Origin of the sequence: Phyllobacterium sp. 22229 (assembly GCF_052056495.1) — a bacterium.
Classification (GTDB): Bacteria; Pseudomonadota; Alphaproteobacteria; order Rhizobiales; family Rhizobiaceae; genus Phyllobacterium; species Phyllobacterium myrsinacearum.
In genome coordinates this window covers 1-114,416 of record NZ_JBQEPA010000013.1, presented here as the reverse complement: position 1 = coordinate 114,416, position 114,416 = coordinate 1, and the positions used below count along the sequence as shown (strand labels likewise).

The window sequence follows — 114,416 nt, the reverse complement described above, 5'->3', positions numbered from 1 at the left end:
TCTTCCAGATTGGCCGTCCATTTGAATGCGCCGCCGCCATTGGCCGCTGCAATCTCGCCGAAAAGTTCCGCCTGTTCGGCCACACCGGCGTCACTGCCGTGGAACTCGACAAAGAGATAGGGAGCAACCGGATAATCAAGCTTGGAATAATTGATCATCGCCTGCATCTGCAGGCTGTTGACCAGCTCGATACGCGCCACGGGAATGCCCATCTGGATGGTCTCGATCACCGCATTGCAGGCGCTTTCGAGATCCGGAAACGCACAGATTCCGCCGGAGATCGCCTGCGGAATGCCATAGAGCTTCAGCGTCAGTTCGGTGATGATGCCGAGCGTGCCTTCGGAGCCGACGAGCAGCCGGGTCAGATCGTACCCGGCCGAGGTCTTCTTGACCCGCTTTGCCGTGCTGATCAGGCGCCCGTCCGGCATGACGGCTTTCAGCGCCAGCACGTTTTCGCGCATGGTGCCGTAGCGCACGGCATTGGTGCCCGAAGCGCGGGTGGCGGCCATGCCGCCAAGGCTGGCATTGGCGCCCGGATCGATCGGGAAGAACAGGCCGGTATCGCGCAGATATTCGTTGAGTTCCTTGCGGGTAATGCCCGGCTCGACCACGACGTTAAGGTCTTCCGTATAGACCTTGAGAATGCGGTTCATGCGCGACAGATCGATGGAAACGCCGCCCGCCGGCGCATTCACATGGCCTTCCAGCGACGTGCCGGTGCCGAACGGAATGACAGGCACCTGCCACTCGCTGCACAGACGCACCACTTCCTGAACGTCTTCGGTCGTTTCGGCGAAAACCACGAGATCGGGGGCCTGGTTCGGGACATAGCTGGTGGTGTGGCCATGCTGTTCGCGGATGGATTTGCCCGTCTGCGCGTTGTCACCAAACCTTTTCTTAAGAATCGAAACAACGGTCGCAATACCATTTTCATTGCGCGCCATTGCTCCTGCATCAGCCAATGCCATTCCGGTCTCCAGAATTCCAATCGAGGATTCGTCCAATTCGCGTGCATTTTCAGTCAGTGCACGCGACTTGTCCAGTTGTAACTCTGTGTGAGAGAACCGCAAGGGTTGGGAAAGAAAGTCAGTGAGATAATCAATGCAATATTGTTATGCCGGTTGATCCGGGCACCGCCCTTCACTCCTCATCGTCATCGCTGGGTTCCCAGTCGGTGACCCGGACAAAGCGCTCCTGTTCGCCGGTCCGCTCGAACACGCTGCCAACAGGCGAGTCGAGCAGAGGGATGATGCTGGGATCGTAATTGGCGATGGTGTTGACGTCGAAAATCCCGCTGTTCTCCGGGTCTTCCATATAGTCGTCACTTTCGAAGCCCGAGAGAAAGCGCCAGCCGCTGTCCAGTGGGTTGTCGGGATCCTCGCGGTACATGAAGCGCACGGGATAGCCGTCAATTGTGATCGTATCGGTTGCAATACAGCCGCCGTAATTGCGGACCAATGGCCGTATCTCGTCTTTGCTGAGTCGATAGGTTTTATCCATGCCCGATTTTAATTGATCGTCAGCGACTTGGCCAGCCTGCGGAAACGCTCGGCAAATTTATCCTTCTCGCTGGCGCGCACGATCAGGATCGCGCGAACGTAGCGGTCACCGGCGAACCGGGCGACCTGGGCAACATAGAGCGGGTCGCCGCCCGTCGCATCCTTGGCGCTGCCGTCAATATCCACCCATTCCCCGCCATCGGCCGGCGCGCTGCTTTCATTGTCCGAGCGGACATCCTTGATCCCGGTCAGCGATGCAAAGGCCTTTCTGGCAAAATCCATGCGTGAGGGAGCCTCGGGCGCATTGCCGAGATTGGACGCGATGATGATCACCGGCTGCGCTGCGCTGGCGGGAACGTCCTGCGGTCCGTCGGTCAGGAGATAGGTTGCCCCGGCAATGGCGCGGATCGGACGAAATCCGGCGAGATCACCCACCTTGAACGGCAGGGCCGCGATCTGTTCCTCAAGGGTTGGCGGGGTGCGCACGGCAATCGAGCGCAATGTGTCTTCGACATCCGCATCCGATGGGGCGCCGGCAACGCCGTCGGGAATTTGCATGGTGACCATCGTGGTGGTTGTCGGTGCCTGCGACAGGACAATCCATTTGCGGTATCTGATACCGGAGGCAATCTGGCTGCCATGAATATATTTGGCCGCCGACGCGCCCTTGACCTGCCAGTCCTGTGCGGCACCGCTGACAACGATGCCCGTGGGCGCCAGACCTTCCGCATTGAACTTGGCGGAGATTTGCGCATAGGCATCCACCGGCAGTTCGGTCAGGACAATGGTCGCGCCCATCGCCGGGTCTTCAAAGCCGCTGAATGTCGACGACGGCTGCATGTTCCTGGGGACAACCAGGCCGACGCTGGAGCCTTCCGGGAAAACAGCCTCCTGCGCAAAGCCCGCCTGCATGTGCGCAAGCGATATCACCATGAAGACCAGAAAGGCAGTTATATAGCGCATGAAGGCATTTCCCGTCGCGTTCCGTTGTTGTGACTAGCAGTGCCCGGAACGGTCTGGCAAGCCATTGGTTTCACGGGCACGGGAAATGTGCGGTGCCGTCAGCTCAGATATTTCTTGAAGAACGCGACTGTCCGGCCCCAGGCGAGATCGGCCGCTTCCTTGCTGTAGCGGGCGGTGGACGTATCATTGTTGAACGCGTGGTTCACGCCGTCATAGACCTCGATGTCAAACGTCTTGCCGTTGTTCTCAAGCGCTTTTCTGTAGCCGTCAATGCCCGCATTGATCCGCGTATCGAGGCCCGCATAGTGCAGCAGCAGCGGCGCCTTGATTTTTGCGACATCCTCGGCCTTGGGCTGGCGGCCGTAATAGGCCACCCCGGCATCGAGATCCAGCGAATGGACGGCCAGATCGTTGACCAGTCCGCCGCCCCAGCAAAAGCCCATGACGCCGACCTTGCCATTGGCATACTTGACCGCCTTGAGATAGGAGATCGTCTCGACGCCTTCGGCAATGGTCTTTTCGGGATCGAGATTGGCAATCAGGTCGCGCGCCTTGTCTTCGTCCGAAGGCGTGCCGCCGGCCGAGGACAGAAAGTCCGGTGCAAAAACCGTAAAGCCTTCCAGCGCCATGCGCCGGGCGACATCGCGGATATGGCCGTTGAGACCGCGATTCTCGTGAATGACCACGACCACCGGCAGTTTCGCCGTCGTGTCGGTCGGGCGTACGCTATAGCCCTTCATGTCTCCCGCCGGGCCGGTATGAATGACGTCCTTGGTGAGCAGCCGCGGATCGTCGGATGCGACAACCGCAGCCTGTGCCGAATTGGCCGCCAGCATCGGTGCGATGACAGCGGCAGCGGCGCCGGACCCCGCCAGTTTGGCGAGCTTGTCCATGAAGGAGCGGCGGTCGAGGGTCAGGTGCGTGTATTCATCATAGGCATCGACCATGGCCTGACTGATCGTAGGAGTTTTCTTCGGCTTGTCCATTGTGGCTCTTTCCATCGAAAAGGACTGCCGGGCCATCAAACCCCCGCCGTTTCCCATCACCCTTTCAGGCGATGGGAAAGGACACCGGTGGAGAGCGCAACGCCGAGTCCAGTCATCACTGCGGCGGTAATTTCCCAGACGCCGACCGCCTCGTCAAGGAAGATGGCGCCACCAAATGCGGCAAGGACAGGCGTGAGGGCGCTGAAGGCCGCTGCCTGGCTGCCGCCGAGGGCTCGAACCGCAATGCCGTAGGCCAGCATGGCGGCAAGTCCGGAGAGCACGCCCTGACTGAGAAACTGCAGGCCGATTTCAGCCAGCGGCACACTGGCAAGCGTCGTGCCGAAAACCAGGGCAAGCCCCGCATGGATGATGAACGACCATACGGCGATGAGTGCCCCGCCCTCCAGGGCACTGAGGCCGGAACGGCGGAAGGCGTGGGTGTAGCCGGCCCACAGCAAGGCGCCAAGCGGGAGAAACACGAAACTGATCCAGGTGATGTCATGTCCGGCAATGGCGCGGGTCAAAAGGATGGCAAGGCCGCCGACAATGGCTGCAAGCCCGAGACTGCGCGACAGGTCGGGCCGCTCGCCGAAAACAACCATGCCGATCAGGGCGGCCGCCAGCGGCATCGATCCGCCGAGCAGCACGCCGACGGCGGATGCCGGTGTGGAATGGATGGCAAAGGTGGTGATCTGGAAGAACAGGGCGCCCGCGCCGCAAACCATGACCGCAACGAGGAGCGGCGGCACATTGCGCGGGATAAGCCCGGTGCGCAACCAGACGGGAGACAGAACCAGCGCCGGCACGCCATAGCGGATCAGGCCAAGGTCGACCGTGCCGAGAGGCGTGCCGCTGCTGTGGCGCGTGGCGACGATCCATGTGGCCCAGATGAAAACAGTAACCAGCGCACCGGCATAGCCGGCGCCGGAGGAAGGGGATGTCTTGTAGTCCTGAACAAGGGCGACCATCGCAATATCCTTTCAAAATCAGTCCCGTGGACTGCTGTTGACAGGAGATTAGCGCGGGATGCCGGGGCATGTCCTTGCAAGTTCATGCCACTTTGACTAGCATTTCAGCAATATTCAGGAAGATATGCCTGACAAAAAGGTGACTTATGCCAAATCTGGATAAATTTGACATCGGCATCCTCGAAGCGTTGCAGACCGATGCGCGGGCAAGCAATGTCGAGATCGCCGACAAGGTGAACCTGTCACCCTCGCCCTGCCTGCGCCGCATCCGCAACCTGGAAAAATCCGGCGTCATCCGCGGTTACCGTGCCGATATCGACCGCAAGGAGGTCGGGCTTGGCCTGACCGTATTCGTCGAGATCAAGGTCGGCCAGCACAGCCGGGAAAATTCCGACGCCCAGCAGGCCGCTCTCATTGCCATGCCGGAAGTGACGGGCGCGTTCCTGATATCGGGAACAGCGGATTTTCTGGCTGAGGTGGTGGTGGAGGATCTGAGCGCCTATGAGCGCTTTTTGACGGAAAAACTGCTTGTGCTGCCCGGCATTGCCGATATCCGCTCCAACTTCGCCATCCGCACCATCAAAGCGGGCAGCCCGTTGAAACTGCCGCAGCGTTAACGAATGCGAGGCAGCGCCGGACTGCTCCGGCGCTGCCTCGCAGCAAAACCTACTTGTCTTCGCAAAAGCTGATCCGGTTGCTGAACGGATCGATCACGTGCACTTCGCGCCCCCAGGGCGCTTCCTCAAGACCTGGCTTCATGAAGCGGTAGTTTCTGGAATGAAGCTCCTTGTGAAAGGCTTCAATCCCCGTCATGCGCACGAAAACCCGGGCTCCGGGGCTGGCGTCGCCGGAATGTTCGCTCAGATGCAGCGTCAGGCCGGAGCGCGTCACCTGACAGTAAAGCGGCATGTTGTCCTCGAACCGGTGCTCCCAGTCGAGGGTGAAGCCGAGATAGTCCAGGTAAAACTCCTTGGCCTTGTCAACGTCGAAAATCCGCAGGATCGGGTTGGCCGCTCCAAAAGAGATGGCTCCCTTCGGCGCGGGCCCGTCCTCCGCGATCTTTGCCGCAAGCACGTTCCAATTGTCGAGACCGAACCCGGCCGCAACAAGTTCCAGACCGTCGCTGTGTGAAATCTCGATATTTTTGGCGGCAAGCGCCTGTCGCAGCGATTTGGCCATCGCCTTGGCGTCATGAAATGTACGCATCGTCTATCCTTCGTAGGGGTGAACGCGGAAAGTCAGTGCCCGCATTGCCGACCCGTTCACCATGCAAAGGATGAAACGCAGCTTTGTCCGATACATTCACCATGGGTTAAAACCCCGCGAGCGGCTGGCCGTATCTGCCGCATCAATTGATATAAGCAGTTTTGTGCAGCGTCAACGGGATAAGAAAGTCAACAGGAGCCTCCCCGGACCTGGCCGGGGAGGCTCCTGTCGTGTGCCCTGCTTATTTCGGCAGGGTGTAGGCGATGACGTAGTCGCCCGCCTTGGTGTTGATCGAGCCATGCCCGCCGGCAACGATGACAACGAACTGCCGTCCGTCACCCAGCGCATAGGACATGGGCGTGGATTGTCCGCCCGCCGGAAGACGCCCTTCCCACAGCTGCTTGCCGGTGGTCACGTCGTAGGCACGCAGATAGTTATCGACCGTTGCGCCGAGGAACGCGACGCCGCCCGCCGTGATGATCGGGCCGCCCAGCCCCGGCACCCCGACCTTGAGCGGCAGGGGCAGCGGCGAGGAATCATACACCGTGCCATTGCGGTGCTTCCAGGCGATCTTGCCGGTCCGCAGGTCCGCCCCCGCCACATAGCCCCAGGGCGGGGTCTGGCATGGCAGGCCGAGCGGCGAGACGAACGGGCCCATCACCACCGCATAGGGCGCGCCTTCATTGCGGTTGAGCCCCTGCTCGCTGCCCTTTGTACCGGCACCCGGTGCCGGGACATCGGCGCGCGGCACGAGCCGCGAGGTGAAGGCCAGATAGGTCGGCATGCCGAACATCACCTGCCGCTCCGGATCGACCGCCACGCCGCCCCAGTTGAACACGCCGAAATTGCCGGGATAGATCAGTGAGCCCTGCAGCGATGGCGGTGTATAGCGCCCCTCATACCGCAGCTTGAGGAAGTTGATGCGGCAGGCCAGCTGGTCGAACAGCGTCACGCCCCACATATCCTTGCCCTGCAGCGGGCGCGGCATGAATGTCAGGCCGGAAACCGGCTGGGTCGGTGAGGTGTGATCCCCCTCGATGGCACCACCGGGCGCAGGCACCTCCTCGACCGGAATGATCGGTTCGCCCGAGCGCCGGTCGAGCACATAGATATCGCCCTGTTTTGTCGGACCGACCAGCGCCGGGACCGGCCCGCTTGCGGTGTTGATGTCGACAAGGCTTGGCTGCGAGGGCACATCCATGTCCCAGAGATCGTGATGCACCGTCTGGCGCACCCAGCGCATCTGCCCGGTATTGAGATCGAGCGCCACGATGGAGGAGGAGAATTTCTCCACATTGGCCGACCGCCCGGCGCCGAGCTGGTCCGGCGTCTGGTTGCCGAGCGGCACATAGATGAGCCCGAGCTTTTCATCGGCGCTGGAGATCGACCAGCTGTTGGGCGAATTGGCGGTGTATTTCTGCCCTTCCGGCAGCGGCGTCGTCACATCGGGATTGCCGGAGTCCCAGTTCCACACCAGCGCGCCCGTATTGATATCGAAGGCGCGGATGACGCCCGATTGTTCGTGGATCGAGTAATTGTCATTGACCGCGCCACCGACAATGATCTTGCCGGCGGCAATGACCGGCGGCGATGTCGAATAGTAATACCCGGCGGGATTGTAGGGCATGCCGGTTTCAAGATGGATGGTGCCCTTGTCGCCAAAGGCCGGGCAGACCTGACCATTGGCCGCGTCAAGCGCGATCAGCCGGGCATCTGCTGTGGGCATGTAGACCCGTTCTGCACAGGGCTGGCCGGCCGCGACGGTGGCATCGGCATAATAGGACACGCCGCGGCAGGTCTGGTGCTGGCGGTCGTCATTGTCCTTCACCTGCGGATCGAAGCGCCATTTTTCCTTGCCGCTCGCGGCATCGAGCGCAATGACGAAATTATGCGGCGTGCAGATGTAGAGCGTGTCGCGCACCTTGAGCGGTGTGACCTGATAGGTGGTCTCGGGCACATCGGTGGAACGGCGCACGTCGCCGGTCTGGTAGGTCCAGGCAACCTGCAGCTTGCCAACATTGTCCGGCGTGATCTGTTTCAAGGGCGAATAGCGCTGGCCGTAGAGGCTGCGGCCATAGAAATGCCAGTCATCATTGGGCACCCCGCCGAGATCGGGCGTGGTGGTGACCGCCTCCCGGCTCAGCTGTCCGGGAAGATCGAGCGGGTCCTGGGTCATGGAATAACCGGCAACCCCGAGTGCCACCAGAACGGCCAGCCACAACGGCGCTGCCCCCAGCGAGGCAGTTTCAGCATCGGCACGGGTCAGCCGCCCGCGCACCCAGGGTGTCAGAAGCCACAGCGCCAGCAGGATGATCACGCCGCCGCGCGGGGCCAGCTGCCACCAGTCGAAGCGGATTTCCCAGATGGCCCAGCCCAGCGTGCCGATCACCAGCAGCGCATAGACCAGCAAAGCAGACGAGCGCCGCCGGAACAGAAGAATGGACGTGACGAGAAAGGCGAGCGCCGCGATGACATAATACCAGCTGCCGCCAAGGATGGCGAGCCAGACACCGCCCGCACCAAGGGCAGCCGCAATGATCAGAAAAAGGAGAGCCGTCAGAGTGATTGCCATGGTAGGGGTCCTTTCCAAGCTCAATCAAGATCGAATGGTCCTGACATGAGGCTGCGAACGGGCCATCGGCTGCCAGATTCCTCTCTAACCTAGGCGTATGCCTTAATTCAGAACGGTGCAATATCAACGATTGCAAATTTCAATCGCAAGTTTCAGGGGAAACTCTCCGCTAAATGCTGTATGTTCTTGCTTTGTATCGGATCGGTCTGGTTTTTCGATACCGAATCACTACATTGGAGTGACATGTCCGGATTGCCCGACGATATACCGTTCTTCGATGAACCTGATGCGCCTCGCCAGCCCCAGGGCATAGCTGCACGCGCCATGCAGGCACGCGCCGCCCCGCCCTATCTCAATGGCCTCAACCCCGAACAGCGCCTTGCGGTTGAAACCACCGAAGGGCCTGTGCTGGTTCTTGCGGGTGCGGGCACCGGCAAGACGCGCGTGCTGACCTCGCGCATCGCCCATATCCTCTCCCTCGGCAAGGCCTATCCCAGCCAGATTCTTGCGGTGACCTTCACCAACAAGGCGGCGCGCGAGATGAAGGAGCGCATCGGCGTTCTCGTCGGCGGTGCCGTCGAAGGCATGCCGTGGCTCGGCACCTTCCACTCCATCGGCGTCAAGCTCTTGCGCCGCCATGCCGAACTGGTTGGCCTGCGTTCGGATTTCACCATTCTCGACACCGATGACGTCATCCGCCTGATCAAGCAGATCATTCAGGCCGAAGGGCTCGACGACAAGCGCTGGCCCGCCAAGCAGTTCGCGCTGATGATCGACGGCTGGAAGAACAAGGGCCTCGGTCCGGAGGAAATCCCCGAGGGCGATGCCCGCGCCTTTGCCAATGGCAAGGGCCGCGAGCTCTATACGGCCTATCAGAACCGCCTGAAGACACTCAATGCCTGCGATTTCGGCGACCTGCTCTGCCACCCCATCCGCATGTTCCGCGCCTATCCGGATGTGCTGAAGGAATATCACGCCAAATTCCGCTACATCCTCGTCGATGAGTATCAGGATACCAACACCGCCCAGTACATGTGGCTGCGCCTGATCGCGCAGGGCTCGAAGAATGTCTGCTGCGTCGGCGATGACGACCAGTCGATCTATGGCTGGCGCGGTGCGGAAGTCGACAATATCCTGCGCTTCGAAAAGGATTTTCCCGGTGCGGTGGTGATCCGGCTGGAGCGCAATTACCGTTCGACGGCGCATATTCTCGGTGCCGCGTCCTTCCTCATTTCCCACAACGAGGGCCGCCTCGGCAAAACCCTGTTCACCGATGCGCCGAATGCCGAAGACGCCAAGGTCAATGTCCACGCCGCCTGGGATTCCGAAGAGGAAGCCCGCGCGGTCGGCGAGGAAATCGAGCAGGCACAGCGCCGGGGTCACAATCTCAATGACATGTCGATCCTCGTGCGCGCCTCCTTCCAGATGCGCGAGTTCGAAGACCGTTTCGTCACCCTCGGCCTGAATTACCGCGTCGTTGGCGGACCGCGATTCTACGAGCGCCTCGAAATCCGCGATGCCCTCGCCTATTTCCGCGTCGTGGCCCAGGGGTCCGATGACCTTGCGCTGGAGCGCATCATCAACACACCCAAGCGCGGCCTGGGTGAAGCCGCCGTGCGGCAGGTGCATGACTATGCCCGCGCCCGCGATATCGGCATGCTCGATGCCGCCGCCGATCTGGTGCAGACGGAAGAACTGAAGCCCAAACCCCGTTCCGCGCTGCGCGAAGTGGTTGAAAATTTTCATCGCTGGCAATCGCTGATTGATTCAACGCCACACACCCAGCTGGCCGAGATGATTCTCGACGAATCCGGCTATACCGCCATGTGGCAGGCCGACCGCTCGGCGGAAGCGCCGGGCCGGCTGGAAAACCTCAAAGAACTCATCCGCTCCATGGAGGAATATGAGTCGCTGCGGTCCTTCCTCGAACACGTGGCTCTGGTCATGGATGCCGAGCAGAACGAAAATCTCGATGCGGTCAACATCATGACGCTGCATTCGGCCAAGGGGCTGGAATTCGAAACCGTCTTCCTGCCCGGCTGGGAGGAAGGCCTGTTCCCGCACCAGCGTGCGCTGGATGAGGGCGGGCGCTCCGGCCTTGAGGAAGAGCGGCGGCTTGCCTATGTCGGCCTGACCCGTGCCAAGAAGAACCTGCATATCTGGTTCGTCTCCAACCGGCGCATCCACGGGCTCTGGCAGTCGACCATCCCCTCCCGTTTCCTCGAGGAACTGCCGGAAGCGCACGTGGAAGTTGTTGCAACGGGCAATTCCTATGGCGGATACGGCTCCGGCGGTGGCTACGGCCAGTCGCGTTTCGACCGCGCCGATCCGTTCGAGAATACCTATTCCACCCCCGGCTGGCAGCGCGCCCAGCAGAACCGTTCTGACGCCACGCGCAACAATTGGGGCTCGCGCTCCGGCGCAAAGGTCGAGCGCATCGGCTATGGCGAGACGGATTCCGGCCACGGCGCCGGACGCGGCTCGGTCAAAGGCCGCATGATCGACGGCGAGCTGGTTGCCAAATCCGTCAGCGAAACCCCGTCGAATTTCGATGTCGGCGACCGGGTGTTCCACATCAAGTTCGGCAACGGCAATGTCTCGTCCATCGAAGGCAACAAGCTGACCATCGATTTCGACAAGGCCGGACAGAAACGCGTGCTCGACAGTTTTGTGAAGCAGATCTGAGGGGCTGGGTTCCTTCACCCCCCTCTGGGCTGTCGCCCATCTCCCCCACAAGGGGGGAGATCACATCGACATCAGTGATTTTACTTAATTTTCAATGTTGAAGATTAGCCGAAACAGCTGTGAAAGCTGATCTCCCCCCTTGTGGGGGAGATGTCCGGCAGGACAGAGGGGGGTGTAAACCCAACGAAAACACCCCAAACCTATTCCGGCTTGCCCTTGGTCCAGGTGACATTCCCTGCAAACAACGGAATGGTCGAGATCGAGGTTTTGGCCGAACCGTCCTGCACCTGGCTGGCATGGGCGAGATAGATCAGCGAATTGTTCTGCTTGTCGTAGATGCGGGTGATGTTCAGCTTCTTCCAGATCAGGCTGGTGCGCTCGGAAAACACCCGCTCGCCGCCCTCGCCCAGCTTGATGTCGCCGATGACGATCGGGCCGGTCTGCTGGCAGGAGATCGAGGCATTGGACGGGTCCTCGAACCAGTTGCCCTTCTGCAGCCGGTCGATGACGCCGCGTGAGAACGAGGCGAGATGGCAGGTCACGCCCTGGATCTTCGGGTCGGCGACCGCATCGATGACGATGTCATTGCCCAGCCAGTCCACACCGACCTTGCCGACCTCCTCCGCCTGAGCCGGCAGGATGGCGGCGCCCAGAAGGGCCAGAGCAGCGAGCATATGCTTCATCGAGAATCTCCTGAAAGGGTTGGGCTTGCCAGACACAGTTGGATATGGCGGCGTGGAATTGCAAGCAGAACGGCCCGCCGCGCCTATCGTTCCCACTTCGCCAGAAAATCCTCGATGCTCAGCGACTGGATGTCGGGGATAGCCTCGAAAATCGTCGTCGCGGGCCAGTCCCACCACGCCAGCGCCATCAGGCGCTCGGCAATGGCGGCTGGAAAACGCGGACGGATCAGGCGTGCCGGATTGCCCGCGACGATGGTGTAGGGCGCCACGTTTTTGGTCACCACCGCATTGGCGCCGATCACTGCGCCATGGCCGATGCTGATACCGGGCATGATGACGGCGCCATGGCCGATCCACACATCATGGCCGATGCTGACGCGCTTGGCCTGCCGCCGGGCGCGGAAACCGAAATCGACGCCCTGATAGCGGAAGAACTCGTTGGGGCGATAGCTCACCTTGTGGGTGGTCAACCGTTCCATCGGATGTTCCAGCGCGTTGATGCGCACATTCGACGCAATGGAGCAGAAGCGGCCGATATCCGCATAGATGCCTTCGCTGTGGCGTTCGATGTAGGAAAAATCCCCCATCGTCACGTCGCGCAGGATCACCCTTTCGCTCACCTCGGCGAAACGGCCGAGCTTGACGCCCTTGAGCTGTGCCGTCGGGTGGATGCGCGGTTCGGGATTCTGGAAACGGAGGTCGTCGGGATCAGCCATCGTGCTTTCTCAAATAAGGGTGCGGCAATTCTTTTGCATAAATGCCGGTGAAATCCTATAATCCCCGCATGAAATCATCCTATTCCATCAGCCCATCGCAATTGACGCTTTATACCACCCTGGCGCTTGTTGCAGCCGCGGCGACGGGCGCGACCTTTGCCGCATGGTTCAACCATGGCGATGCGATCTTCCTGTCGCTGATCCAGGCTGGTCTTTCCTGGTGCATGTAGCTGCATCCACCCTGCCCCCGGAGGAAATGTCCCTATGAACAGACGTCTGATGCCATTTCTTGTCGTGGCAATCATGCTCTTGGCTGCCGCGGCCGGATGGATCACGTTCCAGTCCTACCGCCACCAGCCGGGCTCTGCCAATGCCGGTCCCTTCGGCGTACCGTTTCAGCTCGTGACCATGAACGGCGAGCCTGTGACCGAGGCTGCGTTCCGACAAAAGCCGTCGGCGGTGTTCTTCGGCTTCACCCATTGCCCGGAAATCTGCCCCACCACCCTGTTCGAACTCGATGCATGGCTGAAGCAGCTCGGGCCCGAAGGCCAGAACATCAACGCCTATTTCGTCACCGTCGATCCCGAACGCGATGCCGCTGACGTCATGAAAACCTATGTTGGCAATGTTTCGGACCGTATCACCGGCATAACAGGCGATCCCGACAAGATGGCGGCAATGCTCAAAGGTTACAGCGTCTATGCGCGCAAGGTGCCGACCGAGGGCAGCGACTACACCATGGACCACACCGCCTCGGTCTTTCTTCTGGATAGCAAGGGCGGTTTCTTCGGCACCATTGCCTATGGCGAAAATCCTGATACGGCTGTCGCCAAGCTGAAACGTCTGGCCAAGAGCTAGAGACCATCCCGAAAGTACACGACCCGATGACCCAGACCCGCCTGTTCCTCACCGCTGGCAAGATCGAAGCCGACCGCGTGTTCGATCTGTTGCAGCTCGCCTTTGAAGAGGATGGCCTGCCGATTTCCACTTTCGAAGTGGACGAGGATGCGGAAATCTTCGAGGTCTCTGTCTATACGTTCGAACCTGACGAGATCGAGCCGCGCATCCGCGACATTCTGGCCGCCGATGCCTTCGGTCTCGATGTACAGCGCGAACAGGTCCCCGATATAGACTGGGTCGCCCATTCGCTCGAAGGCCTTTCGCCGGTGCGCGCCGGACGGTTCTTCGTGCATGGATCGCATGACCGCGACAAGCGCCGCATCAACGATCTCGGCATCGAGATCGATGCCGGTCTTGCCTTCGGCACCGGCCACCACGGCACCACCTCCGGCTGCCTCGACATGATCGGCGAAGTCATCCGCCGCGAACATCCGCGCAATGCGCTGGATCTGGGCACCGGCAGCGCGGTGCTGGCCATCGGCATTGCCAAGCTTGCCCCCATTCCGGTTCTGGCGACCGATATCGATCCAGTGGCCGTCGCGGTGGCGCAGGACAATGTGGTGAAGAACGGCGTTGCTGCACGCGTCCAGACTGAGACCGCCACAGGCTTCCATCACCCGGCCATGCGCTTTGCCGCGCCGTTCGACCTGATCGTCGCCAATATTCTCGCCCGCCCGCTCATGCAGCTCGCGCCCGAGATGCGCAAGCATCTGGCCTGGGGCGGCTCGCTCATTCTCTCGGGCATTCTGGAAACCCAGCGCGACAAGGTGCTGGCCGCCTATCGCGTGCAGGGCCTGTTCCACCAGAAGACGCTGCGGCGCGAGGGCTGGGTCACCCTGCACCTCAAGGCAAAATCGACGTATTGAACAAAAAGGGCAGCGAAAGCTGCCCTTTATCCCAGACATCGTAGATGATGTGCTTGGTTCTTCGGCGCATGCCGTCCTGAAAAACCCGGTGCAAACCGCGTGCCTCCATTGCCTCCGCCGTGATCGAAAGATAGGTTCCATCACCCAACAGCAGAGGTTTGCATCACCATGTTCCAGTCGTTTGAGGTCGTCAGTAATCCGGCCACCGGCGCCCCGCGCGTCGCCAAGCTGCGCGCCGAACTCGAAGCCCACAACCTTGACGGTTTTCTTGTTCCCCGTGCCGACGAACACCAGGGCGAATACGTACCGCCGCGTGCGCAGCGCCTGGCCTGGCTGACCGGCTTCACCGGCTCTGCCGGTGTTGTGCTTGTCCTCAGGAAACAGGCGCATCTGTTTGTCGACGGCCGCTACACGCTGCAGGCGGCCGAGCAGACCGACCCTGCGGTTTTCAGCGTGGAAAGCCTGGTGGAAACGCCGCCGCCGGTCTGGCTGCGCAACAGCGGCCGGAAACTGACCATCGGCTTCGACCCGTGGCTGCACACCATTGCCGAGACCAAGGCATTGCGCGAAGCGCTGGAAGCCAATGGCGGCACGCTGGTTGCAGTTAAGGACAATCTGGTCGATCTGGTCTGGGAGGACCAGCCGGCCCCGCCGCTCGAAGCCGTGACGATCCAGCCGGAAAAATATGCCGGGAAACTCGCCAGCGACAAGCTGAAGGAACTGGCCGAAGCGGTGGAAAAGGCCAAGGCCGACGCAACGGTCCTGACCGATCCCTCCTCCATCGCCTGGGCCTTCAACATTCGCGGCAATGATGTCAGCAACACGCCGCTGCCGCTGTCCTTTGCCATCATCCCCGTATCGGGCGAACCACTGCTCTTCATCGACAAGCGCAAGCTGCCCATCGAAACGGAGGCCTATCTCACCCAGCTTTCGGCGTTGCGCCCGCCATCCGCCCTGGAGGCCGATGTGGCCAGCCTCGGCGCACAGGGCAAGGCCGTGATGCTCGATCCTGCGCTGGCGGCGGAAAAACTGCGGCTCGTCATCGAAGCTGCCGGCGGCAGGGTTGTTGAAGGTACGGACCCCGCCCGCCTGCCCCGCGCCCTGAAAAACGCGGCGGAGCTTGCGGGCGCGCGCAAATCGCACGAACGCGATGGCGTTGCCATGGTGTCGTTCCTGGCATGGGTCGACGCGCAGGCACCCGGCACCATCGACGAGATCGATGCGGCAAAGAAGCTGGAGGAAACCCGCCGCACCGTGGCCGAAGGGTTCCAGATGCCGCTCGAAAACCTCTCCTTCGACAGCATTTCCGGCGCAGGCCCGAATGGCGCTTTTGCCCATTACCGCGTCAACACCCAGTCCAACCGCAAATTGCAGGACGGCGAACTCTATCTCATCGACAGCGGCGGCCAGTACCGTGACGGCACGACCGATATCACCCGCACCCTGCCCGTCGGCAAGCCGACTGAGGACATGAAGCGCAAATTCACCCTTGTGCTCAAGGGCGTGATTGCCATCACCACCGCGCGTTTCCCCAAGGGCACGCGCGGCATGGACATCGATGTGCTCGCCCGCATCGCCCTGTGGAAGCAGGGCTATGATTATGGCCACGGCACCGGCCATGGCGTCGGCTCGTTCCTGTCCGTGCATGAGGGGCCGCAAAGCATTTCCAGGCGCGGTACGCATGAACTGCTGCCGGGAATGATCCTGTCCAACGAACCCGGCTACTACAAGCCGGGCGGTTACGGCATCCGTACGGAAAACCTGCTCATCGTTACGGAACTGGCCGTGCCAGAAGGCGGCGATATCCCGATGATGGGTTTCGAGACCATCACGCTGTGTCCCATCGACAAGCGGCTGATCGATACCAGCCTGCTCATCCGGGAAGAACTGGTATGGCTTGATGCCTACCACGCACAGGTGCGCGCGGCCTTGCTGCCGCACACCGTTGCTGCCGACCGCGACTGGCTGATCAAGGCAACCGAACCGCTCGGATGATTCAGACGGGAAGCTGGCGCAGCAGGATGATCATGGCTGCGCCGGCGAGAAACATTGTCAGCGCGTTGAACCGCAGGGACACCAGACCGGCAAACACCAGCGCGACGACGCCGCGCCAGTCCGCCGTGGCGATGGCGGGGGCCACCAGCGTCGTCAGAACCGCGGCCGGCACGGCATTGAGCGCCACCTCCACGCGCGGGTGAACGCGGTCGAAGCGTGACAGGACGAGATGACCGCCGATACGGGTCAGGAACGTCAGCACGGCGCCGGCAAGGATGATCCAGAAGATTGTCGACATCTCAGTTCTCCCCCGCCGTTTTGTCCGGTTTTGCCACGATCACGGCGGTCAGGATACCGGCGAGCGCGCCGATGCTGACATGCCAGGGTGAACCGATGGTCTTGGCCGCGACAATCGACGCGATGCCGCTGGCAATGACGATGGGCGCCCAGTTGGAGCGTTTGCGGAAGCCCATGACCAGCCCGAGGAAGTAGATGGGCAGCAGCATATCGATCCCCAGCGCGTGCGGGTCCTTGATCAGATTGCCGAAAAGCCCGCCGATCCACGCCTCCACCACCCACATCACATAGATCGGCGTGGCGACGCCGAGATACCATGCAAAGGTGACGCGCGCGCCGGATTCCGCCCGCTTTTCGGTCTCGGCATATTGCGGATCGGTCAGCAGGAAATAACTCAACAGGCTTTCGGGAATAGTAAAATGGCCGATGCGGCGGCCGACGGCCGCCGAATACAGCACGTGGCGGAAATTGACCGCAAAAATCGAAAAGACGATCAGCCACGCCGGAATATTGTGGCCGAACAGCTCGATGCCGACCATCTGGCTGGCGCCGCCAAAAATCGCCGCGCTCATCAGCACCGCCTCGAACACGGTAAAGCCGTTGTCGATGGCAAGCGCGCCGAACAGCAGGCCGAAAGGCGCCGAGGCAATCATGACGGGAAGCCCGCGGCGGAACCCCTGCCAGAATTCCACGCCAAAGCCTGCCCGCCGCGCAACGGTGGTTTCATCTTGATATGTTTGTTCGCTCATGATGAGCGTGGTCTAAGGCAGGTTGGCCAGCCTGTCACGTGAGAATTGTTGATCGCTATCATCAATGTTGCTGCAGCGTCGAACGGCCTGGCCAACTGCGTCGATGGTGTGCGTGTTTCGACACGCACACCAGACCCGGCAATCGGCTCGGCTCAGAACTTCTGGGTCAGCGAAATGCGGAAGCTGCGGCCAACCTCGGCGTAGCGGTCGGCAACGGCCAGATTGGTAGCGTTCGGGACATCCGTCGCATTCCAGTATTTCTTGTCGAAGACATTGAAGACACCGGCCTGGATTTTCATGCCCTTGGCAAATTTCGGTTCCCAATAGGCTGTGGTATCGACGATGCCATAGCCAGGAGCGACGAAACCGCCGCCGCTGACCTTGTCGCGCGCTGCAGCCATGGTCAGCGAAACATCGGCACCCCAGCTGTCGGCATTATAGCCAAGGCCGACAATCGCGCGGATCGGCGGGATGGAGTTGAGATACTCCTGGGTTTCGGTGTTTTTGCCCTGTGAAACGGCAACCGATGCCCACGTCACCCAGTTCTCGGCGAAATTGATGCGGCCATTGAGTTCGGCGCCATAAATCTGCACGCGATTGAGATTGGCATAGCCGGTAATGCCGCCAACCGGATATTCGCCGCCGGGCGGTGCGATGGTGACGGTGTCGATGAAGTTGCGGTAGTAGTTGTTGAAGACGCTGGCCGACAGCGCATATTTGTCGCTCTCATACTTGGCGCCAACCTCAAAACCGTTGCTGGTCTCGGCCTTCAGGCCAGGATTGCCGACGCGGGCATAGGAACCGGGAGCGCCGTAATTCTGGAACAGCTCCATGGCCGAAGGCGCACGGAAGCCCTGGGCCCACTGCACGTAGAAATCGAGTTCGCTGGTGGCGTGATAGGTCGCCCGCAGCTTCGGCGTAAAGCGCGAATCGCTGTTGGATGCCGGCAGAGAACCGTTGAAGTTCGGGCCATGCTCATAGGCCGCCGTCATCTGCGGATTATGCTCGTACCAGTCGAAACGCCCGCCCGGCGTCAGGGTCAGGCGGCCATTCAGAAGCTCGATGTCGTCCTCGGCATAGATGCCGAATCCGGTCGACTGCACGTCGGGCATGTCGGAGCTGTTGGCATGCAGCATGCGGCAGGTCTGCGGGCCGAAGGGCTGGGGCAATTTGCTCCAATCGACATCCGGACAGTTATCGACACCCGCTGCATACTGATGCATGTTCTGCCGGTAGATTTCGCCGCCAATGCGGAACTTGTGCTTGATGCCGCCGATGTCAGCTTCCTTGACCACATAGCCGGTCAAACCATAGGCATCAAGGTTCAGCTCGCTGTCGCGTTTATACACACCTGAAGGGAAGCCATAGCGGAAAGGGTCGCCGCGGATGATGCGCGCCCTGGCATCGGGCAAGCGGATGGCATCGGTCGTTTTGTTGAGGGTCTGCTGTGTCCAGTAGACCGTAGCGTGCGCCTCATCGACCCAGCCGCCTTTGTCAGGGGCAATGTAATCGTAGCTGCCGGAAATGCGCTTGCGTTCATAAGTCTCGCCGGACTTGAAGCTGTCGGGCACATAGGCGGACGACGTTCCGATGAAATCGTCCGAATCGGAATCCTTCTTGAAGATTTCACCGGTCAGGCCGAAACGATGACCGCCCTCAACATTCTGGTAGAGTTTTACCAGCACATTGCCCTGATCGTAATCAAGCGGGTTGGCCTCGGTGCGTCCGGTGCCGTAACCGCCGATATCACCGGGTGTATCTTTTTCATGCCCCTGACGATAACCGCCCTGCACGAGGAATTCCGTGTTGCCTGCGCGGGCCGCAACCGCCGCATTGGTGCGCCAGCTTTTGTCGCCGCTGTCATAGGTGCCCTTGGTCAGAACGCCCCAGTTGCGGCCCTCGCCGATAACATCGGACGGGTCGAGCGTGCGCAGCTGGATGACGCCGCCCAGCGCACCCGAACCGTAACGGCTGGAGTCGGTGCCCTTGGTGATGTCAATCTTGGAGAGCCCGTCGAAATCGAAGCCATCAAGGCCACCCTGCGTCCCGCGCGGATCGGAAATCCACGGCACGCGAATGCCATCGATGGTCGTCAGCACCCGGTCCTGGTCGAGACCGCGCAGATTGACGCTTTTCGACGTCGAGTTGACATTCACGCCCGCATCAATGCGGCGGCCCAGATCCTGGAAATTGTCGACCATGCGTTTCTGAATGGTTTCCCGCTCGGTCGTCGTCGTCAGCGGCGTCGCCTCGGTGCCGCTCTGATTGCGCTTGAGGACAATCGGCGCCAGCTCGATCGTTTCGCCCGTTGCCGGTGCACTTTGCGCAAATGCCGCGCCCGTACCCAACCCCACAACCAGCAAGGTACCCGCGCTACCACACATCAGGCGCGCAAGCATGTTCCGTGTCAAAACCATATCCAAACCCCCGAGAGAATGCTTGGCTGGCTTAACGTTGAGCGCGAAGACCGCGCCGTGTTCATGGCTTGCTGAGCGGAAATTGTCTGCGTGTATTCACGCTGTACATTTGTTCAGTACAAAAACATGACTATAAAAGTCAATATTAAATACACCGATTATTTCAGACCGATTTATTGGCGGGACCGGTGTTGCCGCGACACCACATCTGCCCGGCCGCACTTCAGGAAACCAGCGTTCCCTCGATCTTCTTGCCCCAGTCGATGAGCGGCTTGGCCTTCAGCGCAAAGGCGAAGAGTTCATCGGCAAGCGCGGGCGACGTGATGCCGTCCGGATCGATGGGGTGGCGCACGACGAAATGCCGGTTGCGCAGGGCTTCGATGAGATCGGGATCGGTGACCGTTTCGAAGCCGCGCGGCGTGCGCTTCAGGCGGTCGTAATCGCTTAAAGTCAGTCCGCCCTTTTTCAATGCGGCCACCATGGCGCGGTAGTTCTCCGGCTTGTCGACGATGGCCTTGCGCATGGCTGCGAGAAGCTCCGGTTTCTGCTGCCACCAGGCGACGGCGGCATAGCAGCCCTTGTAGTCCTCCAAGCCGATGCAGACGTAGAAACAGCCTGATTCGGCCCATTTGCTGCCGTCGGCCGAAAGCAGTGCGGAGAGATGCCGGTTGTAGGGGCTCTTGTCCTTGGCAAAGCGCGTATCCCGCTTGATGCGGAACTGCGATTTCTTGCGGTCTCCCTTGAACGGCAGCCCTGCCTTGTCGAACCGGGCGATGAGATCGTCGATCAGGTCGCCGAGCGGCTCGAGCAGATGGGCCTCGAACAGGTTCTTGTTCTCAACGAACCACTCGCGGTTCTGGTGAAAATCCAGTGCCTTGAGGAAGGGCAGCGCCTTGTCGCCAAATCCCTTGAAAACCGTCTCGCTCATGCGCCCACCAAAGTAAACCAGGCATCTTCATCGATGACTTCGATGCCGAGGGACTGTGCCTGCGTCAGCTTGGAACCAGCCCCCGGCCCGGCCACCACCAGATCGGTCTTTTTCGAAACCGACCCAGCCGTCTTGGCGCCGTAGCGCTCGGCCATGGCTTTCGCCTCATCACGGGACATGCGCTCCAGCGAACCGGTGAAGACGATGGTCTTGCCCACAACCGGCGAATTGCTGACGGTGCGCACCTCCTCGTCCAGCGGCGTGACTTCATCAAGCAGGGCAGCGAGCGCCGTCCGGTTGTGCTCTTCCGCATAGAAATCGACCAGGGCTTCCGCCACGATGCTGCCGATGCCATCGACCTCGTTGAGCTCGCGCCAGGCGTCATTGCCCTTGTCGGATTTGTCCGCCGGCAGGGTTGCCGCCTGCGCAACGGCTGCAAGTGCCTCGTAGGAGCGATAGGCCTTGGCCAGCCGCTTGGCGTTGACCTCGCCGACATGGCGAATACCCAGACCGTAGATGAAGCGGCTCAGCGCCACCTGCCGCCGGTCATCGATCGCGTCATAGAGTTTCTTCACCGACACCGCGCCGAACCCGTCGATATTTTCCAGCTTGGCCAGCGAAGCCGCCTGCCGTTTCTTCAGGGTGAAAATATCCGCCGGCGTACCGATATGCAGGGCCGGATCGTCGGATTTGAAAAAGAACTCGACCTGCTTTTCGCCAAGCCCTTCGATGTCGAAGGCATTGCGCGAAACGAAATGCCGGATGCGCTCCACCGCCTGCGCTGGGCAGATCAATCCGCCGGTGCAGCGCCGCACCACTTCCCCCTCCTCGCGCACCGCATGCGAGCCGCAGGCCGGGCAGGTATCCGGGAAGATATAGGCGGACGGGCCGCGCGGCTTGTCCGCGACGATATCGACGATCTGCGGAATGACGTCGCCCGCCCGCTGCACCACCACCGTGTCGCCGACGCGCAGATCACGCCCCTCGCGGACCGGCAGGCCGTTCTGGCCGATGCCTTTGATATAGTCCTCGTTGTGCAATGTCACATTGGTGACGACGACACCGCCCACGGTGACCGGTTCAAGCCGGGCGACGGGTGTCAGAGCGCCGGTCCGCCCGACCTGAATGTCGATGCCGCGCAGGATGGTGATCGCCTGTTCCGCCGGGAACTTGTGGGCAATGGCCCAGCGCGGGCTGCGGGAGACAAAGCCCAGCCGCTGCTGCAGAGCAAGATCGTCGACCTTGTAGACAACGCCATCGATATCATAGCCCAGCGTCGCGCGCTGTTCCTCGATCTGGTGATAATGCGCAACCAGGCCCTCCACCGTCTCGAATTTCTGCATCAGCGGGTTGACGCGGAAGCCGTAGGACTTGAATGCCTCCACCATACCCATCTGTGTTGCCGCAGGCATGGCGCTGACCTCACCCCAGGCATAGGCGAAAAACTGTAGCGGCCGCGATGCGGTGATCGTCGCGTCGAGCTGGCGCAGGGAACCAGCGGCAGCATTGCGCGGATTGGCGAAGACCGGCTTGCCGTCCTGTGTCTGGCGCTCGTTGAGTGCGGCAAAATCCGCATGGCTCATATAGACTTCGCCGCGCACCTCCAGCACCTCGGGTGGATTGCCGTTCAATACATTCGGAATGCTCGCGACAGTACGCGCGTTGAGCGTGACGTTCTCGCCGGTCGTGCCGTCGCCGCGGGTGGCGGCGGTGACCAGGCGGCCCATCTCGTAGCGCAGCGACAGGGACAGCCCGTCGATCTTCGGTTCGGCGGTGATTTCAACCGGCGCGCTGACGCCCAGCTTGAGAAAACGGCGGATGCGGTCGACAAAATCCTGCACGTCCTGATCGGAAAAAGCATTGTCCAGCGACAGCATCGGGATAGAATGCGTGACCTTGCCGAACTTTTCCGAGACCGTCGCACCCACTTTGTTCGAGGGTGAATCCTCGCGCTTCAGGTGCGGGAAACGCTGCTCGATGGCAAGGTTACGCCGCCGCAGGGCGTCATACTCACCATCGGATATGGTCGGCGCATCTTCCGTGTTGTAGCGGTAGTCATGCTGGGCAATTTCCGCCGCCAGGCGGCCGAGTTCCTCCGCCGCTTCTGCTTCGCTCAACTCTTCTACGGGAATGTCTGCCATGGCCTGTCCGACGCTGAAAATACGGATTCGGCGGGAGATTAACTGAAGCGGCGCGCAAATGCACCGTTCAAAATCGGCGGGGTCTGCAGGTTGCGGTCAGCTCCTGCCATACGCTGCACTCAGGAGGCGGCAGCGCTGTTTTCGCGCAGAAGCCGCACCGCGGCGGCACGTGCTTCGTCCGTGACGCTGGCACCGGCCAGCATTCGGGCAATTTCTTCCTGGCGGTCGCCGGTTTCCATGGCATGGATGGACGTGGCAACGCGGTCATCGCCCCTGGCGGATTTGGCGATGAGAAAATGCGTCTGCGCCCGTGCCGCCACCTGCGGCGCGTGGGTAACTGACAGCACCTGCACCCGGTCCGACAGGCGGCGCAGCCGCTGGCCGATGGCATCGGCCACGGCACCGCCAACCCCCGTGTCGATTTCGTCGAACACCAGCGTCGGCGCCGAACCGCGATCGGCCAGCGCCACCTTCAACGCCAGCAGGAAACGCGACAGCTCGCCGCCCGACGCCACCTTCATCATCGGCCCTGCCCGCGTGCCGGGATTGGTCCGCACCCAGTACTCGACCGTATCGATGCCTTCCGGCAGGCGGTTTTCCGGGTCCGCCGCCATCTCGACGATGAATTCGGCCCGCTCCAGTTTCAACGCGGGAAGCTCGGCCATGACGGCCGCCTTGAGGTGGCCGGCAGTTTCGTGCCGTTCCTTTGACAGGATCGCCGCGGCCTCGTCATAGGCCACCCGCGCCGCCACAGCTTCCTTTTCCAGCGCGGCAAGCCGTTCGGCACCCGCATCGATATCCGCAAGATCGGCGTCCATTTTGTCGCGCAGACCGGCAAGGTCGTCCACCGGCACGGAATATTTGCGCGCGGCGCCGCGCAGGGCAAAGAGCCGCTCTTCCGTCTGCTCAAGAACACGCGGATCGAAATCGATGGCGCGGATCGCCTGTTCAATGCCATTCTGCGCTTCGGTCAGGGCGTTGAGCGCCTCGTCGATGGCCTTGACCACCGGCTCCAGCAGCTGCGGCGCTTCCGGCACCTTGCGCTCAAGCCGCCGTACAAGGCTTGCCAGTGATGGCACCGGCGAACCGGAGCCCGACAGCACCTCATTGGCATCGTTGACATCGCCCGCAATCTTTTCCGAGCGCATCATTTCGGTGCGCCTGATGGCCAGTGCCTCTTCTTCCTGCGGTTCCGGATCAAGCTTTGTCAGCTCATCGACGGAGGCACGCAGGTAATCCGCCTCGCGCGTCGCCGCCTCAACCTTGGCGCGGTGCCGCACCAGCGTGTTCTCCGCATCCCGCCAGGTCTTGTGCAGCGAGCGGACCGTTGCCGCCTTGGTTTCCAGGGACCCGAAAGCGTCGAGGAGCGAGCGGTGAATGTCGATATCGATCAGGGCGCGGTCATCGTGCTGGCCGTGGATTTCGACCAGTCTGCGGCCGAGCTCCTTCAACAGCGTGACGCTTGCGGCCTGATCGTTGATGAAGACGCGGCTGCGGCCATCCGATGTCTGCACGCGGCGCAGGATGATGTCGCCGTCATCGCTGATGTCGTTGTCGCGCAGGAGTGCGCGTGCGGGATGGGCACCGGCCACGTCGAACACGGCCGTCACCTGCCCCTGCTCCGCGCCATGACGCACCAGCGAGGCATCGCCGCGCGCACCGAGCGCCAGCGACAGGGCATCGAGAAGGATGGATTTGCCTGCGCCGGTCTCGCCGGTGAGCACCGACAAGCCGTCGCGAAACTCAATGTCGAGCCGTTCAATCAGAACAATATCGCGGATCGACAGGTGCGAAAGCATGAATCGCTCAGCTTAAAAGTGGGTCAGGCGCCATTTTTCTTGCCGCCCACAATCGTCTGGGCAGCCTGTGACAGCCAGGAACCGGCATTCTGGCGCGGCTCAAGACCGCCGCTCTGCAGCAGCTTGTAGCTGTCCTTGTACCACTGGCTGTCCGGGTAATTCTGTCCGAGCACCGCTGCAGCCGACTGTGCCTCGCTGGTCAGACCCAGCGCATAATAGGCCTCGGTCAGACGCGCCAGCGCTTCTTCGACATGGCGGGTGTTGGAATACTGTTCGACAACACCGCGGAAGCGCTTGATCGACGCCAGATATTCCTTGCGTTCCAGATAGTAGCGGCCGACCTGCATTTCCTTGCCGGCGAGCTGGTCGCGGCCGAAGCGGATCTTTTCCTTGGAATCGTCGACATATTCCGACTGCGGGAAACGCTCGACGACTTCATTGAAGGCAGCGATGGAGCGGCGTGTCATGCTCTGTTCGCGCGTTACGTCGGGAATCTGGCGGTAATAGCAAAGGCCGGTGATGTAATAGGCGTAGGCCGCTTCCGGCTGGGTCGGATACAGCGCGATGTAGCGCTTGGTCATGGCGAGCGAGTCGTCATACTTGCCGGCGCGGTAGTTGGCGAAAGCGCCCATCACCAGCGCCTTGCGGGCGAATTCGGAATAGGGATGCTGGCGGTCGACGGCATCGAACTTCTTGGCAGCCTCGTCGAGACGCCCGGCATTCAGATTGGCGAGCGCCTGGTTGTAGAGTACGTCGGCGGGCTCGATCGTATCGACATAGGCCGACAGGTCGAGGTCCTTATCGTTCGAAGCACAACCGGAAATGGCAGTTGCACCGGCAACCGACGCCATAAGAAGGGCCAAACGGGCCTTGCTGCCAAACCCTGCACTCATCGACATTCTGCAACTCGCCATTCTGTCTTAGGCCCCATTCAAGAAATTAGAGCATTCTGCGCAAATCCGATATCACGTTTGCGCATCATGCTCTAGATACAGTCAAACTCACCGTCAGTTGCGCGTTCTTAAACCACAAGCCAACAGAATCAGCAATCTTATTGCCATCTAATCGTCCAAATTTGTGGCGGAGGCAGAAATGAGCTGTGAAAAGAACATATTCCCTTATTTGGGCAGCGACATATGCCCCACCCGGTACATCTGGGCTGCCTCTTCACCCTGCCCCGGCGCATCTGGCCCCCACAACCGGAACCGCACCACTGTCCAGCTATAGGGTTCAAAACCCGCCACGGACGCGAGAATGCGCTTGTGCTCTCCATCGCGCAGCACCCGTTCGCTTTCCTGCTTCCGCTGTTCACCCAGGGGCACGGTTGTATCTGCCGGCAGGACCTCCCGCGTTGCAAACGCCGCCTGCGACACATCGGGCGACACGAATGCCTGCCAGACGAACCAGGACTTTACCTGCGGCCGGCCGAACGCGTCCGACACGCCGGCAAATCCATCCCCGCCGAGAAAATTGTTCAAGCCCTCCACATCGTCCCAGAGATAAAACGGTGCGTAGAGGTTGTCGCGGCTGGGGGTTACATCCGCGCGGCGGGCCGACAGATAGGCCTTGAAGCGCAGATGCGGGTAGTTGTCGAGCAGATGCCCCTTCTCCGCGATCCGCCGGTCGATGATCGCCATGTCATAGTCGGCCGGCAGGATGAAACTGTATTGCATGGCAATCATGATCGTTCTCCTTGTCGTTCTGGTGGTTCAGGCAACCTCGAACATCTGCATGCCGCCATTGCTGAAGGACCATTCATCGCGTGCGGACGTGCTGATGATGATCATGACATCCTCGGGCCGCACGCCGGGAGAAAGTGCCAGCTTCTCGACAAGGCGCTCATAGAAGGCCTTCTTTGTCGCGGTGTCGCGCGGCTTGCCGATAGCGATGGCAAAGATGATGAAATCATCCGAACGTGGTCCGCCGAGATAGTGACGGTCGAAGATGAACTCGTTCGGGCGGTGCTGGTGGATGACCTGGAAGAGATCATTCTGCGGAACATTGAACGTCTCGATCATCGCCTGATACAGGCTGTCCGACACAGCCTTCAGATAATCATCGGACTTGCCCTCCATGAGGGAGACGCGGGCGAACGGCATTGAACGATCCTCCTGTCTGGCGCCCGGCACAGGGTGCGAAGCGCAATTGAACTTGACGGAATGGTTGTAGCACCGCACAATCATCCCGATAATCAGAAAATATTTGATCAACAATCCCAAAAAAGTGGATTAATGACCATGCGCCGGACCATATTCGACCTCGATGTTCTGCGAACCTTCACGACCGGCGTCGACCTCGGCAGCTTTGCCAGGGCGGCCGACAGACTAGGCCGCTCGACCTCTGCGGTCAGCGCCCAGTTGAAAAGGCTGGAACAGCAGGCGGGAACGCCGATCTTCCAGAAATCCGGGCGCGGCCTTGCCCTGACCGATGCGGGCGAGACGATGCTCGCCTATGCGAGGCGGCTGCTCGATCTCAACGACGAAGCGGCAAGCGCCATTCACGGCATCGAGCTGGAAGGCTGGGTGCGCCTTGGCCTGCAGGAGGATTTCGGCGAAACCCTGCTTCCCAGAATTCTCGGGCAGTTCGCGCGGGCCCACCCGAAGGTGCGCATCGAAGCGCGCGTGGCCCGCAATTCGGAACTGCTCGAGCGTGTCACGTCCGGCCGCCTCGATCTTGCGCTGGCCTGGAACAACAGCGTGCTTCTGCCCAACAGCGAGCGCGTCATGGAAATCCCGATGTCATGGGTTGGTCCCGTCAATCCCGACATGGTCTGGCGGATATCCGGCGGCGAGCCCCTGCCGCTGGCTGCGCTCGAGGCGCCCTGCCTGATGCGCACTGCCGCCATCAACGCACTGGATCGCGCCGGCATCGCCTGGCGCCTTGCCTTCATCAGCCCGAGCCTGGGCGGCCTGTGGGCCGCAACCGCGGCAGGGCTCGGCCTCACCATCCGCACGCCGATCGGCTTGCCTGGAACGGTGCGGGCGATCGTGCCGGGCGAAAACGGCCTGCCCGTACTGCCAATACTGGGACTGGACCTGCACCGGGCCGATGCGGAGCCCGCACCGGTCACCGCCCGGCTGGCATCGATCATCCTGCAGGCATTGCAGGATTTGTCGCCCATGGGGGCGAAGGCCGCTTAGGTGGGTTATTGCAGAATTGTCTAGACCGCCCAGGGTGCAAAGGCTGGTGCGGGAACGGCTACAAGTGATGCGCCAGACCCCGCGACACCAGCCATTTCGACGATCTCAAACGCGGAATGATCGGACAGGAGTGCCCGCAGCGCCATGGCATTCAGGCGGTGGCCGCCGCGATAGGAGCGGAAGCAGCCGATGAATGGCGCACCTGCCAGGGCAAGATCACCGACGGCATCCAGCGTCTTGTGGCGCACGAACTCATCGGGAAAGCGCAGGCCGCCCGGATTGATGACCGTATGGTCGTCGCCGATGACAAGCGAATTATCGAGCGACGAACCGAGCGCCAGTCCTGCCGCCCAGAGCTTTTCCACATCGCGCATGAACCCAAAGGTGCGGGCGGAGGCAACCTCGTCGCGGAACACCGTCGCGCTCATATCCGCGGCAAAGACCTGCCTGCCGATGACGGGCGTGTCGAAATCGATCTCCACCTCGTAACGCGTGCCATCATGGGGGACGAATTCCGCCCAGGACGCACCGGCCTCGATGCGCGATGGCTTGAGCACGCGGATATAACGCCGCCGGGCTGCCTGCTGGTCGAGCCCCGCCGCATCAAAAGCGGCAAGAAAGGCGGCCGAGGTGCCATCGACAATCGGCACTTCCGGCGCGTCGATCTCGATGATCAGATTGTCGATCCCTGCCCCGGATATCGCCGCCATCACATGTTCAACGGTGCTGACGGTCACGCCATTCCGCTTGCCCAGTGTGGTGCTGAGATCCGTCGTGCCGACTTCCGAGATCAGCGCCTTGATGGCATGGCTGCGCCCTTCGCCATCCCGCCGGTGAAAGACGATGCCCGTATCGGCGGCGGACGGCACAAAGGTCATGGTGACGGGTGCGCCGCTGTGGACGCCGACGCCGGACAGCGAGACGCGTTCTGCAATCGTCATTTGATAGTCGCGCAACTGAGACCCCATGCCCTGCTCTGTTCCCATGCCCTGCTTTGACCATGTCATCGTAAAATCAATCTGTGCCGTTCTGCCAGAATCAAGGTGAACCGCGGCTATTTTGCGCCGGACGATACAATCGGCGCGGCGTCAGGCAAAATCACGGTTTCGGCAGTCCCACAACGGTCCTGCACGGACAAGAACTAGGTCGTTCCCAAGGTTTTTCAATAGTTTGAATGAAAAAACCCGCCATTGGGACAATGGCGGGTTTCATATTTCTTAACAATACGTGATCGGATCAGTTGGCCTGGCGGCGCAGGAACGCCGGGATTTCCAGCTGATCGTCTTCCGAGGACTGGCGCGACTGGGGCTGAACACGGCCCTGTTCATCGAGCTGTCCGCGGCGCGGCGCATAGATCGATGCATCCTGCGACAGCGGGCGGCGCGGCTCTGCCGGGCGCATGGCCGGTTCACGCGGCTGGGCCGGTTCAAGCCGGGCAGTGTCGTCTTCGCGGCGGGTCAGGCCAGCGGTCAGGCGCTTCAGCAGGCCCATCGGACCACGGTCTTCGTGGCTGTCATAGGATGCCTGGTCACGGCCGTGATCACGGGCGTTGAGTTCCGCCTGCACAACCGGCGGGAAGTCCGCAACGTTGGGCATGCGCGGTGCCGGGGCAGGCTGGGCGACAGGCGCTGCCTGCATCTGAACCTGCGGCTGGGGCGCCGGCTGATGGACGGGCTGCTGCGGTGCTGCGGCAACCGGTGCATCAAAGACTTCCGGTGCAGGCGCCTGGAAAATGCGGCTCTGCGGACGGAATTCCTGTTCGGCGGGCTGCGGTGCGCGCTGCGGCATTTCCATTTCGGCGGCGCGGATGGCGTCTGCGACTGGATCGGCAAGGCGGGCGGCCGGCTGCTGCACGGCAGGGCGCGGTGCAACGGTCTCAACCCGTGCCGTTGGCTGGGCAACCGGCTTGGCAATCGGCTTCATCGGCTGGCGAAATTCGATCGGCGCAGGGGCCGACTCTCCCAGCTGCTTGTCGATACCCGTTGCCACGACCGAAACGCGGATGATGCCTTCGAGGCTTTCGTCGAAGGTTGCACCAAGGATGATGTTGGCATCCTGGTCAACTTCTTCGCGAATGCGCGTTGCCGCTTCGTCGACTTCGAACAGCGTCATGTCACGCCCGCCGGTGATCGAGATCAGCAGGCCCTTGGCGCCGCGCATCGAGGTTTCGTCGAGCAGCGGGTTGGCAATGGCAGCTTCGGCAGCGGCCATGGCGCGGCCGTCGCCGGATGCCTCGCCGGTGCCCATCATCGCCTTGCCCATCTCGCGCATCACCGAACGCACGTCGGCGAAGTCGAGGTTGATCAGGCCTTCCTTGACCATCAGGTCGGTGATGCAGGCAACACCGGAGTAGAGAACCTGGTCGGCCATGGCGAAGGCATCGGCAAAGGTCGTCTTGTCATTGGCGATGCGGAAGAGGTTCTGGTTCGGAATGACGATCAGTGTATCGACATTCTTCTGCAGATCCTCAATGCCCATATCGGCGGTGCGCATGCGGCGCTGGCCTTCGAAATGGAAAGGCTTGGTGACGACACCCACGGTCAGGATGCCCTTTTCCCGTGCGGCGCGGGCAACAACGGGCGCAGCGCCGGTACCGGTGCCGCCGCCCATGCCTGCCGTGACGAAGCACATGTGCGTGCCCTGCAGGTGGTCGTTGATTTCATCGATGCATTCTTCAGCGGCAGCGCGGCCGACTTCCGGCTGCGAACCGGCGCCGAGACCCTCGGTTACCGCAGCACCGAGCTGAATGAGACGTTCAGCCTTCGACTGCGACAGCGCCTGCGCGTCTGTATTGGCCACAACAAACTCAACACCGCGCAAACCGGCATTGATCATGTTATTGACCGCGTTGCCACCGCCGCCGCCAACACCAAAGACGGTGATCCGGGGCTTAAGCTCGGTAATGTCCGGCTTTTGCAGATTGATGCTCATTTGTTTGTTCCTTTTTCCTTTACCGCTTCGCCGCCGCGGTATCTTTTTTGGGTTTCCCCGGATTGATCAAAAACTCTCTTTCAGCCACTGGCCGATACGCTGAAAACGCCCACCCGTACCCGTCATCAGCGATGATGAACCGGCCTTTACAGAACGCTCTTCAATTCCTGCCACCTGCGGATAGATCAACAGACCGACCGCTGCGGAGAAAGCTGGCCCCTTGGCTGCTTCGGGAAGCCCCGTCACACCCAGAGGACGGCCAATACGTACGTTGCGGGCCAGAATACGGCGCGCCACTTCAGGCAGACCCGCCAGCTGGCTGGCCCCGCCTGTCAGGACAACACGCTTGCCGACAATCTGGCCGTAGCCCGATTGATTGAGGCGGTCGCGTGCCAATTCCAGTGTTTCTTCAACGCGCGCCCGGATGATGCGTGTGAGCACCGCGCGCGGATATTGGTTGGGAACGTCGCGGCCGTCATTGCCGAGCGGCGAGACGCTGATGAGATCGCGGTCATCGGCAGCGCTTGGCAGGGCCGAGCCGTGCATGACCTTCAGCCGTTCCGCGTCGTCCATATGGGCGGAAAGACCGCGCGCCACGTCCATCGTCACGTGATTGCCGCCGATGGCGATGGCATCGGCATGGATGAACTTGCCTTCGGAGAACACGGAAATCGTCGTGGTGCCGCCGCCCATGTCGATGCAGGCTGCGCCCATTTCCGCCTCGTCATCGACGAGCGCTGAAAGGCCGCTGGCGTAAGGGGTTGCAATCATCGCCTCGACCGAGAGGTGGCAGCGGTTGACACAAAGTTCCAGATTGCGCAGCGGCGCCGCATCGGCGGTCAGCACATGCATCTCGACCCCAAGTGTGTCGCCAATCATCCCCAGCGGATCGCGGATACCCTTCTCGCCATCGAGCGCATAACCGATGGGCAGCGAATGCACGAGGTGACGTTCAGTCGCCAGCGCCTGCTTGGCACCGGCGGCCAGCACGCGGCGGATATCGGACTGGTCGACTTCATGGCCGCCCAGATTGATGCTGGCGGAAAAGCTTTCGCTCTTCAGGCGTCCGGCGGAAATGTTGACGATCATCGAATCGACGGTAAGGCCGGCCATACGCTCGGCCGCATCGACCGCCAGGCGAATGGCCTGTTCAGCCGCATCGAGATTGACGATGACGCCGGACTTGATGCCGCGCGATTTCTGATGGCCGATGCCGAGCACCTCGATGCGATGGGTGCGGCCGGGCAGATGCGCGCTCTCTTCGCGCGGACGCAGCCGGGCGATGATGCAGCACACCTTGCTTGAACCGATGTCAAGAACCGTCAAAGACCGCGTCCGTTTTGCGGAAGCAGCTCCAGCCGACGTGCTCTTTCCGTTCAGAATACTCATATACGCTTCTCCGAACGCTTAGGCGCCTTGTCTCGCGCCTTCAAAAACTCTACGCGCTGCACCATCGCATCTGGCGTCAGCTTCAAAACAACCCGGTCGGCAAGCCGCATGTCGACCGACGAGATCGCCCGGGACAACAACCCTTCCTTCCGGTCCATCTTCACAATATCGGCCAGCGCCTGATCGATGCGGAATTCCGGCAGCATCACCGTCACGCCGTTCTTCAGGATCAGATCCCAGCGCCGGTCGCCGATGCGGGCATAGGCCCGGACCTGCGAAACGACATCCGGAAATGCCGCAATCTGGGCGAACAGCATTTTCGCCTGCTTGTCGGCGCCCGCGCCCATGATCAGCGGCAGCGCCGAATGGCGGCCGGACGAATAGGGCACGATCACGCGGCCGTCCTCATCGATGATCGAAAGATCATCGCCGTTCTGCCAGACAGCCAGGGCGGAGCGCTCATGAATCGAAATCTGGATCGTGTTCGGATAGACCTTGAACACATCGACGGATTCAACCCATGGCAGGGTTGCCACGGCCTTCTGCGCATCGGCGGCACTCAGGCCGACCAGCGAGGTTTCGCCATCAAGGCCCAGCGCGCCGAGCACGTCGATCTCGGACGTTTCCTTGTTGCCGACCACCTTCACGTCTTCGATGGCGAAACCGAAGGTCGAGGTGGTCACCTTGACGACCTCGGGGGCATGGCCGCCAAGAATGGCACCGTAGGCGCCGGTCAGGGCCAGAAAGACGACGGCACCGAGGGTTCCCGTATGGTTGGGGATATGAACCTCCCCTTCAACCATGCGGGTGAAGACGCGCACAGGCTTGCGCAGAAATTTCGGCAGGACGAAGCGGAAACGGCCAAAAGCCGCCATTCTGTCCGAAGACACTGGCGCCACACCCCGGGGGTGTCCTTTTTTGCCCTTCAACGCAAACACGATGCGTCCTCCACCATCCAACTCAACAATTCACCGAAGGTATGCCCCGCGGCTTTGGCGATATCAGGTACAAGAGATGTTGGAGTCATGCCCGGCTGGGTGTTTATCTCCAGCCAAATCAGTTCGCCATCTTCGGAAAAACGGTCGTCGTAACGGAAGTCCGACCGGCTAATCCCTTTACATCCAATTGCCTGATGCGCCTTGAGTGCTAGTGTTTGTATTTTTTGGTAAATTTTTAGTGAAATTTTAGCCGGACACACATGATTTGATCCGCCTGCAACATATTTTGAATCATAATCGTAGAACTGATGACCCACGGGGATGATTTCACACACCCCGATGGCCACATCGCCCATCACGGCGCATGTCAGTTCGCGCCCATGGATGTAGCGCTCGACCATGACCGTGCTGCCATATTTCCATTCCGCCGAGGTGATCACCTGCGGCGGATGCGACTGATCCTCCTTGACGATGACGACACCGAAGCTCGACCCCTCATTGACCGGTTTGACCACATAGGGCGGCTTCATCGGATGCTTCGTGGTGAAATCGAAACGGTTCATCACCCTGGCTTCGGCCACAGGAATACCGGCAGCCTTGGCAATGGTTTTCGCCTGCTCCTTGTCCATGGCCAGCGCCGACGCGAGCACGCCGGAATGGGTATAGGGAATTTCCAGATATTCGAGGATACCCTGGATCGTACCGTCCTCGCCGAAAGGACCATGCAGCGCATTGAACACCACATCGGGGCGCAACTCAGCCAGCACGCTGGCAATGTCACGGGTCACGTCGACACGGGTGACCGGATAGCCCTCGGCCTCCAAAGCATCGGCGCAGGCATTGCCGGAGGAGAGACTCACCGGACGCTCCGATGAAAACCCGCCCATCAGCACCGCAACATGCTTTTTCGCCATGGAGGCAACCCCTTATACACATCCCCATCAAAGCCGAAAAAAGACATGAGTCTCCGCAAGCCCGGCGATCAGGACCGCAGGCACCAGAGGCTGATTGAAATCAGCCGACTCAAATCAGTTAACGCTTGCCCCTAAAGAATCAGAGAGTTGATTCCGTGACAAGTCCCCTTTGATTCAACAATGAAATTTGGCGTAAAAAAAAGTGTTCCCGATTCGATTTCAGAAACAAAATCAGAGGCAAACGCGCCCCTGATTCATCGTAAAAAAATTTCGGCTTTTGCTATAAAAGCTGCCCCATATACTCCTGCACTTCCTGGCCAGGCCGGAAAAGTCCCAGACGCTTGATTTCCCAGTGCAGATGGATGCCGGAATTTTGCAGCACGAGCGAGCGGATCGTCTCGCCCAGCGTTTCCAGATCATAGCCCGTGGCCGTGCCGGTATTGATCATGAAATTGCAGTGCATGGGCGACATCTGCGCGCCGCCGATCATCAGGCCGCGACCGCCCGCAGCGTCGATTTCCTTCCACGCGGAGGTGCCTTCCGGGTTCTTGAACGTGGAGCCGCCGGTCTTTTCGCGGATCGGCTGCACGGTTTCGCGGTGCTGCTGCACCGCCTGCATCGCCGCCTGTATCGCATGGGTTTCGCCCGGTGTTCCCTCCAGCAGCGCCGAGGTGAAGATCAGGTCCTTGGCCGCGCCGCAATGGCGGTAGGCATAACCCATGTCGGCATTGGTGAGGACATGCACATTGCCCCTGCGGTCCAGCGCCCGCACCTCGACCACCCGCTCGCGCGTTTCGACCCCGTTGGCACCCGCGTTCATGCGCAGCGCGCCGCCCAGCCCGCCGGGAATACCATGGTAGAAATGGAAACCGGCGATCTTCGCCTCGAGCGCCGCTGCGGCAAGCCGTTTGTCGGGGGTGGCGGCACCCGCCCGCAAGTGCGTATCGCCGACGCGCTCGACATCGCCGAAGCCCTTGGCGGAGAGGCGCACGACAAAACCGGGGACGCCGCCGTCACGCACCAGAAGGTTGGAGCCGATGCCAACGACAAGGATGGGATATTCCTCGGGAACGGCCTGCAGGAAGGCTGCAAGGTCTTCCTCGTCGGCGGGCTGGAACATGACTTCCGCCGGGCCGCCGGCGCGGAACCAGGTCACCTTTTCCATGCCCATATTGGGCGTCAGCCGCCCGCGCAGCCCCGAGAAACGATCCCCCAGCTTGCCAAGCAGGGCCTCGCCGTCAATCCTTGAAGACATGATATCCTTCCAGCAGTTTTGGCGTTCGGCTATCGAACCGGACGCAACCGCAAAATCTAAAGCGCAGCCAGCTCCTTTGGCAAGGCATAAGCCCACTGGGTGATGTTGCCTGCACCCAGGAAAACCACGAAATCGTCGGGCTTGGCGATGGTGGCGATCAAGGGCGCAATGTCCTGCGGACCCGTGATATACCGCGCGTCACGATGTGCCGCCGTCTTGATGCGGGACACCAGCGCTTCCGAGGTAACGCCCTCGATCGGGTCTTCGCCTGCGGTATAGACCGGCGCGACGATCACGGTATCAGCATCGTTGAAGCACGCCGCAAACTCGTCAAAGAGGCTCGCCAGACGGGTAAAGCGATGCGGCTGGACAATGGCGATGACCCGGCCCTTGGCAGAATCGCGCGCCGCCTTCAGCACGGCCTTGATCTCGACCGGATGATGGCCGTAATCGTCGAACACATCGACACCCTTCCACGAACCGGTATGGGTAAAGCGCCGCTTCACCCCGCCAAAGGAGGACAGGCCCTTCTTGATGTCCTCGGCCGAAATGCCGAGTTCATGCGCCACGGCGATCGCCGCTGTCGCGTTCGACACGTTGTGTCTGCCGGGCATCGGCAGCCGCAGGCCCTTGATCTCGGTGGTCTCACCGGTCTTGCGCTTGGCAATCTGCACGTCGAACTGCGATGCCGGACCATCGACCACGAGATTGACGAAGCGCACATCGGCCTGCGGGTTTTCACCATAGGTGATGACGCGGCGGTCCTCGATGCGCGAGACCAGCGACTGCACTTCCGGATGATCGAGGCACATGACGCCAAAGCCGTAGAACGGCACGTTCTCGACGAACTGGCGGAAGGCTTCGCGCACCCGGTCGAACGTGCCGTAGTGATCGAGATGTTCCGGATCGATATTGGTGACCACGGCGATATCGGCAGGCAGCTTCAGGAAGGTGCCGTCGCTCTCGTCGGCTTCCACCACCATCCATTCGCCCGCACCCATGCGGGCATTGGTGCCATAGGCATTGATGATGCCGCCATTGATGACGGTCGGATCGAGATTGCCCGCATCGAGCAGCGTTGCCACCATCGAGGTGGTCGTGGTCTTGCCGTGCGTGCCGCCAATGGCGACCGCCTGACGGAAGCGCATGAGTTCCGCCAGCATTTCGGCGCGGCGCACGATGGGCAAAAGTTTTTCGCGCGCGGCAACGAGTTCCGGATTGCTCTTCTTGATCGCCGTCGACACAACGATAACCTCGGCGTCGCCAAGATTATCCGCATTGTGTCCGACAAAGACCTCGATGCCCTTGTCACGCAGACGCTGCACATTGGCGCTGTCCGCCTGATCGGAACCCTGGACCTTGTAGCCGAGATTATGCAGGACTTCGGCAATGCCGCTCATGCCGATACCGCCGATACCGATGAAATGAACAAGACCGATGTTGAGCGGCATCTTCATGGACGCACTCCTTTTTTGAAAACTTCAGAAGGAGACGAGGTCATAGCGAACTCATCTCACCGTAAGGGATTGGCCGGATGCAATAGCCTCTGTGAGGTCTGCAAGCAACCGTGCGGCGTCCGGCTTGCCCGTCGAGCGGGCTTTTTCCGCAATAAATGCCAGCCGTGTCGGTTCGTGCATGGCGCTGGACAGGATATCTGCGATCCGCTCCGGCGACAGTTCCGACTGCTTGATCACATCGGCGCCGCCTGCCGCCTGCAGCGCCGCCGCATTGGCCGCCTGGTCATGGTCGAGCGCATGCGGGAAGGGAACCAGAATGGCCGGGCGGCCGATGGCGGCGATTTCCGACACGGTCGAGGCGCCGGAGCGCGACATGACGAAATGCGCATCGGAAATGCGCCGCGGCATATCCTTGAAGAACGGCGCAACCTCGGCCTTCACGCCCATCGCCTGATAGACGGCGCGCACCTGCGCCTCGTCTTCGACACGCGCCTGCTGGGTGACGACGAGACGCGCCCGGTCCTCCGGCGACAGAAGCTGGATGGCAGCGGGAATGGCTGTTGAAAAGTATGATGCGCCCTGACTGCCGCCAAACACCAGAAAATGAAACGGCTGGTGCGCCTGCGACGCCTTGTAGGCCTTGCCGACTTCCGCCAGCACAGCCGGACGGACGGGATTGCCCGTCACCACGATCTTGCCGGCATAGGGGCCCTCGCCCTGCGGCAGGAACCCGCCGGCAATGGCATTGACGCGGGCAGCCAGCGCCTTGTTGGCGCGTCCCATCACGGCATTCTGTTCGTGGATGAGCGTCGGGATTTTCAGCGCCGTCGCCGCATAGAGCGGCGGCAGCGTCGGATAGCCGCCGAAGCCCGCCACCAGTTTCGGCTTCAGGCGGCGGAACAGTTTGCGCGAATCGAGATTGCCCTGCCAGAGCGTCCAGAACGTGCGCGCCAGGGAGATCGGGTTGCGCCCGCCAATGGTGGCCGAGCGCACCACATGAATCTCCTTGGCCGGAAAGCTTCCGGCGAACCGTTCGGCGCGGTCATCGGTTGCCAGATGGATATCCCAGCCGCGCCCGATCAGCTCATGCGCCAGCGCTTCCGCCGGAAACAGGTGTCCGCCCGTGCCCCCGGCACACAGAAAAATAGTCCCCTTCGACATCAGTCCCTCAGATAGCGTTGGCCAGTGACGGCGTTTTCGTGTTTGCCAGCGTCGCCGACCGCCTGCCCTCGGGTCTGCGCCTTGTCAGCGCCAGCAGCAGTCCCGTCGAAATTGCCACCGAGATGAGCGACGAGCCGCCATAGGAGATGAACGGCAGCGTCATGCCCTTTGCGGGCATCAGGTGCAGGTTCACCGAAATATTGATGATCGATTGGAAGCCGAACAGGATGACGAGGCCGGAGACGGCAAGGCGGGTGAAATCGTCCCGCTCCTTCAGCGCGATCGACAGGCCGCGAATGACGATGAAGGCGAAGATCAGCACGATCAGCAGGCAGAGCGCGATGCCGTACTCCTCGGCGGTCACCGAGAAGATGAAGTCGGTGTGGCTGTCAGGGATGATGCGCTTGATGGTGCCTTCGCCCGGGCCCTGCCCGAGCCAGCCGCCGCGGATGATCGCCTCGCGCCCCGCATCCACCTGAAATGTATCGCCTTCACCGGTCATGAAGCGGTCGATACGTCCGGCCACGTGCGGGAAGATCGTGTAGGCACCGAAGAAACCGGCAACGCCGAGAACGCCGAGGCTGATGATCCACAGCCACGGCACACCAGCCATGAAGAACATGGCGCCCCAGGTGATGGCGGTCAGGATGGTCTGGCCAAGATCGGGCTGGGCCACCAGCAATGCCGCGACAACGCCGAACAGCACCATTGAGAAGAAGTTGCCGGGGATATCCTTGCGCCGCTCATTCTCGGAAAACAGCCAGGCGCAGACAATGACGAAAGCCGGTTTCATGAACTCGGACGGCTGGATGGAGATGCCCGCCAGCGACACCCAGCGCCGTGCCCCCTTGACTTCGATGCCGAAGAACAGCGCGCCAACCATCGCCAGCATGGAAAGACCGAGCAGGATGATGGCAAAGCGCCGGATGGTGCGCGGTGCCATGAACGACACGGCGAACATCACGAACACCGCAGGCACCATGAACATCGACTGGTGCTTGACGAAGTAAAAGCTCTCAAGACCGATGCGCTCGGCAACGGCGGGGCTTGCGGCGAAGGAAAGCAGGATGCCCAGCCCCATCAGGCTGAGACAGGCGGCCAAAAGGAAACGGTCAATCGTCCACCACCAGTCGGCGACGGGTCCACGGTCAATGCGGCTTACCATCAGTTTGCCCCTTCAATCGGTGAAGCGCCTGCGAGCGCCAATACGGCGGAGCGGAATGCCTCGCCGCGTTTCTCGAAATTCTGAAACTGGTCGAAACTGGCACAGGCGGGCGACAGCAGGACCACAGCTTCCTGCGATCCGTCGCTGGCCGCATCGCGCGCGGCGTGTTCCACCGCGGCGGCGATCGTGCCTGAAATTTCGTAAGGTGCCGCCTCTCCCAGCGTTGCCGCGAATTGCGGTGCCGCCTCGCCGATCAGGTAGGCCTTGGCGATACGCGGGAAAAAGCCCGATAGCGAGGCAATGCCGCCTTCCTTGGGCAGACCGCCGGCAATCCAGTAGATACGCGGGAAGGATGACAGCGCGGGCGCAGCCGCATCCGCGTTGGTCGCCTTGGAATCATTGACGAACAGCGTCCTGCCCTGCCGCGCCACCTGCTCCATGCGGTGCGCAAGGCCAGGAAAGGTTTTGAGGCCGGCATTGATCGCATCCGCCGAGAGACCGGCCGATCGGCAGGCGGCAAAGGCTGCCAGCGCGTTCTGCGCATTGTGTTCGCCGCGCAGCGACCCGATGCCCTGCAGCGAGGCGACGGCGGTTCTCGTGCCGTTTTCGGCGAGGTACAACGTTGCCCCTTCAGCGAAATAGCCATTCGGGATCGGCAGGCGTTTCGAGATGCGGATGACCGGTTTGCCCGCACGTTCCAGCCGGTCGGCAATCGCCGCGCAGAAACTGTCGTCGACACCGACAATCGCCGTCTCGCTGCCCGCCACCAGCCGCTCCTTGATCTCGGCATAGTGCTGCATGGTCCCGTGCCGGTCGAGATGATCCGGCGTGAGGTTCAGAAGGATACCGGCGGTCGGGTTGATCGACGGTGCCAGATCGATCTGGTAGGACGAGCATTCCACGACATAGTGGCGGCCATCCACCGGTGGCTCCAGCGTCATGACGGCAGTGCCGATATTGCCGCCCAGCTGCATGTCGCGGCCCGACGCCCGGATGATATGGGCGATCAGCGCCGTCGTCGTCGACTTGCCGTTGGTGCCGGTAATGGCGATGAACGGGCTGTTTTTTCCCGCCAGATTGCGCTCGCGCACGAAGAGTTCGACATCGCCGATGATTTCAACACCTGCGGCGCGGGCGAGATCCACCGTCCAGTGCGGACGCGGATGGGTCAGCGGCACGCCGGGCGACAGGACGAAGGAGGAGAACTGCTTCCAGTCGGCCAGCCGCAGATCACTGGTTTCGATGCCGGCGCCTTGCGCCCGTGCAACGCTTTCGGGATTGTCATCCCAGGCAATGACCCGTGCCCCGCCGGCGGCAATCGCCTTTGCCGTCGCAATGCCCGAACCGCCGAGCCCGAAGAGCGCGACGGTCTTGTCCTGCATGGAATGGGCTGCGATCATGCAACTGGCCTTATCTGAGCTTGAGTGTGGAAAGGCCGATCAGCGCGAGAATGACGGCGATGATCCAGAAGCGGATCACGACCTGGCTCTCGGTCCAGCCCTTCTTTTCGAAATGATGGTGGATCGGTGCCATCAGGAACACGCGTTTTCCCGTCAGCTTGAACGAGGTGACCTGGATGATCACCGACATGGCTTCCATGACAAAAACGCCGCCGATGATGGCCAGAACGATTTCGTGCTTGGTGGCAACGGCGACGGCGCCGATGAGACCGCCCAGCGCCAGCGATCCGGTGTCGCCCATGAAAATGGCGGCGGGCGGCGCATTGAACCAGAGGAAGCCGAGACCCGCGCCAATGACAGCGCCGAGAACCACGGCGAGTTCACCCGTGCCCGGCGTGAAATGGATCTGCAGATAATCGGCAAAGATCGCATTACCCGCGAGATAGGCAATCACTCCGAACGAGGCGGCGGCGATCATCACCGGAACGGTGGCAAGACCATCGAGACCGTCGGTGAAATTGACGGCATTGCCCGCGCCAACCATGACAAAGGCGGCAAAGGGAACGAAGAAAATGCCGAGATTGAGGATCAACTGCTTGGCAAAGGGGAAGGTCAAGGACGAAGAGAACGGTTCCTGCCCCGCCCACATGATGGCAAGACCGGCCAGCGCAGCGACCAGAAACTCGATACCAAGGCGCGCGCGGGCGGAAAAGCCCTTGAACGACTGTTTGCTGACCTTGAGATAATCATCATAGAAGCCGATGGCCCCGAAGCTTACGGCGACCAGAAGCACGACCCAGACATAGATGTTGGACCAGTTGGCCCACAGCAGCGACGAGATCAGGATACCGGTCATGATCATCAGGCCGCCCATGGTCGGGGTCCCGGCCTTCTTGAAGTGGGTCTGCGGGCCGTCCGCACGGATCGGCTGGCCGCGCCCCTGACGCACACGCAGGGAGTCGATGATGCGGGGACCGAAGAGAAACACGATCAGCGCCGAGGTGATCAGCGCGCCGCCGGTCCTGAACGTGATGTAGCGGAACACGTTCAGAAATTGGATATGTTCCGCCAGACCGGCCAGATAATAAAGCATAGACTATGTCCCCATCCCCGTAAGCTCACTCGGCAGGACCGGCGGGCTCCACGGCGTTGTACTTCTGTAGGATTGCCTTGACGATCCGGACAAAACCGATTCCTTTCGATGATTTGATCATGATCACATCACCGGCCCTGATCGTGTTCAGCAGATTTGACTGCAATTCGTCGACGCTCTGCCCGTATTCGGCGTGAAATTCAACCGGCAAGGCGGCTTTCAGCGCCGCCATTTCGGGTCCGCCGAGAAAAACCATGTTGATATGATTGGCCGTGATGACCGGCGCGAGGTCCGCATGCAGCTTCGGCGCCTGTTTGCCGAGTTCGAGCATGTCGCCGAGCACGGCAATGCGGCGCCCCTTGCCCGTGGGCACGGCAGCGGCAAGAAGCTCTATCGACGCGCGCACCGATGCCGGATTGGCATTGTAGCTCTCATCGATCAGCGTGAACGTGCCATTGCCGATTTCGAGCAGGTGGCGCGCACCGCGCCCGCTCTCCGGCCGCAGCGATGCCAGCGCCAGCGTCACCTTGGTCATGTCGGCGCCGGTCAGATGCGCCGCGCCGAGCACAGCCAGAACGTTCTGCACGATGTGCCTGCCCGGAGCGCCGACCTTGACGACGGCTTCGGAACCGGCAAGCCGCACGGTCATGCAGGAGCAGGCATCATGCAGCTTGAGCGCACGCAGACGATAATCCGCCCGGGCATTTTCACCAAAGCTCTTGATGTGCTCGACACCGGCATTGCGCGCCAGCGTTTCCAGGAGCTTGTAGTGCTTGTCATCACGATTGAGCAGGGCATAGCCGCCGGGCACAAGCCCTTCAAAAATCTCGGCTTTTGCCGTCGCGATTTCCTGCAGGTTCTTGAAGTGGCCAAGATGCGCCGGAGCGATCAGCGTGACGATCGCCACATGCGGGCGCACCATCTTCACCAGCGGACGGATTTCGTCCGCATGGTTCATGCCGATTTCAAAAACGCCGTAATCCGTATCCTCGGGCATGCGCGCAAGCGTCAGCGGCACACCCCAGTGGTTGTTGAACGAGGCAACTGATGCATGCACCTTGCCCGAATCCGCCAGGACATGTCGCAGCGCTTCCTTGGTGGTCGTCTTGCCGACGGAACCGGTCACGGCGATGATCTGGGCATGGGAGCGTTCGCGCGCCGCAAGGCCGAGCCGCGTCATGGCTGCCAGCACATCATCGACCACGATCATCGGGGTCTTGAGCTTGCCGAGCGCAGGCAGCTTCACTTCCGCAACCACGAGCAGCGCTGCACCGGCGGCCACCGCCGCCGTGGCAAAATCATGCCCGTCGAGCGCGTCGCCCTTGATGGCAAAGAACGCCTCGCCCTTGCGCAGGGTGCGCGTATCGATGGAAATGCCGGTAATGCCCTCCGGCAATGCACCGACCGGGCGGCCGTTCATGGCCGCAATCATGGCTTCCGAGGTCCAGAGCAAACTCATGGATTGCGCTCCCGGGCCAGACGGTCCTTCAGGGCCTGGGCGACTTCCGTGTGATCGGAGAACGGCAGCACGACAGTGCCGACGGTCTGGCCTTCTTCGTGGCCCTTGCCCGCGACAATCAGCGTATCGCCGGATTTCATCATGGCAACAGCCACGCGGATCGCCTCATGCCGGTCGCCGATCTCCTGCGCGCCGGGAGCGGCAGCGAGAATTTCAGCGCGGATGGTGGCGGGAACTTCCGAGCGCGGATTGTCATCGGTGACGATGACGACATCAGCAAGCCGCGTGGCGATTTCGCCCATCATCGGCCGCTTGCCCTTGTCGCGGTCGCCGCCGCAGCCGAACACCACGATCACCCGCCCCGTCGTGAACGGACGGACCGAGGTGAGCACATTTTCCAGCGCGTCGGGCTTGTGGGCGTAATCGACATAGGCGGGAGCACCCTCTTCCGTCGCACCGACAAGATCGAGCCGCCCGGGCGCGCCCTTCAGCCGCTCAAGGCCGCGCATGGCGGCGGCAGCGGGAACCCCGGTGGCAATGGCAAGCCCTGCGGCCACCAGACCATTGGCCACCTGAAAATCACCCGCCAGCGGCAGCGTGATCTCAAAGATCTCGCCGGCGATCTGCACTTCGACGTGCTGGCGGAACCGCTCATGCTCGACACGCTTCAGCGTGATGAACTCACCCTTGCGGCCGACGGTCAGCACCTTGCAGCCAGCCTCGGCGGCCGCCGCAATGGTCGGCTTGGAAAAGGGATCGTCGGCGAAAATGACCGCGGGCGCGCCCTTCGGCAGCAGTTCCCTGAACAGACGCAGTTTGGCGGCGTGATATTCCTCGACCGTCGCATGATAATCCATGTGGTCGCGTCCAAGATTGGTGAAGGCACCCGCCGCCAGCTTCACGCCGTCGAGGCGGCGCTGGTCAAGGCCGTGCGACGATGCCTCCATGGCCGCGTGGGTAACACCTTCCTCAACCAACTCGCTCAGGAGCTTGTGCAGTTCGACCGGATCGGGCGTGGTGAGTGAACCGTAATCATTGCGTGCCGGCGAAACCACGCCTGTCGTGCCGATGCTGGCCGAGGCGAAACCGGCATTGGCCCAGATCTGCCGGGTGAAGGACGCCACGGATGTCTTGCCGCTGGTGCCGGTGATGGCGACCATCACATCAGGTTGCACCCGATAAAAGCTGGCAGCCGCAAGCGCGAGCGCCCGGCGCGGATCGTCCACATAGATGATCGGGGCGGAGACATTGCTCAGCTTGGAAGCGCTGGCGGCCACGATGATCGCAGCACCGCGTTTTGCCGCATCGGCGGCATAAACACTGCCATCCGCCTTCGATCCCTTCAGCGCCGCAAAGAGGAAGCCGGGTTTGACCTGACGCGAATCCGACGTCAGTCCATTGATCGTCGTTTCCCCGAATTCGGAGATCGCCAGGGCAGGTATGCCGTTCAATTCTTTCAGTTTCATGACCGAATCTGCTTTACTCATCACTGTCGTAGGAAACCTGCAATGGCGCGACTTGTTGGCCGAAATCGGGCTTTACCCCGAGAAACGATGCGGATCTGCGGATAATTTCCGCCACCATGGGCGCTGCATTGTAGGCCGCGATACCGCTGCTCTGCCCCTCGGCAGGCTTTGGTTCATCGATAATCGTCAGCACGACATATTCCGGCTTTTCGATCGGGAAGGCCGCCACGAAGGCGTTGAACCGCAGGTCCTTGGCATAGCGGCCATTGACAACCTTATCCGCCGTTCCGGTCTTGCCGCCGACGCGGTAGCCCTTGACGTTGGCGTTGCGGCCCGAACCGGTATCGCCGTTGAGCTTGTAGAGATAGCGCATGTCATCGCTGGTCTTCGGCTTGATGACCTGCTCGGCAACGGCTTTGGCCTCTTCCAGCGTGCGCGGCAGGAAGGTCGGTTCGATCAGCTTGCCGCCATTGACCAGCGCCGCGGCGCCAACAGCCGTCTGCAGCGGTGTCGTCGCCATGCCGTGACCGAAGGAGATCGTGATCGAATTCACCTTCTTCCACACTTTCGGCGAATAGGGCTTGGCGACCTCCGGCAGTTCCGTCTTCATCGGATCGAGCAGGCCGAGACGGGTCAGGAACGCCCGGTGATTTTCGATGCCCACCGCATCGGCTTCCCGTGCCGAGCCGATGTTGGAGGAGAAGACGAAGACTTCCGGCAGTGTCAGCACACGCGCCTTGCCGTGGAAATCGTGAATGGTCTGACGGCCGATGGTGATCGGGCGCGTCGCGTCATAGGTGGTGTTCAGCGTCGCTCCATGATCGAGGGACATGGCCGTGGTAAAGCTCTTGATCGTCGAGCCCATCTCGTAGAGGCCGGCCGACATGCGGTTGAGATGGTCCTTGTCCAGCGCATTGAACGGGTTGTTCGGATCGAAATCCGGCGCCGAGGCCATGGCCATCACTTCGCCGGTGTTGACGTTGAGAACAACGGCACCGGCCGCGATGGCGCGGTACTTCTGCATCGCATTGACCACGACGTCGCGCACCACATGCTGGACGCGCAGGTCGATCGACAGGCGCACCGGCGCCAGCGAACGCCCGTCGGCAAGGCCGACGTCGCGCAGGTCCGACAGGCCCTGCGAGTCGATATATTTCTCCATGCCGGCAATGCCCTGATTGTCGATATTGACGAGACCAAGGATATGCGACGCCGTCGGGCCGCCGGGATAGAAGCGTGATTTCTCCGTGCGGAAGCCAATGCCGGGAATGCCCAGCGCCATGATCTGGCTCTTCTGCTGCGGTGTCAGGCCGCGCTTGAGCCAGGCAAAGCCTGCGCCGCTCTTCAGGCGGCTATAGGTCTGTTCGAAGTTGAGATCCGGCAGGACGGTCGACAGCAGCTCATAGGCCTCATCGGGGTCGATGATCTTGCGCGGCTCGGCATAAAGCGATGCGGTCTTGATATCGGTTGCCAGCACTTCGCCATTGCGGTCGAGAATATCCGGCCGCGAGGCAAGAACGGTACCGGTCGGACCGTTATAGCCGGTGGTATCTTCCTGCATGCCGTAGAAAATCAGGCGTCCGCTGATGACGCTGTAAATGCCGACAAAGCAGATGATGGCCATCATCACGCGGTTGCGTGCGCGATTGCCCGTCTTCTTCTTGCGCGCATCCATTTCGAATGCCGGTGCCGTCCCGTTTTCCAGCTGCGCTGTCTTCCGCTTGATCCAGATGCCCATCTTAATGCGCAGCCCCCTTCGGTTTCGCGCCGGGGACGGCCGCAACGGTGGCCCTGCGCACGCTGCCGGTCTTCATCGTATCGGTCTTTTTCACGGCTGGTCCCGCATCGGCCTCGGTGATGAGGTTGGCGACATCGTCGATCTTTTCGGCGGCGGGCTTGGCTTTCGGAATCTCGTTGATATTGGCGATCTGCTGCGCCTCAACCGGCTGCAGGTTGAGCTGGCCCTGGAAGGAGGAAACCAGCTTTTGCAGACGGTTGGGCTGTGTCAGCAGGCTCCAGTCGGCCTTGAGCAGGTCAATCGTATCCTTCTCGTCGGCGATCATGCGCTGGATCTTGTGCACTTCCGTCATCTGCTTTTCAGCATCGTGCTTGATTTTATAGGTGATGCCGGCCGCTGCGATCATCAGCCCGATCAATATGATGTCGAAGGTGCGCAGCATGGATCAGCTCCTCGCCGTTTCATGAAAATGCGGAAGATTGGGCAGGCCGTAGATCGCATGATCCTCGGCCAGCGGCGGGTTTTCGGTGCGGATGGCGGCACGCAGCTTGGCCGAACGGGCGCGCGGATTGCTTTCCGTCTCCGCTTCGGTCGGCGCAACCACGCCCTTGCCGATGGGGGTGAAGCTTGCCAGGCGCACCTGCACCTGCGGCAGATGACGCGAACCGCCGCTCGAACCGGCGCGGTCGTTGAAAAAGCGCTTGACGATACGGTCCTCGAGCGAATGGAAGGTCACCACAACCAGGCGGCCGCCCGGCTTGAGCGCCCGCTCGGCCGCATGCAGCGCACGGACGAGTTCGCCGAGTTCGTCATTGACGAAAATGCGCAGCGCCTGGAACACCCGCGTCGCCGGATGGATCGGAATCTTCGGATTGCGTCCGACCAGCGCCTCGATGGCATTGGCGAGGTCGCGCGTGCGGTGAAACGGCTCGCTGGCGCGGCGCTTTTCGATCATGCGCGCGATGCGGCCGGCATGACGCTCTTCGCCGAGGAAATTGAAAATGCGGGCGAGATCGCCCGTCTTGAGGCGGTTGACCACATCGGCGGCGCTTGGGCCTGAACTTGACATGCGCATGTCGAGCGGCCCGTCCTTCTGGAAGGAAAAGCCACGCTCGGCCTCATCGATCTGCATGGAGGACACGCCGATGTCGAGCACAATGCCGTCGGGCGCGCCCTGCAATGCAACCTGATCCAGTGTCGAGAAAGTGCCCTGCACCAGCGTGAGGCGGCCCGCATGGGCCTTTTCCAGCGCCCGCCCGGCTTCGATGGCCGAGGGATCGCGGTCAATCGCAGTGACCGATGCACCGGTATCAAGGATACGGCGGGTATAGCCGCCCGCGCCGAATGTGCCGTCAATGATGTGCTGGCCGGGACCGGGCTTCAGCGCGGCAATGACTTCATCGAGCAGGACGGGTATGTGGCGCGCTTCATCCTGACCGCCCGCACCCGCCATCACCTGCTTCCTGTCTGGTTGTCCAGATTTTCCAGCCGCCGCCGCTCCATCAGGCGTTGGCGTACCTTTGCCCGATGCGCTTCGAACTGCTCCGGCTGCCACATCTGAAAATGCGTGTTCGCCCCCGCAAAGGTCACATCGGCCGTGATTCCCGTATGCTCGCGCAGGAAATCCGTCACCGTGATGCGGCCATCCGCGTCCAGCTTGAGAAAGCCGCCATCCGCATGCAGGTAGAAAGACATATCGTCTGCCATTTCGGCGAAGGGATCCTCGCTCTCCAGCCGCTTGTCGAAGCGCGTCAGCAGATCCGGTCCGCCCGCATCGAGGGCAGGAAGATGCAGGGAGCGCAGCGCGTACAGTTCCGTGTGGCCGGCCTGCTGGATGATCGAACGGAAATGCGCCGGCACGGAAACCCGTCCCTTCGCATCGATCTTGTTCGTCACATGTCCGAGGAACCGGTTCAAAACGCAACACCGCCGTTTCCGCCACGAAGGCCTGTTTCATTTCTACCCCTGCTCCACCCCTGGGAGCCCCATCAATAGCCGTGGAAGCATTGGCCGAACGGGCCGAATGCAAGCCCTAGCATGCCAAATCCAATGTCGGGAAACACCGTGTCGACTGAACGCTACTGATGAAACCAATCGATATCATGGGGCACTATGGGCGTCAATGGGATTAGAGAACACATGGTGGGAGCGCGCCTGCAATCAAGCACACTTCCGGCGATTCTGAATTTATGGCTCATTAAGCTTAATGAACGGTTAGGAAACCGGTGGGGCGGTATGATTGAAGCCTTGCGCAGGCATGCCGCGGCAGAAGGGGAATGAAGTGTCAGCTGGCCTGTAAGCCGGGTTCTGTATGGCCGGACTTGCGTCCGGCGCGGCAGCCATTCATCTTGGACGGATGTTGCCATCCGCCTCCTGCAACCTACCCGGACGACTGACCGGAAACTGATCGCCAGGCTTTCGCCTGACACGCCGTCCCTATTCGGTTTTGCTCCCGGTGGGGTTTACCTTGCCGTTCCTGTTACCAGCAACGCGGTGGGCTCTTACCCCACCCTTTCACCCTTACCCCGTCATTCCTTGCGCCCAACCGGCGATGATCCGGCGCAACGAAAGACGGGGCGGTTTCCTTTCTGTGGCACTTTCCCTGGGGTCGCCCCCGCCGGACGTTATCCGGCACCGTGTTTCCCTGGAGCCCGGACTTTCCTCACATGCCGCCTTTCGGCTTCTGACATGCGCGGCTGCCCGGCCAGCTGACGAAGCGTATAAAAGGGTTTCGCCGTCAAAACGCAAATGAAAAAGGCCGGATTGGTTATCCGGCCTTCATCTTTGTGCAGGTTGCCAACTGTTTAGTTGGAAGCCATTTCCATTTTCACCTTGGCGCAGTAGTTGGCCGAGACCGGATTCATGCGCGTTGCGCCATGGCCGGCATTGTAGCGCAGGATGGTGCCGCAGGTCGTGCCGTTGCCGAGCTTGTGCGCGCCGGCAAGATATTTCATGCCCCAGCGGATATTGGTCTCGGGATTGTAGAGCGCCTGGCGGCTACCGGTATAGCCAAGGCCGCGCGCCGTTTCGAGTTTGATCTGCATCAGGCCGATTTCACCGGCGCTTCCGGTCATGTCGGCACGGTAGTTGCTTTCCACCCGGACCACCGCATTGGCGAGGGAAGCCGGGACGCCGTAGGACGCGGCGTAGGAATTGATGATCGTCGTGTATTTCATCGAACCGGCGGCGGAGGGGATGCTGCCCGTTGTCATCGTGTCGACATTGGCGAGATTGCGGTGGCGGACCTTGGTCTTGAGCCGTACCCTGGTTTCAACAACCGGACGCTTGGAGGATGCCAGGCTCTTGCCGTGTGTCCGGGCCTTCACCACGGCCTTTTTGCCCTTGCTTTTGGCCTGGACGGTCTTGGCGGATTTCCCGCCTTCTTTTTCCTTTTCCGCTGCGGCCCGTTTGGCCTTGAGGTAGTCCATCAGGTTTGTCGGCTCTGCCGGACTGCTGTATGCTGAATTTGCGCCAAAGAAGGCCGTCGCCCCAACCAGGGCGAGAATCATACCAAATTTTTTTGTCATCGTTTTCCGTCTAAATCGCTTGGGCAATACGAGCGCACTGCCGGACCCCGTTCCGCGCCAAAAATCTAAAAGGGCATTACCGGAACAATGTCCAAGGATGTGACGGTCCAATGCAGCCGAATATGGGTCGGCCAAATAACAAAGTGTAACACATTGAAATATATAGGTTGCAGTGCACAAATAAACGCCGGGAAAGCGTTTTTTTACAGAGAGTTAAGCATGAAGCGCGGGAAGTGCAGAAAGCACCTTATGCAGGGTTTCAATGGTTGACATGTCGGCGACTCCGTCGACTTTTTCTGGGCGAAAATGGCGCTGGAACGCTAAAATGCCTAATTCTGTCGACCTTCCGAACACACTGTCGATAGGCACATCATAGCCGTAGAGCGCCAGCATGCTCTGCAAAGCCTCGACCGGCTGGCCCCGGTCGCCGAGGGAAAAGAACCGCCCGCCCCGGATGGGCGATGGCGCCACCCAGTGGCCAACACCGGAATTGTAGAGAACCGGCCACGGGAATTTTTCGCCCGGATCGATCTTGCGCGCAGGCGCGATATCGGAGTGGGCGAGCACGTTCTCCGGACGCATCTTGTGGCGCGACACGATCCCCTTGCACAGGTCGATCACCGCATCGATCTGCGCATCGCTGAAATCGGGGAAATTCAGCAGCGGTCCGCCATTGACGATCTCGATGCCGATGGAGCAGGAATTGATGTCCGTCTCGCCCTTCCAGTGGCTTTGCCCGGCATGCCAGGCACGCTGGCTTTCGGGAACGAGTTGAACAATGCGCCCATCCTCATGCACGACATAGTGGGCGGAGACTTCACTCTGCGGGTTGGTCAGCCAACCCTCGGCCGCCTCTCCCGTTTCCATGCCGGTATAATGCAGGACGAGATAGGACGGATGCTTGCCGTCCTTGCGCGGGCCAAAATTCGGTGAGGGATGCACTTCCGCGCGTAAATGGTCCGGTTTAAACGCGTTCATATGCCTTCAAATCTTTTTCAACTTTTTCCCAGGCCGCATTGATAGCGGCAATGCGCTGATTGGCAATGGCGACAAATTCCTCGGGCACGCCGCGGGCGATCAGCATGTCCGGATGATTTTCACGCACAAGCGCCCTGTAGCGCTTGCGGGCATCTTCGAAACTGACATCCCGCGCCAGACCGAGAACCACGAACGGGTCCGCCTGCCCCCGGCCGACATGCCGCGCCAGAATGCTGTCGAACTGTTCTTCGTCGAGCGCGAAAATCTCGGCGACGGTGCCCAGAAAGATCAGTTCCTTGTCATGCAGCGAGCCGTCGGCCTTGGCAATGTGGAACAGGCCGTCGAGGATATCCTCCAGCATCTTGCAGTTCGGCTTGCCCGTGCCGCACAGGGAAGCCAGCTGCGCCGCATAGGTCTCGTAACCCGCCACATCCTGCTTGGCGAGATTGTAAAGCCGGGTCACCTGATCCTGATAGCGGGGCGGAACGTGAAAAATCTCGTGAAATGCCTTGACCTCGACTTCGGTGACAACACCATCGGCCTTGGCCATCTTGGCGGAAAGGGCAATCATGGCGATGGAGAATGCAACGCGCCGCCGGGTCTCGGGGTCTCCCTCGAAGGCTGTACGCACGGCCTCGATGATGCTGGAGAAAGCATCGATGGCAGTCGTGGTAATGAAGTCGCTGATACGGCGCCAGATTGACATGGTATTGTTTTATTCAAATTCTTTCGCAATTGCGAGAGCGATCTGGCATGCCGGCGGCAGACCGGTTGACGCACCCGTCAAAAATAAAATGGCCAGCACGAAGCTGGCCATTTTCATCAGGGATAGCGGCTCTTACTGAACGCCGAGCGCATCCTTGATAACTTTTTCCGCCGCATCGGCAGAGGCCTTGATCTGATCGGCCGTCTGGCCGGCAGCCTTGGCCGCATCTTCCGCAGCCTTGCGCGCGGTCGCAATGGCGGCCTGCTTCTGTTCTGCCGTCATGGTTGCGGCCTGCTCTTTCAGCTTCTGCAACGTGTCCGCCGCATTCATCGGCGCTGCCGGAGCGGCGGGCGCCTGCGTCGTGGACGGTGTTGCGGGAGCAGCGGGCTTGGCCGGGGTGGCAGCAGGCTGCTCGGTCGCTGCCGGAGCCTTCTTTTCCTCTTCCTTCTTGCCGCATGCGGTCAGTGCAAGAAGCGAAACCATGCCGAGTGAAATAAGTAGTTTGCTGTTCATGGGTATACCCTCTCCGTTTCAACCAAATACGTCCCTCACGTTGTTATCTTACCTGAATTGAGGCAAAGTTGGGTCTTGTTTTAAAGTTCGGTTAACTTTTCATCGAATATCCGCATAAACGCAGGCAAACCGGCCATTTTCCGGCGGTTGTGCCAAGCCGGTTCTTTTGCAAGACTCGCCCCTTCGATCCCACGCCAGCAGAGTGCCCCGCATGTCCCCTTCCCCCTTGATTCGCGTCCTGACGGCGCAGGATGCCGCCGCCTTTCAGTCCCTGCGCCTGCATGGCCTTCAAAACACACCGGAAAGTTTCGGCTCGAGCTACGAGGATGAGGCCGGCCGCACGCCAACCGAGATTGAACGGATGCTTGACGCCAGACCCAATGCCGTGTTCGGCGCCTTTGCCGGGAGCGAACTGGTCGGCATGGCGGGTTTCGCGACGACGGCCAAGGCCAAACAGAAGCACAAGGGCCTGCTGTGGGGCGTTTTCGTTCATGCGGACTGGCGCGGCCACGATCTTGGCCGGAAGCTGACCCTGGCGGTCATCGATCATGCCCGCGCGCATGTCGACACGCTGCACGCAACGGTCATGGCAGCCAACCTGCCCGCCCGCACCCTCTATCTCGGATTGGGCTTCACGGTGTTTGGTTTTGAAAGGGATGCCCTGCGCATCAACGGCCAATCCTACGATGATGAATTGCTGCGGCTCGATTTGCGTTGAGGCGGCCGGCAAAAATCGTCGTGCCATCTTGAAAATCGGGCGGATTGCGGTTATATCGCCAGATAATGATTAGCGTGCTACTTATTGTCTGGCTATGATATGAACCCGATGACGCCCCGCGACACCTATATTGACGAGCTTTCGAAAGTCAGCCGCAAGATCCGCACATTGTTCGATGCACGGGTCAAGCAGCGCGGGCTGACCTTTGCCCGCGCCCGGACCATGATGCTGCTCGACCGCATGGAAATCCTCAGCCAGAAGGACCTGGCCGAAGAGCTGGAGATCGAAACGCCCACCATGGTGCGGCTGCTCGACGGGCTGGAAAAGCAGGGCTTTATCGAACGGCGCTCCGTGGACGGCGACCGCCGGGCCAAGCAGATCGTCATGACGCCGCAAGGCGCGGAACTGGCCAGCGAGGTCAATCAGCTGGCGCAGGAATTGCGGGCCGAATTTCTGAAAGGCGTCGACGAGAAGGCGCTTATCGCCGGGCTTGAGGTGATGCGTGCCATCAACCGCAACATTGGCGACATGGACAAGGATCCGGCCGGATGATCCCCGAGGCAGAATTTGTCGGGTATGACCCGCTGAAACTGCAGCCGGAACCACCGGAGGGGGAGGTGCTGCCGGCCCCGCCGCCGGCCATGAGCCCATACTGGTCAGGCATTTATATCGCGGCCTCGACGCTGCTCTCCCTGACGCAAGGGTTGGGGATGAACCTCATCGCCACCAATGTGGCGCAGATTCAGGGGTATCTCGGCGCGACCAACACCGAAACGACGTGGCTGATTGCCGCTTATATGGCACCCAATGTCAGCCTCTCCGTTGCCCTGGTCAAAATCCGCAGCCAGTATGGCCTGCGAAACTTTGCCGAGCTCAGCATCGCCGGATTTGTCCTCATCTCGCTCATGCATCTTTTCGTCACGGACCTGCAATCGGCCATCGTCATCCGCTTTTTCAGCGGCATCGCGGCCTCGCCCATGTCGACCCTTGCTTTTCTTTATATGCTCGAAGCATTTCCGCCCGCGCGCAAATTGACCGTCGCGGTTTGTCTCGTGCTGACCAATATATCTATGGCATCGCCGCTTGCGCGGTTTCTGTCGCCATCATTGCTCGAGTTTGGCCAATGGCGCGGCCTCTACATGTTTGAGGTTTCGCTGGCCTTCATTGCCCTTGCGATCATCTATCTCTTGCCGCTGACACCGCCACCGCGCGCCAAGGTCATCGAAAAACTTGATATTCTGAGCTATCTGCTGATCGCGATCGGCTTTGGCTGTACCGCTGTCGTTCTCGTCATGGGGCGCCTCTATTGGTGGACCGAGGTACCCTGGCTCGGCATTCTTCTCGCCATTGCCGTCATCACGGTCACCACGGCGGTGGTCATCGACCTCAACCGGACAAAGCCGCTGCTAGATATTCGCTGGATCGTCAGCAGGGAGATACTGCATCTGGCAGGGACCATCCTGTTGTTTCGGCTGATCGTTTCCGAGCAGGCCACCGTTGCCACCAACTTCTTCCAGAATCTCGGTCTGCTCAACGAACAGATCGCCGCGCTCTATGTGGTGATGATGGTATCGATGGTCGTCGCGGGCCTCTGCTGCGCCGCGGTGATGAAGCCGGAACGCGCGCCAGCCATCCATGTGGTCGCCCTGATCTTCCTGATCGTCGGTTCCTATATGGACAGCCAGGCAACGAACCTGACCCGCCCGGAGAACATGTATGTCAGCCAGGCACTGATCGCCGCGGCAACTGTGATCTTCCTGCCGCCCGCCATGTCGGCCGGCCTGACATCCGCCCTGAAACGCGGTCCGGTCTATATCGTCAATTTCTTCGTCGTGTTTCTGGCAACACAAAGCCTCGGCGGTCTGCTCGGCACCGCCGTCTTCGGCAGTTTCATCACCATCCGCGAGAAATTCCATTCCAACGTACTGGCGGAACACATCGTCCTGTCCGACCCGCTCGTCGCCCAGCGTGTGGCGCAACTGGCCAGCGGCTATGGCCGTGTCATCACCGACAAGGCATTGCTCAACGCCGAAGGGATCGCGCTCCTGTCGCAGCAGACCACGCGCGAAGCCAATATCCTTGCCTATAACGACGCATTCTTCCTGATTGCGGCGATCTCGTTCTTTGCTCTCGTCGCCCTTCTCACCCATCTCGGCTTTCGCTATGCCGCCGGAAAATTCATGGCTCCGCGCGTGACTGGCGGATTGGCCCAACCAAGTTCATAAGATCATGTCCACATTGCTCCGCAACACCGCCACCCTCATCGCCATTCTTCTCGGCCTGCTCGGCCTTGTGCTGGTTCTCTATGCGTGGCGGCTGCCGCCGTTCAACAGCAATGTCGAGATCACCGAGAATGCCTATGTCAAAGGCTATGTGACACTCATCAGCCCGCAGCTCAGCGGATACGTGGTCGAAGTCCCGGTGCAGGACTACCAGCAGGTTAAGGAAGGGCAGCTGCTGGTGCGGATCGATGACAGGATCTATGCGCAGAAACTCGAACAGGCGAAGGCAACTCTGGCGAGCCAGCAGGCGGCCCTCAACAACTCGACCCAGCAGGAACGGGCGGCGGAAGCGCGTATCGGTTCGAGCCAGGCACAGCTCGACAGTGCCAATTCGGGCCTGCGGCGCACACAGGCCAACTGGGCCCGCATTGAACCGCTCACCATCAAGGGTGTCATGACCAAGAGCGATTCCGATCAGGCCGAAACCGCGCTTGAACAGGCGCAGTCGGCGGTAACCCAGGCGCAGGCGGCGCTGGAAGTTTCCAGGCAGGACCTGGAGACCATCAAGGTGAGCCGCGGCTCGCTCGAAGCTGCTGTCGCCGGCGCTGTGGCTGCCGTCAATCTCGCCGAAATCGACATGACCAACACAAAGGTCCTTGCCCCGCGCGACGGCACGGTGGGCGAAGTGGGCGCGAAACTCGGACAGTACGTCACCGCCGGAACGCAGCTGATGGCCGTCGTGCCGCCTGATGTCTGGATCATCGCCAACTTCAAGGAAACCCAGCTCAGCGATATCAGGATCGGCCAGCCCGTGACGTTCACGGTGGACGCGCTGAACCGCAAGCGCCTGAACGGCCATGTCGAGCGCTTTGCGCCGGCCGCCGGCTCGGAGTTCAGCGTGCTCAAGCCCGACAATGCAACCGGTAATTTCACCAAGGTTGCTCAGCGCATTTCCGTGCGCATCTCTGTCGATCCCGGTCAGGAGCTGGCACAATATCTCGCGCCCGGCATGTCGGTCGTGGTGCGAACCGAACTGGAAAAATAGGCGCGCAGCCTGTTTTTTTCTGGAGCCGCAGAGGCTTAGCCGCGTAACCTGAATCAATCCGGCAAGGACTTGATTCAAAACCGTCACGGCTTTGTTACATCGAAATGTTAGGCGGAGAGGAATTTCCAACAAAGGGGATTCGATCCGATGCCGTTTGCGAAACAGCCCGACAGCGCCACCGCGCCGCGGCATGAAAAAGTTCAAAACGCCGTACGCCAGAACAGGCTTCTGTCAAAAGCCGGACTTTCCGAACGGCTGTTTGCCCATGTCTTCAAGGGCCTCGTCTATCCGCAGATATGGGAAGACCCCGAGGTCGACATGGAGGCGCTGCAGATCCATTCCGGCCACCGGATTGTCACCATTGCATCAGGCGGCTGCAACGCCATGTCGTACCTCACGGCCGATCCCGCCAGCGTCGAGGCGGTCGATCTCAATACGGCCCACGTGGCCTTCAACCGCCTGAAGCTCGCCGCCGTTACCCGCCTGCCCAATTACGATGCCTTCTACCGTTTCTATGGAACGGCTGACGACAAGGCGAACCTTGCCGCTTATGAACGCTTTATCCAGCCGTATCTCGACGGCACCAGCCGCGCCTATTGGGAAAAGCGGATGCTGTCCGGACGCCGCCGCATCACCATCTTTTCGCGCGACCTTTACCGGCATGGCCTGCTTGGCCTGTTCATCGGCATGGGCCACCGTGTCGCCAGGCTCTATGGCATCGATCCGCGCGACATTCTCAAGGCCGCGACAATCGAAGAGCAGCGCGCCTATTTCGATCGCGCCCTTGCCCCGCTTTTCGACAAGCGCATGGTACGCTGGGCAACGAAGCGCAAATCCTCGCTGTTTGGCCTCGGTATCCCGCCGCAGCAATATGATGCACTGGCGACAGCGGGCGACGGCAACATGGCACTGGTGCTGCGCCGCCGCCTGGAAAAACTCGCCTGCGGCTTCCCCCTCTCCGAAAACTATTTCGCCTGGCAGGCTTTTGGGCGCGGCTACAGCGACAACGCCGAAACCGGCCCGCTGCCGCCCTATCTCTCGCGCAACAATTTCGAGAACGTGCGCGACCGCGCCGAACGCATGAGCGTCGTCAATGCATCGTTGACGGAGTTTCTCGCAGCAAAACCCGCTGGTTCCGTCGACCGCTTCATCCTCCTCGATGCGCAGGACTGGATGAACGACCGGCAGCTGAACGAACTCTGGCACGAGATCACCCGCACCGCCGCGCCCGGCGCGCGTGTCATTTTCCGCACGGCGGCTGAACCCACCATCCTGCCGGGCCGCATCGACGACGCCCTGCTGGAGCGCTGGGATTACCGGGAGGAACAGTCTCTCGACCTGCATGCCCGCGACCGGTCGTCCATCTATGGCGGCTTCCATCTCTACCTGCTCAAGGATTGATACCGATGTTTGCCAAGATCGAACATGGGCCGCTGATGGATCGTGTCTACCGGCACCAGCGCCATTTCTACGATGCCACGCGCAAATATTACCTGCTCGGGCGCGATCCGATGATCGCGGGCCTCATGCCGCCGGCCAATGGCAGCATCCTGGAGATCGGTTGCGGTACCGGCCGCAATCTGGTCATGGCCGGAGCGGCGTACCCGACGACGAAGCTCTATGGCATCGACATTTCCAACGAAATGCTGACGACGGCCCGCAAGAAGGTGACGGCTGCCGGTCTGGGCGAGCGCACCGAACTTGCCTATGCCGATGCGGCAAAATTCGACCCATCTGCCCTGTTCGGCCGCGCCCAGTTTGACCGGATTTTCATCTCCTACGCGGTGTCGATGATCCCGCAATGGGAAAGCGTCATGCGCGAGGCGGTCAACCATCTGGCTCCCGGCGGCCAGCTGCATATCGTCGATTTCGGCGATCTGAAGGACTTGCCTGGCGCCGCAAAAGCCGCGCTCTACAAATGGCTCGAATGGTATCACGTCACCCCGCGCAACAACCTGTTCGCGGTGGCGCAGGATATTGCCGCGGCAACGGGCGCGCACGCCGAAGCGCAAAGGCTCTACCGCGGCTTTGCCTGGATTTCGATCATCAGCCGCCCGGGCTGAGGCGTCCCCGCGCCTATTTGCAGAGATCGCCCTTGGCGACAACCGAGCTTGGTGCTGCAAGGCAATAGAGCTTGGTGATATTGGCAATCGTGCGCTCGCCGAGCGGATTGGCGTCCAGTTCGTCGCCGCTTTCCGATTGCTGCAGCTCGCAATCTTTGCGCAGCAGGCACATGACCGGGATACGCGCCATCGCCGTTGCCGTCTTGAACATGCCACGCCGGCCATCCATGGCACCGGTGTTGTGCACGCGATACCACTGGTGTGTGCGGGAAATGCGGAAGAACGCGCGCGGGTTTGACAGGATGGCAAGCCGCGACATCAGGTCGTTGTCGGCAAAGAGATCGACAACCTGCCCGTCATAGGGCTCGGTCAGCCGGAAATTGTTCGACACGAACGTGGAATTGAAGACAATTGCCGCCGTGCATGGAAATGCCGCAGCCATGTGCCGGGCAAGGCCACCGCCCAGTTCGTGTCCGACAGTGATGTAATCGATGGGCAGGCCGTCCGAGTTCTTCTGCGCGTCCGCCCTGATCTTGGCAAACTCCTGGCGCGCCGTGCGGTACTGATCCCATGGGTTGAGGATCTGGGTGAAATAGCTGAGCTCGCTGACAAACCCCGGAATGCTCGCCAGGCCATCGGCGCCGCGGAACACGATCATGAACGACATGCGGTCCGAACTGCGGCGCCGATAGACTTCCGCATAAAACCCGCCAGCCCTGGCGATGGGTTCGCCAAACGGCTCCCAGCCGAAATATTCGGTCTTCAGATCAAAATGGTGCCGTGCAACCGGCTTGTACACATTCGACGCATAGGCGGCGTAGACGCCGAAATAATCCGCAATCAGTTCATTGTTGTAGCCGGGATAACCGCGATAATTGCGCCAGAAGCTCGGCACGGTGGGACGAACGCAGTGCTCCGCATGGCTGTTGCCGATGCCCAGCTCCGGGCGGTCGATCGTCACCCATGCAGCCACTGTCGCATTGGCAAGGCCAATGACGCAGATCACAAGTACAGCCCAGCCGATTTTCCTGATCATACGCTTCCCCGGACCGGTCACATGGCCGTGCTGCCAGAACGTTTGCCGCCTGTTATATCAAACACGAAGATGTGACCCATCATACCCCGCAACTCTCATACAGATATCACATTGAAAAATCATGACAAAGGAAAGGCATACTGCCATCAACCATAATCTCCGCCGGTCATGATGTGTTAAGCATAATGCCGCATGAGTGGAAACATAGGAAATGCCCCTCCACGATTCGAGTACGGACCGCCATTGATGAAGCGACTTGCTGCTGGATTACTGACCCTTCTTCTCGCCGGTTGCACGACGGTCGACTACGATTTTTCCGACGCAAAAAAGCGAGGCCCTTCCGCCCCTCTGCAGCAGATCGCAGCCCCCGCAGGCAAGGTCAACGCCCCCCGCTTCGACGACAGCAATCCGCATGACTGGAAAGGCAGAACGCCCTGGCACTATCCCGTGCACGGGACGGACGTCTCGAAATACCAGTCCGCCATCGACTGGTCGACCGTGCGCGGCAACCGCATCTCGTTTGTCTTCATCAAGGCCACCGAAGGCGCCGACCGGGTCGATGACCGTCTCGCCGACAACTGGCAGGGCGCACGTGCCGCTGGCATTCCGCGCGGTGCCTATCATTTCTATTATTTCTGCCGGACTGCCAAGGAACAGGCGCAATGGTTCATCCGCAACGTGCCGAACGATCCCGGTGCCCTGCCGCCCGTTCTCGACATGGAATGGAACGCCGCATCGCCAACCTGCAAGCTGCGCCCCAATGCGGCGGTGGTGCGCAGCGAAATGCGCGTGTTCATCGACATTCTCGAGCGCCATTACGGGAAACGGCCGATCATCTACACCACCGTCGACTTCTTCGACGATAACGACCTGAGGCAACTGGCCGGCTATCCGTTCTGGTTGCGCTCGGTTGCCGGTCATCCCGATGAAAAATACGGACCGCATCCCTGGACGTTCTGGCAGTACACCGGAACCGGCGCCATTCCCGGCATTCGCGGCGATGCGGACATCAACGTGTTCGCAGGCGACGAAGCGGCCTGGAAGCAGTGGCTTGTGCGCAACAAGGTGCGATAAAGTCACACTGGGTCTCTTCTCGCAATTCTGTGACTTCACGAGGGGGACATAATCGTGCATTAGCAGGACAAGCTCGCGCGCCTGCTGGCGCCCCCTGTTACCAACGAGATTTCCCTGATGAACAAACTATCGATTGCTCTTGCCGCCGCAGTTCTTTCTGCGACAAGTTCTGCTTATGCACTGGACCAGATCAACCACCAGCAACCGGCAGCTGTGAAGCCTGCCTGCGGCGGCGAGATGGAACCCTGGTTCAACGGCCTTATCGCCGAAGCAAGAGCGGCAGGCGTGACCGACAAGGGCCTTGGTGAACTGCTCAAGGCATCGCTCGATGACAAGGTTCTGCAGCGTGACCGCGCGCAGGGCGTATTCAGCCAGACATTCCTGACATTCTCGACCCGCATGGTGTCCGATTACCGCCTCAAGCAGGGCGCAGCCAATCTGAAGAAATATGCCGACACCTTTGCCAGGGCAGAATCCGAATACGGGGTGCCGGGTCCGGTGATTGCCGCATTCTGGGGACTGGAAACCGATTTCGGCGCCGTCCAGGGCGATTTCGACACGCTGAACGCGCTGCTCACCCTCTCCTTCGATTGCCGCCGTCCGGAGCTGTTCCGGCCGCAGCTGATCGCCCTGCTCAAGCTGTTCGACAAGGGCGTCGTCGATTCCAAGACCACCGGCGCATGGGCTGGTGAAATCGGCCAGATGCAGATGCTGCCGACCGATTATCTGGAGCGCGGCGTCGATGGCGACGGTGACGGCAAGGTCGACCTCAAGAACAGTGCGCCGGACGCCATCATGACGGCTGCGCGCGTCCTGCGCGATCTCGGCTGGCGCAAGGGCGAGCCCTGGCTGGAGGAAGTCAAGCTGACGCGGGACCTGCCTTGGGAAAATGCCCTGCGGACGAACCGCCTCCCCCATTCCAAATGGTCCGAATGGGGCGTGATGGGCATGAAGGGGCCGCTGGGTCCCGACAATGGCGATGCATCCCTCCTGCTGCCGATGGGCCGCAAGGGACCGGCATTCCTGTCCTACGCCAATTTCGACGTTTTCGTCGAATGGAACAAATCCATCATCTACGCGACAACGGCCGCCTATTTCGCGGCACGTCTTGCCGGTGCGGGTCCGCTTGAGCCGACCACGCCCGAAACGGGCCTCACACAGGAACAGATGAAGGAACTGCAGACCAAGCTCGCCGCCCGCGGCCACGATATGGGCCCGAAGATCGATGGCGTGTTCGGCATCCTGACCCGCGATGCGGTGCGCGACGAGCAGATCCGCCTGGGCCTTCCGGCAGATTCCTGGCCAACCCCGGAATTGCTCAGCAAGCTTTAAACCTTATTCCCTGTGTTCGGCCGGCGCCATCGTTTCCAGCGAAGCAAAGCCCTCCGGCCGCTCGCCCTCGTCGAACGGGGTTTCCACCTCGACGAACATATCGGGGTAAAACCCGTTGAAACGGGTGCGCAGCGACAGGGAATAGGCGCCGATATTGCCGATTTCGATCCAGTCCCCGGTTGCCACCGTCTCCGGCAGCCAGAACGGCCGTGACAGGATGTCGACGGAATCGCAGGTCGCGCCGCAGACGCGGAACGGCACGATGTCCCGGACATTGCCGCTGCGATGCTTGTGCGCGGGGTCGGGTATGAACCGCGCCGGCAGGGTGATCTTGCCGGTCCACGAGTCCGACAACGACGCCCAGATGCCGTCATTGATATAAAGCCGCCTGCCCTTGCGCAGGAGCACGCGCACGATCAGCGAAAAGGCGCGCGCCACGATCACCCGGCCGGGTTCCGCCACCAGCGGCAGATCGTCAAACCCCCATTCCTTGATGTCGCCGCGCAGACGCGACATCAATTGCCCGAGCGAGGGCATCTCCACATGCTTGCGCTTGGGATCATGGCCATATTCGGCCGGAAATCCGCCGCCGACGTCGAGCCCGGCCAGCGGCACGCCCGCACGGTTGCGCACCCAGTCGGCTGACCGCAGGGCGCGTTCATAGGTATCGGGATCCTCGATCTGGCTGCCGACGTGGAAACAGATGCCGACCTTGTAGCCGATCTTGTGCAACCGCTGCAGAAGCTCGACCGCATGGGCCGGTGTTGCGCCGAATTTCTTCGACAGCTCATAGGCCGCATGGCCCTTGGTCTGCAGCCGCACGTAAAGGGTGATGCTGCCCGGATCGATATCGAGCGCGCGCACGATGCGCGTTATCTTGGCAATCTCGTCCTCATGGTCGACGGCCAGGATGCGGATGCCGTAGGTTTCAAGCGCAAGCCGGATATCCGACTGGGCCTTGATGGGGTGCATGTAGAGCATATGCGCATTCGGGGCGACCTTGCGCACCGCAGCGAACTCGCCCGGCGATGCCACGTCGAACGTGTTGACGCCGTTGCGCGCCAGTGTTTCCAGGACGAGATTTTCGCCGTTGGTCTTGACCGCATAGGCGGTCTCGCCGGGGAACATCTGCATGAACTGGTGCGCGTCTTCGACCAGCACATCCGGCCGAAAGCAATAAACGGGTTGATCGGGCCGCAGGGTAAGTGCTGCATCGCGGGCCGAGGCGAATCGTTGCATCTTGATCGTCTGCTCCATGCATAACTCTTAGCAAGAGCAGATGACGGACGAAAGTCGCTTTCTCCATGCAGGAAACGGGTGGCAATTTACCGGCGTTCACCTAGAAATATCCGGCATAGCGCCAGATTCGGGGGATTTCCAGTGGCCGTAAACCAGACAACACAGCCCAACCCGCTCGCCATGACCGGCTTTGTCTGGCTGCAACTGCTGCTGCTGGGCGCCATATGGGGCGGTTCGTTCTTCTTCGCCAAAATCGCCGTGCACGTCATTCCGCCACTGACGCTGGTGCTGTTTCGCGTCGCCATCGCCGCCCTCGCCCTGCACATCTATCTCCTCGCCCGCGGCATCCGGTTCTGGGACTATCGCCAGCACGCCCTCGGTTTTGCCGGACTGGGGCTCCTGAACAACGTCATTCCCTTCTCGCTGCTGTTCATCGGCCAGACCGCGCTCGGTGCCGGGCTGGAATCCATCCTCAACGCCACGACGCCAATCTGGACAGTGATCATCGCCACATTCCTCACCGTCGATGAAAAGATCAGCGCCAACAAGATCGCCGGCATCCTGCTCGGTGTCTTCGGCACGGTGGTGATGATCGGGCCCGGCGTCCTCTCCGGCCTGGGCGGGCCGCTGTGGGCGGAAATCGCCGTGCTCGCCGCCACACTCTCCTATGCCTTCGCCAGCATTCTCGCCAAGCGGTTCAAGGGCATTCCGCCAACGGTGACCGCGACCGGCCAGATGACCGCTTCGACGCTGATCATGATCCCCGTCGTCCTGCTTTCCAGCGGCATGCCGGATTTTGCCGCGCCCGATCAGGGCGTCTGGGCCGCCGTGTTCAGCCTCGGGCTGCTCTCCACTGCCTTCGCCTACATCCTGTTCTTTTCCATCGTCCGCGCCGGCGGCGCCACCAATGCCTCGCTGGTCACGCTGGTGGTTCCCGTCAGCGCGATCCTGCTTGGAACAGTTTTTCTCGGGGAGGAACTGGGCTTGAAGGATTTTGCCGGCATGGCGCTCATCGCCCTTGGCCTTCTGACCATCGACGGCAGGCTGCTCGCAGCGTTGCAAAAACCGCAAAAAAGATAGAGTTTTCAACAAATCCTAACGGGTACGGCTCGGTATTTCCGGGCTGGATTGCGGCGCAATTGTGTCACAAACCAGTGAGAAAACACGTGCATTGCATCTTGGTGCAATGCAAAAATAAACCAAATTCCCGGTCATTTTATCGTGAATTGACGATTTTTCATTCCAGTAAATGCGTTTCATTTCAGAAACTTACCGTTGAAGAGCAAAAAATTTCTACAGATCATGTCACATCGCGGTAACATTTCCGCTTTTTCTGTGGCAATTTTCCGCTATGCTAAGACGGTTAACTGCAGGAGACAAACAATGGGACTTACACGTTCGATGAACGTCCTCATGATCTGTGCAGCGTTCGCATTTATCGGTGCAATGGTCGTAGGACTCATACCCTGATTGAGAAAAAGAGCGCCGTGGAGATGGTCTCTGACCGTTAAGAAGGTGACAGACAAATTTGGATGGCCCGGTTGCAACAACCGGGCCATTTCCAATTTAACGCTACTGCCGGATATCAGGCCGCGCCAGCCAAGGCCGGTTCCAGCGGTGCGCTGGCAGGGCGGATGCCGATGAGGTGGCAGATGGCGAAGGCAAGATCGGCCCGGTTCATCGTGTAGAAATGGAAATCCTGAACGCCGCGCTCGACCAGATCGAGAACCTGCTCGGCAGCCACCGCCGATGAGACCAGCGCATGGGTCTGCGGATCGTTTTCCAGCCCCTCGAACCGCTCGGCCAGCCATGCCGGAATGTGGGTCCCGGCCTTCGAGCAGAAATTGGTGACCTGCGTGAAATTGTGGATCGGCAGGATGCCCGGCAGGATCGGAATATAGATACCGGCGCGGCGGACCTTTTCGACGTAACGCTCGTAGAGATCGTTCTCGAAGAAGAACTGCGTGATCGCCCGCGTCGCGCCATTGTCGACCTTGCGCTTGAGCATGTCGATATCGGTGGCGAAATCCGGGCTTTCCGGGTGCTTTTCCGGATAGGCGGAAACGGAAATGTCGAAATCGGCAAAGGCCTTCAGCCCGGCGACGAGATCGGCACCGTTTTCATAACCGCCGGGTGTCGGCTTGTAATGGGCACCGACGCCGCCGGCCGGATCGCCGCGCAGGGCGACGAAGCGCTTCACACCCATGGCCGCAAACTCGCGCACCACGGTATCGACCTCTTCCTTGGTCGCATCGACGCAGGTCAGGTGCGCGGCGGCATTCACATCCGTTTCGGTCAGGATGCGCTTGATGGTGCGCGCCGTGCGTTCGCGGGTGGAACCGCCGGCACCGTAGGTTACAGACACGAATTCGGGATTGAGCGGCGCAAGGCGCGTCACGGTTTCCCACAGGCGCTCTTCCATCACCTCGGTCTTCGGCGGGAAGAATTCAAAGGAAACCCGGATATTGGTTCCAAGGTCGGCACGGCGGGATTGGCGGAAAAAGCTCATCAGACACTCTCCGTTACGCGGGAGGTTAAAGCGGGATCAGCAATCAGCAGGCGCGGGTCGCGTGCCAACCACAGTTTGACGGTCAGTTTGTCTTTGTCTTTTGGTTCAAGTTCGAGGCTGTTTTCCAGCGCCAGCCCGGCCTCGGTCAGCCAGTCGCGCATCTGGTTGTCGTTGAAGCCAAGCCGTATATGCGCATGGCTGTCCCGCAGGAATTCAAGATCGTGCGGGGCGAAATCAACGATCAGCATGCGCCCGCCTGCACGCAAGGCGCGGGCCGCCTCGCGAATGGCTTCGGCAGGATTGTCTAGGAAATGCAGCACCTGATGAATGGTCACCAGATCAAAGGATTCCCGGTCCACCGGCAGCGAATAGACGTCACCCTGGCGGACCTGCGCATTGGTGATGCCGGACCGGTCGAGATTGGAGCGGGCAATGGTCAGCATGTCGCGATTGATATCGATGCCGACACCGCGCACGTAAAGCGGGGCAAACAGTTCGAGAAGGCGGCCGGTGCCGGTGCCCACATCAAGCATCGCCTGGAACGGCGTGCGCCCAATGATCTTCGTCAGCGCGGCTTCCACCGCGCCATCCGGCACATGCAGCGAACGGATCGCATCCCAGCTCGTGGCATTGGCACTGAAATAGGCGGCGGCCCGCTCGCGGCGCTGCAGCTTCACCGAGCCGAGCCGCTCGATATCGCGCTCCAGCAACGGATCGGACACATCAAGACGATCGAGCAGGATCCGGGCGATATCGCCAACCACCAGGGATTCAGCCAGACGGAAATAGGCCCAGGAGCCCTCCTGATAGCGGTTGATCAGATTGGCTTCGAACAGCAGCTTGAGATGGCGGGAGACGCGCGGCTGCGACTGCCCGAGGATGGAGGTCAGATCGGAAACCGTCAGATCGCCGCGAGACAACAGCGCCAGAATGCGCAGGCGGCTAGGCTCCGCCGCTGCTTTCAGCGTATCGACCATCAGGTCAAGATTGAGATCACGTTTGTCCATCAAGACACCTTCAAAAGATATAAAGATATGTTTATGTGAGAAATACAGATTTGGCAAGGAGTGTTTTTCCGTTGACGGCAAATTTTGTCGCGTCTGAAATAGGCAGGTATATCGATCAGCGAATCGGCGGGAAGAGAGTGCAATGAGTTCAGGAACCAACCGCCAAAGGGCTATCGGCAAGGCGCTGACGCTGCTTTTGCCGGCTGTGCCCTATTCGGATTCCGAGCCCATACGCGCCGCCGCCACGGCACCGCACATGAAAAGCCTGCCGCCGCCCATTGCGGTGTGGCTGGCCACGGTCGCCCATGTCCGCCATCAGCATACGGACTACGATGCGCTGCGCGACGAGGGCTACGACAAGGAGTCGGCCCGCTTCTTCGTGCTTGAGGCCATCAACCGGAAACTGACGGAATGGCGGGCAACGCGGCTGCTCGATCCGGACGAGGACGATCCGAGCTGATCCCGGCATGTTCTGCCCACTGATCTTCATAGATGAGCTGGTCCAGCGGCAGCCGTTCGCGCCAGCCGCGCTTCTGTAATTCCGGCTGATCGTAGAGCTGGTCGACATAACCGATGCAGAGATAGGCGATGATCTCGACATGATCGGGGATGGCCAGAATGCGGCGCATGTCCTGGTCGTGATAGATGCTGACCCAGCCGACGCCGATGCCTTCCGCCCTTGCCGCCAGCCACAGGTTCTGCACGGCACAGACGGTGCTGTAGACGTCCATCTGCCGGTTATGGGTGCGTCCCAGGACGACATCGCCGCCGCGCGTCCGGTCACAGGTGATACACAGATTGACCGGCGCCTTGACGATGCCCTCAAGCTTCAGCGATGCATAGAGCGCCTGGCGCTCGCTGGTGAACATGGCCTTTGCTTCGGCATTGGCGCGGGTAAAGGCCGCGTGCACCTCGGCTTTGCGTGCCTGATCGCGAATAAGAATGAAATTCCACGGCTGCATGAATCCCACTGACGGCGCGTGATGGGCGGCGTCGAGCAGCCGCATCAGCACTGCATCGTCAATAGGGCGCGGCAGGAACTGGTCGCGCACATCGCGGCGGGTATGGATGGCCTTGTAGACGGCGGCGCGCTCGTCCGCGGAAAAATCGGCGGCTGCAACGGGACCATAGACAGAATCGTGCATCGTTTGCTCCCAACAATGCGAGGGCCAGATTACCCCGGCCCAGACACCTCCCCGCTGTCCGTGCGGTTTCGGCTATCCGGTCCGGCCGGTCTTCTGACTGAGGTTCATCTGAACCGCGCGCCTTCCGGGTTTCCCCGTGGCAAACTGCGCGGCCCATCCCCTATACAGCGTTGGGCACGTGCCGGATTTGCACCGGCTTCCCGATTCTCCTGCATGCAGGCACCGGACCTGCATTCCATTCGCCACAGATCGGAAAAAGACGCAAGCGTCAGCCGGGATAAATCCATTGCTCCGGCAGGCGCGCATCGACTTTTTCACCGGAACGGATAAGCCCTGGCACCTCGACCCAGGCCACGATGCCGCGCAGCCGCTTCGATGCCTTGACAAAATCAAGCGCCGTCGAGGTGTGATCGGCCGTCTGCGCCCGCTCGGCGATGGAGCGTCCGGCGACCTTGCACGGTGCGTTCTGGCCGTCGACCTTCAGCGTCACCCCGCCTTCGAAAAACAGCAGCGTGCGCGGCGGCAGCATGGAAAGCGAGGGAATGCCATCGACAACCATGTTGGCGCCGATCCATTCGGGTTTGACATCCGCAAGGCCCATGGCGCTGGCAATCATGTCAAGTTCATCGGCCGCCAGAATGGAAATATGCCGCTCGTTGCGCATCTCGGTGCCGCGCGGATACCAGGGCTCGCGCCCGCCCGACCGGCGTGTCAGGCCCGCGTGAAAATCGCCGCGTATGCCTTCAAAGGTAAGATCGAGCGTGTCCGTGGCAGCGGTGACAAAACTGTCTTTTGGCGCCTGGAACAGCCCGCTCACCCGCCCGGCGATCTTGCGGGCCGGAAGGATGTCCGTTCTGGTTGCGAAAAGATCTGTCATGACGGCACTCCGGTGAAATCAGCCGCATCTTAGGAAAATTGCGTGTTAAAACCAGCCAATATCACTGATGGAAACGTCAAAATTGGTGATGGGAAGGCGTTGCCGCCCTCCCGGCCGCATCAGCGTGTCAGAGGCTTGTAGCTCGGACGCTTCGGATTGACGCTGTCCGGTCCCAGACGGCGGATCTTGTCGTTCTCATAGTCCTGGAAGTTGCCTTCGAACCATTCGACGTGGCTGTCACCCTCGAAGGCGAGGATGTGTGTCGCCAGACGGTCGAGGAACATGCGGTCGTGGCTGATGATAACGGCGCAACCGGCGTATTTTTCCAGCGCGTCTTCCAGAGCCGCAAGCGTTTCGGTATCCAGATCGTTGGTCGGTTCGTCGAGCAGCAGGACATTGCCGCCGGACTGCAGCATCTTGGCAAGATGCACGCGGTTACGCTGACCGCCGGACAGATTGCCGACCTTCTGCTGCTGATCGCCGCCCTTGAAGTTGAACGCCGAGACATAGGCGCGCGAATTCATCTCGTTCTTGCCGATCTTGATGATTTCATTGCCGCCGGAGATTTCTTCCCAGACATTCTTCTCCGCCGCCAGATGATCACGGCTCTGGTCGACATAACCGAGATGAACCGTTTCACCGATACGGATAGAACCGGAATCCGGCTTTTCCTGTCCGGTGATCATCTTGAACAGCGTGGTCTTACCCGCACCGTTCGGACCGATGATGCCGACGATGCCGCCGGGGGGCAGCTTGAAGGTCAGGTTTTCGATGAGAACACGGTCACCGAAGGATTTGGTAAGGTTCTCGGCTTCGATAACCACCTGTCCCAGACGTTCCCCCGCCGGAATGATGATCTGCGCATCGCCGGGACGCTGCTCATTGGCGGCATCGACCAGCGCATCATAGGCCTTGATACGGGCTTTCGACTTGGCCTGGCGCGCCTTGGGGCTGGCGGAAATCCACTCGCGCTCGCGCTCCAGAGCCTTCTGGCGCGAGTCGTCCTCACGGCCTTCCTGCTGCATGCGCTTGGCCTTCGCCCCGAGATAGGCGGAGTAATTGCCCTCGTAGGGAATACCGCGGCCGCGGTCGAGTTCGAGAATCCAGCCGGTCACATTGTCGAGGAAGTAGCGATCGTGCGTGATCAGCAGGACGGAGCCGGCATATTCGCGCAGGTGCTTTTCCAGCCATGCGGTGGTTTCGGCGTCAAGGTGGTTGGTCGGCTCGTCGAGGAGCAGAAGATCGGGCTGCGACAGGAGCAGACGGCACAGCGCCACGCGGCGGCGCTCACCGCCGGACAGCTTTTCCACGCCGGAATCACCGGGCGGGCAGCGCAGCGCTTCCATGGCCATTTCCACCTGGGATTCCAGATCCCAGAGGTTCTTGGCGTCGATGATGTCCTGCAGCCGGGCGCCTTCATCGGCGGTTTCGTCGGAATAGTTCATCATCAGTTCGTTGTAGCGGTCGAGAATGGCCTTCTTGTCCGCGACGCCGTCCATGACGTTGCCCATCACATCCTTGTTCGGGTCCAGAACCGGCTCCTGCGCGAGGTAGCCGACCGTGGCACCATCGGCCAGCCAGGCTTCGCCGGTATATTCCTTGTCCATGCCGGCCATGATCTTGAGAATGGTCGACTTACCCGCACCGTTCGGTCCGAGAATGCCGATCTTGGCATCGGGGTAGAAGGAAAGATGGATGTTTTCGAGAACCTTCTTGGTTCCGTATGCCTTGTTCAGGCCGGCCATATGGTAAATGAATTGGCGTGCCATAACGCGCGTCACTCCGATGTTCGGGATTTTTGGGACATGAATTTGCGCCGTATGTAGGCGAAAGGGGCGCGGGTGGCAATGCACGCGGCGTTTATTTCGGGATTGCCGGGCGTTTTACATTCTTATCGTGCGTGGTTCGACAAGCACAACGGAAATGAAAACCGTCCTCCAAAACGAGCGAAACCGGGTGCGGATATTTCCGTCACCCGGTTTCCCCTCTGGTGCCGCATTTGGGGAGCGTCCTCTTCCCCCCGGAACGGCCATGTAACTGGCAAGCGCCTGGATATCCCGGTCCAAACAACCATCCCACCGCCGCAAACCAGCGCTCTGTCAGCCGTAAAAGCCGGGGACAATCGAGACAAGACACGGGATCCAATCTCTTTCGGAAAGAAGTTTTGCGGCAAGTTTTTGCCGTTTGCAAGAGGTTTTGCAAAATAAAATTGCAGGCACAGGCATGTGATTATTTATTGTGCAAAAACCCGGAGAGATACCCGAATTTACGCAGAATTTATTGTGGATTGACTAATCACGCGCCACCCTTTCAATTGATCGCGGGAGGCATGAATGGGTTTTGCAGACATCGAAACGATCCGGTCAGCGACGGGCGCGGCGCTGGCCATGCGCTTTTCGCCGGCAGCAGGCGCGGACAAGGCCGTTGTCCAGATCAGCCATGGCCTGGCCGAACACAGCCTGCGCTATGGCCGGTTTGCCGAACATCTCAACAGGCACGGTTTTCACGTCTACGCCCACGACCATCGCGGCCACGGCTATACCAAAGCCGATGGTGCTCCGCCCGGTCGTTTCGCCCTTCGCGACGGCATGCGTCTGGTGCTCCAGGACATGGACACCATCAACGCCGCCGCCCGCGCCCGCCATCCGGGCTTGCCGCTTGTCCTCTTCGGCCACTCCATGGGCGGCCTGATCGGCCTCAATTATGTGCTGGGCTATCAGGAAAAGGTCGACGCCGCCGCCATCTGGAACGCCAATTTCTCTGCCGGGCTTGCAGGACGGCTGGCGCAGGCCATCCTGCGCGCCGAACGCATGCTGCTTGGCTCCGACGTGCCGAGCATGCTTCTGCCAAAACTGACCTTTCAGACCTGGGCGCGCGGCATCAGGGATGCCCGCACCCCGTTTGACTGGCTGTCGCACGATCCGGCCGAGGTGGACGCCTATATCGCCGATCCGCTGTGCGGCTGGGACGCGTCGGTCGGCATGTGGCGCGATGTTTTCGGCTTCACCTTTGCCGGGGCGGACAACAGCCGCCTTGCCAAGGTGCGGCGCACCCTGCCTTTCAATCTCGCCGGTGGGGCGGAAGATCCGGCCACCGCTGGGGGCAGCGCCGTGACAGATCTCGGCCAGCGGATGCGGCGGCTCGGATTCAGCGATCTCACGACCAAAGTTTATGCCGGCACCCGCCACGAAGGCTTGAACGAAATCAACCGCGACGTAATCATGCGGGACTTCACCGATTGGGCGGTTCGAGTCGTTCAGCAACAAGCCCCGAAACAAACATTGAATTTGGAGCCCCTTTAACAACCATGACTGAAGCTCCCCTCAAAGGCGTGCGTGTCATTGAACTCGCCCGCGTCCTCGCCGGACCATGGGCCGGGCAGATCCTGGCCGACCTCGGCGCCGATGTGATCAAGGTGGAAAATCCCGCTGGCGGCGACGAAACCCGTGGGTGGGGCCCGCCCTTCATCACCAGCCGGGAAGGCGAGAACCTCTCAGCCGCCTATTTTCATTCCTGCAATCGCGGCAAGCGCTCGATCACGGTCGACTTCACCTCTCCGGAAGGCCAGGAAACGGTGCGGGCGCTGTGCCGCACGGCGGATGTGGTTCTCGAGAACTTCAAGGTGGGTGGCCTGAAGAAGTACGACCTCGACTATGAAACATTGAGTGCCGGCAATCCGCGCCTCGTCTACTGCTCCATCACCGGTTTCGGCCAGACCGGCCCCTATGCCAGCCAGGCCGGCTATGACTTCATCATCCAGGGCATGTCGGGGCTGATGTCGGTCACCGGCGAGCCGGACCGCGAGCCGCAGAAAGTCGGCCTTGCCGTTGCCGATGTGTTCACCGGGCTTTATTCGGTCATTGCCATTCAGGCGGCGCTGGCCCATGCGGCAAAGACCGGCGAAGGCCAATGGGTGGATATGGCGCTGTTCGACGTGCAGTCCGCCGTCATGGCCAATCAGGCGATGAATTATCTTGCCACCGGCAACAGCCCCAACCGCATGGGCAACGCCCATCCCAACATCTCGCCCTACGAAGTCGTCCCCACCTCCGATGGCCATCTTATTCTTGCGGTCGGCAATGACGGGCAGTTCGCCCGTTTCTGCACCATCATGGGGCTGGACGGCCTCAGCGCCGATCCACGCTTTCTCACCAACCGGGCCCGGCTGGAAAACCGGGCCGCGCTGACCGCCATCATCCGGGCGGAGACGCAGAAGCGCACGCGCGCCGACCTGCTCGCCGCCTGCGCCCAGAACGCGGTGCCCGCCGGGCCGATCAACCGTATCGGCGAAATGTTCGACGATCCGCAGATCGTCTCCCGGCAATTGCGCCTCGACCTTGATGATGCCCATGGCAGCAGCATCCCCTCGGTGCGCACGCCGATCGTCATGTCGAAGACACCCCTCACCTACAACAGACCCTCGCCGCGCCTCGGCGAACACAGTGCAGACATTCTCCAGGAATTGAAGGACGCATCCGATGAAAACCGGCGGTGAATTGATCGTAGAAGCCCTGAAAGCCAACGGCGCGGAACGATTGTTCTGCGTCCCCGGCGAAAGTTACCTCGCCGTGCTGGACGCGCTGGTGGATGCCGACGTGGGTGTCACCGTCTGCCGGGCTGAAGGCGGGGCGGCGATGATGGCCGAAGCCTGGGGCAAACTGACCGGCAAGCCCGGCATCTGCTTCGTCACGCGCGGCCCCGGCGCAACCAACGCCTCGCCCGGCATCCACATCGCCATGCAGGATTCGACCCCGCTGATCCTGTTCATCGGCCAGGTGCAGCGCGATGCGCGCGAGCGCGAAGCCTTTCAGGAAGTGGAATACCGCCGCTTCTTTGCCGACACGGCCAAATGGGTGGCTGAAATCGACGATGCCCGCCGTATCCCGGAATTCGTCACCCGCGCCTTCTCCGTCGCCACTTCAGGCCGCCCCGGCCCCGTCGTGCTCGCCCTGCCGGAAGACATGCTGACCGACAAGGTCGAAGCGGTGGCCGCACAGGGCTGGCAGCCGGTCGAGACGGGCCCGTCGCCCGCCAGCATCGAGAGACTCGCCGACCTGCTGCAGGGCGCCAAAAAGCCGTTCATGATCCTCGGCGGCTCGCGCTGGGATGAAGCCGCAGTGCGCTCCATCACCCGCTTTGCCGAGAAATGGCATCTGCCGGTCGGCTGTTCCTTCCGCCGCCAGATGCTGTTCGATCACCTGCACCCGAATTATGCCGGCGATGTTGGCATCGGCATCAACCCGGCGCTTGCCGCCCGCGTCAGGGAAGCCGATGTCCTGCTGCTCGTCGGCGGACGTTTCGGCGAAATGCCATCCTCGGGCTATACGCTGATGGACAGCCCTTATCCCAGGCAGACACTGATTCATGTGCATCCCGATGCCGATGAGCTTGGCCGCGTCTATCGCCCTGCGCTTGCCATCAATGCCGCACCGGATGCCTTTGCCGGGGCGGTTGACCATCTGGCGCCGCCCTCGCATATCAACTGGCCCGGTGAAGCGGAGGCTGCGCACGCCGCCTATCTCACATGGTCGACCCCGCCGCAGAGCGGACCCGGCAATGTCGCCATGGGTCCGATCATGACCTACCTTGAAAGCGTACTGCCGGACGATGCGATCATGACAAATGGCGCGGGCAATTACGCCACCTGGCTGCACCGTTTCCATCGCTTCCGCCGTTTCGGCACGCAGGCCGCACCGACATCGGGCTCCATGGGCTATGGCCTGCCCGCAGCTGTCGCGGCCAAACAGCTTCATCCGGAACGGATGGTTGTCTGCTTTGCCGGTGATGGCTGCTTCCTGATGAACGGCCAGGATTTTGCGACCGCGGTCAAATATGGCTTGCCGATCATCGTGCTCGTCATCAACAACAATATCTACGGCACCATCCGCATGCATCAGGAGCGGGAGTATCCCGGACGCGTATCGGCAACGGACCTTACCAACCCCGATTTCGCCCTGCTGGCCCGCGCCTATGGCGGCCATGGGGAGACCGTGGAGGCAACGGCGGATTTCGAAGGCGCATGGCAGCGCGCCGTTCAAAGCGGCAAACCGTCGATCATCGAAATCCGGCTCGACCCCGAAGCAATCACGCCCGCGAAGACCTTGACGGATATCCGCAATAAGCGTTGATCATTCCCTGTTGAATGATTTGAGGATGGAAAGGCGGCTCTTTCGGTGTTAAGGAGCGCGCCTGACCAGACAATATGAAAGCCTGCACATTGAGCAATCCGGCAATCACAATCGTAATTCCATGCCGAAACGAGGCCGCAAACCTGGCCTTCCTTCTCGATGAAGTGGATGCAGCCATGGAAGGCCGCAGCTACGAAGTGGTGGTGGTCGATGACGGTTCCACCGATGGAACGGGCGACGCCCTGGCCGAACGCATCCGCGCCGGCAAGCCGCTGCGCCATATCCGCCACGACAAATCAGCCGGCCAGAGCGCTGCAGTCCGTTCCGGCGTTTTCGCCGCGAGGGGCGCGATCGTCGTGACGATGGATGGCGACGGCCAGAACGACCCGGCCTATCTACCCAAACTCGCCGATGCGCTGATCCAGGCGGGCCCCGCCGTGGGCATTGCCGCCGGCCAGCGCCTGAAGCGCACCGACACCAAGCTGAAGCAGATTTCGTCAAAACTCGCCAACAAGCTGCGCGGCGCCATCCTGAAGGACAACACGCGCGATTCCGGCTGCGGCTTGAAGGCGGTGCACACCCAGCTTTTCCGCGAACTGCCGTTCTTCGACGGCTGGCACCGCTACCTCCCCGCGCTGGTGATCCGCGAGGGTTACGGCGTCGTGCATGTGGATGTGGTGGACCGGGAGCGCCGCCACGGCAAATCCAATTACGGCATTCTCGACCGCGGTTTGCGCGGCATTCTCGATCTTTACGGTGTGTGGTGGCTGAGAAAGCGCCGCAAGACCGTTCCAACCATTACGGAGATCAGCCATGGCTGACGCAATTACCAATTGGCTGCACTCGGTCTTTGTCGCCCAATTCGATGCCTGGATCGTCCTCGGCTTTTTCGCACAGGGCTGTTTCACCATGCGCTTCGTCGTCCAGTGGATCGCGTCGGAAAAGGCCAAGCGCAGCGTTGTCCCGGTGACGTTCTGGTTCTTCTCGCTCTTTGGCGGCGTTCTGCTCTTTATCTACGCGATCGTACGCAAGGATCCGGTGTTCATCGCCGGACAGGGTTTGGGCCTCGTCGTCTACATCCGCAATCTGTGGCTGATCGCCAATGAGAAAAAGGCAATGACGCAGGACAGCTGAGCCAAGGCACCGCAAGGCACGATCATGACCCATTCTGACCCTGCTTCTGCGGGTACCGCAAAACTCCGCTTCAGCCACTACCTGCTGCTCATTTTCATCTGCCTTGTGTCGTTCGTGCCCGGAATCGCCGCAATTCCGCCGCTCGACCGGGATGAAGCGCGTTATATCCAGGCCACGCACCAGATGGCGGAAACCGGCGACTACGTCGACATCCGCTTTCAGGACGCCTCGCGCTACAAGAAACCCGTCGGCATCTACTGGCTCCAGAGCGCCGTGCTGAAGGTCACCGGCTATGACCAGACGGCACCGGTCTGGGTTTACCGGCTTGTCTCGGTCGGCGGTGCAACGCTGGCGGTTCTCGCCACGGCGGCACTGGGCGCATTCCTGTTCGGCCAGAGCACCGGGCTGCTCGCGGGCATGGCGCTTGCGGCCATTGTCATGCTCGGCTTCGAAGCGCGTGTGGCGAAAACCGACGCCACCCTGCTCGCCACCGTGATGTTTGCCCAGGGTGCGCTGGCATCGGTGTGGATGGCCAGCCGCAACAATAGCCCGGCAAAATGGGCGCCTGCCCTCGTCTTCTGGATCGCAACGGCCATAGGCGTTTTGATCAAAGGCCCGATCACGCCCTTCGTCAGCGTTCTCACCGCTGCCGCGCTCAGTCTCTTCTACCGCGAATGGCAATGGCTAAAACGCCTGAAGCCCCTGAGCGGCATCGCCATTCTGCTGGTCATTGTCCTGCCTTGGCTCATCCTGATCACCCTGAAGAGCGGCGGCGCCTTCTTCAACGAATCCGTCGGCAACGATCTTTTGTCCAAGGTGGGCGACGGGCAGGAAAGCCATGGCGCGCCGCCCGGCTATTTTGCCCTGATTTTCGTTGTGTTCCTCTGGCCTTTCGGGGTCATGGCGATGCGCGGCGGCCTGCAGGCGCTCAGCCGTTTCCGTACTGATCCGCGCCTCGCCTTCCTGACCGCCTGGTATATTCCCTACTGGCTGGTAACGGAGATGATCCCGACCAAGCTGCCGCACTACATCCTGCCCGCCTATCCCGCGCTGCTGCTGATGATGGCCTGGGCGGTGGACAGCGGCATTGCCAGCCAGCCCTATCGCGGGCGCTGGCAGACCTGGCTTGAACGGCTGACGCTGCTGGGTCTGGCCATTGCCACGCTGGCGCTGATGGGCGCAGGCACCGTGCTGCCCTGGGTCATGGCCCACACGCTTCCCATTCCAGGGATCATTGCCTTCTTCACCGCAGCGGCGGCCGGTATCTTTGCCAGCGGCCTGGTGCTCAGGGATAATCTGACGCGTGCCGTGCAGGCGACCGCAGCCTTTGCCGTCGCCACGCTGGCGCTGCTGACATGGGGCGTGGCTCCGGCCATCACGCCAATCTGGATGAGCCCTGCCATCAACAATGCCTTCAATGCGGCAAAACCCTGCGCGAACAGCGTGCTGGCTTCGGCTGGCTATGCCGAGCCGAGCCTGGTTTTTCTGGCGGGTACAAAGACCATCCTGACCAGTGGGGCGGGCGCGGCAAAATATCTGCTCGACAATCCCGCCTGTGCGATTTCCGCCGTCGACGAGGGAAGCCAGGCAGAATTTCTGCAAAACCTGCCGCAGGGCGAAAAATCCGTTGTCGTGGCCGGCAGTGTTTCGGGCATCAACTACAGCAAGGGCCGCAAGACAACCATAACGCTGTACAAGGCTGCGCAGTAATCCAACGATTGCGAATGTAGTTTTAAGCGCCCTGCCCCAGGCGCGGGCGGCCGATGGAATGGTATTCCAGCCCCGTGCCATCGATATCCTGCTCGCCATAGACGTTGCGCAGATCGAACAGGAGATTGCCCTTCATCAGGCTGGCGACCTTCTTCAGGTCGAGCGCGCGATAGGCATTCCATTCGGTCAGGAGCACGGTGATCCCGGCACCCTCGATGGCTTCATAGGCCGATTTGCACCAGATGACACCCGGCAGCACCGGTTCGGCAGCGGCGCGCGCTTCGGGATCATGCGCGCGCACCGTCAGGCCGGCCTTCTGCAGGGCCGGAATGATGTCGAGCGCCGGCGACTCGCGAATATCGTCGGTGTTCGGCTTGAACGCGATGCCAAGCGCCGCAACGGTCTTTGCGCCGCTCCTGGCAGCCGCCGCGATGACCCGTGCGGCCATGGAGTGCTTGCGCTGTTCGTTGACCGTGACGACCTGCTCGATCAGGGTCTGCGGCGCATTCATCTTGCGCCCGGTCGCCGCATAGGCGCGGGTATCCTTCGGGAAGCAGGAACCACCGAAGCCGGGACCGGCATGCAGGAATTTCGAGCCGATGCGGTTATCCATGCCGATGGCACGGGCCACATCCTGCACATTGCCGCCGGTCTTTTCGCACAGATCCGCAACCTCGTTGATGAAGGTGACCTTCATCGCCAGAAAGGCATTGGCGGCATATTTGATGATCTCGGCATTTTCCAGCGTGGTCACGATCATCGGCGTTTCACGCAGGTAGAGCGGCCGGTAGACGCGCTTCATCGCATTGGAACCGCGTTCGTCATGCACGCCGACCACCACGCGGTCGGGCCGCAGGAAATCCTCGACGGCCGAGCCTTCGCGCAAAAATTCGGGGTTGGACACCATGGAGAACGGCACATCCGGCCGCGCCTTGGCAATATGCGCGCGCACATCGGCATTGGTGCCGACGACGACTGTCGACTTGATCACGATCACCGCACCCGGCTTCATCGCCGCGGCGATCTCGTCGGCAGCGGCGTAGATATATTGCAGGTCGGCTTCCCCGTCACCGCGCCGCGACGGCGTGCCGACAGCGATGAAAATCACATCCGCGTCGGCGACGGTCGATGCCAGTTCCGTCGTAAAGATCAGGCGCCCGTCACGGGCATTGCGGGTCAGGAGTTCGTCCAGACCGGGTTCGTAGATCGTCACTTCCCCGGCCTGCAGGCGCTCGATAATGGCCGGATTCTTGTCGACGCAGGTGACCTGAAAACCGAATTCGGCAAAGCACACACCAGAAACCAGACCGACATAGCCAGTCCCGATCATCGCAATCTTCATCGCACTATCCCATCCGTGACGTCAATTTCGCGCAGACATGTCGCATATTCGCGCGGCGCTGCCAATTGCAGGTTCATCCCATTCAAAAACGCCAGCCGCGGGATCGCAGCCGGCGTTGCCGATGTGTCTTATCTAGAATGTTTCAACGCCGGTTCAAGCCAGTTTCGGCGGAGTGCGCTCCGGTCCGCGGCGCTCGGCCGACGCCGCCCACAGATTGATGTTCGCATCATTGGCATAAACGTCGATTTCAGCGAGTTCGGCATCGCTGAAGTCGAGATTTTCCAGAGACTTGACACAATCGATGACCTGCTGCGGCTTGCTCGCGCCGATAAGCGCAGTGGTGATCCGGCCGCGGCGCAGCACCCAGGCAAGCGCCATCTGCGCCAGTGTCTGGCCGCGCTTTGCCGCAATCGCGTTCAATGCCCGGATATTGGCAAGGTTCTGTTCGCTGAGGAAGGCCGGATTGAGCGACTTGCCCTGGGCCGCGCGGCTTTCTTCCGGCACGCCCTTGAGGTACTTGTCGGTCAGCATGCCCTGCGACAGCGGCGAGAACACGATCGAGCCGATGCCGAGTTCCTCCAGCGTATCGACAAGGCCGTCATCCTCGATCCAGCGGTTGATCATGGAGTAGCTCGGCTGGTGAATGAGGCACGGCGTGCCGAGTTCTTCCAGTATGGCGGCCGCTTCGCGGGTGCGATGCGAGTTGTAGGACGAGATGCCGACATATTGCGCGCGCCCGGAACGGACGATGTGGTCGAGCGCCATCATGGTCTCTTCGAGAGGCGTATCCGGATCGAAGCGGTGCGAATAGAAGATATCGACATAATCGAGACCAAGGCGCTTCAGGCTCTGGTCACAGCTGGCGATCATGTATTTGCGGCTGCCCCACTCGCCGTAAGGCCCGGGCCACATGCCGTAACCTGCCTTGGACGAAATGATCAGTTCGTCACGATAGCCGTGGAAATCCGTGCGCAGGATTTCGCCGAATGCTTCTTCGGCGGAACCGGGCGGCGGACCGTAATTGTTGGCAAGATCGAAATGGGTGATGCCGAGATCAAAGGCCTGGCGGCAGATGGCCTGCTTGGTCTGGTGCGGCGTGTCGTGGCCGAAATTGTGCCAGAGCCCGAGGGAAATCGCCGGAAGCTTGAGGCCGCTTTTGCCGCAGCGATTATACTTCATCGTGTCGTAACGTTTGGGGTCCGCAGTCCATTTCATGATCGATCTCTTCCCTGTCGTCTTGCCTCAGCGCCGAACCGGACGATTCCCGTTTCAGCGCGCCGGACTATGAACGAAAGTCATAGGGATGTCATGACGTGAAATACGCAAGTCGCATTGCCATATCACGTATAATACGTATAATACGTAATTCAGATTGAGGAACCTATCATGAAGCAGTTCACATTTTCGGAGGTTAACCGCCAATCAGGTGAAATTCTCGATACAGCCCTGATCGAGCCTGTCGCTCTGACCAAGCACGGCAAGGAAAAGCTCATCATCATCACGGCGGAAAAATATCACCACCTCATGGGCCAGTCGAGTGCGGTCGCCTATACGCTTGAGGATGCGCCGGATGATATTCATACCGCGCTTTTGGAAGGTCTCGACACAATACTAACCGGCGAGGACGATGCTTCAACCCGGTGACGTGCTCGAATATCATTATCTTTGGGCACGTCAGGCCGATGCGGGTGAAGAATCCGGCCGAAAAGCACGGCCTGTCTGCCTTGTCGTCAGAACAGCCACAAATCCAGCCAATCTGTTTTTGTTTCCGCTCACGTCACAAAAACCCTTGAGATCACGTGCCTCCGCCGCCATCAGCGAAATTGAATGCCGCCGCGCCGGTCTCGATTTTCCATCGTGGCTTATTCTGGACGAATACAATTATGTCGATGCAGACAAAGCCTACGACTTTGTCTCGACAACCCCACTGGGTGCTTTCAGCGAAGCCTTTCTGCGAAAGATCGCCGTTCTCATAAAACAAGCATCCGCAGAACGCCGCGCGCGGGCCGTCCTGCGGACGTAAGCATCACGCCTTGATGATCTGGTCCTTGTCGTCAAAACGGTAGGTTCGTCCGGCGTCCGGCGTCGCATAGAGCACCTGATCGACCTCGTACTGGTGTTCGCCGAAGAGGCGGACCGTCAGCGGGCCGAAATCCGTCTGCAGATAGATGATCGTGTCGGCACCCAGATGCTCGACATGGATGACCGACCCCTTCCAGCTGCCGGATGTATTGCTGACCTGGATGTGCTCCGGGCGGATACCGACGGTCTTTGCCGTGGGGTCGCCGAGCTTTGCCCCGTCGATGAGATTCATCTGCGGCGAGCCGATGAAGCCCGCGACGAACAGCGTCTGCGGCGCATTGTAGAGCTCCATCGGCGAGCCGACCTGCTCGATCCTACCCTTGTTCATGACGACGATCTTGTCGGCAAGCGTCATGGCTTCCACCTGATCGTGCGTCACGTAGATCATGGTCGCCTTCAGCTGCCGGTGCAGGCGGGCAATCTCCAGCCGCGTGTTGACGCGCAGCGCCGCATCGAGGTTCGACAAAGGCTCGTCGAACAGGAAGAGCTGCGGTTCGCGCACGATCGCACGGCCGATGGCCACGCGCTGGCGCTGGCCGCCGGACAGTTCGGCCGGACGCCGCTCCAGATAATCATCGAGCGAAAGCATGGCCGACGCGACCCTGGTGCGCTCCTTGATTTCCTCGGCGGGCTTGCCGGCCTGCTTCAGGCCAAGGCCCATATTGTCGCGCACCGACAGGTGCGGATAAAGCGCATAGGTCTGGAACACCATGGCGATGCCGCGCTTTGCCGGCGGCGTGTTGTTGACCTTTTTGCCGTCGATCAGGATTTCGCCCGAGGTCGCATCCTCAAGACCGGCGATCACGCGCAGCAAGGTCGACTTGCCACAGCCGGACGGTCCGACAAAAATCACGAACTCGCCGTCCTTGACCTCGAGATCAATGCCTTTCAGCACGTCCACCTGGCCGAAAGACTTGCGAATATTTTCTATCTTCAAAGAACCCAATGTCTTGTTCCCGTCTTCAAACTTTTAATTACAGGTCTACCGGCTTGCCGGTGCGCACGCTTTCATCCGCCGCAAGGCAGACACTGAGCGACCGCACGGCATCCTGCATGTGGCGGCCAAGGTCGATATCCTCGCGGATGGCTTTGAGAACAAAGGCCTGCTCCAGATCGCAAAGCTCCTGATGGCCGGGTTCGCCCGCCATGTTGAGGAGTTCGTCCGGCTTGGCAAAACGCCCGTCCGCACCTGTCCTGGCCGAATGCAGCCGGATGGTCGATGTCTTGGTATGCGAGTCGATATCATCCGACTTGGCGTTCTGGTCCATGACGATGGACACGCAGCCATTGGGCGACATGACATCCTTCACGAAGAAAGCCGTTTCCGAAATCATCGGACCCCAGCCCGCCTCGTACCAGCCGACGGAATTGTCATCGAACAGAACCTGCAGATGGCCGTAATTGTACATCTTCGCATCGATCTCGCCGGAAAGCCGCACGCCCATGCCGCGTACCTGAACCGGCTTGGCATCGGTGATCTGCAGCATCACATCGAGATAATGCACGCCGCAATCGACGATGGGCGACGTGGTCTGCATCAGCGCCTTGTGGGTTTCCCATGTCGGGCCGCTCGACTGCTGATTGAGGTTCATGCGGAAGACATAGGGGCCGCCAAGCTTGCGGGCTTCCTCGATCAGCCGCACCCACGACGGATGATGGCGCAGGATGTAGCCGATCACCAGTTTGCGGCCGTACTGCTTGGCTGCCGCGACCACACGCTGCGCATCGGCGACGGTTGTCGCCAGCGGCTTCTCGACAAAGACGTCGGCGCCCGCCGCCATGGCGGCAACGGCATAGTCCGCGTGACTGTCGGAATAGGTGTTGATCGAAACCAGCTCCGGCTTGAGGTCGGCCAGCGCCTGTTCGAAAGAAGGATGGATCGTATAGCCCTGCAATTCCTTGGCCAGCGGCACGACGGAGCGGTTGACCAGCCCGACAATCTCGAAGCCGGGATTGTTGTGATAGGCGAGCGCATGGCTGCGGCCCATATTGCCAAGCCCGGCAACCAGAACCCGCACGGGCTTTTGCGTATTCGCGCTCATTTGACAGCTCCAGAGGTAATGCCGCGGATCAATTGCCGCGAGAACAGGAAGTAAAGGACGAGCACCGGCAGAATGGCGAGCGTCAGCGCCGCCAGAACCGCGTTCCAGTTGGTGACGAACTGGCCGATGAACACCTGTGAACCGAGCGTCACGGTCTTGGTGGCATCGCTCGGCGCCAGGATCAGCGGGAACCACAGATCGTTCCAGATCGGGATCATGGTGAACACGGCAACCGTCGCCATGGCAGGCTTGACCAGCGGCAGCACCAGCCGGAAAAAGATCGAATATTCCGAAAGCCCGTCGATGCGGCCAGCGTTTTTCAGATCATCCGATACGGTGCGCATGAACTCGGTCAGGATGAAGACGGCAAGCGGCAGACCCTGCGCGGTGTAGACGAGGATCAGCGCGGTCAGGGTGTTGACGAGCCCCGTCGCAACCATGCCCTGCAGAATGGCCACGGTGCCGAGGCGGATCGGGATCATGATGCCGAGGGCGAGATAAAGCCCCATCAGCGAATTGCCGCGGAAGCGGTATTCCGACAGCGCAAAGGCTGCCATGGCGCCGAACAGCAGCACGAAGAAGATCGACACAGAGGTTACGATCAGGCTGTTCTGGAAATACAGGGTGAAATCGCCCTGCGTGAGCACCGAGTTGTAACCGACCAGGCTGAAGCTGGATTCATTCGGCAGGCCGAGCGGGTTGCGGAAGATCGACGCCCGGTCCTTGAACGAATTGATGATGATCAGGAACACCGGAAACAGCGCGATCAGCGTGTAGATGATCAAGGCAACGTGAACGAAACCGGAGCGGAGGGGTGATGTACGGGCTTTTGCCATGACGGGACCTTCCTAGAACTGGTATCGGCGCATGCGCCGCTGGATGGCAAAGAGATAGATGCACACACCCGTGAGGATGATCAGGAACATCACCGTGGCAATGGTCGCGCCCATGGACTTGTCGCCGATCTGCAGCTGGAAGCCGAAGAAAGTGCGGTAGAGGAGCGTTCCCAGAATATCGGTTGACCCGTCGGGGCCGGCAAGTGCGCCCTGCACCGTATAGACAAGGTCGAAAGCGTTGAAATTGCCGACAAAGGTCAGAATGGAAATGATGCCGATGGAGGGCAGGATCAGCGGCAGCTTGATCTTCCAGAACTGGCTCCAGCCGGTAATGCCGTCGCATTCCGCCGCTTCGAGAACCTCTTCGGGAATGCTCAGCATCGATGCATAGATCAGCATCGTCGGAATGCCGACATTCTGCCAGACCGAGATCAGCGATACGGTGATCAGCGCGCTGCTGGGCTTGCCGAGCCAGGGCGCAAACAGCGACTTCAGGCCGACGAGATCAAGCAGGTAGGGCGATACGCCCCAGATCGGCGAGAGGATCAGCTTCCAGATGAAACCGACGATCACGAAGGACAACAGCGTCGGCAGGAACAGCGCCGTGCGGTAAAAGGCGCCAAAGCGCAGTTTCGGCACCGAGAGCAGCGCCGCCAGCGCGACGCCGATCGGGTTCTGCACCAGCATGTGGATCAGGAAGAACACGAAATTGTTGCGCAGGGCATTCCAGAAACTTGCCGACCAGCGCGGTTCGCCGAACAGGGTCTGGAAATTGCCGAAACCGACAAACACGCTCTGACCGTCAACCACGTTGAACAGGGACAGGCGCAGGGTTTCGATCAAGGGCAGGATCATGATCGCCGTATAGACGATCACCGCCGGCAGCAGGAACACAAGGATGTGCCAGCGCCGTGCGCGTTTGTCCTGACCGCTGTCAGACTGGGAATAGTCGGCCGTGCTCATTAACTCGCAAACCCCTGCTTATTGATTGTTGGTCATGGAAAACCGGTCCACGACTGCCGTTCGTCAAACGAATGGAGCGGCAATGTCTGCCATGTCTGAGCAAGTTTTGTTTGGGCCCAAATACATCGGCCTTGGTTTCGCATAAACAAAATTTGCTCGGAATAAGCGAAATGCCGGAGCGGCGCGAACCGCCCCGGCATTCGATTGCTTACTTCGCAGGCTTGTACCAGCTGTCGAGACCGTCCTGCAGCTTCTTGGCTGCAACTTCCGGCGTATCGGTGCCGTTGATCACATTGGCCGATTCAACCCAGGTTTCGTTTTCCAGATTCGGCTTGCCGCGCGACAGGATCTGATAGGTCGAACGGATCGTCGGCTTGCACTTTTCGCGCCAGGACACGAATTCCTGCGCCAGCGGGTCCTTCATCTTGACCGGTGTCGACGACAGGCTGAAGAAGCCCGGCAGCGCGTTGGCATAGATGTCGGCGAATTCTGGCGAAGCCACCCAGCTGAGGAATTTCTTCGCCGCTTCCGGGTTCTTGCTCTTGGCATTCATCGCTGCGCCAAGATCGGCATGATCGGAGATGTAGCAGGTGTCGCCGGCCTTCTGGACCGGTGGCAGGAACGCGCCCATCTTGAACTGTGCCTGTGTGTTGAACAGCGAGATTTCCCACGAACCGGCGGGATAGATCGCAGCGCGGCCGAGCGTGAACAGGTTCTGGCTGTCCGGATAGGTCTGGGCTTCGAAACCGTCGCCGAGATAATCCTTCCACTTGGCAAGCGTCTTGTAAGGCGCAACCCAGTCGGCGTCGGTCAGCTTCTGCGTCCCCTTGATCAGCGCGGTGCGGCCTTCTTCGCCCTTCCAGTAGTTCGGGCCGATATTCTGGTAGCCCATGGTTGCGGCTTCCCAGAGGTCCTTCGTGCCCATGGCCATCGGGATGTAGGTGCCATCCTTCTTGATCTTGTCGAGGGCAGCAAAGAATTCGGCTTCCGTCGTCGGAACGGCGATGCCCAGCTTGTCGAAGGCATCCTTGTTGTAGATGAAGCCGTGAATAACCGATGCCATCGGCACGCAGAACGTGTCGGAACCGTCATCGGTGCTCCATGCCGCCTTGGCGACAGGCGAGAAGTTCTCGATGCCAGGAAGGCTCTTCAGGCTCGACAGGTTGCCGCGCTTGAACTGTTCCAGCGACTTATCGAACGGGCGGCAGGTGATGATATCACCGGCACTGCCGGCATCGAAGCGCGCACCGAGAGCAGCATCATATTCGGTCGGCGGTGTCGGCGCGAATTTGACCTTGATTCCGGGGTTCTTCGCTTCAAAGGCTGGGATGAGCTTTTCCTGCCAGATGGCAAGATCGTCGGTACGCCAGCTTTCGATTGTCAGCGTGGTATCGGCAGCGTGGGCGAAGCCGGCCGAAGCCAGAATGCTCGTTGCCATGAGCAGTGATTTTAAAGTCGTGCTTCCCATTTTAGTCTCCTGTTGCACCCTTTGAGCAGTGCCGTTAACGAGAGCCGTGGCTCCCTTTCAGTTTCGAAAGCGACGGGCGTAGCCTCTGTTGATTGCTTTCGAGAATGTGTGATGCCTGTTTTGCATCGGCTGCGCCCGCTGCGAGCAGGATCGCAGGCTTTACCGAGCCGCCGGTTGTCGCCAGATGTTGTTTCGCATCGGCGATATCGCAGGCAGCGATGGCCGACACGATGTGGGCGGCGCGCTCGCGCAGCTTCTCGTTGTCAGCAATGAGATTGACCATGTAACCGTCATGCACGTGACCGAGATGCACGGCCATCAGCGTGGACAAAAGATTGAGCGCGATTTTCTGCGCGGTCCCTGCCCCCATGCGCGTCGATCCGGCCACAATTTCCGGCGGCGTTTCCAGGGCGATCGCCACATCGGCATGGGTGAACAGCGGTACAGCCGGATTGTTGGCGATGGCAATGATCTTCAGCCCGCGCCGCTTGGCTTCATCAATGGCGGCCAGCGCATAGGGCGTGGTGCCGCTGGCAGAGATTGAAATCAGGCAATCGCCCTGACCAAGACCGGCCCCGGCGATATCGCGGGCGGCCTGCTCCGCATCATCCTCATAACCGCCGGCAAGGCGGACAAGGCTTTCGACACCGCCCGCCAGAAGGATCACGACGCGGTCCGGCGCGATGCCATAAGTGCCGGGCAGTTCGAGTGCATCGGCCAGTGCCATCAGGCCGGAGCTGCCGGCGGCGGCATAGGCAATGCGCCCGCCCGCGGCCAGAGTTCCAGCAGCAAGCAGCGCCGCCTCGGCGATGGAATCAACCGCATGCGCCACCGAAGCCGCCGCCTCGATCTGCGCCTCGTGCAGCAAACGCAAAACATCGGCTGGCGATCGCTCGTCCAGTCCGGAAGCCTTGTCGTTGCGTTGCTCGGTACGGGTTACCACCACTCGCCTCTCCTCGTTGTGATAATTAATGCCAAAAAAATACCACTTGTCCAGAGGTTCTTAAAAAAATCATGTACTGTTTTTCGTATAATCAAAATTATGCAATAAAATCAACGTGTTTAATAAAAGTCGAAAAAACATGGAATTAACGCTTGGCTATTGGTATTTTATTGGTATTCTATTTTTTGGAGGGCAACGAGTGTGAGATATCTCCTGGGAATTGATGGTGGTGGAACAGGCTGCAGAGCGGCCGTGGCCGATATGACCGGCCGGGTTCTGGGCACCGGCAAAAGCGGTTCGGCCAATATCATGACCGACATGGAGAACGCGCGCCTGAATATTCTCGGTGCCGCCAACGCAGCCTTTGCCGATGCCGGGATCGATGCATCGGCGATTCCCGCGGCTGCAGCGGTCCTCGGGCTCGCAGGCGCCATGGTCGGCGGCAATGGCGAGAAGCTGCGGGCCACCCTGCCCTTTCAGCAGTCTCTGGTGACATCCGATGGCACGATCGCCCTTCAGGGCGCGCTCGGTGATACCGACGGAACCGTTGTTATCATCGGTACAGGCACCCTGTTCGTCACGCGCCAAGGCGATGACATCCGCTTTGCCGGCGGCTGGGGCTTCAAGGTCGGAGACCTCGGCGGCGGCGCGCGTATCGGCCGCGATCTCCTGGAAGAGGCCCTGCTGGCCCATGACCGGTTTCACCCGTCATCACCCCTGACCGACGCCGTCCTCCACCGTTTTGAAAACAATCCGCACCGGATCGTCGAATTTGCCCACGCGGCGCGGCCCAGCGATTTCGGCACGCTGACCCCACTGGTGTTTGAGTATGCCGCGCAGGACGACGCCGTGGCGCTGGCGATTGTGAACAGGGCCGCTGCGCAGATTGAAGAGGGGCTCGATGCCATCATGCCGCCCGGACAGGAACGGCTGTCATTGATCGGCGGGCTGGGAGCGCTGTTTGAACAGCGTCTTTCGCCGCGACACCGGGCAAAACTACAGAAACCCCTGCATGACGCGCTGACGGGTGCCGTACAACTGGCGGTGAAAAACTTCGCGCCGGTGCGCAAGGAGGCCGTGCATGGCTGATGGTTTGATCGATATCCTGCCCTCCCTGAATGACGGCTCTGCCAGCGGCGGCCCGCTCTACGTCAAGCTGCAGCGGCTGATCGAAACGGCTGTCCGCGACGGCATGCTGCAGCCGGGCGACGCCCTGCCGCCCGAACGGGAACTTGCCACCATCGCCGATATTTCCCGCGTTACCGTGCGCAAGGCGGTTCAGGGCCTGGTCACCACCGGCCTGCTGGTGCAGCGGCACGGGTCCGGCACCTTTGTCGCGCCCCGCTCGGAACGGGTCGAGCAGTCACTGTCGCACCTCACCTCGTTCACCGAGGACATGGCGCGGCGCGGCATGATCGTGCGTTCCACATGGCTCGATCGCGGCATCTATCCGCCCTCGCCGGAAGAAATGGTCACGCTCGGTCTGTCCTCCGGCGAAAAAGTCGCCCGCATCAGCCGTTTGCGCGTTGCCAATGACACGCCCATGGCGATTGAACGCGCCGCCCTGTCCATTCAGGTCCTGCCCAATCCGGAACTGGTCACGCTGTCGCTCTATGCGGTGCTGGCGGAAGGCGGCAACCGCCCGGCCCGCGCCATTCAGCGCATTTCGGCGGCGATCCTGAAGGAGGCCGACGCCAAATTGCTTGAGGTGCCCGCGGGTTCGGCGAGCCTCAACATCGAACGCATATCCTATCTCGAATCGGGAAAAGTGATCGAATTTACCCGGTCGATCTATCGGGCGGATGCCTATGAATTCGTCGCGGAGCTGAAGCTCGGCGACTCCTCGGAAATTTCAGGAGCAGTACTTTGACCACCAACGGAACTCTCATGCGCGAAGAAATTCGCTCCATCCCGGACGTAACCGCGCGGTTTCTCGATGCCTCCCGCGATACGCTGGCCAATGCCGGAGCAAGACTGCGCGAGAAGAACCCGCCGTTCCTGGCTTCCATTGCCCGCGGATCATCGGACCATGTGACAGCCTATCTGAAATATGCAACGGAACTGACCGCTGGCATTCCCGTCGCCTCGCTCGGACCGTCGGTTGCCTCGATCTATGGCATCACCCTGAAACTCGAGAGCGCCGCAACGCTTTCCATTTCCCAGTCCGGCAAGAGCCCCGACATTGTCAGCATGACCAAGGCGGCACGCGAAAGCGGCGCGCTGACACTGGCCATCACCAATGAAATCAATTCCGACCTCGCCTATGCCAGCGATCTCGCCATCGACATCCTGGCCGGGCAGGAACGCAGCGTCGCCGCCACCAAGACCTTTGTCAGCTCGGCGGTCGCCGGGCTCGCCATGATTGGCCACTGGACGCAGAACAAAGAACTGCTTGCTGCCATCGATGAACTGCCCAAGGCTCTTGCCGCGGCCATCCGCTGCGACTGGTCGCCGTTCGGCGCCGCCATGAAGGGCGAAAACTCGCTCTTCGTGCTCGGGCGCGGGCCATCGCTTGCCATCGCCAACGAAGTGGCGCTGAAATTCAAGGAAACCAGCGCCATGCATGCGGAATCCTACAGCGCCGCCGAAGTCATGCACGGGCCCAAGGCCATCGTCGGCAAGGATTTCCCCGTACTGGTGCTTGCAGCGCGCGATGCGGCTGAAGAGTCGATCGTTCAGGCAGCCGATCGCCTGGCCGAACAGGAAGCCGCCGTCTTCCTGACATCGGCAAAGCCGTCGAAAGCAACAGCGCTGCCGTTCATCGCGACGTCGCACCCATTGACGGACCCGCTGACCTTGCTGGTATCATTCTACGCTTTCGTGGAAGATTTTGCCCGCAGCCGCGGATTGAATCCGGACGAGCCACCGCATTTGAGAAAAGTGACTGAAACAATATGAGCACTGTCTATGCACTGACCGGCGCCGACATTTTTGACGGCGAAACCTGGCATGCCGGTTCGGCAATTCTCGTCGATGCGGGCGTTATCACCGGTATCGTTGCCCAGGCGGACATCCCTGCGGATGTTCGCCGTGTCGCGCTCAACGGCGGCAAGCTCGTCCCCGGTTTCATCGACGTACAGGTGAATGGCGGCGGCGGCGTTCTTCTGAATGACGGCCCGAGTGTCGAGGCAATCAGGACCATCTGCCAGGCGCATTTCGCCTTCGGCACGACGGCCCTCCTGCCGACCCTGATCACCGACACCCCTGCCATCACCAATGCGGCGATTGCCGCCGGCAAGGCGGCGGCGCTGGAGAAAGTCACCGGATTTATCGGCCTGCATCTCGAAGGGCCGCACCTTTCCGTCACGCACAAGGGCACGCATGACCCGGCGCTCATCCGTCCAATGGAGGACAGCGATCTCGTGGCGATCGTCGACGCCGTGCAGGAACTGCCGGTACTGCTGACCACCGTTGCCCCGGAGACCGTTCCGGTCGACAAGATCAAGGCCATGGCCGATGCGGGCGTCATCGTCAGTATCGGCCACAGCGGCGCCTCCTATGAGATGGCTGTCGCCGCCAAGGATGCCGGCGCCTCCATGGCGACCCATCTCTTCAATGCCATGAGCCAGCTCGGCCACCGTAGTCCCGGGGTTGTCGGCGCTGTTCTTGAAACCGGCGACCTGTCCGCCGGACTGATCGCCGATGGTTTCCACGTCAGCAAGGCGTCCATGGCGATTGCCCTGCGCGCCAAGCAGGGTCCGGCCAAAATTTTCCTGGTGACCGACGCCATGTCGACCATCGGCACGGATATCACCAGCTTCACGCTGAACGGCCGGACCATCCGGCGGCATGGCGGCCGCCTGACGCTTGAAGACGGCACGCTGGCGGGAGCCGATCTCGATATGATTTCGGCAGTCCGCTTCGTGCATCGCGAGCTTGGGCTTGACCTCGAGGAAGCCTTGCGGATGGCCTCGCTCTATCCCGCCGAGAGCATCCGCATCGATCATCGCTACGGGCGCATTGGCAGCGGATATGTCGCCAATATCGTGCATCTCGATGATGCGCTCGACGTCGATCACGTCTGGATCGACGGCGATCTGCATTACGCCCGAAACCCGAGTTGACGGCCTTCTCCGATTGACGATACTGCCCTTTTGGGACAATCGGAGAAATAAAATGGCTGGGGATGCGCTTGTCGTCATCGATGTGCAGAACGATTTTTGCCCGGGTGGCACATTGGCCGTGGACGGCGGCAACGAAATCGTCCCGATCATCAACAAGCTGATCATCCGGTTCGATCACGTCATTCTGACACAGGACTGGCATTCCGCCGGTCATTCGAGCTTCGCCTCGTCCCATCCCGGCAAGGCGCCTTTCGACACGGCGAAAATGCCCTATGGCGACCAGACGCTGTGGCCGGATCATTGCATCCAGGGTACGCCCGGTGCCGATTTCCATGCGGACCTGCAGTGGACCAAGGCCGAACTGATCATCCGCAAGGGTTTCCGCCCCCATATCGACAGCTACTCGGCGTTCTTCGAAAACGACCGCAAGACCCCGACCGGCCTTGCCGGTTACCTGCGCGAGCGCGGCATCACCAATGTGACCTTTGTCGGTCTGGCGACAGATTATTGCGTCGCCTATTCCGCGCTGGATGCGGTGGCGCACGGTTTTGCCGCCGACGTGCTGCTCGATGCCTGCCGCGCCATCGACATGGGCGGATCTCTGGCCGCCATGGTCGCGAACATGCGCAAGGCCGGTGTCACCCTGATCTGACGGATGCAAAAGTGAACAGCTGCGCATTTTTCCACAGGCGTTAACCCAGACATTCGACCAAAGTCATAAAACTGTTGTTTCTCTGTCACATAATGAGGATAGTGCCCATAAGCGCATCCAATAAGCGTGTTCCTAACGACGCCTCATTATGGGAGACATACATGACATTTCGCGGCACTTCGCTCAGCCTCGCGCTCGGACTCGTCCTCGCGTCGTCCACCTCATCCTTTGCCGTCACCGAAATCAGCTGGTGGCATGCCATGACCGGGGCCAACAACGAGGTTGTTGAAACCCTGTCCAAGGAATTCAATGAAAGCCAGAGCGACTACAAGGTCGTTCCCGTGTTCAAAGGCACCTATCCGGAAACGCTGAACGCCGGCATCGCCGCGTTCCGCGCCAAGCAGGCACCGCACATCATGCAGGTGTTCGATGCCGGAACGGGCGTCATGATGGGCGCCGAAGGCGCGATCAAGCCGGTGGCCGACATCCTGTCGATGGGCGGCGCAAAGTTCGACAAGAGCCTCTATCTGCCGGGCATTGTCGCCTATTATTCCAAGCCGGATGGCACGATGCTGTCCTTCCCCTACAACAGCTCCTCGCCGATCCTTTACTACAACAAGGATATCTTCAAGAAGGCTGGGCTCGATGAAAACAACCCGCCAAAGACCTGGCCGGAAGTCTGGGAAGCCGCCAAGAAGATCAAGACCAGCGGCGCAGCAAAATGCGGCTACACCTCGACATGGCTGACATGGATCCACACGGAAAACTTTGCCGCCTGGAACAATATCTCCTACGGCACCAATGAAAACGGCATTGCCGGAACCGATGTCGAGCTGAAGATCAACGCGCCGCTTTATGTCAAGCATTTCCAGGAACTGGCTGATCTCGCCAAGGATGGCACCTTCCGTTACGGCGGGCGCACCTCCGAAGCCAAGCCGCTGTTCCTGTCGGGCGAATGCGGTATCTTCACCGAATCCTCCGGCGGTCTGGGCGATGTGGTCAAGTCGGGCATGAACTACGGCACCGGCCAGCTTCCCTATGATCCCGACGCCAAGGGCGCGCCGCAGAACACGACACCGGGGGGCGCCAGCCTCTGGGTGTTCGCCGGCAAGTCCGACGCGGAATATAAGGGCGTTGCCGCCTTCTTCACCTTCCTGTCGCGCACCGACATCCAGGCCCGCCTGCATCAGGTATCCGGTTATCTGCCGGTGACCCTTGCTGCCTATGAGGACACCAAGAAGTCCGGCTTCTACGACAAGAACCCTGCCCGCGAGATTCCGATCAAGCAGATGATGGGCAAGGCTCCGACGGAAAACTCCAAGGGCGTGCGCCTGCCGAACCTGCCGCAGGTGCGTGATATCGAGAACGAAGAGTTCGAGAACATGCTCTCCGGCAAGCAGACGGCCCAGCAAGCCCTCGACAATGCCGTCAAGCGCGGCAATGCAGCCATCAAACAGGCAAACGGCCAGTAAGAGCCGGTTCATGAACGCCCTGTCCGCATTCCTTGCGGGCGGGGCTCTTTTCAAGAGGGGCAATCATGGCATCGTCAACGCGCGTCACTTTTCCGAACAAGGTCCTGCCCTACCTGCTGCTGGCACCGCAGCTTGCCATTACGATTGTCTTTTTCTACTGGCCCGCATCCCAGGCGATCCGCCAGTCGGTGCTGCGCGAGGATCCGTTCGGCCTGTCGACCCAGTTCGTCGGCCTCGGCAATTTCAAGCGCATCCTGAGCGATCCCAACTACCTGAACTCGCTGCAGGTCACGATTGTCTTCTCCATTGCAACGGCAGTCATCGCCATGGGCTTCGCGCTGCTGTTTGCCGTCATGGCCGACAAGGTCATCCGCGGCAAAGGCGTCTACCGCACGCTGATGATCTGGCCCTACGCCGTGGCCCCGGCCATTGCCGGCATGCTCTGGCTGTTCCTGTTCAATCCCTCGATGGGCACCTTCGCCTATATGATCCGCTCCGCCGGCTACAATTGGGACCCGCTGCTCAACAGCAACCAGGCCATGCTGCTGGTGGTTGCAGCCGCCGCATGGAAGCAGATCAGCTACAATTTCCTGTTCTTCGTTGCCGGACTGCAGTCCATTCCCAAATCACTGATTGAAGCAGCGGCCATTGACGGCGCCGGCGAAACCAAGCGCTTCTGGACCATCATTTTCCCGCTGCTTGCCCCGACCACGTTCTTCCTACTGGTCGTCAACACCGTCTACGCCTTCTTCGACACGTTCGGCATCATTCATGCCGTCACCGGCGGCGGCCCCGGCAAGGCGACGGAAACATTGGTCTACAAGGTCTACAATGACGGTTTCGTCAACCTGATCCTCGGCGACTCCGCCGCGCAATCCGTGGTCCTCATGGTCATCGTCATCGGCTTGACGGCGATCCAGTTCCGTTATGTCGAACGCAAAGTCCATTACGGCTGAGGAGCGCAGAGATGATCCAGAACAATCCCATCGGCCGTCTCGTCGCCCACATCATCCTGATTGTCGGCATCCTGATCGTGGCCTTCCCGATCTACTACGCCTTCGTCGCCTCGACTCAGTCGCTGCAGGACATCATGCGGCCGCCGCTATCGCTGCTGCCCGGCGGACATTTCTGGGAAAATTATACAACGGCACTTTTCGGCGGCATCGGCCGTATCGGCGGCGTGAGTGTCGGCCGCCTGCTCATCAACAGCACGATCATGGCGCTGGCGATTGCCGTCGGCAAGATCATCATTTCGATCCTCTCGGCCTATGCCATCGTGTTCTTCCGCTTTCCCGGCCGCATGGTCTTCTTCTGGCTGATCTTCATCACCCTGATGCTGCCGGTCGAAGTGCGCATCCTGCCGACCTACAAGGTCATGGTCGACCTCGGCCTCATCGATACCTATACCGGCCTGACGGTTCCGCTGATGGCGTCGGCCACAGCAACGCTCTTGTTCCGGCAGTTCTTCATGACCATACCCGGCGAACTGGTGGAAGCGGCCCGCGTCGACGGTGCGGGCCCCTGGCGCTTTTTCAAGGACATCCTCCTGCCCCTGTCCAAAACCAACATCGCAGCGCTGTTCGTCATCCTCTTCATTTACGGCTGGACCCAGTATCTCTGGCCGCTGCTGATGACAAACCGCAACGACATGACGACCATTGTCATCGGTCTGCGCAAAATGATTTCCTTCGCCGATGCCGACACCGAATGGCATCTGGTGATGGTGACCTGCATTCTGGCCATCCTTCCCCCGATCCTCGTCGTTGTGCTGATGCAACGCTGGTTCGTGCGCGGCCTGGTCGAAACGGAGAAATGATCCCATATGGCAAGTGTTGAACTTACAAATGTCCGCAAGGTCTATGCCGGGGGTGTCGAGGCGGTCAAAGGCGTCGACATCGACATCAAGGACGGCGCCTTGTGCGTGCTTGTCGGCCCGTCGGGCTGCGGCAAGTCCACCTTGCTGCGCATGATCGCGGGACTGGAATCCATCACCGGCGGCACCGTTGAGATCGACGACAAGGTGGTCAACGATCTCGGCCCTGCCGAGCGCGACATCGCCATGGTCTTCCAGAACTATGCGCTCTATCCGCACATGAAGGTCTATGACAACATGGCCTACGGCCTGCGCAACCGCGGCATGCCGAAGGATCAGATTGACAAGCGTGTGCGCGAGGCCGCGGCAACGCTGGAGCTGACGCATCTGCTCGAACGCCGCCCGCGCGAGCTTTCAGGCGGCCAGCGTCAGCGCGTCGCCATGGGCCGCGCCATCGTGCGCAACCCGAAAGTGTTCCTCTTCGACGAGCCGCTGTCCAACCTTGACGCCAAGCTGCGCGGCCAGATGCGGGTGGAAATCAAGAACCTGCAGCGCCAGCTCGGCGTGACCAGCGTTTACGTCACCCACGACCAGCTGGAGGCCATGACGCTCGCCGATATTCTCGTGGTGATGAATGCCGGTGCAGTCGAGCAGATCGGTGCGCCGCTCGATATCTATGAAAAACCCGCCAGCACGTTCGTTGCCAGCTTCATCGGCGCCCCGCCCATGAACCTCATTCCGGTCACGGCGGATGAATCCGGATTGATCCTGAAAGACGGCACGCGGATCGGTGCTCAAGGTATCGTCGTATCCGATAAAGACGCGATCATCGGGTTCCGTCCGGAAGATCTGGAGGTTGCCACAGGAACGGAAAGCCACATTGGCGGCCTGCTGCTCGACCTGAAAGTGCTCGGTGTCGAGCCGGTCGGCGCGGAAAGCTATGTCTATGGCATCATCGGCGGGGAGCGGGTTGTCGTGCGGGTTGCCGGCCGCTCCGTATCCCAGCCCGACGATCATCTCAGGGTGATCATCCCCAAGGAAAAGCTGCATCTTTTCGGCGGCAACGGCAAACGTATCTAAAAACATTCAAAGCATACCACGCCCCTCCACCCACCGGTGAAGGGGCGTGAAAGTGTCGATTACCAGGCTGGAACAGCCGCACCCTTGTACTTGTCGAGGATGAACTGCTTGACCGGATCGGAATGGTAGGATTCGATCAGCGTCTTGACCCAGGGCTTGTCCTTGTCGGCCTTGCGCACGGCGATCAGGTTGACGTAAGGCGCCTTTTCACCTTCCTTCAGGATCGGGTCCTTCATCGGATCAAGACCGGCCTCAAGCGCGTAATTGGTGTTGATGGCAGCGGCATCCACATCGTCGATGGAACGCGGCAGCTGGGCGGCGTCAAGCTCAACGAACTTGAAGCTCTTCTTGTTTTCGACGATGTCCGCGAGCGTTACCTTGAGGCCTGAACCTTCCTTCAGCTTGATCACGCCCTTGTCGGCAAGGATCAGCAGCGCACGGCCGCCATTGGTCGGATCGTTCGGAATGGCAATCGTGGCGCCGTCGGCCAGCCCATCGAAGCTCTTCACCTTCTTCGAATAAACGCCCATCGGGAAATTCACGGTGTTGGCGACATCAACGAGATCGAATTTGCGGTCGGCGATCTGGTTGTCGAGATAGGGCTTGTGCTGGAACGAGTTGGCGTCAAGCTCGCCATCGTTCAGCGCCTGGTTCGGCACGACATAGTCGGAAAATTCAAAAATCTCGATATCGAGGCCCTTCGGCTTGGCGATTTCCTTGACCTTTTCCATGATCTGGGCGTGTTCGCCCGGCGTCACGCCGATCTTGATCGTTTCGGCCAGAGCGCTTGTCGCGCTCAGGATGGCCGCCAGCGCGGCGGTGGCGAGGATTTTCTTCAGCATAGTAGTCTCCTGTTTTACCTTGAACTGTTCTCAGCGGGGACGGATGCGCTTATCGAACTGCCGTGCCAGCCGGTCACCGGCGCTCTGGACGAGTTGAACGAGCACGATGAGCACCAGAACCACGATGGCCATCACATCCGGCATGAAGCGCTGATAGCCATAGCGGATGCCGAGATCGCCAAGCCCGCCGCCGCCGACGGCACCGACCATGGCGGAATAGCCGATCAGGCTGACAATCGTGAGCGTCAGGGCCGACGTGATGCCGGGACGCGCTTCCGCCAGCAGAACCTTGAACACGATCTGGGCGGGACTTGCGCCCATCGCGCGGGCAGCCTCGGTCAATCCCGGATCGACCTCGCGGATTGCCGATTCAACCAGACGTGCGATGAAGGGAATGGTTGCAATGGTCAGCGGCACAATCGCGGCGGTGGTCCCGATCGAGGTTCCGGCAATCATGCGTGTAAAGGGAATGATGGCGACGACCAGAATGATGAAGGGCGTCGAGCGGGCCGCGTTGACGACAAGGCCGAGCACCTTGTTGACCGACGGGGCGGCAAAAAGCTCGCCGCGCCCGCTGGTCGCCAGAAAAACACCGAGTGGAATGCCGAACAGCGAACCGATCAGGCCCGCCACGGCGACCATATACAACGTCTGGCCCGTGGATTTCACCAGCAGTGCAAAAATATCAGCGGACATAGCCGACAACCTCCGATGACAGGCCGTGATCGGCAAGAAAGCTTCGGGCGTGGATTATCTTCGCTTCATCGGCAAGCAAGGACACAACCAGCATGCCGAAGGGACGCCCGGCAATCTCGTCGACCGCACCGGCCATAATGTTGACCTCGATGCCGAGATCGCTGCCGAGCCGCGCCAGCATGGGCTCCGTCGCATTCTCGCCCTTGAAGATGATGCGCAGGATCGTCCGCAGGCCCGGTTCCGGTTTCTCCACCATCTGCCGTGTGAGGAACTCCGGCAAATGCAGGCCCGCCAGTCCGCCGAGGAGCGAGCGGGTGGTCGCATGGGTATGCCCGGTGAACACGTCGAAGGTGGGACCCTGTTCGACGATGCGCCCGCCATCGATAACCGCCACGTGATCGGCGATGGTCTTGATCACTTCCATCTCATGGGTGATCAGGAGAACCGTAAGGCCAAGTTCCTTGTTGATGGTCTTGAGCAGGGCAAGGATCGAGCGTGTTGTTTCCGGGTCGAGTGCCGATGTCGCTTCATCCGACAAAAGCAGTTTCGGTTCCGTTGCCAGAGCCCGCGCGATGCCGATGCGCTGTTTCTGCCCACCTGATAATTCCGAGGGATAGCGATCGCGCTTGTCCGATAGCCCGACAAGATCAAGCAGCGGTGTCACGCGCTTTCCAATGGTCTGTCTGTCGATACCCGCAATCTCCAGCGGCAGAGCGATATTGTCGAATGCTGTTCGCGAAGACAGAAGATTGAAATGCTGGAAGATCATGCCGATGGAGCGGCGCACATCGCGCAGCTTCTTTTCATCGAGCCCGGCAATATTCACCCCATCAACAACGACGCGGCCGCTCGTCGGCTTTTCCAGTCCGTTGACCAGGCGGATCAGGGTGGACTTGCCCGCACCGGACCGGCCGATAATGCCAGTGACGGAACCGCGCGGGACAATCAGATCGACGCCATCGAGCGCAGCAACCTCCGCGCTGGTGCGTCCTGCGGCAAAACGCTTGGAAACGCCTTCAAACGCCACCATCGGGTCAGCTGCCTTGGCCAATCCGTCGCCCGCAGCCGCTCCCGCCGCTTCTCCTGTCTTTCGTGTCACAACCGTCATAACCATTTGCGCCGCCCGTGCAGCCGCCCTGTTGTCTGTTTGCGACCGTCTATACCGATCTGGTCGACTTTTCGATAGGGCTTACGGGCAAGCATGAACATTTTCGATGGTGGAAATCTTGGGTTCATCGGCCGGCAGCCGAAACTATTCGTCAAGATCACGCCAAGCGCATTCGACTATAGTTGCAAATTCCTATTTAAAACAACCACTTACCTCAAATGATTCAACTCTGCATTTCTAGCGGTGCTCTGTGAAAACGGGCAATGAATTGAACAGGCGTTTCACACGCGATCCATTTGAGGGCGAAGCAGCAAGCACCGAGCCAGCCGGTGCATCGGGGAGATGGGCCTCCCCGACCACGGCAATGGCCTTGCTCTCAAAACTGGAGGTGATCTATGCGGAAATTACCGTTTAGCATCACGCTAGTCGTGAAAAGAACCCGGACCGGCTGGCAGCTGATAGTCCGGATTCAATTCTCGAACTAGACCATGAGAGGTGGGCGAAAGCCCGCCTCTCACTCCAGAACTTACAACATTTAATCGATGATTCCAACCAACCCTGGGTTTCAGGCAGCGAGTGCAAGTTTCGATGCGTTCAGGCCGCGCTCCAGATCATCGGGAAACTCTGCTTTCACGGGCCGATGGCCACAACCATTCTTCGGAGAGAGCGCAAGGATCATTCAAAAATAGTTCTAAATCCCCATCGAAAACAACCGCTTACCTCAAATGATTCAACTCTGCATTTCTGGCAATGCTTTGTGAAAACGGGCAATGAATTGAACAGGCGTTTCACACGCGATCCATTTGAGGGCGAAGCAGATACACCGAGCCAGCCGGTGCATCGGGAAGACGGGCCTCCCGACCACAGCAATGGCCTTGCTCTCAAAACTGGAGGTGATCTATGCGGAAATTACCGTTTAGCATCACGCTAGAGGTGAAAAGAACCCGGACCGGCTGGATGCTGATAGTCCGGGTTCGATTTACACTCTAGAAGCGAGGGGTGGGTGAAAGCCCATCCCTCACTCCAGAACATTACAATATCCTGTCCGTAATTCCAACCAACCAGAGGTTTCAAGCGGCGAGTGCAAGTTTCGATGCGTTCAGGCCGCGCTCCAGATCATTAAGGATATCATCGATATGTTCGATGCCGACCGAGAGCCGGATATAGCCTTCGGAAACGCCGCTCGCATGCTGTTCGTCCGGTGAAAGCTGGGAATGTGTTGTCGTTGCCGGGTGGATGGCGAGGCTGCGGACATCACCGATGTTGGCCACATGATAGAAGAGTTCGAGCGCTTCGATGAATTTGCGTCCTGCCTGCAGACCGCCTTTAAGCTCAAAACCGACCAGACCGCCGAAACTGCCCGAAAGATACTTTTCCGCCCGTTCACGATCAAGACCGCTCTGCTGCGATGGATGGATGACCTTGGCGATCTCCGGCCGCTTGGCCAGGAACTCGGCAACCTTCTGCGCATTCTCGACATGACGCTCAAGGCGCAGCGACAGCGTCTCGATGCCTTGAATGGTCTGGAAGGCATTGAAGGGCGACAGCGCCGCACCAAGGTCGCGCAGCAGCGTGACGCGCGCCTTGATGATATAGGCGACGGGTCCGATAGGTTTCACCGCTTCGGTCCAGACCGCGCCGTGATAGCTGGGATCGGGTGTGTTCAGCGCTGGCTGGCGCTGCGGGAATTTCTCCCAGTCAAACTGGCCGCCATCAACGATGATGCCGCCGATGGAGGTGCCGTGGCCGCCGAGATATTTGGTGGTCGAGTAGACGACAATGGCAGCGCCGTGCTGCAAGGGACGCGCGATCAGGGGCGCCGCCGTGTTGTCGACGATCAGCGGAATGCCGTATTCGCGCCCGATGGCAGCCACTTCGGCAATGGGAAACACGGTGAGTTTCGGATTGGGCAGCGTTTCCGCGTAATAGGCGCGGGTCCGCTCATCCGTGGCCCGGCGAAACGCTTCGGGGTCCCGGGGGTCGACAAACCGCACCTCGATGCCCTGATCCTTCAGCGTATTGGCGAAGAGGTTCCATGTGCCGCCATAGAGATCGGTGGAACTGACGATATTGTCGCCGGCCCGCGCAAGATTCTGGATGGCAAGGGCTGACGCCGCCTGCCCCGACGACACCGCGAGCGCAGCAATACCGCCATCGAGCGCGGCAACACGCTTCTCCAGGACATCGGTGGTCGGGTTGCCAATACGCGTGTAGATATTGCCGAGTTCCTTCAACGCGAAGAGATTGGCGGCGTGTTCCGTATCGCGGAACTGGTAGGAGGTGGTCTGGTAGATTGGCACAGCCACGGCGCCGGTTGCGGGATCCGCCCGCCAGCCGGCATGCAGGGCGATGGTCTCGGGATGCAAATGGACTGCCATGGTTTTCGTCCTCGTGTTGGTGCGAAATGATCACCCGGAACACTAGGAGAAGTTGCAAAGAGGGAATACGCAGGCCGTTGCTTATTTCAGCGCATTCGGGAAATCCCATGCTAAAAGCGCTGCGCAACGCCCCACTTTATGCCACTCAGGCAGCGATGGGGCCGGGTACGGAGAATTCCATTCCCGGCTCCACGGTATTGACCCGTCGGGCTCAGGCAGCCCGATAGCGTTCCAGCCAATGGGCGTACGGTGAAGGCAGAACCCAGGCCGCCTTCTCGACGCCCAGTTCCTTGGCGGCGCGGAACGGCCAGTGCGGATCGGTCAGCAGCGGACGGGCCAGCATGACAAGATCGACCTTTCCATCGCGGATAAGACCATCCGCCTCCTGCGGGGTGCTGATGTACCAGGACGTCGAGGCTGGCAGGCCGGTTTCGCGGCGGACACGTTCCGCAACAGGCCCAAGGAAAGCCGGACCCCATGGAATACTGGTCTTGCCGAGAGAAAAGCCCATGCTGACATCGATGAAGTCAAGCCCATTGGCCTTCAGCAATTTGACAAGTTCTATGGCCTCGCTGAGAGTTTTTTCGTCCTGCCCGTCATACTCAATGACACCGAGGCGCGCGGTCAGCGGCAGGTTGTCCGGCCAGACGGCCCGCACGGCCTGAACCGTTTCGATGAGGAACCGGCTGCGGTTCTCAAAACTGCCGCCATATTCGTCGGTACGCTTGTTGGAATGCCCGGACAGAAAACTCTGGGCGAGATAGCCATGGGCAAAATGCAGTTCGAGCCATTCGAACCCGACCGAGAGCGCTCGCTTGGCGCTGTCGACAAAGGCCTGCTTTACCCGCTCGATATCGGTCTTGGTCATTTCACGCGGAACCTTCGACAGCCCGCCGCCATAGGCAATAGCCGAAGGGGCAATAGTTTCCCAGCCGCGCGGATCATCGTCCGCAATATGGTCATCGCCTTCCCACGGCCGGTTCGCGCTGGCCTTGCGCCCGGCATGGGCAATCTGGATGCCCGGAACGGCGCCGGCATTCTTGATGGTTTGAACCGCCGGTGCGAATGCCCTGGCCTGTTCATCATTCCACAGTCCTGCGCAACCCGGAGTAATCCGGCCTTCCGGCGACACAGCGGTGGCCTCGACAATCACCAGTCCGGAACCGCCGCGCGCCAATCCGCCAAGATGAACGTGATGCCAGTCATTGATCACGCCGTCATTTGCCGAATACTGGCACATGGGGGAAACGGCGATTCGGTTGCGCAATGTCACATCCTTCAAGGTGAAGGGGTCGAATAGAGAGGCCATATGTTTACTCCAAGATGGGGTGCCGCAGACATTCGGGTCCGCTTTCATTTCGATAGTTCGATATTATTCGAACAATAGCAATACACAAAATTTTGTGCTAGGATATGTGCATGAGAGAATATCGCCATCCCCAGATCACCGAAGTGCAGCTTGAGTCCGTGCTCTATGCACTGAGCGACCCCATCCGTCTGTCGATTGTCCGGCAACTGGCCCGCGAGGGCGAGGCAACCTGTGCCGCGCTTGAGAACGGGCGCCCGAAATCCAGCATGTCGCATCATTTCCGCGTGCTGCGGGAAGCCGGGATCATCAAGACACGCAACGACGGCACCTCGCGGATCAACGAATTGCGCGGCCATGAACTGGCCGAGGTTTTTCCGGGCCTGCTGCCGGCAATTCTCGCTGTCCGGAGCTAGAACAACGCGGCAGAATGGACCTCTTGAATGATCCGCCACGCAGCTGGCAAAAACGCCCGCTTTATACATCGAAACGACTTTGATTCTTACATGAATTTAATAATATAAGACATCGGTGCGATCTTTTATATTTGAATATTCATATTCAATTCGCATTAAACGCAGAGAAATTACAGAATTTCATACAAATAACTTCATATTACTCAGGCATAAACCATACAACCATAAAGACATTGGTAACTATTATAAAAAATGGTAAGCAAATTAACCAATGCCGAACGCAATAAAAATAGCATAGGGAAATATGAACTCGCCGTTCTGAGGTCCGTGAGTGCAACTGTCGAATTTCCATACGCCTGACGCTATCCGGTCCATGTTCGGCATGCGGGGAACGATAAATCCTGCCGTCAAGCGGCGGGTCTATGCTGAACAGATGGATGTGGCGCTGCGACTGGCGCCCTTTACCGTCATCGTCGCCATGAGCGTTGTGTTCGTGGTGGCATTTGTCTTCTGGGATCGGGGACATAGCCTGTATCTGGGCAGCCTGGCCACCATCGTCACAATCATGACCGCCGCGTCGCTCTTTGCCTGCTGGCAATGGTACAAGGTGCCGAAGGTCAAGGAGCTCGGCTTCGCCGGCATAAAATACCTGATCATCATATCCGCGTGTTACGGCCTGTGTCTGGCCAGTATCCCGCTCATGCTTTTTCTGGAAGCCGATGCTTACCATAGGCTGCTGATCGCCTGTACGGCGGCCGGCCTGATGGCAACGGGTATCGGCGTTGCCGTGGTGCCGCTGGCGGCCATTGCCTATTCCGGCGCGATCATCACCGGCTCGTTCTTTGCCCTCGCCTCGACCGGCGAGGATTTCTTTCTTTTCATCGCGATTCTGCTGGCGATCTATGCACTGTTCATCCTCTTCACCATCGTGCACATGAGTAACCTGATTGTCATGCGCACGCTCGACCAGATCAAGGTCGAGCAGCAGAAGGAGGTTATCAGCCTGCTTCTCTACGATTTCGAAGAGAATGCCAGTGACTGGATCTGGGAAACCGACGCCGATCTGAAACTTCAGCATACCTCGCCGCGGCTGGCACAGATTGCCGAGAAAACCACCAAGCAATTGCAGGGCATGCCCTTCGCCCAACTGTTCAAGGTCGACCAGTCGCACGCCGAAGAGGCCGTGAAGGTCGGATCGATCTGGCAGGCCATTGAGAACCGCACGACCTTCCGCAACCACATCCTGCCGATCAATATAAAGGGCGAAACCCGCTGGTGGTCACTGACCGGCAAGGCCATCTTTGACAATGCCGGGCAGTTCTGCGGCTATCGCGGCGTTGGTTCCGACGTGACAGCGGCAAAACAGTCGGAAGACAAGCTGTCCTACCTCGCCCGCTATGACGTGCTCACCGACCTGCCGAACCGGACCCTGTTCTCCGATCAGCTCTCCGAGGCAACCAAGGAACTGGAAACGGGCCTCACCGGTTTTGCCGTTTTCTGCATCGACCTCGATGAATTCAAGACCGTCAATGACAGCTTCGGCCACGGTATCGGCGACCAGTTGCTGAAGCAGGTGGCCGAACGCTTGCGCAGCACATCGCCTGCCCGCTATATCGTGGCGCGCCTTTCCGGCGATGAGTTTGCCATTCTGGCACCCGGTGCGGGCCAGGCTGAAGCCACGGCGCTGGCGGAAGATCTCGTGCAGCGCGTATCGCAGCCTTTCTGGATCGACGGTATCCAGATCAACATTCATATCAGCATCGGCATCGCGCTTGCGCCCATGGACAGCGTCAGCGACATCATGCGCTGCGCCGATCTGGCATTGTACCGCACCAAGAACGAGGGCCGGAACAGCTATCGCTTCTACGAAGTCGAAATGGATGCACGGATCGAGGCCAAGCGGGCACTGGCAATGGACTTGCGCGGCGCATTGGCGCGGCAGGAATTCATTCTGCATTTCCAGCCGATCGTGTCGGCCATAACGCTCAAGACCGTCGGGTTTGAAACCCTTCTGCGCTGGAAGCATCCGGTGCACGGGTATATCTCTCCGGCCATCTTCATTCCGATTGCGGAAGAGACCGGCAACATCATTCCCCTCGGGGAATGGATTATCCAGGAGGCTTGCAAGACAGCGGTATCCTGGCCCGATGATATCCACGTGGCCATCAATATTTCCGCGATTCAGTTCCGTCATTCGGATCTGGCTTCCATCGTGCGCGATGCCCTGACAACCAACAAGCTGAAACCCAACCGCCTCGAACTCGAAATCACCGAATCCGTGTTCCTTGAAGCCAATGTCGCGGCGATTTCCCTGCTGCGGCAGTTCCGGGCGATGGGCGTAAGCATCGCGCTTGACGATTTCGGCACCGGCTATTCCAGCCTGAGCTATCTGCGCAAGATGCCGTTCGACAAGATCAAGATCGATCAGTCCTTTGTGCGCGATCTGCCGCACAACCGGGGAAGCCTTGCCATTATCCGTGCGGTGATGGGCCTTGGCGCCAGCATGGGCATGAAGATCACCGCCGAGGGCGTAGAGACCCGCGAACAGCTCGCCTGCCTGCAAAAGGAAGGCTGCGATCAGGTACAAGGCTTCCTGTTCAGCCCCGCCGAACCGTTCGAGAAGACCGCAGGCCTCATGTCCTTCGACCGCGACCGTTACGAGGTCGCCAGCTGAGGCACGGGCAATGGAAGCGGAAGGCGCTCAGGCCTGCCGCTTCGTCTTGTCCTGAACGGGCGGGCGATAGCTCGGTGACAGCCGAGAATCCTTCGGCCAGTAAGCCAGGAACCCCTTGATGACTTCGCCGGGAATATCGAGCGGATTGTACTGATCCCGGTCCACAAACATCAGCGACTGTTCGCCATGGCCGAGCAGGCCTTGCGCTGCGCTGTGGATTTCATGCTGCAGCGTGACGAATTTGCGGTTGTGCCGGGCGATCTTGATGCGAACGCTGATCTGTTCGAACTCCTTCGATTCCCGCCGGTAATCATGGGTGAAGGAGCGCGTGAGAATATAGAAGCGTGTCGTCGCCAGATCGAAATCCGGCATGCAGACATTGAAGAACAATTCGCGCGCCTTGCCCACCCAGCGCACATAATTAGCGAAGTAGACATTGCCGACCGAATTGGTGTCGTCATAGGTCGGTGTGAGGTGCATGACGAACCATTCGCCATCGAAACCATGCGATTGTGTTATTTCCTCGCCGCCGGATGCGTTTGTCAGCGGCGCGGCGCTCATCATGCGGATAGGCTGGTCGACGATTTCAACCGGTATCGCCTTTGAACGGGGACCGACCAATTCAACGATGACAGGCAAGGCGCCGATCAGCCCGATGAAAGGCGACAGGAACAGGAAGCCAGGGACAGGCTGGATATAACCGAGAACGAAGATCAGCGATGATCCGCAGCCGATGAGAAAACTCAGGACCGGATCGAATTTCGGTTTCGCGCCCAGTGCCTCGCAGACCAGATTGGCGGAGGCGCTGACGAAGAGCGTCGCGAAAGGCATCATGAAATACATGAGCGAAAAGTTTGCCGGTACTGCGGCATAGGCAACCCAGGTCGCGCCGATCAGCAGCCACAACGGCGACGAGGCAATACCATCGGGAATAAGCGCCAGCAGCGGGCTGTTGCTGCGCATGTTCTTGCCGCGCAGATACCAGTTCGTCGCGCAATAGAAACTGTCGACCGTCGACGTGAGCGCCGCAATCGTCCAGATCGCAAAGGCAATCGCCAGATAGGGGGCGCCGTTTTCTGCGGCCAGAACAACGGCCGCGGAAACCGAACCCTGCGCGCTCGGCAGCCCGTCCATGGAAATGATGCTGCCGATGGGGCCGACCGTCGATGCGATCGCCGCGTTGAGCAGAAGGAAACCGAAGAACAGCAATGCGCCCCCACCATAGGCGATGCCGACCGACCCGCCCTCGCGCTTGATATAGACGGCCCGCTGCCAATGCTGGATATCGAGCCATGGGCCAAGCAGGAAGCCGATCACCGTCGGCATGACAAGGCCGTAAAAACGCCCGTCGAACTGCTGGAGCGGGACACCGGGGTAATCCGATGTCTGCCGCAGGCCGAAAAGCAGCACGAGCCCGGCGGCAACACCGACAACGGTGTAGAGGATATGCAGCGTCTTGATCTGCTGCAGCGACAGCGCATGCCCGATGGCGCAGGAAGCCAGAAGCAGGAAGGCAACGCCTATTGTCGCGCCCTCACCCACAATTGGCTGCCACAAATAGGCGACGAAGCCGAAAATCGTCACCACGAGCGCCGCCATCTGGAACAGCAGAAAGACGCCGACATAGCGGTTCTCGATGTCTTTCATGATCTGGTCCGGCGTACGCTTGCTGCGGCCGAGAATAAAGCCGAACAGCCACAGACCGCCAACATTCGAGATCGCGAAACCGAAGAAACCGAGCCAGCCATAGGTCAGGGTGACGTGGATGGAATAGAAAAAACCCAGTCCCCACAGCCAGGACAGGCCAATTGTAGGCGCCCACATCAGATTTCGCACGAACGTCATATCTATCCAGCTTTACGAGAGTCGGTGATCGACAACACCAACTTTAATCCACGTTATTCGCTGTAATAAGTCAATGATCTGCTCTTCGCAGTTGCGGAAAGATTCAACATTTTTGCTTTCTTTCCCGTTGCGAATGCAAGCAGCCTTTGCCGGTATCTTTACCCAGCGAAACACCGGAAATACTGCGCGAATGCAGCCGTACACTCATAAAATCTGGTTGAAATGGCATCAAGACCGCCGGCGCGAAGGCGCCGGCAGTGTGTTGCCGGATCAAAGACCCGCGATCTTCCTGAGATCATCGACTGCGCCCGTACCGGCGGCAAGAACCGGTGCGCCCCTGGTCAGCGCATCGCCCTTTGCCGGGAATGGATGGTGCCAGCCGCCCGCTTCCTTGACGAGGCAGTAACCCGCCATGCAGTCCCATGCATGCATATAGGGTTCGTAATAGCCCACGAGACGGCCTGCCGCGACATAGGCCAGCATGAGTGCGCCTGATCCGTTGCGGATAAAATTACCGCCGGCCTCCAGCAGCTTTTCCACCAGCGCGGCAACGACGGCGGGGGTGACGTGATGATTGGCACCGATACCCGTCACCGCATTGCGAATGGTCTTGTCCGGATCAATGGCAAGTGCCTTGCCGTTCAAGGTCGCCCCCATCCCCAGCGCCGACGCATAGAGTTCGTCATTGCACGGGACATAGATGACTCCGACGACGATTTCCTCACCGCGCAGCGCTGCAATCGAAATGCACCAGGTCGGCATGCCGTTGACGAACGGGCTGGTGCCGTCGATCGGATCGACGACCCAGGTGAACCCGGAGGTTCCCGCGCTCACGCCATACTCTTCGCCAAGCACCGCATCAGCGGGAAAGGCCGCCGCGATGCGGGCGCGGATCAGTTCTTCCACTTCCCGGTCGGCAATCGAAACCACGTCCTGCGGATCGGCCTTGGTCTCGATGACCAGCCGCTCGCGCGCATTGAAATGCGCGAGCGCCACGGCGCCGGCTTCCACGGCCATTTCCTGGGCAAGAGCAAAACGGCCCTGCAACTCGGCTTCGGCATGCGATGTCATGATAGTCCTTTGAAAATGCAGTTTCAGTTGTTGATGATGGCGATGCCGCGATGGTGGAAGCCAATGCTGACACGGGTTGCGGGAGGAAGATTGCGGTCAACAGCCGGATCGACCACGAAGAGCGTTCCGGAGGCGGTTTCCACTTCATACTCGACGTGATCGCCGAGATAGGCAGCGTGCCGGATGCTTCCGGCGAAGGCACCATTGCCGCCGGGCTCCAGCGTGATCGCATTGGGCCGGACCGCGAGCTTCGCCGGTCCCGGCCGGGCGCTGCGGCCCGGTACGGCGTGTTCCAGCGTGCCGACACGGATGATGGCATTGCCACCGTCACTGCGCAGCACCTCACACGGCACCACATTGGCTTCGCCGATGAAGTCGGCGATAAAGGAGGAAGCCGGAGCCTCGTAAAGCTCGCGCGGCGAGCCCTGCTGGGCGATGACGCCCTCCTGCATGACGATGATCTGGTCGGACACCGCAAGCGCTTCTTCCTGATCATGCGTGACATAAACAGCCGTGAACCCGAGACGCTGCTGCAGCTCGCGGATTTCGGTGCGCACGCGGCGGCGCAGCCGCGCATCGAGATTGGACAGGGGTTCGTCCAAAAGCAGCACCTGCGGCTCCAGAACCAGCGCCCGCGCAACCGCCACACGCTGCTGCTGGCCGCCCGACAGTTCGGCGGGAAGGCGCTGGCCGTAGCCGGCAAGGCCAACCTGCTTGAGCCCCTCCTCCGCTTTTTCCCGTGCGTCGGATTTCTTCATGCCCGAGGATTCAAGGCCATAGGCGACGTTTTCCGCAACCGACATATGCGGAAACAGCGCGTAGGACTGGAACACCATCGAGACATCGCGCTCATTGGCGGGAAGCATGGTCACATCCTTGCCGCCGATCAGGATACGGCCCGCGGACGGATGCTCCAGCCCCGCCAGCATGCGCAGGGTCGTGGTCTTGCCGCAGCCGGACGGGCCGAGCAGCGTGACCAGCGTGCCGGGCTCGATCGTCAGCGAGAGATCGTGAATGGCCGTGAAATTACCGAACTGCTTTCTGACATTGGAGAAGACGACGGAGCCGGTGCGATGGGTGGTCATGATGCGGCCTTTTCTTGTGGAGCGGCGGAGGGAACGAAGGCTGTCGCAACGCGGTTTTCGCGGCGCAGTTTTCGTTCACCCACCAGAAGCTGGAAACAGGTGATGATGACGATCATGACGACAATCAGCATCGAGGAGTAGGCCACCGCCACACCGTACTCGCCGTTTTCGACGAGCCCGACAATATAGGAAGTCGCCATATTATATTCGGCACTTACAAGGAATATGACAGCGCTGATTGAGGTGATGGCGCGCACGAAGGAGTAGACCAGCGCCGCCACGATGGCCGGGCGGAGCAGCGGCAGGATCACCTTGCGGATGGTGCGGAAGCTGGTTGCCCGCAGCGTCAGCGACGCTTCGTCGAGGCTCTTGTCGAGCTGGCTCATCGCCGCCACCCCGCCGCGCACGCCCACGGGCATGTTGCGGAAGACGAAACAGGCGATCAGGATCAGCGCGGTGCCGGTCATCTCAAGCGGCGGCAGGTTGAACGCCATGATATAGCTGATGCCGATGACCGTGCCGGGAATGGCAAAGCTCATCATCAGGGCAAATTCGAAGACATTGCGGCCGACAAAACGCTGGCGCACGATGAGATAGGCCGTGAGCAGCCCGACGGCTGCGGTCAGCGGCGCTGAAATCAGCGCGATCTTGATCGTTGTCCAGAACGAATTCCAGGCAACGCCGGTCCAGGCAATGGCGCCATTGTTGAAACTGAAGGAGAACGCCCGCTGGTAATGTTCCAGCGTCAGCGTGTTGTCGAGCCCCCAGGTGCGCACGAAGCCGCCGAACAGGATCATGCCGTAGATGACGAGCGTGAACAGGATCCATGGAATGACAATGGCGTGGACGCCGATCGACAGGGAGCGCGGCAGGGCGATATGTGCGCCGGAATCACCCTTGCCGGTGACCGTGGCAAAGCTTTTGCCTGCCAGCCAGACGCGCTGGGCGAGAAACGCCGAGAGCGTGAAGAATAGGAGAATGATCGCAAGCACCGCTGCCCGCGACGGATCGTTCTGCGAACCGACGACGGCGAAGAAGATTTCCGTCGACAAAACGCCGTGGCTGCCGCCGAGCACCAGCGGATTGCCGAAATCCGCCATGCTTTCGATGAAGCCGATGAGAAATGCATTGGCGAGACCCGGCTTCATCAGAGGCAGGGAAACCCGCCAGAATGTGCGCCAGCGGTCGGCGCGCAAAGTCTGCGACGCCTCTTCCATCGACGGGCTGACGCCCTCGACGACGCCGATCAGGACGAGGAACGAGATTGGCGTGAATGACAGGACCTGCGCGATCCATATGCCGGTGAGGCCGTAGAGCCAGCGGCCGGGTTCGATGCCGAAAAGCTCGGACAATTGCTGCGTCACGACACCGGCGCGGCCGAACAAAAGAATCAGCGCGAGGCCGATGACGAAGGGCGGCGTGATGATGGGCAGGATCGTCAGAAGACGCAGGCCCTTCTTAAACGGAAACCGGGTGCGGGTGGCGACCAGCGCAAAACACAGGCCGAGAAGCGTGGACCCCGACGCGGCGAGGATGGCGAGGAACAGCGTGCGCCAGGCAATGCCGCAGCGGTTGCCGCCCACCACGCAATCCAGACTCCAGATCGACGGGTCCTGGATATTGCGCACGAAACCGGAAGGGTCGAACGAACCATCAACACTTTGAACCGAGCCGATGAGCATGCTGCCGACGGGATAGAACACGAAGATGGCAACAAGGAAGATGAGGAGCGCAATCGACGCGACGACAAAGGCGTCGCCGCGCAGCACGCCGCGTTCGGCCAGCCCGAAGGAGAACATCAGGACGAAGGACAGTGCGACCAGACCGGCGCCCGCTCCCATGGATGGCTGCCCGCCCGCAAGCGGCCCGAACAGGCTTTCGCTGATGCCCCATGTCCAGCCGGTGAAGCCGATGGCAAGTCCCTGCAGAACCAGAAAGACAATGCCCGCGGCCCCTGCGCCAACAAGCAGATTGGCACGCAGCGGCGACACCCGGAACGCCCGTGCAACCAGTCCCAGCGCGAACAACAGGGCAATGACGGCCAGCGGCCAGCGGCCATGGCCGGCGATCTGCACAAGGCCGGGCGCTTCCGCCGCACCGGACGGGAATTTGCCCAGCCAGCCTAGGCCGTAGAATCCGCTTTCGATCCTGTACCACGGCACAAGTGCAAACCCGGCAAGGCCTATGCCGAGAGCAATGTTCAATCTCCGGTCGCTACGTTCCATTGTGCTACCCAATACTGTCTTCAATGGTGGAAATGGCTGGCGTGCCCGCATGGAAATAGCGGGCACGCGAAACTGCTGAATTCAGGTCAATTGGCGCTGGCGCCGATTTCCTTGTCCCAGCGGTCAAGCAGTTCCTTGCGCTTGGCTGGATCGCCATAGGTCTTGAAGTCATAATCGATGAGCTTGATGTCTTCGAATTTCGGCGCCTCCGGCGGTACGACCGCCGCCTTGTTCGATGGCAGCTGGAAGGACTTTGCTTCCTTCATGTGCGACTGCACCTCGGCAGACAGCGCCCAGTCATACCATTTCTTTGCCGCATCGAGATTGCGCGCACCCTTGACGATCGACATGGAACCGATCTCGTAGCCCGTGCCCTCGCATGGCGCGACGGTTTTGACCGGAAAACCTTCGACGGTCTGGGCCACCGAATCGTGCATGAAGACAATACCGAGCGCCGTTTCACCGCGCGCCGCTGCCTTCACCGGAGCGGAACCGGATTTCGTATATTGCGAGACATTGGCGTTGAGCTTCTTCAGATAGTCATAGGCCTTGTCCTCGCCCATGATCTGCACCAGCGATGCGAGCGCCGTATAGGCTGTTCCCGACGAGTTCGGATTGGCCATCTGGATTTCGCCCTTGTAGGACGGATCGAGCAGATCGGCCCAGCACTTGGCTTCCTTCATACCCTTTTTCTTGACGATATCGGTGTTGTATCCCCAACCGAGCGCCCCGGCATAAACGCCGACGGTCTTGTAGCCCGAACTTTCCGCCTGCTTCTTGGCCCAATCCTGCAACTGGTCGAGCAGCGGCGATTTATATTCCTGCGTCAGGCCTTCCGATGCCGCCTGCAGATGCGGATCGCCGGTGCCCGCCCACCAGATATCGGTCTTGGGGTTGCGCGCTTCGGCGCGGATTTTCGCATAGGTTTCGCCCGACGACAGACGCACCATGTTGACCTGAATGCCCGTATCCTTCTCAAACATGCCCTTCATCAGCTCGCAGATGACAACATCGGCCGAGCAGATCAGATTGAGATTGTCCGCCGCACGCGCCTCCATCGGCATCATCGAGAGACCGGCGGCAAAAGCAGCAGCAATGGCAAAGACTGAACGCATGAATTTCTCCTCCCTGAAAAAACGGCACCTCCATGCCGCTGCTTGGTTTTGCAAGCGTGTGCAAAAGTTTCACAAGCAGACAGTTCATGTCAAGTCAGCTAAGGATATTTTCCCGATAAAATTTGAATGTATCCGGCTTGCAGAGATAGGCAATCGTGTGCAATCTATGGAAAAGCCGAATGTTGCCCGGGTGGAAATCTCGTTGAACAAATCATTCATCAGCGCCGAGGACGTTGCGAAAAGAGCCGGCGTATCGCGCTCGGCGGTTTCACGCACGTTCACGCCTGGTGCCAGCGTATCCGACGAGACGCGCCGCCGCGTGGTCGAGGCAGCCGATGCCCTCGGCTATCACGTCAATCAGCTCGCCCGCGGCCTGATGCGCAGCGAAAGCGGCATCGTTTGTCTCGTTGCCTCGGAAATGGACACGCCCTACCGCGCGCGACTGGTGCGGGAACTGTCCCATGCGCTGCAGAAGGCCGGCAAGGTATGCATGATCATCAACACGGACCGCTCCGACGGCAGTGTCGATGCCGCTCTGCGGCAGACGCTCAATTACCGGGCGGACGCCTCGATCCTGCTCTCCGGCCTGCCCGACAAGGCGATCACCAAACTCTGCCTCGACAGCGGGCAGCGCATTGTCCTGATCAACCGGGATGACGAGATCGAAGGGCCGTTCCGCATCAATCTCGATGACAGGCGCGCCGCGCGGGCCGCCGTCAATGCCTTCCTGCGTGCCGGCTGCCGCCGTCTGGCCTTTGCCAACTCGGCCGTCGGCACGCCAAGCCTGATGGCGCGCGAGCACGGTTTCATCGCCGCCGCCGCCGAATTCGGGCTGGAGGTGACGGTCATACGCCATGGCAATACGGTGTATGAGAGCGGGCAGCACATTGCCCGGATGCTGTTCACCGAAACCGCCCGCCCCGATGCGGTTTTCTGCGTCAACGATCTCATGGCGTTCGGGCTGATGGACAGCGCGCGTCACGATTTCGGCCTGCGCATTCCGGAGGAGCTTTGCGTCACCGGTTTCGACGACATCCCCCAGGCAGACTGGTCATCCTATGCGCTGACGACATTTGCCCAGCCGGTCGAAGACATCGTCAGGACCAGTGTCGCCTGGCTGACAAGCGGCACCGGCGATGTTGATGCCGCCAACCGGTCCGTTAATCTGCACGCGTCGATGATCTGGCGCAAAACCATCCGCACGCCGGGCCGGTAAATCCCTAATCCGTTGAAAAACTGCCCCAGACACGCACCCTGCCGCGCCCGGCGCGTTTTGCTTCGTAGAGAGCGCGGTCAGCCAGGTTCAACAACGCATCCGCACCGTCCTGAGTGGAGGGGGGCAATTGCGCCAGCGCGCTGATTCCGATGCTCACCGATGTTCGGCCAGCCGGAACATCCTCATGATCCAATTGCAGGCCGGCAACCGCCTCCAGCAAAGTCGCGGCAATATCCGCCGCCTCATCGACGCTGGCGCCGGGCAGCAGTGCCGCAAACTCTTCACCGCCGAAACGCGCGACAACGCCGGTCCCCTTCCCGATCACCCTGCTGAGGACACGCCCCACCTGCACAAGGCACCGGTCCCCGGCCAGATGACCATAGACATCATTATAGGCCTTGAAGTAGTCGATATCGATCATCAGCAAGGCCAGCGGCTGCCCGTCATCGCGCGCCCGCTCATATTCCCGCTTGAGCAGGCGGCTGAACTTGCGCCGGTTCGGCAGGCTGGTCAGATGATCGCTTTCCGACAGTTTTTTCAGTTTCCGGTTGGCTTCAAGCAGCTTGCGCTCCAGTTCCATCCGCAGCCGGACGGTCAGGGAAAGCTCTTCTTCGATCTGTTTCTGGCTGCTGATATCGACGCTGGTGGCAAGCAGCCGCAGCGGTGATCCATCGGGACCATATTCGACGATCTTGCCGCGGCTGAGTATCCACGCCTCGCCGCCGCTGCCGCGCTGCACCCGGTAAACCGCTTCGAAATGCGGCTTCCGGCCGCTGACGACATCTTCGAATGCCTCGATTGTCCGGGCCTTGTCATCGGGATGAACGATATCCCACGCCACAT

Annotated in this window: 102 protein-coding genes, 1 other RNA gene and 1 riboswitch (1 of these 104 running past the window's edge); of the genes, 37 read left to right on the top strand and 66 right to left on the bottom strand. The window is 60.4% G+C overall.

What is annotated here, in order from left to right:
• The 5 genes from ACTJJ7_RS17065 to ACTJJ7_RS17045 all read right to left on the bottom strand — a co-directional run.
• On the bottom strand, positions 1-968 hold the 5' portion of the coding sequence (locus ACTJJ7_RS17065) for an FAD-binding oxidoreductase (RefSeq protein ID WP_105733069.1). It extends 442 nt beyond the left edge of the window; the window shows 968 of its 1,410 coding nt (coding positions 1-968); it begins with the start codon at positions 966-968; the stop codon falls past the left edge of the window.
• A 172-nt stretch (positions 969-1,140) separates the two neighbouring features.
• On the bottom strand, positions 1,141-1,500 hold the full coding sequence (locus ACTJJ7_RS17060) for a DUF2185 domain-containing protein (protein WP_105732222.1): 360 nt from the start codon (positions 1,498-1,500) through the stop codon (positions 1,141-1,143).
• Between the two features lie 8 nt (positions 1,501-1,508).
• Positions 1,509-2,462: a hypothetical protein gene (locus tag ACTJJ7_RS17055; RefSeq protein WP_130270025.1), complete on the bottom strand. Its 954-nt coding sequence runs from the start codon at positions 2,460-2,462 to the stop codon at positions 1,509-1,511.
• 98 nt (positions 2,463-2,560) lie between these two features.
• Complete coding sequence (locus ACTJJ7_RS17050; RefSeq protein ID WP_440968254.1) at positions 2,561-3,463, bottom strand: dienelactone hydrolase family protein; 903 nt, start codon at positions 3,461-3,463, stop codon at positions 2,561-2,563.
• 41 nt (positions 3,464-3,504) lie between these two features.
• Positions 3,505-4,416, bottom strand: a complete 912-nt coding sequence (locus tag ACTJJ7_RS17045; protein WP_440968253.1) for a DMT family transporter — start codon at positions 4,414-4,416, stop codon at positions 3,505-3,507.
• A 146-nt stretch (positions 4,417-4,562) separates the two neighbouring features.
• Here ACTJJ7_RS17045 and ACTJJ7_RS17040 point away from each other — a divergent pair, with 146 nt between their 5' ends.
• Positions 4,563-5,033: an Lrp/AsnC family transcriptional regulator gene (locus tag ACTJJ7_RS17040; RefSeq protein ID WP_105732219.1), complete on the top strand. Its 471-nt coding sequence runs from the start codon at positions 4,563-4,565 to the stop codon at positions 5,031-5,033.
• A gap of 49 nt (positions 5,034-5,082) precedes the next feature.
• Here the strand turns inward: ACTJJ7_RS17040 and ACTJJ7_RS17035 are convergent, their stop codons facing one another.
• The gene (locus ACTJJ7_RS17035; RefSeq protein ID WP_440968252.1) at positions 5,083-5,622 is read right to left on the bottom strand and encodes a glyoxalase superfamily protein; all 540 of its coding nucleotides are present in this window, start codon (positions 5,620-5,622) and stop codon (positions 5,083-5,085) included.
• Positions 5,623-5,863: 241 nt separating this feature from the next.
• The gene (locus tag ACTJJ7_RS17030; protein ID WP_440968251.1) at positions 5,864-8,194 is read right to left on the bottom strand and encodes a glucose/quinate/shikimate family membrane-bound PQQ-dependent dehydrogenase; all 2,331 of its coding nucleotides are present in this window, start codon (positions 8,192-8,194) and stop codon (positions 5,864-5,866) included.
• Between the two features lie 243 nt (positions 8,195-8,437).
• Between ACTJJ7_RS17030 and ACTJJ7_RS17025 the strand changes: the two genes are divergently transcribed.
• The gene (locus ACTJJ7_RS17025) at positions 8,438-10,879 is read left to right on the top strand and encodes an ATP-dependent helicase (RefSeq protein WP_105733067.1); all 2,442 of its coding nucleotides are present in this window, start codon (positions 8,438-8,440) and stop codon (positions 10,877-10,879) included.
• A 200-nt stretch (positions 10,880-11,079) separates the two neighbouring features.
• Here the strand turns inward: ACTJJ7_RS17025 and ACTJJ7_RS17020 are convergent, their stop codons facing one another.
• Together ACTJJ7_RS17020 and ACTJJ7_RS17015 are read right to left on the bottom strand one after the other, a co-directional pair.
• Complete coding sequence (locus ACTJJ7_RS17020) at positions 11,080-11,562, bottom strand: CreA family protein (protein WP_105732216.1); 483 nt, start codon at positions 11,560-11,562, stop codon at positions 11,080-11,082.
• 83 nt (positions 11,563-11,645) lie between these two features.
• Positions 11,646-12,278 (bottom strand): DapH/DapD/GlmU-related protein, encoded by a 633-nt coding sequence (locus tag ACTJJ7_RS17015; RefSeq protein ID WP_130270017.1) that lies wholly within the window; start codon positions 12,276-12,278, stop codon positions 11,646-11,648.
• A 68-nt stretch (positions 12,279-12,346) separates the two neighbouring features.
• Here ACTJJ7_RS17015 and ACTJJ7_RS17010 point away from each other — a divergent pair, with 68 nt between their 5' ends.
• The 4 genes from ACTJJ7_RS17010 (at position 12,347) to ACTJJ7_RS16995 (ending at position 16,039) form a co-directional block, all read left to right on the top strand.
• Positions 12,347-12,508 carry a hypothetical protein gene (locus ACTJJ7_RS17010; RefSeq protein ID WP_165401842.1) on the top strand — a complete coding sequence of 54 codons (162 nt, stop codon included), beginning with the start codon at positions 12,347-12,349 and terminating at the stop codon, positions 12,506-12,508.
• Between the two features lie 34 nt (positions 12,509-12,542).
• Complete coding sequence (locus ACTJJ7_RS17005; protein WP_440968250.1) at positions 12,543-13,136, top strand: SCO family protein; 594 nt, start codon at positions 12,543-12,545, stop codon at positions 13,134-13,136.
• 26 nt (positions 13,137-13,162) lie between these two features.
• Positions 13,163-14,044: a 50S ribosomal protein L11 methyltransferase gene (locus tag ACTJJ7_RS17000; protein ID WP_440968249.1), complete on the top strand. Its 882-nt coding sequence runs from the start codon at positions 13,163-13,165 to the stop codon at positions 14,042-14,044.
• Positions 14,045-14,212: 168 nt separating this feature from the next.
• The gene (locus ACTJJ7_RS16995; RefSeq protein WP_130270013.1) at positions 14,213-16,039 is read left to right on the top strand and encodes an aminopeptidase P family protein; all 1,827 of its coding nucleotides are present in this window, start codon (positions 14,213-14,215) and stop codon (positions 16,037-16,039) included.
• Between the two features lies 1 nt (position 16,040).
• Here the strand turns inward: ACTJJ7_RS16995 and ACTJJ7_RS16990 are convergent, their stop codons facing one another.
• The 9 genes from ACTJJ7_RS16990 to ACTJJ7_RS16950 form a co-directional block, all read right to left on the bottom strand.
• Positions 16,041-16,337 (bottom strand): AzlD family protein, encoded by a 297-nt coding sequence (locus ACTJJ7_RS16990; RefSeq protein WP_130270011.1) that lies wholly within the window; start codon positions 16,335-16,337, stop codon positions 16,041-16,043.
• Between the two features lies 1 nt (position 16,338).
• Positions 16,339-17,085, bottom strand: coding sequence for an AzlC family ABC transporter permease (locus tag ACTJJ7_RS16985; RefSeq protein WP_105732210.1), 747 nt, complete (start codon positions 17,083-17,085; stop codon positions 16,339-16,341).
• Positions 17,086-17,237: 152 nt separating this feature from the next.
• Entirely contained in the window at positions 17,238-19,502 is a 2,265-nt protein-coding gene (locus ACTJJ7_RS16980; protein ID WP_440968248.1) for a TonB-dependent hemoglobin/transferrin/lactoferrin family receptor, read from the bottom strand.
• A gap of 223 nt (positions 19,503-19,725) precedes the next feature.
• Entirely contained in the window at positions 19,726-20,430 is a 705-nt protein-coding gene (locus tag ACTJJ7_RS16975) for a DUF2461 domain-containing protein (RefSeq protein WP_440968247.1), read from the bottom strand.
• On the bottom strand, positions 20,427-22,571 hold the full coding sequence (gene ligA / locus ACTJJ7_RS16970) for an NAD-dependent DNA ligase LigA (RefSeq protein WP_440968246.1): 2,145 nt from the start codon (positions 22,569-22,571) through the stop codon (positions 20,427-20,429). Before ligA ends, ACTJJ7_RS16975 begins: the two co-directional genes overlap by 4 nt.
• A 119-nt stretch (positions 22,572-22,690) precedes the next feature.
• Positions 22,691-24,370: a DNA repair protein RecN gene (gene recN, locus ACTJJ7_RS16965; RefSeq protein ID WP_130270003.1), complete on the bottom strand. Its 1,680-nt coding sequence runs from the start codon at positions 24,368-24,370 to the stop codon at positions 22,691-22,693.
• A 23-nt stretch (positions 24,371-24,393) separates the two neighbouring features.
• On the bottom strand, positions 24,394-25,263 hold the full coding sequence (locus ACTJJ7_RS16960) for an outer membrane protein assembly factor BamD (protein ID WP_105732205.1): 870 nt from the start codon (positions 25,261-25,263) through the stop codon (positions 24,394-24,396).
• A 225-nt stretch (positions 25,264-25,488) separates the two neighbouring features.
• Positions 25,489-26,052 carry a DUF4865 family protein gene (locus ACTJJ7_RS16955; protein WP_440968245.1) on the bottom strand — a complete coding sequence of 188 codons (564 nt, stop codon included), beginning with the start codon at positions 26,050-26,052 and terminating at the stop codon, positions 25,489-25,491.
• A gap of 27 nt (positions 26,053-26,079) precedes the next feature.
• Positions 26,080-26,469 carry a tautomerase family protein gene (locus ACTJJ7_RS16950; RefSeq protein ID WP_440968244.1) on the bottom strand — a complete coding sequence of 130 codons (390 nt, stop codon included), beginning with the start codon at positions 26,467-26,469 and terminating at the stop codon, positions 26,080-26,082.
• A gap of 138 nt (positions 26,470-26,607) precedes the next feature.
• On the opposite strand from ACTJJ7_RS16950, the gene ACTJJ7_RS16945 reads away from it, so the two are divergent.
• Positions 26,608-27,510, top strand: coding sequence for a LysR substrate-binding domain-containing protein (locus ACTJJ7_RS16945; RefSeq protein WP_440968243.1), 903 nt, complete (start codon positions 26,608-26,610; stop codon positions 27,508-27,510).
• Positions 27,511-27,530: 20 nt separating this feature from the next.
• On the opposite strand, the gene lpxC is transcribed toward ACTJJ7_RS16945, so the two are convergent.
• The 22 genes from lpxC to ACTJJ7_RS16835 all read right to left on the bottom strand — a co-directional run bounded on the left by lpxC (position 27,531) and on the right by ACTJJ7_RS16835 (position 51,600).
• Positions 27,531-28,478, bottom strand: a complete 948-nt coding sequence (gene lpxC / locus ACTJJ7_RS16940; RefSeq protein WP_440968286.1) for a UDP-3-O-acyl-N-acetylglucosamine deacetylase — start codon at positions 28,476-28,478, stop codon at positions 27,531-27,533.
• Positions 28,479-28,746: 268 nt separating this feature from the next.
• A complete protein-coding gene (ftsZ, locus tag ACTJJ7_RS16935; RefSeq protein ID WP_440968242.1) occupies positions 28,747-30,441 on the bottom strand; it encodes a cell division protein FtsZ in 1,695 nt (564 codons plus the stop codon).
• A 66-nt stretch (positions 30,442-30,507) separates the two neighbouring features.
• Complete coding sequence (ftsA, locus tag ACTJJ7_RS16930; protein ID WP_105732201.1) at positions 30,508-31,830, bottom strand: cell division protein FtsA; 1,323 nt, start codon at positions 31,828-31,830, stop codon at positions 30,508-30,510.
• On the bottom strand, positions 31,827-32,768 hold the full coding sequence (locus ACTJJ7_RS16925; protein WP_440968241.1) for a cell division protein FtsQ/DivIB: 942 nt from the start codon (positions 32,766-32,768) through the stop codon (positions 31,827-31,829). Before ACTJJ7_RS16925 ends, ftsA begins: the two co-directional genes overlap by 4 nt.
• Positions 32,756-33,682: a D-alanine--D-alanine ligase gene (locus ACTJJ7_RS16920; protein WP_440968240.1), complete on the bottom strand. Its 927-nt coding sequence runs from the start codon at positions 33,680-33,682 to the stop codon at positions 32,756-32,758. Before ACTJJ7_RS16920 ends, ACTJJ7_RS16925 begins: the two co-directional genes overlap by 13 nt.
• A 280-nt stretch (positions 33,683-33,962) precedes the next feature.
• Positions 33,963-34,937, bottom strand: coding sequence for a UDP-N-acetylmuramate dehydrogenase (murB, locus tag ACTJJ7_RS16915; protein ID WP_440968239.1), 975 nt, complete (start codon positions 34,935-34,937; stop codon positions 33,963-33,965).
• 56 nt (positions 34,938-34,993) lie between these two features.
• Positions 34,994-36,394, bottom strand: coding sequence for a UDP-N-acetylmuramate--L-alanine ligase (murC, locus tag ACTJJ7_RS16910; RefSeq protein WP_440968238.1), 1,401 nt, complete (start codon positions 36,392-36,394; stop codon positions 34,994-34,996).
• Between the two features lie 51 nt (positions 36,395-36,445).
• A complete protein-coding gene (gene murG, locus ACTJJ7_RS16905; RefSeq protein WP_440968237.1) occupies positions 36,446-37,555 on the bottom strand; it encodes an undecaprenyldiphospho-muramoylpentapeptide beta-N-acetylglucosaminyltransferase in 1,110 nt (369 codons plus the stop codon).
• Positions 37,556-37,562: 7 nt separating this feature from the next.
• A complete protein-coding gene (gene ftsW, locus ACTJJ7_RS16900; protein ID WP_105732195.1) occupies positions 37,563-38,720 on the bottom strand; it encodes a putative lipid II flippase FtsW in 1,158 nt (385 codons plus the stop codon).
• On the bottom strand, positions 38,720-40,120 hold the full coding sequence (murD, locus tag ACTJJ7_RS16895) for a UDP-N-acetylmuramoyl-L-alanine--D-glutamate ligase (RefSeq protein ID WP_440968236.1): 1,401 nt from the start codon (positions 40,118-40,120) through the stop codon (positions 38,720-38,722). The genes ftsW and murD overlap by 1 nt, the downstream gene beginning before the upstream one ends.
• A 10-nt stretch (positions 40,121-40,130) precedes the next feature.
• Positions 40,131-41,213 (bottom strand): phospho-N-acetylmuramoyl-pentapeptide-transferase, encoded by a 1,083-nt coding sequence (gene mraY / locus ACTJJ7_RS16890; RefSeq protein ID WP_105732193.1) that lies wholly within the window; start codon positions 41,211-41,213, stop codon positions 40,131-40,133.
• 25 nt (positions 41,214-41,238) lie between these two features.
• Positions 41,239-42,672, bottom strand: a complete 1,434-nt coding sequence (locus ACTJJ7_RS16885; protein ID WP_130269985.1) for a UDP-N-acetylmuramoylalanyl-D-glutamyl-2,6-diaminopimelate--D-alanyl-D-alanine ligase — start codon at positions 42,670-42,672, stop codon at positions 41,239-41,241.
• Complete coding sequence (locus tag ACTJJ7_RS16880; protein ID WP_105732191.1) at positions 42,669-44,138, bottom strand: UDP-N-acetylmuramoyl-L-alanyl-D-glutamate--2,6-diaminopimelate ligase; 1,470 nt, start codon at positions 44,136-44,138, stop codon at positions 42,669-42,671. Before ACTJJ7_RS16880 ends, ACTJJ7_RS16885 begins: the two co-directional genes overlap by 4 nt.
• A 13-nt stretch (positions 44,139-44,151) precedes the next feature.
• Positions 44,152-45,813 carry a peptidoglycan D,D-transpeptidase FtsI family protein gene (locus ACTJJ7_RS16875; RefSeq protein WP_245421003.1) on the bottom strand — a complete coding sequence of 554 codons (1,662 nt, stop codon included), beginning with the start codon at positions 45,811-45,813 and terminating at the stop codon, positions 44,152-44,154.
• Between the two features lie 64 nt (positions 45,814-45,877).
• Positions 45,878-46,318: a cell division protein FtsL gene (gene ftsL, locus ACTJJ7_RS16870; protein ID WP_105732189.1), complete on the bottom strand. Its 441-nt coding sequence runs from the start codon at positions 46,316-46,318 to the stop codon at positions 45,878-45,880.
• Between the two features lie 3 nt (positions 46,319-46,321).
• Entirely contained in the window at positions 46,322-47,329 is a 1,008-nt protein-coding gene (rsmH, locus tag ACTJJ7_RS16865) for a 16S rRNA (cytosine(1402)-N(4))-methyltransferase RsmH (RefSeq protein WP_440968235.1), read from the bottom strand.
• Positions 47,329-47,793: a division/cell wall cluster transcriptional repressor MraZ gene (gene mraZ, locus ACTJJ7_RS16860; protein WP_440968234.1), complete on the bottom strand. Its 465-nt coding sequence runs from the start codon at positions 47,791-47,793 to the stop codon at positions 47,329-47,331. The genes rsmH and mraZ overlap by 1 nt, the downstream gene beginning before the upstream one ends.
• A 363-nt stretch (positions 47,794-48,156) precedes the next feature.
• Positions 48,157-48,588, bottom strand: an RNA gene (gene rnpB / locus ACTJJ7_RS16855) — RNase P RNA component class A.
• 92 nt (positions 48,589-48,680) lie between these two features.
• Positions 48,681-49,403: a lytic transglycosylase domain-containing protein gene (locus tag ACTJJ7_RS16850; protein WP_105732184.1), complete on the bottom strand. Its 723-nt coding sequence runs from the start codon at positions 49,401-49,403 to the stop codon at positions 48,681-48,683.
• A 213-nt stretch (positions 49,404-49,616) separates the two neighbouring features.
• Positions 49,617-50,381 carry an N-acetylmuramoyl-L-alanine amidase gene (locus ACTJJ7_RS16845; RefSeq protein ID WP_130269975.1) on the bottom strand — a complete coding sequence of 255 codons (765 nt, stop codon included), beginning with the start codon at positions 50,379-50,381 and terminating at the stop codon, positions 49,617-49,619.
• A complete protein-coding gene (locus ACTJJ7_RS16840; RefSeq protein ID WP_105732182.1) occupies positions 50,368-51,087 on the bottom strand; it encodes a J domain-containing protein in 720 nt (239 codons plus the stop codon). The genes ACTJJ7_RS16845 and ACTJJ7_RS16840 overlap by 14 nt, the downstream gene beginning before the upstream one ends.
• Positions 51,088-51,219: 132 nt before the next feature.
• Positions 51,220-51,600, bottom strand: a complete 381-nt coding sequence (locus ACTJJ7_RS16835; protein WP_199537956.1) for a hypothetical protein — start codon at positions 51,598-51,600, stop codon at positions 51,220-51,222.
• 211 nt (positions 51,601-51,811) lie between these two features.
• Here ACTJJ7_RS16835 and ACTJJ7_RS16830 point away from each other — a divergent pair, with 211 nt between their 5' ends.
• The 6 genes from ACTJJ7_RS16830 to ACTJJ7_RS16805 all read left to right on the top strand — a co-directional run bounded on the left by ACTJJ7_RS16830 (position 51,812) and on the right by ACTJJ7_RS16805 (position 57,648).
• The gene (locus ACTJJ7_RS16830) at positions 51,812-52,318 is read left to right on the top strand and encodes a GNAT family N-acetyltransferase (RefSeq protein ID WP_105732181.1); all 507 of its coding nucleotides are present in this window, start codon (positions 51,812-51,814) and stop codon (positions 52,316-52,318) included.
• 108 nt (positions 52,319-52,426) lie between these two features.
• Positions 52,427-52,870 (top strand): MarR family winged helix-turn-helix transcriptional regulator, encoded by a 444-nt coding sequence (locus tag ACTJJ7_RS16825; protein ID WP_245457765.1) that lies wholly within the window; start codon positions 52,427-52,429, stop codon positions 52,868-52,870.
• An 89-nt stretch (positions 52,871-52,959) separates the two neighbouring features.
• Positions 52,960-54,543, top strand: coding sequence for an MFS transporter (locus tag ACTJJ7_RS16820; RefSeq protein ID WP_245421002.1), 1,584 nt, complete (start codon positions 52,960-52,962; stop codon positions 54,541-54,543).
• Between the two features lie 4 nt (positions 54,544-54,547).
• Positions 54,548-55,585 carry an HlyD family secretion protein gene (locus ACTJJ7_RS16815; protein ID WP_440968233.1) on the top strand — a complete coding sequence of 346 codons (1,038 nt, stop codon included), beginning with the start codon at positions 54,548-54,550 and terminating at the stop codon, positions 55,583-55,585.
• Between the two features lie 147 nt (positions 55,586-55,732).
• Positions 55,733-56,986: a DUF3419 family protein gene (locus ACTJJ7_RS16810; RefSeq protein ID WP_440968232.1), complete on the top strand. Its 1,254-nt coding sequence runs from the start codon at positions 55,733-55,735 to the stop codon at positions 56,984-56,986.
• 5 nt (positions 56,987-56,991) lie between these two features.
• A complete protein-coding gene (locus ACTJJ7_RS16805; protein WP_440968231.1) occupies positions 56,992-57,648 on the top strand; it encodes a class I SAM-dependent methyltransferase in 657 nt (218 codons plus the stop codon).
• A 13-nt stretch (positions 57,649-57,661) separates the two neighbouring features.
• Here ACTJJ7_RS16805 and ACTJJ7_RS16800 read toward each other — a convergent pair whose 3' ends face one another.
• Positions 57,662-58,684 (bottom strand): hypothetical protein, encoded by a 1,023-nt coding sequence (locus ACTJJ7_RS16800; protein WP_440968230.1) that lies wholly within the window; start codon positions 58,682-58,684, stop codon positions 57,662-57,664.
• Positions 58,685-58,930: 246 nt separating this feature from the next.
• Between ACTJJ7_RS16800 and ACTJJ7_RS16795 the strand changes: the two genes are divergently transcribed.
• Positions 58,931-59,758 (top strand): glycoside hydrolase family 25 protein, encoded by an 828-nt coding sequence (locus ACTJJ7_RS16795; protein WP_440968229.1) that lies wholly within the window; start codon positions 58,931-58,933, stop codon positions 59,756-59,758.
• A 237-nt stretch (positions 59,759-59,995) separates the two neighbouring features.
• Entirely contained in the window at positions 59,996-61,090 is a 1,095-nt protein-coding gene (locus tag ACTJJ7_RS16790; protein ID WP_425350418.1) for a lytic murein transglycosylase, read from the top strand.
• A 3-nt stretch (positions 61,091-61,093) separates the two neighbouring features.
• Here the strand turns inward: ACTJJ7_RS16790 and ACTJJ7_RS16785 are convergent, their stop codons facing one another.
• Positions 61,094-62,329 (bottom strand): alanine racemase, encoded by a 1,236-nt coding sequence (locus tag ACTJJ7_RS16785; RefSeq protein WP_440968285.1) that lies wholly within the window; start codon positions 62,327-62,329, stop codon positions 61,094-61,096.
• 141 nt (positions 62,330-62,470) lie between these two features.
• Here ACTJJ7_RS16785 and ACTJJ7_RS16780 point away from each other — a divergent pair, with 141 nt between their 5' ends.
• A complete protein-coding gene (locus ACTJJ7_RS16780; RefSeq protein WP_440968228.1) occupies positions 62,471-63,409 on the top strand; it encodes a DMT family transporter in 939 nt (312 codons plus the stop codon).
• Positions 63,410-63,914: 505 nt separating this feature from the next.
• Here the strand turns inward: ACTJJ7_RS16780 and metF are convergent.
• Together metF and ACTJJ7_RS16770 are read right to left on the bottom strand one after the other, a co-directional pair.
• Complete coding sequence (gene metF / locus ACTJJ7_RS16775) at positions 63,915-64,838, bottom strand: methylenetetrahydrofolate reductase [NAD(P)H] (protein ID WP_105732171.1); 924 nt, start codon at positions 64,836-64,838, stop codon at positions 63,915-63,917.
• Entirely contained in the window at positions 64,838-65,845 is a 1,008-nt protein-coding gene (locus ACTJJ7_RS16770; protein WP_130269957.1) for an ArsR/SmtB family transcription factor, read from the bottom strand. Before ACTJJ7_RS16770 ends, metF begins: the two co-directional genes overlap by 1 nt.
• A 142-nt stretch (positions 65,846-65,987) precedes the next feature.
• Between ACTJJ7_RS16770 and ACTJJ7_RS16765 the strand changes: the two genes are divergently transcribed.
• Positions 65,988-66,305, top strand: coding sequence for a DUF2293 domain-containing protein (locus tag ACTJJ7_RS16765; RefSeq protein WP_105732169.1), 318 nt, complete (start codon positions 65,988-65,990; stop codon positions 66,303-66,305).
• Here ACTJJ7_RS16765 and bluB read toward each other — a convergent pair.
• The 3 genes from bluB to ettA form a co-directional block, all read right to left on the bottom strand.
• The gene (gene bluB, locus ACTJJ7_RS16760; protein WP_440968227.1) at positions 66,238-66,990 is read right to left on the bottom strand and encodes a 5,6-dimethylbenzimidazole synthase; all 753 of its coding nucleotides are present in this window, start codon (positions 66,988-66,990) and stop codon (positions 66,238-66,240) included. The two genes, ACTJJ7_RS16765 and bluB, sit on opposite strands and share 68 nt — an antisense overlap.
• A gap of 66 nt (positions 66,991-67,056) precedes the next feature.
• Positions 67,057-67,232: riboswitch (cobalamin riboswitch) on the bottom strand.
• Between the two features lie 26 nt (positions 67,233-67,258).
• A complete protein-coding gene (locus ACTJJ7_RS16755) occupies positions 67,259-67,867 on the bottom strand; it encodes an MOSC domain-containing protein (protein ID WP_440968226.1) in 609 nt (202 codons plus the stop codon).
• 119 nt (positions 67,868-67,986) lie between these two features.
• Positions 67,987-69,636, bottom strand: coding sequence for an energy-dependent translational throttle protein EttA (ettA, locus tag ACTJJ7_RS16750; protein WP_105732166.1), 1,650 nt, complete (start codon positions 69,634-69,636; stop codon positions 67,987-67,989).
• A gap of 564 nt (positions 69,637-70,200) precedes the next feature.
• Here ettA and ACTJJ7_RS16745 point away from each other — a divergent pair.
• From ACTJJ7_RS16745 to ACTJJ7_RS16720, 6 genes are all read left to right on the top strand, one after another.
• Positions 70,201-71,169: a lysophospholipase gene (locus ACTJJ7_RS16745; RefSeq protein ID WP_440968225.1), complete on the top strand. Its 969-nt coding sequence runs from the start codon at positions 70,201-70,203 to the stop codon at positions 71,167-71,169.
• A 5-nt stretch (positions 71,170-71,174) separates the two neighbouring features.
• Positions 71,175-72,362 carry a CaiB/BaiF CoA transferase family protein gene (locus ACTJJ7_RS16740; RefSeq protein WP_440968224.1) on the top strand — a complete coding sequence of 396 codons (1,188 nt, stop codon included), beginning with the start codon at positions 71,175-71,177 and terminating at the stop codon, positions 72,360-72,362.
• Positions 72,346-73,995, top strand: coding sequence for a thiamine pyrophosphate-binding protein (locus ACTJJ7_RS16735; protein WP_105732163.1), 1,650 nt, complete (start codon positions 72,346-72,348; stop codon positions 73,993-73,995). Before ACTJJ7_RS16740 ends, ACTJJ7_RS16735 begins: the two co-directional genes overlap by 17 nt.
• A 74-nt stretch (positions 73,996-74,069) precedes the next feature.
• Positions 74,070-74,816: a glycosyltransferase family 2 protein gene (locus ACTJJ7_RS16730; protein WP_105732162.1), complete on the top strand. Its 747-nt coding sequence runs from the start codon at positions 74,070-74,072 to the stop codon at positions 74,814-74,816.
• The gene (locus ACTJJ7_RS16725) at positions 74,809-75,129 is read left to right on the top strand and encodes a lipid-A-disaccharide synthase N-terminal domain-containing protein (RefSeq protein WP_105732161.1); all 321 of its coding nucleotides are present in this window, start codon (positions 74,809-74,811) and stop codon (positions 75,127-75,129) included. The genes ACTJJ7_RS16730 and ACTJJ7_RS16725 overlap by 8 nt, the downstream gene beginning before the upstream one ends.
• A gap of 24 nt (positions 75,130-75,153) precedes the next feature.
• The gene (locus tag ACTJJ7_RS16720) at positions 75,154-76,839 is read left to right on the top strand and encodes an ArnT family glycosyltransferase (protein WP_440968223.1); all 1,686 of its coding nucleotides are present in this window, start codon (positions 75,154-75,156) and stop codon (positions 76,837-76,839) included.
• 22 nt (positions 76,840-76,861) lie between these two features.
• Here ACTJJ7_RS16720 and ACTJJ7_RS16715 read toward each other — a convergent pair whose 3' ends face one another.
• On the bottom strand, positions 76,862-78,181 hold the full coding sequence (locus tag ACTJJ7_RS16715; protein WP_440968222.1) for a UDP-glucose dehydrogenase family protein: 1,320 nt from the start codon (positions 78,179-78,181) through the stop codon (positions 76,862-76,864).
• A gap of 153 nt (positions 78,182-78,334) precedes the next feature.
• Complete coding sequence (mgrA, locus tag ACTJJ7_RS16710; RefSeq protein WP_440968221.1) at positions 78,335-79,396, bottom strand: L-glyceraldehyde 3-phosphate reductase; 1,062 nt, start codon at positions 79,394-79,396, stop codon at positions 78,335-78,337.
• Between the two features lie 171 nt (positions 79,397-79,567).
• Between mgrA and ACTJJ7_RS16705 the strand changes: the two genes are divergently transcribed.
• Positions 79,568-79,825 (top strand): type II toxin-antitoxin system Phd/YefM family antitoxin, encoded by a 258-nt coding sequence (locus ACTJJ7_RS16705; protein WP_440968220.1) that lies wholly within the window; start codon positions 79,568-79,570, stop codon positions 79,823-79,825.
• A complete protein-coding gene (locus ACTJJ7_RS16700; protein ID WP_440968219.1) occupies positions 79,809-80,204 on the top strand; it encodes a hypothetical protein in 396 nt (131 codons plus the stop codon). Before ACTJJ7_RS16705 ends, ACTJJ7_RS16700 begins: the two co-directional genes overlap by 17 nt.
• Before the next feature lie 3 nt (positions 80,205-80,207).
• Here ACTJJ7_RS16700 and ACTJJ7_RS16695 read toward each other — a convergent pair whose 3' ends face one another.
• From ACTJJ7_RS16695 to ACTJJ7_RS16670, 6 genes are all read right to left on the bottom strand, one after another.
• Complete coding sequence (locus ACTJJ7_RS16695; protein ID WP_130269940.1) at positions 80,208-81,209, bottom strand: ABC transporter ATP-binding protein; 1,002 nt, start codon at positions 81,207-81,209, stop codon at positions 80,208-80,210.
• Positions 81,210-81,237: 28 nt separating this feature from the next.
• Positions 81,238-82,305 (bottom strand): Gfo/Idh/MocA family protein, encoded by a 1,068-nt coding sequence (locus ACTJJ7_RS16690; protein WP_130269938.1) that lies wholly within the window; start codon positions 82,303-82,305, stop codon positions 81,238-81,240.
• The gene (locus ACTJJ7_RS16685) at positions 82,302-83,141 is read right to left on the bottom strand and encodes a carbohydrate ABC transporter permease (protein ID WP_105732153.1); all 840 of its coding nucleotides are present in this window, start codon (positions 83,139-83,141) and stop codon (positions 82,302-82,304) included. Before ACTJJ7_RS16685 ends, ACTJJ7_RS16690 begins: the two co-directional genes overlap by 4 nt.
• 12 nt (positions 83,142-83,153) lie before the next feature.
• Positions 83,154-84,104 (bottom strand): carbohydrate ABC transporter permease, encoded by a 951-nt coding sequence (locus tag ACTJJ7_RS16680; protein ID WP_130269936.1) that lies wholly within the window; start codon positions 84,102-84,104, stop codon positions 83,154-83,156.
• Between the two features lie 208 nt (positions 84,105-84,312).
• On the bottom strand, positions 84,313-85,572 hold the full coding sequence (locus ACTJJ7_RS16675; protein ID WP_105732151.1) for an ABC transporter substrate-binding protein: 1,260 nt from the start codon (positions 85,570-85,572) through the stop codon (positions 84,313-84,315).
• 34 nt (positions 85,573-85,606) lie between these two features.
• Positions 85,607-86,518 (bottom strand): N-acetylmuramic acid 6-phosphate etherase, encoded by a 912-nt coding sequence (locus ACTJJ7_RS16670; protein ID WP_105732150.1) that lies wholly within the window; start codon positions 86,516-86,518, stop codon positions 85,607-85,609.
• 198 nt (positions 86,519-86,716) lie between these two features.
• Between ACTJJ7_RS16670 and ACTJJ7_RS16665 the strand changes: the two genes are divergently transcribed.
• The 9 genes from ACTJJ7_RS16665 (at position 86,717) to ACTJJ7_RS16625 (ending at position 95,596) form a co-directional block, all read left to right on the top strand.
• A complete protein-coding gene (locus ACTJJ7_RS16665) occupies positions 86,717-87,604 on the top strand; it encodes a BadF/BadG/BcrA/BcrD ATPase family protein (protein WP_440968218.1) in 888 nt (295 codons plus the stop codon).
• On the top strand, positions 87,597-88,385 hold the full coding sequence (locus ACTJJ7_RS16660) for a GntR family transcriptional regulator (protein ID WP_105732148.1): 789 nt from the start codon (positions 87,597-87,599) through the stop codon (positions 88,383-88,385). Before ACTJJ7_RS16665 ends, ACTJJ7_RS16660 begins: the two co-directional genes overlap by 8 nt.
• 17 nt (positions 88,386-88,402) lie before the next feature.
• Positions 88,403-89,413 carry an SIS domain-containing protein gene (locus tag ACTJJ7_RS16655; RefSeq protein WP_105733061.1) on the top strand — a complete coding sequence of 337 codons (1,011 nt, stop codon included), beginning with the start codon at positions 88,403-88,405 and terminating at the stop codon, positions 89,411-89,413.
• Positions 89,410-90,579: an N-acetylglucosamine-6-phosphate deacetylase gene (nagA, locus tag ACTJJ7_RS16650; protein ID WP_130269932.1), complete on the top strand. Its 1,170-nt coding sequence runs from the start codon at positions 89,410-89,412 to the stop codon at positions 90,577-90,579. Before ACTJJ7_RS16655 ends, nagA begins: the two co-directional genes overlap by 4 nt.
• A gap of 52 nt (positions 90,580-90,631) precedes the next feature.
• Entirely contained in the window at positions 90,632-91,231 is a 600-nt protein-coding gene (pncA, locus tag ACTJJ7_RS16645) for a bifunctional nicotinamidase/pyrazinamidase (RefSeq protein WP_105732146.1), read from the top strand.
• Between the two features lie 161 nt (positions 91,232-91,392).
• The gene (gene ugpB, locus ACTJJ7_RS16640) at positions 91,393-92,703 is read left to right on the top strand and encodes a sn-glycerol-3-phosphate ABC transporter substrate-binding protein UgpB (protein ID WP_105732145.1); all 1,311 of its coding nucleotides are present in this window, start codon (positions 91,393-91,395) and stop codon (positions 92,701-92,703) included.
• A gap of 65 nt (positions 92,704-92,768) precedes the next feature.
• Positions 92,769-93,659 (top strand): sn-glycerol-3-phosphate ABC transporter permease UgpA, encoded by an 891-nt coding sequence (ugpA, locus tag ACTJJ7_RS16635; protein ID WP_130269930.1) that lies wholly within the window; start codon positions 92,769-92,771, stop codon positions 93,657-93,659.
• A gap of 11 nt (positions 93,660-93,670) precedes the next feature.
• Positions 93,671-94,519, top strand: coding sequence for a sn-glycerol-3-phosphate ABC transporter permease UgpE (ugpE, locus tag ACTJJ7_RS16630; RefSeq protein ID WP_105732143.1), 849 nt, complete (start codon positions 93,671-93,673; stop codon positions 94,517-94,519).
• Between the two features lie 6 nt (positions 94,520-94,525).
• Positions 94,526-95,596, top strand: coding sequence for a sn-glycerol-3-phosphate import ATP-binding protein UgpC (locus tag ACTJJ7_RS16625; protein WP_105732142.1), 1,071 nt, complete (start codon positions 94,526-94,528; stop codon positions 95,594-95,596).
• A gap of 59 nt (positions 95,597-95,655) precedes the next feature.
• On the opposite strand, the gene ACTJJ7_RS16620 is transcribed toward ACTJJ7_RS16625, so the two are convergent.
• The 5 genes from ACTJJ7_RS16620 to ACTJJ7_RS16600 all read right to left on the bottom strand — a co-directional run bounded on the left by ACTJJ7_RS16620 (position 95,656) and on the right by ACTJJ7_RS16600 (position 101,929).
• Positions 95,656-96,438, bottom strand: coding sequence for a MetQ/NlpA family ABC transporter substrate-binding protein (locus ACTJJ7_RS16620; protein WP_440968217.1), 783 nt, complete (start codon positions 96,436-96,438; stop codon positions 95,656-95,658).
• Positions 96,439-96,468: 30 nt separating this feature from the next.
• Positions 96,469-97,134, bottom strand: coding sequence for a methionine ABC transporter permease (locus ACTJJ7_RS16615; protein ID WP_105732141.1), 666 nt, complete (start codon positions 97,132-97,134; stop codon positions 96,469-96,471).
• Positions 97,124-98,164 carry a methionine ABC transporter ATP-binding protein gene (locus tag ACTJJ7_RS16610; RefSeq protein WP_440968284.1) on the bottom strand — a complete coding sequence of 347 codons (1,041 nt, stop codon included), beginning with the start codon at positions 98,162-98,164 and terminating at the stop codon, positions 97,124-97,126. Before ACTJJ7_RS16610 ends, ACTJJ7_RS16615 begins: the two co-directional genes overlap by 11 nt.
• A 1,148-nt stretch (positions 98,165-99,312) precedes the next feature.
• Entirely contained in the window at positions 99,313-100,620 is a 1,308-nt protein-coding gene (locus ACTJJ7_RS16605; protein ID WP_130269926.1) for an O-acetylhomoserine aminocarboxypropyltransferase/cysteine synthase family protein, read from the bottom strand.
• Between the two features lie 211 nt (positions 100,621-100,831).
• Positions 100,832-101,929, bottom strand: coding sequence for an NADH:flavin oxidoreductase/NADH oxidase (locus ACTJJ7_RS16600; RefSeq protein ID WP_440968216.1), 1,098 nt, complete (start codon positions 101,927-101,929; stop codon positions 100,832-100,834).
• Between the two features lie 110 nt (positions 101,930-102,039).
• Between ACTJJ7_RS16600 and ACTJJ7_RS16595 the strand changes: the two genes are divergently transcribed.
• Entirely contained in the window at positions 102,040-102,342 is a 303-nt protein-coding gene (locus tag ACTJJ7_RS16595; protein ID WP_440968215.1) for an ArsR/SmtB family transcription factor, read from the top strand.
• A gap of 331 nt (positions 102,343-102,673) precedes the next feature.
• Entirely contained in the window at positions 102,674-105,016 is a 2,343-nt protein-coding gene (locus ACTJJ7_RS16590) for a putative bifunctional diguanylate cyclase/phosphodiesterase (RefSeq protein WP_105732137.1), read from the top strand.
• Positions 105,017-105,043: 27 nt separating this feature from the next.
• Here the strand turns inward: ACTJJ7_RS16590 and ACTJJ7_RS16585 are convergent, their stop codons facing one another.
• The 5 genes from ACTJJ7_RS16585 to ACTJJ7_RS16565 form a co-directional block, all read right to left on the bottom strand.
• Positions 105,044-106,840, bottom strand: coding sequence for an acyl-CoA thioesterase (locus ACTJJ7_RS16585; RefSeq protein ID WP_440968214.1), 1,797 nt, complete (start codon positions 106,838-106,840; stop codon positions 105,044-105,046).
• A gap of 291 nt (positions 106,841-107,131) precedes the next feature.
• Positions 107,132-107,932 (bottom strand): inositol monophosphatase family protein, encoded by an 801-nt coding sequence (locus tag ACTJJ7_RS16580; protein ID WP_105732135.1) that lies wholly within the window; start codon positions 107,930-107,932, stop codon positions 107,132-107,134.
• Positions 107,933-107,955: 23 nt separating this feature from the next.
• Complete coding sequence (locus ACTJJ7_RS16575; RefSeq protein ID WP_440968213.1) at positions 107,956-109,017, bottom strand: ABC transporter ATP-binding protein; 1,062 nt, start codon at positions 109,015-109,017, stop codon at positions 107,956-107,958.
• Entirely contained in the window at positions 109,014-111,242 is a 2,229-nt protein-coding gene (locus tag ACTJJ7_RS16570) for an ABC transporter permease (protein ID WP_440968212.1), read from the bottom strand. The genes ACTJJ7_RS16575 and ACTJJ7_RS16570 overlap by 4 nt, the downstream gene beginning before the upstream one ends.
• Before the next feature lie 86 nt (positions 111,243-111,328).
• On the bottom strand, positions 111,329-112,357 hold the full coding sequence (locus ACTJJ7_RS16565) for an ABC transporter substrate-binding protein (protein ID WP_440968211.1): 1,029 nt from the start codon (positions 112,355-112,357) through the stop codon (positions 111,329-111,331).
• A 202-nt stretch (positions 112,358-112,559) separates the two neighbouring features.
• Between ACTJJ7_RS16565 and ACTJJ7_RS16560 the strand changes: the two genes are divergently transcribed.
• The gene (locus tag ACTJJ7_RS16560) at positions 112,560-113,573 is read left to right on the top strand and encodes a LacI family DNA-binding transcriptional regulator (protein WP_440968210.1); all 1,014 of its coding nucleotides are present in this window, start codon (positions 112,560-112,562) and stop codon (positions 113,571-113,573) included.
• Between the two features lie 4 nt (positions 113,574-113,577).
• Here the strand turns inward: ACTJJ7_RS16560 and ACTJJ7_RS16555 are convergent.
• On the bottom strand, positions 113,578-114,416 hold an 839-nt coding region (locus tag ACTJJ7_RS16555), incomplete at its 5' end, for a GGDEF domain-containing protein (protein ID WP_440968209.1).

What these genes read in the sequence shown, in the direction of transcription:
- ACTJJ7_RS16565 (WP_440968211.1), bottom strand. Translation starts at nt 112,357, where the DNA reads ATGCGTTCAGTCTTTGCCATTGCTGCTGCTTTTGCCGCCGGTCTCTCG.
- ACTJJ7_RS16820 (WP_245421002.1), top strand. Translation starts at nt 52,960, where the DNA reads ATGAGCCCATACTGGTCAGGCATTTATATCGCGGCCTCGACGCTGCTC.
- ACTJJ7_RS16840 (WP_105732182.1), bottom strand. Translation starts at nt 51,087, where the DNA reads ATGTCAATCTGGCGCCGTATCAGCGACTTCATTACCACGACTGCCATC.
- ACTJJ7_RS16880 (WP_105732191.1), bottom strand. Translation starts at nt 44,138, where the DNA reads ATGAAACTGAAAGAATTGAACGGCATACCTGCCCTGGCGATCTCCGAA.
- ACTJJ7_RS16975 (WP_440968247.1), bottom strand. Translation starts at nt 20,430, where the DNA reads ATGAGCGAGACGGTTTTCAAGGGATTTGGCGACAAGGCGCTGCCCTTC.
- ACTJJ7_RS16720 (WP_440968223.1), top strand. Translation starts at nt 75,154, where the DNA reads ATGACCCATTCTGACCCTGCTTCTGCGGGTACCGCAAAACTCCGCTTC.
- ACTJJ7_RS16920 (WP_440968240.1), bottom strand. Translation starts at nt 33,682, where the DNA reads ATGGCGAAAAAGCATGTTGCGGTGCTGATGGGCGGGTTTTCATCGGAG.
- ACTJJ7_RS16985 (WP_105732210.1), bottom strand. Translation starts at nt 17,085, where the DNA reads ATGAGCGAACAAACATATCAAGATGAAACCACCGTTGCGCGGCGGGCA.
- ACTJJ7_RS17005 (WP_440968250.1), top strand. Translation starts at nt 12,543, where the DNA reads ATGAACAGACGTCTGATGCCATTTCTTGTCGTGGCAATCATGCTCTTG.
- ACTJJ7_RS16990 (WP_130270011.1), bottom strand. Translation starts at nt 16,337, where the DNA reads ATGTCGACAATCTTCTGGATCATCCTTGCCGGCGCCGTGCTGACGTTC.
- ACTJJ7_RS16685 (WP_105732153.1), bottom strand. Translation starts at nt 83,141, where the DNA reads ATGGCAAAAGCCCGTACATCACCCCTCCGCTCCGGTTTCGTTCACGTT.
- ACTJJ7_RS17000 (WP_440968249.1), top strand. Translation starts at nt 13,163, where the DNA reads ATGACCCAGACCCGCCTGTTCCTCACCGCTGGCAAGATCGAAGCCGAC.
- ACTJJ7_RS16705 (WP_440968220.1), top strand. Translation starts at nt 79,568, where the DNA reads ATGAAGCAGTTCACATTTTCGGAGGTTAACCGCCAATCAGGTGAAATT.
- ACTJJ7_RS17045 (WP_440968253.1), bottom strand. Translation starts at nt 4,416, where the DNA reads ATGGTCGCCCTTGTTCAGGACTACAAGACATCCCCTTCCTCCGGCGCC.
- ACTJJ7_RS16770 (WP_130269957.1), bottom strand. Translation starts at nt 65,845, where the DNA reads ATGGACAAACGTGATCTCAATCTTGACCTGATGGTCGATACGCTGAAA.
- nagA (WP_130269932.1), top strand. Translation starts at nt 89,410, where the DNA reads ATGAGCACTGTCTATGCACTGACCGGCGCCGACATTTTTGACGGCGAA.
- ACTJJ7_RS17060 (WP_105732222.1), bottom strand. Translation starts at nt 1,500, where the DNA reads ATGGATAAAACCTATCGACTCAGCAAAGACGAGATACGGCCATTGGTC.
- ACTJJ7_RS17035 (WP_440968252.1), bottom strand. Translation starts at nt 5,622, where the DNA reads ATGCGTACATTTCATGACGCCAAGGCGATGGCCAAATCGCTGCGACAG.
- ACTJJ7_RS16580 (WP_105732135.1), bottom strand. Translation starts at nt 107,932, where the DNA reads ATGACATCGCATGCCGAAGCCGAGTTGCAGGGCCGTTTTGCTCTTGCC.
- murD (WP_440968236.1), bottom strand. Translation starts at nt 40,120, where the DNA reads ATGATCGCAGCCCATTCCATGCAGGACAAGACCGTCGCGCTCTTCGGG.
- ftsZ (WP_440968242.1), bottom strand. Translation starts at nt 30,441, where the DNA reads ATGAGCATCAATCTGCAAAAGCCGGACATTACCGAGCTTAAGCCCCGG.
- ACTJJ7_RS16805 (WP_440968231.1), top strand. Translation starts at nt 56,992, where the DNA reads ATGTTTGCCAAGATCGAACATGGGCCGCTGATGGATCGTGTCTACCGG.
- ACTJJ7_RS17050 (WP_440968254.1), bottom strand. Translation starts at nt 3,463, where the DNA reads ATGGAAAGAGCCACAATGGACAAGCCGAAGAAAACTCCTACGATCAGT.
- ftsL (WP_105732189.1), bottom strand. Translation starts at nt 46,318, where the DNA reads ATGCTGCGCACCTTCGACATCATATTGATCGGGCTGATGATCGCAGCG.
- ACTJJ7_RS16955 (WP_440968245.1), bottom strand. Translation starts at nt 26,052, where the DNA reads ATGATTGCCATGCAATACAGTTTCATCCTGCCGGCCGACTATGACATG.
- ACTJJ7_RS16960 (WP_105732205.1), bottom strand. Translation starts at nt 25,263, where the DNA reads ATGAGTGCAGGGTTTGGCAGCAAGGCCCGTTTGGCCCTTCTTATGGCG.
- mgrA (WP_440968221.1), bottom strand. Translation starts at nt 79,396, where the DNA reads ATGAAATGGACTGCGGACCCCAAACGTTACGACACGATGAAGTATAAT.
- ACTJJ7_RS16800 (WP_440968230.1), bottom strand. Translation starts at nt 58,684, where the DNA reads ATGATCAGGAAAATCGGCTGGGCTGTACTTGTGATCTGCGTCATTGGC.
- ACTJJ7_RS16660 (WP_105732148.1), top strand. Translation starts at nt 87,597, where the DNA reads ATGGCTGATGGTTTGATCGATATCCTGCCCTCCCTGAATGACGGCTCT.
- metF (WP_105732171.1), bottom strand. Translation starts at nt 64,838, where the DNA reads ATGAGCTTTTTCCGCCAATCCCGCCGTGCCGACCTTGGAACCAATATC.
- rsmH (WP_440968235.1), bottom strand. Translation starts at nt 47,329, where the DNA reads ATGGCGGGTGCGGGCGGTCAGGATGAAGCGCGCCACATACCCGTCCTG.
- ACTJJ7_RS16615 (WP_105732141.1), bottom strand. Translation starts at nt 97,134, where the DNA reads ATGTCCGCTGATATTTTTGCACTGCTGGTGAAATCCACGGGCCAGACG.
- ACTJJ7_RS16845 (WP_130269975.1), bottom strand. Translation starts at nt 50,381, where the DNA reads ATGAACGCGTTTAAACCGGACCATTTACGCGCGGAAGTGCATCCCTCA.
- ACTJJ7_RS17020 (WP_105732216.1), bottom strand. Translation starts at nt 11,562, where the DNA reads ATGAAGCATATGCTCGCTGCTCTGGCCCTTCTGGGCGCCGCCATCCTG.
- ACTJJ7_RS16610 (WP_440968284.1), bottom strand. Translation starts at nt 98,164, where the DNA reads ATGGTGGCGTTTGAAGGCGTTTCCAAGCGTTTTGCCGCAGGACGCACC.
- ACTJJ7_RS16675 (WP_105732151.1), bottom strand. Translation starts at nt 85,572, where the DNA reads ATGGGAAGCACGACTTTAAAATCACTGCTCATGGCAACGAGCATTCTG.
- ACTJJ7_RS16655 (WP_105733061.1), top strand. Translation starts at nt 88,403, where the DNA reads ATGCGCGAAGAAATTCGCTCCATCCCGGACGTAACCGCGCGGTTTCTC.
- ACTJJ7_RS16595 (WP_440968215.1), top strand. Translation starts at nt 102,040, where the DNA reads ATGAGAGAATATCGCCATCCCCAGATCACCGAAGTGCAGCTTGAGTCC.
- ACTJJ7_RS16600 (WP_440968216.1), bottom strand. Translation starts at nt 101,929, where the DNA reads ATGGCCTCTCTATTCGACCCCTTCACCTTGAAGGATGTGACATTGCGC.
- ACTJJ7_RS16795 (WP_440968229.1), top strand. Translation starts at nt 58,931, where the DNA reads ATGAAGCGACTTGCTGCTGGATTACTGACCCTTCTTCTCGCCGGTTGC.
- bluB (WP_440968227.1), bottom strand. Translation starts at nt 66,990, where the DNA reads ATGCACGATTCTGTCTATGGTCCCGTTGCAGCCGCCGATTTTTCCGCG.
- ACTJJ7_RS16585 (WP_440968214.1), bottom strand. Translation starts at nt 106,840, where the DNA reads ATGTGGGCGCCTACAATTGGCCTGTCCTGGCTGTGGGGACTGGGTTTT.
- ACTJJ7_RS16625 (WP_105732142.1), top strand. Translation starts at nt 94,526, where the DNA reads ATGGCAAGTGTTGAACTTACAAATGTCCGCAAGGTCTATGCCGGGGGT.
- ftsA (WP_105732201.1), bottom strand. Translation starts at nt 31,830, where the DNA reads ATGAGTATTCTGAACGGAAAGAGCACGTCGGCTGGAGCTGCTTCCGCA.
- ACTJJ7_RS16620 (WP_440968217.1), bottom strand. Translation starts at nt 96,438, where the DNA reads ATGCTGAAGAAAATCCTCGCCACCGCCGCGCTGGCGGCCATCCTGAGC.
- ACTJJ7_RS16850 (WP_105732184.1), bottom strand. Translation starts at nt 49,403, where the DNA reads ATGACAAAAAAATTTGGTATGATTCTCGCCCTGGTTGGGGCGACGGCC.
- ACTJJ7_RS16790 (WP_425350418.1), top strand. Translation starts at nt 59,996, where the DNA reads ATGGAACCCTGGTTCAACGGCCTTATCGCCGAAGCAAGAGCGGCAGGC.
- ACTJJ7_RS16740 (WP_440968224.1), top strand. Translation starts at nt 71,175, where the DNA reads ATGACTGAAGCTCCCCTCAAAGGCGTGCGTGTCATTGAACTCGCCCGC.
- ACTJJ7_RS16765 (WP_105732169.1), top strand. Translation starts at nt 65,988, where the DNA reads ATGAGTTCAGGAACCAACCGCCAAAGGGCTATCGGCAAGGCGCTGACG.
- ligA (WP_440968246.1), bottom strand. Translation starts at nt 22,571, where the DNA reads ATGGCAGACATTCCCGTAGAAGAGTTGAGCGAAGCAGAAGCGGCGGAG.
- ACTJJ7_RS16825 (WP_245457765.1), top strand. Translation starts at nt 52,427, where the DNA reads ATGACGCCCCGCGACACCTATATTGACGAGCTTTCGAAAGTCAGCCGC.
- ACTJJ7_RS17015 (WP_130270017.1), bottom strand. Translation starts at nt 12,278, where the DNA reads ATGGCTGATCCCGACGACCTCCGTTTCCAGAATCCCGAACCGCGCATC.
- murG (WP_440968237.1), bottom strand. Translation starts at nt 37,555, where the DNA reads ATGTCGAAGGGGACTATTTTTCTGTGTGCCGGGGGCACGGGCGGACAC.
- recN (WP_130270003.1), bottom strand. Translation starts at nt 24,370, where the DNA reads ATGCTTTCGCACCTGTCGATCCGCGATATTGTTCTGATTGAACGGCTC.
- ACTJJ7_RS16605 (WP_130269926.1), bottom strand. Translation starts at nt 100,620, where the DNA reads ATGGCAGTCCATTTGCATCCCGAGACCATCGCCCTGCATGCCGGCTGG.
- ugpA (WP_130269930.1), top strand. Translation starts at nt 92,769, where the DNA reads ATGGCATCGTCAACGCGCGTCACTTTTCCGAACAAGGTCCTGCCCTAC.
- pncA (WP_105732146.1), top strand. Translation starts at nt 90,632, where the DNA reads ATGGCTGGGGATGCGCTTGTCGTCATCGATGTGCAGAACGATTTTTGC.
- ACTJJ7_RS16950 (WP_440968244.1), bottom strand. Translation starts at nt 26,469, where the DNA reads ATGCCGTTCGCCCGCGTCTCCCTCATGGAGGGCAAGTCCGATGATTAT.
- ACTJJ7_RS16995 (WP_130270013.1), top strand. Translation starts at nt 14,213, where the DNA reads ATGTTCCAGTCGTTTGAGGTCGTCAGTAATCCGGCCACCGGCGCCCCG.
- ACTJJ7_RS16575 (WP_440968213.1), bottom strand. Translation starts at nt 109,017, where the DNA reads ATGACCACCCATCGCACCGGCTCCGTCGTCTTCTCCAATGTCAGAAAG.
- ACTJJ7_RS16885 (WP_130269985.1), bottom strand. Translation starts at nt 42,672, where the DNA reads ATGAGTTTGCTCTGGACCTCGGAAGCCATGATTGCGGCCATGAACGGC.
- murC (WP_440968238.1), bottom strand. Translation starts at nt 36,394, where the DNA reads ATGAAGATGCCGCTCAACATCGGTCTTGTTCATTTCATCGGTATCGGC.
- ACTJJ7_RS16980 (WP_440968248.1), bottom strand. Translation starts at nt 19,502, where the DNA reads ATGGTTTTGACACGGAACATGCTTGCGCGCCTGATGTGTGGTAGCGCG.
- ACTJJ7_RS16785 (WP_440968285.1), bottom strand. Translation starts at nt 62,329, where the DNA reads ATGCAACGATTCGCCTCGGCCCGCGATGCAGCACTTACCCTGCGGCCC.
- ACTJJ7_RS16735 (WP_105732163.1), top strand. Translation starts at nt 72,346, where the DNA reads ATGAAAACCGGCGGTGAATTGATCGTAGAAGCCCTGAAAGCCAACGGC.
- ACTJJ7_RS16730 (WP_105732162.1), top strand. Translation starts at nt 74,070, where the DNA reads ATGAAAGCCTGCACATTGAGCAATCCGGCAATCACAATCGTAATTCCA.
- ACTJJ7_RS16725 (WP_105732161.1), top strand. Translation starts at nt 74,809, where the DNA reads ATGGCTGACGCAATTACCAATTGGCTGCACTCGGTCTTTGTCGCCCAA.
- ettA (WP_105732166.1), bottom strand. Translation starts at nt 69,636, where the DNA reads ATGGCACGCCAATTCATTTACCATATGGCCGGCCTGAACAAGGCATAC.
- ACTJJ7_RS16815 (WP_440968233.1), top strand. Translation starts at nt 54,548, where the DNA reads ATGTCCACATTGCTCCGCAACACCGCCACCCTCATCGCCATTCTTCTC.
- ACTJJ7_RS16945 (WP_440968243.1), top strand. Translation starts at nt 26,608, where the DNA reads ATGCGCCGGACCATATTCGACCTCGATGTTCTGCGAACCTTCACGACC.
- ACTJJ7_RS16680 (WP_130269936.1), bottom strand. Translation starts at nt 84,104, where the DNA reads ATGAGCACGGCCGACTATTCCCAGTCTGACAGCGGTCAGGACAAACGC.
- ACTJJ7_RS17055 (WP_130270025.1), bottom strand. Translation starts at nt 2,462, where the DNA reads ATGCGCTATATAACTGCCTTTCTGGTCTTCATGGTGATATCGCTTGCG.
- ACTJJ7_RS16715 (WP_440968222.1), bottom strand. Translation starts at nt 78,181, where the DNA reads ATGAAGATTGCGATGATCGGGACTGGCTATGTCGGTCTGGTTTCTGGT.
- murB (WP_440968239.1), bottom strand. Translation starts at nt 34,937, where the DNA reads ATGTCTTCAAGGATTGACGGCGAGGCCCTGCTTGGCAAGCTGGGGGAT.
- ftsW (WP_105732195.1), bottom strand. Translation starts at nt 38,720, where the DNA reads ATGGTAAGCCGCATTGACCGTGGACCCGTCGCCGACTGGTGGTGGACG.
- ACTJJ7_RS17030 (WP_440968251.1), bottom strand. Translation starts at nt 8,194, where the DNA reads ATGGCAATCACTCTGACGGCTCTCCTTTTTCTGATCATTGCGGCTGCC.
- ACTJJ7_RS16835 (WP_199537956.1), bottom strand. Translation starts at nt 51,600, where the DNA reads ATGAACAGCAAACTACTTATTTCACTCGGCATGGTTTCGCTTCTTGCA.
- ACTJJ7_RS16745 (WP_440968225.1), top strand. Translation starts at nt 70,201, where the DNA reads ATGGGTTTTGCAGACATCGAAACGATCCGGTCAGCGACGGGCGCGGCG.
- lpxC (WP_440968286.1), bottom strand. Translation starts at nt 28,478, where the DNA reads ATGGGGTCTCAGTTGCGCGACTATCAAATGACGATTGCAGAACGCGTC.
- ugpB (WP_105732145.1), top strand. Translation starts at nt 91,393, where the DNA reads ATGACATTTCGCGGCACTTCGCTCAGCCTCGCGCTCGGACTCGTCCTC.
- ugpE (WP_105732143.1), top strand. Translation starts at nt 93,671, where the DNA reads ATGATCCAGAACAATCCCATCGGCCGTCTCGTCGCCCACATCATCCTG.
- ACTJJ7_RS16755 (WP_440968226.1), bottom strand. Translation starts at nt 67,867, where the DNA reads ATGACAGATCTTTTCGCAACCAGAACGGACATCCTTCCGGCCCGCAAG.
- ACTJJ7_RS16830 (WP_105732181.1), top strand. Translation starts at nt 51,812, where the DNA reads ATGTCCCCTTCCCCCTTGATTCGCGTCCTGACGGCGCAGGATGCCGCC.
- ACTJJ7_RS17010 (WP_165401842.1), top strand. Translation starts at nt 12,347, where the DNA reads ATGAAATCATCCTATTCCATCAGCCCATCGCAATTGACGCTTTATACC.
- ACTJJ7_RS16570 (WP_440968212.1), bottom strand. Translation starts at nt 111,242, where the DNA reads ATGGAACGTAGCGACCGGAGATTGAACATTGCTCTCGGCATAGGCCTT.
- ACTJJ7_RS17040 (WP_105732219.1), top strand. Translation starts at nt 4,563, where the DNA reads ATGCCAAATCTGGATAAATTTGACATCGGCATCCTCGAAGCGTTGCAG.
- ACTJJ7_RS16700 (WP_440968219.1), top strand. Translation starts at nt 79,809, where the DNA reads ATGCTTCAACCCGGTGACGTGCTCGAATATCATTATCTTTGGGCACGT.
- ACTJJ7_RS16690 (WP_130269938.1), bottom strand. Translation starts at nt 82,305, where the DNA reads ATGAGCGCGAATACGCAAAAGCCCGTGCGGGTTCTGGTTGCCGGGCTT.
- ACTJJ7_RS16875 (WP_245421003.1), bottom strand. Translation starts at nt 45,813, where the DNA reads ATGGATGCGCGCAAGAAGAAGACGGGCAATCGCGCACGCAACCGCGTG.
- ACTJJ7_RS16810 (WP_440968232.1), top strand. Translation starts at nt 55,733, where the DNA reads ATGCCGTTTGCGAAACAGCCCGACAGCGCCACCGCGCCGCGGCATGAA.
- ACTJJ7_RS17025 (WP_105733067.1), top strand. Translation starts at nt 8,438, where the DNA reads ATGTCCGGATTGCCCGACGATATACCGTTCTTCGATGAACCTGATGCG.
- mraY (WP_105732193.1), bottom strand. Translation starts at nt 41,213, where the DNA reads ATGCTTTATTATCTGGCCGGTCTGGCGGAACATATCCAATTTCTGAAC.